Origin of the sequence: Limnohabitans sp. (genome assembly GCF_040400975.1) — a bacterium.
GTDB lineage: Bacteria > Pseudomonadota > Gammaproteobacteria > Burkholderiales > Burkholderiaceae_C > Limnohabitans_A.
In genome coordinates this window covers 1-92,645 of the sequence record NZ_JBBAPF010000006.1, presented here as the reverse complement: position 1 = coordinate 92,645, position 92,645 = coordinate 1, and the positions used below count along the sequence as shown (strand labels likewise).

87 protein-coding genes and 1 pseudogene are annotated in these 92,645 nt (G+C 59.9%); 49 read left to right on the top strand and 39 right to left on the bottom strand.

Annotation, left to right across the window (positions count from 1 at the left end; all coding sequences use genetic code 11):
* From ABWQ00_RS05895 to ABWQ00_RS05875, 5 genes are all read left to right on the top strand, one after another.
* Nucleotides 1-2,709, top strand: a 2,709-nt coding sequence (locus ABWQ00_RS05895) for a beta strand repeat-containing protein (RefSeq protein ID WP_353237752.1), incomplete at its 5' end; no start/stop codon positions are given.
* A 232-nt stretch (nucleotides 2,710-2,941) separates the two neighbouring features.
* Entirely contained in the window at nucleotides 2,942-4,321 is a 1,380-nt protein-coding gene (locus tag ABWQ00_RS05890; RefSeq protein ID WP_353237751.1) for a TolC family protein, read from the top strand.
* A gap of 3 nt (nucleotides 4,322-4,324) precedes the next feature.
* A complete protein-coding gene (locus ABWQ00_RS05885) occupies nucleotides 4,325-6,604 on the top strand; it encodes a type I secretion system permease/ATPase (protein ID WP_353237750.1) in 2,280 nt (759 codons plus the stop codon).
* A gap of 17 nt (nucleotides 6,605-6,621) precedes the next feature.
* Nucleotides 6,622-7,848: a beta-barrel domain-containing protein gene (locus ABWQ00_RS05880; protein WP_353237749.1), complete on the top strand. Its 1,227-nt coding sequence runs from the start codon at nucleotides 6,622-6,624 to the stop codon at nucleotides 7,846-7,848.
* Nucleotides 7,849-7,865: 17 nt separating this feature from the next.
* The gene (locus ABWQ00_RS05875) at nucleotides 7,866-8,606 is read left to right on the top strand and encodes a class II glutamine amidotransferase domain-containing protein (RefSeq protein WP_353237748.1); all 741 of its coding nucleotides are present in this window, start codon (nucleotides 7,866-7,868) and stop codon (nucleotides 8,604-8,606) included.
* 134 nt (nucleotides 8,607-8,740) lie between these two features.
* On the opposite strand, the gene ABWQ00_RS05870 is transcribed toward ABWQ00_RS05875, so the two are convergent.
* The 3 genes from ABWQ00_RS05870 to ABWQ00_RS05860 all read right to left on the bottom strand — a co-directional run bounded on the left by ABWQ00_RS05870 (nucleotide 8,741) and on the right by ABWQ00_RS05860 (nucleotide 11,300).
* Nucleotides 8,741-9,595, bottom strand: coding sequence for a hypothetical protein (locus tag ABWQ00_RS05870; protein WP_353237747.1), 855 nt, complete (start codon nucleotides 9,593-9,595; stop codon nucleotides 8,741-8,743).
* Nucleotides 9,596-9,708: 113 nt separating this feature from the next.
* Nucleotides 9,709-10,761 carry a TadG family pilus assembly protein gene (locus tag ABWQ00_RS05865; protein WP_353237746.1) on the bottom strand — a complete coding sequence of 351 codons (1,053 nt, stop codon included), beginning with the start codon at nucleotides 10,759-10,761 and terminating at the stop codon, nucleotides 9,709-9,711.
* Between the two features lie 11 nt (nucleotides 10,762-10,772).
* A complete protein-coding gene (locus ABWQ00_RS05860; protein WP_353237745.1) occupies nucleotides 10,773-11,300 on the bottom strand; it encodes a TadE/TadG family type IV pilus assembly protein in 528 nt (175 codons plus the stop codon).
* 295 nt (nucleotides 11,301-11,595) lie between these two features.
* Between ABWQ00_RS05860 and ABWQ00_RS05855 the strand changes: the two genes are divergently transcribed.
* The 10 genes from ABWQ00_RS05855 to ABWQ00_RS05810 all read left to right on the top strand — a co-directional run bounded on the left by ABWQ00_RS05855 (nucleotide 11,596) and on the right by ABWQ00_RS05810 (nucleotide 20,640).
* Nucleotides 11,596-11,778 carry a Flp family type IVb pilin gene (locus tag ABWQ00_RS05855; RefSeq protein ID WP_353237744.1) on the top strand — a complete coding sequence of 61 codons (183 nt, stop codon included), beginning with the start codon at nucleotides 11,596-11,598 and terminating at the stop codon, nucleotides 11,776-11,778.
* A gap of 32 nt (nucleotides 11,779-11,810) precedes the next feature.
* Nucleotides 11,811-12,353, top strand: coding sequence for an A24 family peptidase (locus ABWQ00_RS05850; protein ID WP_353237743.1), 543 nt, complete (start codon nucleotides 11,811-11,813; stop codon nucleotides 12,351-12,353).
* Between the two features lie 29 nt (nucleotides 12,354-12,382).
* Nucleotides 12,383-13,237, top strand: coding sequence for a Flp pilus assembly protein CpaB (gene cpaB / locus ABWQ00_RS05845; protein WP_353237742.1), 855 nt, complete (start codon nucleotides 12,383-12,385; stop codon nucleotides 13,235-13,237).
* Between the two features lie 92 nt (nucleotides 13,238-13,329).
* Nucleotides 13,330-14,925: a type II and III secretion system protein family protein gene (locus ABWQ00_RS05840; RefSeq protein WP_353237741.1), complete on the top strand. Its 1,596-nt coding sequence runs from the start codon at nucleotides 13,330-13,332 to the stop codon at nucleotides 14,923-14,925.
* 17 nt (nucleotides 14,926-14,942) lie between these two features.
* Complete coding sequence (locus ABWQ00_RS05835) at nucleotides 14,943-15,398, top strand: hypothetical protein (protein WP_353237740.1); 456 nt, start codon at nucleotides 14,943-14,945, stop codon at nucleotides 15,396-15,398.
* A gap of 10 nt (nucleotides 15,399-15,408) precedes the next feature.
* Complete coding sequence (locus ABWQ00_RS05830; RefSeq protein ID WP_353237739.1) at nucleotides 15,409-16,644, top strand: CpaE/TadZ family protein; 1,236 nt, start codon at nucleotides 15,409-15,411, stop codon at nucleotides 16,642-16,644.
* Between the two features lie 150 nt (nucleotides 16,645-16,794).
* Nucleotides 16,795-18,126, top strand: coding sequence for a TadA family conjugal transfer-associated ATPase (locus ABWQ00_RS05825; RefSeq protein WP_502908084.1), 1,332 nt, complete (start codon nucleotides 16,795-16,797; stop codon nucleotides 18,124-18,126).
* A gap of 3 nt (nucleotides 18,127-18,129) precedes the next feature.
* Nucleotides 18,130-19,113, top strand: coding sequence for a type II secretion system F family protein (locus ABWQ00_RS05820; RefSeq protein ID WP_353237737.1), 984 nt, complete (start codon nucleotides 18,130-18,132; stop codon nucleotides 19,111-19,113).
* Between the two features lie 31 nt (nucleotides 19,114-19,144).
* Nucleotides 19,145-20,101: a type II secretion system F family protein gene (locus ABWQ00_RS05815; protein WP_353237736.1), complete on the top strand. Its 957-nt coding sequence runs from the start codon at nucleotides 19,145-19,147 to the stop codon at nucleotides 20,099-20,101.
* A 152-nt stretch (nucleotides 20,102-20,253) separates the two neighbouring features.
* The gene (locus tag ABWQ00_RS05810; protein WP_353237735.1) at nucleotides 20,254-20,640 is read left to right on the top strand and encodes a diacylglycerol kinase; all 387 of its coding nucleotides are present in this window, start codon (nucleotides 20,254-20,256) and stop codon (nucleotides 20,638-20,640) included.
* Between the two features lie 19 nt (nucleotides 20,641-20,659).
* Here ABWQ00_RS05810 and ABWQ00_RS05805 read toward each other — a convergent pair whose 3' ends face one another.
* From ABWQ00_RS05805 to ABWQ00_RS05795, 3 genes are read right to left on the bottom strand one after another with little or no spacing between them, the layout of a single operon-like run.
* Nucleotides 20,660-22,393 carry a phosphoethanolamine transferase gene (locus tag ABWQ00_RS05805; RefSeq protein ID WP_353237734.1) on the bottom strand — a complete coding sequence of 578 codons (1,734 nt, stop codon included), beginning with the start codon at nucleotides 22,391-22,393 and terminating at the stop codon, nucleotides 20,660-20,662.
* A gap of 26 nt (nucleotides 22,394-22,419) precedes the next feature.
* Nucleotides 22,420-23,940 carry a histidine kinase dimerization/phospho-acceptor domain-containing protein gene (locus tag ABWQ00_RS05800; protein ID WP_353237733.1) on the bottom strand — a complete coding sequence of 507 codons (1,521 nt, stop codon included), beginning with the start codon at nucleotides 23,938-23,940 and terminating at the stop codon, nucleotides 22,420-22,422.
* The gene (locus tag ABWQ00_RS05795) at nucleotides 23,940-24,617 is read right to left on the bottom strand and encodes a response regulator (protein WP_353237732.1); all 678 of its coding nucleotides are present in this window, start codon (nucleotides 24,615-24,617) and stop codon (nucleotides 23,940-23,942) included. Before ABWQ00_RS05795 ends, ABWQ00_RS05800 begins: the two co-directional genes overlap by 1 nt.
* Before the next feature lie 234 nt (nucleotides 24,618-24,851).
* On the opposite strand from ABWQ00_RS05795, the gene ABWQ00_RS05790 reads away from it, so the two are divergent.
* Both ABWQ00_RS05790 and ABWQ00_RS05785 read left to right on the top strand, forming a co-directional pair.
* The gene (locus ABWQ00_RS05790) at nucleotides 24,852-25,553 is read left to right on the top strand and encodes a phosphatase PAP2 family protein (RefSeq protein ID WP_353237731.1); all 702 of its coding nucleotides are present in this window, start codon (nucleotides 24,852-24,854) and stop codon (nucleotides 25,551-25,553) included.
* A 44-nt stretch (nucleotides 25,554-25,597) separates the two neighbouring features.
* On the top strand, nucleotides 25,598-26,479 hold the full coding sequence (locus ABWQ00_RS05785) for an NAD(P)-dependent oxidoreductase (protein ID WP_353237730.1): 882 nt from the start codon (nucleotides 25,598-25,600) through the stop codon (nucleotides 26,477-26,479).
* A gap of 53 nt (nucleotides 26,480-26,532) precedes the next feature.
* Here the strand turns inward: ABWQ00_RS05785 and ABWQ00_RS05780 are convergent, their stop codons facing one another.
* From ABWQ00_RS05780 to ABWQ00_RS05730, 11 genes are all read right to left on the bottom strand, one after another.
* The gene (locus ABWQ00_RS05780) at nucleotides 26,533-27,765 is read right to left on the bottom strand and encodes a DUF4382 domain-containing protein (protein WP_353237729.1); all 1,233 of its coding nucleotides are present in this window, start codon (nucleotides 27,763-27,765) and stop codon (nucleotides 26,533-26,535) included.
* Between the two features lie 173 nt (nucleotides 27,766-27,938).
* Nucleotides 27,939-28,331, bottom strand: coding sequence for a c-type cytochrome (locus tag ABWQ00_RS05775; protein ID WP_353237728.1), 393 nt, complete (start codon nucleotides 28,329-28,331; stop codon nucleotides 27,939-27,941).
* A 64-nt stretch (nucleotides 28,332-28,395) separates the two neighbouring features.
* The gene (gene aroE / locus ABWQ00_RS05770) at nucleotides 28,396-29,229 is read right to left on the bottom strand and encodes a shikimate dehydrogenase (protein WP_353237727.1); all 834 of its coding nucleotides are present in this window, start codon (nucleotides 29,227-29,229) and stop codon (nucleotides 28,396-28,398) included.
* A 54-nt stretch (nucleotides 29,230-29,283) separates the two neighbouring features.
* Nucleotides 29,284-30,462 carry an MFS transporter gene (locus ABWQ00_RS05765; protein ID WP_353237726.1) on the bottom strand — a complete coding sequence of 393 codons (1,179 nt, stop codon included), beginning with the start codon at nucleotides 30,460-30,462 and terminating at the stop codon, nucleotides 29,284-29,286.
* 2 nt (nucleotides 30,463-30,464) lie between these two features.
* On the bottom strand, nucleotides 30,465-31,418 hold the full coding sequence (locus ABWQ00_RS05760) for a Gfo/Idh/MocA family oxidoreductase (protein WP_353237725.1): 954 nt from the start codon (nucleotides 31,416-31,418) through the stop codon (nucleotides 30,465-30,467).
* An 11-nt stretch (nucleotides 31,419-31,429) separates the two neighbouring features.
* The gene (locus ABWQ00_RS05755; protein ID WP_353237724.1) at nucleotides 31,430-32,308 is read right to left on the bottom strand and encodes a class III extradiol dioxygenase subunit beta; all 879 of its coding nucleotides are present in this window, start codon (nucleotides 32,306-32,308) and stop codon (nucleotides 31,430-31,432) included.
* Nucleotides 32,309-32,370: 62 nt separating this feature from the next.
* On the bottom strand, nucleotides 32,371-32,808 hold the full coding sequence (ligA, locus tag ABWQ00_RS05750; RefSeq protein WP_353237723.1) for a protocatechuate 4,5-dioxygenase subunit alpha: 438 nt from the start codon (nucleotides 32,806-32,808) through the stop codon (nucleotides 32,371-32,373).
* A 2-nt stretch (nucleotides 32,809-32,810) separates the two neighbouring features.
* Nucleotides 32,811-33,749: an amidohydrolase family protein gene (locus tag ABWQ00_RS05745; protein WP_353237722.1), complete on the bottom strand. Its 939-nt coding sequence runs from the start codon at nucleotides 33,747-33,749 to the stop codon at nucleotides 32,811-32,813.
* 74 nt (nucleotides 33,750-33,823) lie between these two features.
* Entirely contained in the window at nucleotides 33,824-36,190 is a 2,367-nt protein-coding gene (locus ABWQ00_RS05740) for a penicillin acylase family protein (protein WP_353237721.1), read from the bottom strand.
* A gap of 71 nt (nucleotides 36,191-36,261) precedes the next feature.
* Nucleotides 36,262-36,945 (bottom strand): 4-carboxy-4-hydroxy-2-oxoadipate aldolase/oxaloacetate decarboxylase, encoded by a 684-nt coding sequence (gene ligK, locus ABWQ00_RS05735; RefSeq protein WP_353237720.1) that lies wholly within the window; start codon nucleotides 36,943-36,945, stop codon nucleotides 36,262-36,264.
* A 29-nt stretch (nucleotides 36,946-36,974) separates the two neighbouring features.
* Nucleotides 36,975-38,003: an amidohydrolase family protein gene (locus ABWQ00_RS05730; protein WP_353237772.1), complete on the bottom strand. Its 1,029-nt coding sequence runs from the start codon at nucleotides 38,001-38,003 to the stop codon at nucleotides 36,975-36,977.
* Nucleotides 38,004-38,175: 172 nt separating this feature from the next.
* On the opposite strand from ABWQ00_RS05730, the gene ABWQ00_RS05725 reads away from it, so the two are divergent.
* On the top strand, nucleotides 38,176-39,087 hold the full coding sequence (locus tag ABWQ00_RS05725; RefSeq protein ID WP_353237719.1) for a LysR substrate-binding domain-containing protein: 912 nt from the start codon (nucleotides 38,176-38,178) through the stop codon (nucleotides 39,085-39,087).
* A 12-nt stretch (nucleotides 39,088-39,099) separates the two neighbouring features.
* On the opposite strand, the gene ABWQ00_RS05720 is transcribed toward ABWQ00_RS05725, so the two are convergent.
* Genes ABWQ00_RS05720 through ABWQ00_RS05705 form a run of 4 tightly spaced genes read right to left on the bottom strand, consistent with a single transcriptional unit; the run spans nucleotide 39,100 to nucleotide 42,218 of the window.
* On the bottom strand, nucleotides 39,100-40,050 hold the full coding sequence (locus tag ABWQ00_RS05720) for an AEC family transporter (protein ID WP_353237718.1): 951 nt from the start codon (nucleotides 40,048-40,050) through the stop codon (nucleotides 39,100-39,102).
* A 36-nt stretch (nucleotides 40,051-40,086) separates the two neighbouring features.
* The gene (locus ABWQ00_RS05715; protein WP_353237717.1) at nucleotides 40,087-40,395 is read right to left on the bottom strand and encodes a 2Fe-2S iron-sulfur cluster-binding protein; all 309 of its coding nucleotides are present in this window, start codon (nucleotides 40,393-40,395) and stop codon (nucleotides 40,087-40,089) included.
* A complete protein-coding gene (locus tag ABWQ00_RS05710; RefSeq protein ID WP_353237716.1) occupies nucleotides 40,392-41,444 on the bottom strand; it encodes a Rieske 2Fe-2S domain-containing protein in 1,053 nt (350 codons plus the stop codon). The genes ABWQ00_RS05715 and ABWQ00_RS05710 overlap by 4 nt, the downstream gene beginning before the upstream one ends.
* A gap of 3 nt (nucleotides 41,445-41,447) precedes the next feature.
* Entirely contained in the window at nucleotides 41,448-42,218 is a 771-nt protein-coding gene (locus ABWQ00_RS05705; protein WP_353237715.1) for a GntR family transcriptional regulator, read from the bottom strand.
* A 226-nt stretch (nucleotides 42,219-42,444) separates the two neighbouring features.
* Here ABWQ00_RS05705 and ABWQ00_RS05700 point away from each other — a divergent pair, with 226 nt between their 5' ends.
* Complete coding sequence (locus ABWQ00_RS05700; protein ID WP_353237714.1) at nucleotides 42,445-42,825, top strand: hypothetical protein; 381 nt, start codon at nucleotides 42,445-42,447, stop codon at nucleotides 42,823-42,825.
* On the top strand, nucleotides 42,822-44,201 hold the full coding sequence (locus ABWQ00_RS05695) for a chromate transporter (RefSeq protein WP_353237713.1): 1,380 nt from the start codon (nucleotides 42,822-42,824) through the stop codon (nucleotides 44,199-44,201). Before ABWQ00_RS05700 ends, ABWQ00_RS05695 begins: the two co-directional genes overlap by 4 nt.
* 31 nt (nucleotides 44,202-44,232) lie before the next feature.
* Here ABWQ00_RS05695 and ABWQ00_RS05690 read toward each other — a convergent pair whose 3' ends face one another.
* Nucleotides 44,233-44,712, bottom strand: coding sequence for a DUF4148 domain-containing protein (locus ABWQ00_RS05690; protein WP_353237712.1), 480 nt, complete (start codon nucleotides 44,710-44,712; stop codon nucleotides 44,233-44,235).
* A gap of 147 nt (nucleotides 44,713-44,859) precedes the next feature.
* Here ABWQ00_RS05690 and ABWQ00_RS05685 point away from each other — a divergent pair, with 147 nt between their 5' ends.
* The 15 genes from ABWQ00_RS05685 (at nucleotide 44,860) to ABWQ00_RS05615 (ending at nucleotide 61,444) form a co-directional block, all read left to right on the top strand.
* Nucleotides 44,860-45,207 (top strand): ATPase with chaperone activity, encoded by a 348-nt coding sequence (locus ABWQ00_RS05685; protein WP_353237711.1) that lies wholly within the window; start codon nucleotides 44,860-44,862, stop codon nucleotides 45,205-45,207.
* Between the two features lie 29 nt (nucleotides 45,208-45,236).
* Nucleotides 45,237-46,571, top strand: coding sequence for an MATE family efflux transporter (locus tag ABWQ00_RS05680; protein WP_353237710.1), 1,335 nt, complete (start codon nucleotides 45,237-45,239; stop codon nucleotides 46,569-46,571).
* Between the two features lie 85 nt (nucleotides 46,572-46,656).
* Nucleotides 46,657-47,472: a crotonase/enoyl-CoA hydratase family protein gene (locus tag ABWQ00_RS05675; protein WP_353237709.1), complete on the top strand. Its 816-nt coding sequence runs from the start codon at nucleotides 46,657-46,659 to the stop codon at nucleotides 47,470-47,472.
* A 30-nt stretch (nucleotides 47,473-47,502) separates the two neighbouring features.
* Nucleotides 47,503-49,353 (top strand): feruloyl-CoA synthase, encoded by a 1,851-nt coding sequence (locus ABWQ00_RS05670; protein ID WP_353237708.1) that lies wholly within the window; start codon nucleotides 47,503-47,505, stop codon nucleotides 49,351-49,353.
* Nucleotides 49,354-49,451: 98 nt separating this feature from the next.
* On the top strand, nucleotides 49,452-50,702 hold the full coding sequence (locus ABWQ00_RS05665; RefSeq protein ID WP_353237707.1) for a thiolase family protein: 1,251 nt from the start codon (nucleotides 49,452-49,454) through the stop codon (nucleotides 50,700-50,702).
* A 49-nt stretch (nucleotides 50,703-50,751) separates the two neighbouring features.
* On the top strand, nucleotides 50,752-51,516 hold the full coding sequence (locus tag ABWQ00_RS05660) for an SDR family NAD(P)-dependent oxidoreductase (protein WP_353237706.1): 765 nt from the start codon (nucleotides 50,752-50,754) through the stop codon (nucleotides 51,514-51,516).
* Between the two features lie 9 nt (nucleotides 51,517-51,525).
* Nucleotides 51,526-51,945, top strand: a complete 420-nt coding sequence (locus tag ABWQ00_RS05655; RefSeq protein ID WP_353237705.1) for an acyl-CoA thioesterase — start codon at nucleotides 51,526-51,528, stop codon at nucleotides 51,943-51,945.
* A gap of 52 nt (nucleotides 51,946-51,997) precedes the next feature.
* Nucleotides 51,998-53,716 (top strand): acyl-CoA dehydrogenase family protein, encoded by a 1,719-nt coding sequence (locus ABWQ00_RS05650; RefSeq protein ID WP_353237704.1) that lies wholly within the window; start codon nucleotides 51,998-52,000, stop codon nucleotides 53,714-53,716.
* Nucleotides 53,717-53,726: 10 nt separating this feature from the next.
* Complete coding sequence (locus ABWQ00_RS05645) at nucleotides 53,727-54,242, top strand: MarR family winged helix-turn-helix transcriptional regulator (protein ID WP_502908082.1); 516 nt, start codon at nucleotides 53,727-53,729, stop codon at nucleotides 54,240-54,242.
* A 19-nt stretch (nucleotides 54,243-54,261) separates the two neighbouring features.
* Nucleotides 54,262-55,434 carry a fumarylacetoacetate hydrolase family protein gene (locus ABWQ00_RS05640; RefSeq protein ID WP_353237703.1) on the top strand — a complete coding sequence of 391 codons (1,173 nt, stop codon included), beginning with the start codon at nucleotides 54,262-54,264 and terminating at the stop codon, nucleotides 55,432-55,434.
* Nucleotides 55,435-55,525: 91 nt separating this feature from the next.
* A complete protein-coding gene (locus ABWQ00_RS05635) occupies nucleotides 55,526-55,876 on the top strand; it encodes an FKBP-type peptidyl-prolyl cis-trans isomerase (protein WP_353237702.1) in 351 nt (116 codons plus the stop codon).
* 217 nt (nucleotides 55,877-56,093) lie between these two features.
* Nucleotides 56,094-56,642, top strand: coding sequence for a nucleotide exchange factor GrpE (gene grpE, locus ABWQ00_RS05630; protein WP_353237701.1), 549 nt, complete (start codon nucleotides 56,094-56,096; stop codon nucleotides 56,640-56,642).
* A 95-nt stretch (nucleotides 56,643-56,737) separates the two neighbouring features.
* Nucleotides 56,738-58,663, top strand: coding sequence for a molecular chaperone DnaK (dnaK, locus tag ABWQ00_RS05625; RefSeq protein WP_353237700.1), 1,926 nt, complete (start codon nucleotides 56,738-56,740; stop codon nucleotides 58,661-58,663).
* Between the two features lie 101 nt (nucleotides 58,664-58,764).
* Nucleotides 58,765-59,904, top strand: coding sequence for a molecular chaperone DnaJ (gene dnaJ, locus ABWQ00_RS05620; protein ID WP_353237699.1), 1,140 nt, complete (start codon nucleotides 58,765-58,767; stop codon nucleotides 59,902-59,904).
* A 175-nt stretch (nucleotides 59,905-60,079) separates the two neighbouring features.
* The gene (locus ABWQ00_RS05615) at nucleotides 60,080-61,444 is read left to right on the top strand and encodes an MBL fold metallo-hydrolase RNA specificity domain-containing protein (RefSeq protein ID WP_353237698.1); all 1,365 of its coding nucleotides are present in this window, start codon (nucleotides 60,080-60,082) and stop codon (nucleotides 61,442-61,444) included.
* 6 nt (nucleotides 61,445-61,450) lie between these two features.
* On the opposite strand, the gene ABWQ00_RS05610 is transcribed toward ABWQ00_RS05615, so the two are convergent.
* Nucleotides 61,451-61,915 carry a cyanophycin metabolism-associated DUF1854 family protein gene (locus tag ABWQ00_RS05610; RefSeq protein WP_353237697.1) on the bottom strand — a complete coding sequence of 155 codons (465 nt, stop codon included), beginning with the start codon at nucleotides 61,913-61,915 and terminating at the stop codon, nucleotides 61,451-61,453.
* The gene (locus tag ABWQ00_RS05605) at nucleotides 61,912-64,206 is read right to left on the bottom strand and encodes a cyanophycin metabolism-associated ABC transporter (RefSeq protein WP_353237696.1); all 2,295 of its coding nucleotides are present in this window, start codon (nucleotides 64,204-64,206) and stop codon (nucleotides 61,912-61,914) included. Before ABWQ00_RS05605 ends, ABWQ00_RS05610 begins: the two co-directional genes overlap by 4 nt.
* A gap of 176 nt (nucleotides 64,207-64,382) precedes the next feature.
* Here ABWQ00_RS05605 and ABWQ00_RS05600 point away from each other — a divergent pair, with 176 nt between their 5' ends.
* Both ABWQ00_RS05600 and cphA read left to right on the top strand, forming a co-directional pair.
* Complete coding sequence (locus ABWQ00_RS05600; RefSeq protein WP_353237695.1) at nucleotides 64,383-66,554, top strand: cyanophycin synthetase; 2,172 nt, start codon at nucleotides 64,383-64,385, stop codon at nucleotides 66,552-66,554.
* Nucleotides 66,555-66,589: 35 nt separating this feature from the next.
* Nucleotides 66,590-69,160: a cyanophycin synthetase gene (gene cphA / locus ABWQ00_RS05595; RefSeq protein ID WP_353237694.1), complete on the top strand. Its 2,571-nt coding sequence runs from the start codon at nucleotides 66,590-66,592 to the stop codon at nucleotides 69,158-69,160.
* Here the strand turns inward: cphA and ABWQ00_RS05590 are convergent.
* Genes ABWQ00_RS05590 through ABWQ00_RS05565 form a run of 6 tightly spaced genes read right to left on the bottom strand, consistent with a single transcriptional unit; the run spans nucleotide 69,144 to nucleotide 75,171 of the window.
* Entirely contained in the window at nucleotides 69,144-70,286 is a 1,143-nt protein-coding gene (locus ABWQ00_RS05590; RefSeq protein ID WP_353237693.1) for an acyltransferase family protein, read from the bottom strand. The genes cphA and ABWQ00_RS05590 overlap by 17 nt on opposite strands.
* Nucleotides 70,287-70,303: 17 nt before the next feature.
* Nucleotides 70,304-71,257 carry an NAD(P)H-dependent flavin oxidoreductase gene (locus ABWQ00_RS05585; RefSeq protein ID WP_353237692.1) on the bottom strand — a complete coding sequence of 318 codons (954 nt, stop codon included), beginning with the start codon at nucleotides 71,255-71,257 and terminating at the stop codon, nucleotides 70,304-70,306.
* Nucleotides 71,258-71,290: 33 nt separating this feature from the next.
* Nucleotides 71,291-73,081 carry an acyl-CoA dehydrogenase gene (locus ABWQ00_RS05580; protein WP_353237691.1) on the bottom strand — a complete coding sequence of 597 codons (1,791 nt, stop codon included), beginning with the start codon at nucleotides 73,079-73,081 and terminating at the stop codon, nucleotides 71,291-71,293.
* A 3-nt stretch (nucleotides 73,082-73,084) separates the two neighbouring features.
* Complete coding sequence (locus tag ABWQ00_RS05575) at nucleotides 73,085-73,453, bottom strand: hypothetical protein (protein ID WP_353237690.1); 369 nt, start codon at nucleotides 73,451-73,453, stop codon at nucleotides 73,085-73,087.
* 27 nt (nucleotides 73,454-73,480) lie between these two features.
* Entirely contained in the window at nucleotides 73,481-74,413 is a 933-nt protein-coding gene (locus tag ABWQ00_RS05570; RefSeq protein WP_353237689.1) for an electron transfer flavoprotein subunit alpha/FixB family protein, read from the bottom strand.
* A gap of 2 nt (nucleotides 74,414-74,415) precedes the next feature.
* On the bottom strand, nucleotides 74,416-75,171 hold the full coding sequence (locus ABWQ00_RS05565) for an electron transfer flavoprotein subunit beta/FixA family protein (RefSeq protein ID WP_353237688.1): 756 nt from the start codon (nucleotides 75,169-75,171) through the stop codon (nucleotides 74,416-74,418).
* 292 nt (nucleotides 75,172-75,463) lie between these two features.
* Here ABWQ00_RS05565 and ABWQ00_RS05560 point away from each other — a divergent pair, with 292 nt between their 5' ends.
* From ABWQ00_RS05560 to ABWQ00_RS05550, 3 genes are all read left to right on the top strand, one after another.
* Nucleotides 75,464-76,486, top strand: coding sequence for a TRAP transporter substrate-binding protein (locus ABWQ00_RS05560; protein ID WP_353237687.1), 1,023 nt, complete (start codon nucleotides 75,464-75,466; stop codon nucleotides 76,484-76,486).
* An 85-nt stretch (nucleotides 76,487-76,571) separates the two neighbouring features.
* On the top strand, nucleotides 76,572-77,066 hold the full coding sequence (locus tag ABWQ00_RS05555; protein ID WP_353237686.1) for a TRAP transporter small permease: 495 nt from the start codon (nucleotides 76,572-76,574) through the stop codon (nucleotides 77,064-77,066).
* Nucleotides 77,063-78,355 (top strand): TRAP transporter large permease, encoded by a 1,293-nt coding sequence (locus ABWQ00_RS05550; RefSeq protein ID WP_353237685.1) that lies wholly within the window; start codon nucleotides 77,063-77,065, stop codon nucleotides 78,353-78,355. The genes ABWQ00_RS05555 and ABWQ00_RS05550 overlap by 4 nt, the downstream gene beginning before the upstream one ends.
* Here the strand turns inward: ABWQ00_RS05550 and ABWQ00_RS05545 are convergent.
* The 3 genes from ABWQ00_RS05545 to ABWQ00_RS05535 are packed head-to-tail and all read right to left on the bottom strand — an operon-like array spanning nucleotide 78,324 to nucleotide 81,415.
* Nucleotides 78,324-79,616, bottom strand: a complete 1,293-nt coding sequence (locus ABWQ00_RS05545; protein WP_353237684.1) for a mechanosensitive ion channel family protein — start codon at nucleotides 79,614-79,616, stop codon at nucleotides 78,324-78,326. The two genes, ABWQ00_RS05550 and ABWQ00_RS05545, sit on opposite strands and share 32 nt — an antisense overlap.
* Nucleotides 79,604-80,404: an enoyl-CoA hydratase gene (locus ABWQ00_RS05540; RefSeq protein ID WP_353237683.1), complete on the bottom strand. Its 801-nt coding sequence runs from the start codon at nucleotides 80,402-80,404 to the stop codon at nucleotides 79,604-79,606. The genes ABWQ00_RS05545 and ABWQ00_RS05540 overlap by 13 nt, the downstream gene beginning before the upstream one ends.
* A 57-nt stretch (nucleotides 80,405-80,461) precedes the next feature.
* A complete protein-coding gene (locus ABWQ00_RS05535) occupies nucleotides 80,462-81,415 on the bottom strand; it encodes a histone deacetylase family protein (RefSeq protein WP_353237682.1) in 954 nt (317 codons plus the stop codon).
* Nucleotides 81,416-81,558: 143 nt separating this feature from the next.
* Between ABWQ00_RS05535 and mltB the strand changes: the two genes are divergently transcribed.
* The 3 genes from mltB to ABWQ00_RS05520 all read left to right on the top strand — a co-directional run bounded on the left by mltB (nucleotide 81,559) and on the right by ABWQ00_RS05520 (nucleotide 83,343).
* Entirely contained in the window at nucleotides 81,559-82,833 is a 1,275-nt protein-coding gene (gene mltB / locus ABWQ00_RS05530) for a lytic murein transglycosylase B (protein ID WP_353237681.1), read from the top strand.
* Nucleotides 82,834-82,845: 12 nt separating this feature from the next.
* Nucleotides 82,846-83,067, top strand: a complete 222-nt coding sequence (locus ABWQ00_RS05525; protein ID WP_353237680.1) for a TIGR02450 family Trp-rich protein — start codon at nucleotides 82,846-82,848, stop codon at nucleotides 83,065-83,067.
* 102 nt (nucleotides 83,068-83,169) lie between these two features.
* Entirely contained in the window at nucleotides 83,170-83,343 is a 174-nt protein-coding gene (locus tag ABWQ00_RS05520; protein WP_353237679.1) for a hotdog fold thioesterase, read from the top strand.
* 112 nt (nucleotides 83,344-83,455) lie between these two features.
* Here the strand turns inward: ABWQ00_RS05520 and ABWQ00_RS05515 are convergent, their stop codons facing one another.
* Nucleotides 83,456-84,781 (bottom strand): NAD(P)/FAD-dependent oxidoreductase, encoded by a 1,326-nt coding sequence (locus ABWQ00_RS05515; RefSeq protein ID WP_353237770.1) that lies wholly within the window; start codon nucleotides 84,779-84,781, stop codon nucleotides 83,456-83,458.
* A gap of 242 nt (nucleotides 84,782-85,023) precedes the next feature.
* On the opposite strand from ABWQ00_RS05515, the gene ABWQ00_RS05510 reads away from it, so the two are divergent.
* Both ABWQ00_RS05510 and ABWQ00_RS05505 read left to right on the top strand, forming a co-directional pair.
* Nucleotides 85,024-85,413: a hypothetical protein gene (locus ABWQ00_RS05510; protein ID WP_353237678.1), complete on the top strand. Its 390-nt coding sequence runs from the start codon at nucleotides 85,024-85,026 to the stop codon at nucleotides 85,411-85,413.
* Between the two features lie 121 nt (nucleotides 85,414-85,534).
* On the top strand, nucleotides 85,535-85,969 hold the full coding sequence (locus ABWQ00_RS05505) for a PaaI family thioesterase (RefSeq protein WP_353237677.1): 435 nt from the start codon (nucleotides 85,535-85,537) through the stop codon (nucleotides 85,967-85,969).
* Between the two features lie 141 nt (nucleotides 85,970-86,110).
* Here the strand turns inward: ABWQ00_RS05505 and ABWQ00_RS05500 are convergent, their stop codons facing one another.
* From ABWQ00_RS05500 to ABWQ00_RS05490, 3 genes are all read right to left on the bottom strand, one after another.
* Nucleotides 86,111-87,055, bottom strand: a complete 945-nt coding sequence (locus tag ABWQ00_RS05500; protein ID WP_353237676.1) for a dienelactone hydrolase family protein — start codon at nucleotides 87,053-87,055, stop codon at nucleotides 86,111-86,113.
* A 97-nt stretch (nucleotides 87,056-87,152) separates the two neighbouring features.
* Complete coding sequence (locus tag ABWQ00_RS05495) at nucleotides 87,153-87,632, bottom strand: L-2-amino-thiazoline-4-carboxylic acid hydrolase (protein ID WP_353237675.1); 480 nt, start codon at nucleotides 87,630-87,632, stop codon at nucleotides 87,153-87,155.
* 26 nt (nucleotides 87,633-87,658) lie between these two features.
* A complete protein-coding gene (locus tag ABWQ00_RS05490) occupies nucleotides 87,659-88,564 on the bottom strand; it encodes an SDR family NAD(P)-dependent oxidoreductase (RefSeq protein ID WP_353237674.1) in 906 nt (301 codons plus the stop codon).
* A 135-nt stretch (nucleotides 88,565-88,699) separates the two neighbouring features.
* On the opposite strand from ABWQ00_RS05490, the gene ABWQ00_RS05485 reads away from it, so the two are divergent.
* Together ABWQ00_RS05485 and ABWQ00_RS05480 are read left to right on the top strand one after the other, a co-directional pair.
* A complete protein-coding gene (locus ABWQ00_RS05485) occupies nucleotides 88,700-89,578 on the top strand; it encodes an NUDIX hydrolase (RefSeq protein WP_353237673.1) in 879 nt (292 codons plus the stop codon).
* Nucleotides 89,579-89,639: 61 nt separating this feature from the next.
* Nucleotides 89,640-90,005: an Hpt domain-containing protein gene (locus ABWQ00_RS05480; RefSeq protein WP_353237672.1), complete on the top strand. Its 366-nt coding sequence runs from the start codon at nucleotides 89,640-89,642 to the stop codon at nucleotides 90,003-90,005.
* Nucleotides 90,006-90,033: 28 nt separating this feature from the next.
* On the opposite strand, the gene ABWQ00_RS05475 is transcribed toward ABWQ00_RS05480, so the two are convergent.
* Both ABWQ00_RS05475 and ABWQ00_RS05470 read right to left on the bottom strand, forming a co-directional pair.
* Nucleotides 90,034-91,017: a tRNA dihydrouridine synthase gene (locus ABWQ00_RS05475; protein WP_353237671.1), complete on the bottom strand. Its 984-nt coding sequence runs from the start codon at nucleotides 91,015-91,017 to the stop codon at nucleotides 90,034-90,036.
* 10 nt (nucleotides 91,018-91,027) lie between these two features.
* Nucleotides 91,028-91,546: a GNAT family N-acetyltransferase gene (locus tag ABWQ00_RS05470; RefSeq protein WP_353237670.1), complete on the bottom strand. Its 519-nt coding sequence runs from the start codon at nucleotides 91,544-91,546 to the stop codon at nucleotides 91,028-91,030.
* A 102-nt stretch (nucleotides 91,547-91,648) separates the two neighbouring features.
* Here ABWQ00_RS05470 and ABWQ00_RS05465 point away from each other — a divergent pair, with 102 nt between their 5' ends.
* Nucleotides 91,649-92,431 carry a c-type cytochrome gene (locus ABWQ00_RS05465; protein WP_502908081.1) on the top strand — a complete coding sequence of 261 codons (783 nt, stop codon included), beginning with the start codon at nucleotides 91,649-91,651 and terminating at the stop codon, nucleotides 92,429-92,431.
* Nucleotides 92,428-92,645, top strand: a pseudogene (locus ABWQ00_RS05460) (hypothetical protein); the annotation flags it as partial. The gene ABWQ00_RS05465 and the pseudogene ABWQ00_RS05460, both read left to right, overlap by 4 nt.

Below are 92,645 nucleotides of genomic sequence, written 5' to 3'. Positions count from 1 at the left end.
GAAGTCATCAACTACGCCATCAGCGTGCAAAACACCGGCAACCAAACGCTCACCGGTGTGGTCGTCTCTGACCCGTTCATCAGTAACCTCGCGCTGGTCGCTGACGCCGCTTCTGCCGATGGCGAACTGGATGTGGGTGAGACCTGGTCTTACACCGCCAGCCATGTCGTCACGCAAGCCGAGATTGACGCAGGTGCGCCCATCGTCAACTTGGCCACTGCTGACTCTGTGCAGTCAGGCCCTGATTCCGACGACGCTTCGATTGCCGTAGAGCAGGCACCCGCCCTCAACATCGTCAAAGAAGCTTCTGTCGCTGGCGGCACTGCCAACGCTGCAGGCGAAGTCATCAACTACGCCATCAGCGTGCAAAACACCGGCAACCAGACGCTCACCGGTGTGGTGGTGAGCGATCCCTTCATCGGAGCCCCCACCCTGGTCGTTGACGCCGCTTCTGAAGATGGCGAGCTGGATGTGGGTGAGACCTGGTCTTACACCGCCAGCCATGTCGTCACGCAAGCCGAGATTGACGCAGGTGCGCCCATCGTCAACTTGGCCACTGCCGACTCTGAGCAGACGGACCCTGATACCGACGATGCTTCTATCCGCGTGGAACAGGCCCCCGCCATTGCCGTGGACAAAGCCATTGCCAGCATCACCGGTGGCAACGGCAACATCGCTGCCGACGCCCCCGGCGATCAGCTCAACTACACCATCACGGTGTCCAACCCCGGCAACATGACCCTGACCGATGTGACCGTCACCGACGTCCTCACTGGGTTCAATGCGGCAGGTGTGACCTTGTCCCCCGGGCAAAGTCAGGTCTTCTTGACCAGCTACACGCTGACTCAGCTGGACCTGAACAGCAATGGCGGTGGCGATGGCTACATCGAGAACACCGCCACGGCCGACAGCGCACAAACGGGTCCCGTCAGCGATTTTGAGCCGATTCAGTTGCTGCCACGCCCTTCCTTGTCGCTGAACAAAGCCTTGGTGAGCGTGTCCGGCGGCAACGGCAACACCATCGTGGATGCTGCTGGCGACGTGCTGTTGTACAACGCCACTGTGGCCAACGAAGGCAACATCACCTTGACTGGCGTGTCGGTGCTGGACCCCTCCACCGGCCTGAACATCACGGGTGTGACCCTGTTACCCGGCGAAACAGCGGTGTTCAGCTCCACCTACACCCTGACCCAAGCCGATGTGGACAGCAACGGCGATGGCGACGGCTACCACGACAACACAGCCACGGCCGATTCGGATCAGACTGCTTCGCTGTCGGACACCGAATCCAGCCCATTGCTGCGCTCCATCGGATTGGGTGTCAACAAGAGCGTCACGGGCGTGACCGGTGGCAACAACAACGGCTTTGCGGACCAGGCCGGTGAGCTGCTGAACTACTCCATCAACGTGTTCAATGCGGGCACGGTCACCCTGACCAATGTCACCGTCTTTGATGACTTGACAGGACTGAGCCAGACGATTGCCTCCTTGGCCCCCGGCGCCAACCAGAACTACCTGACCAGCTACACGCTGACCCAGGCCGATCTGGACAGCAACGGTGGCGGCGATGGTTACATCGAGAACTCCACCACGGTGGATTCGGACCAGACCCTGGCCACGCAGGACAACGAGACAGTGCAACTGATCCGCACCCCGGTGCTGTTCTTGGACAAGGCCTACCTCAATGTCACCGGCGGCAATGGCAACAACCTGGTCGATGCCGTGGGCGATGTGCTGAACTACCGCATTGTGGTGGCCAACCCGAGCAACGTGACCTTGACCGGAGTATCTGTCAATGAACCGCTGACCGGCCTGACGGCAACGGGTCTGACCCTAATCCCCGGCCAAACCCAGACCTACCTGACCAGCTACACGCTGACCCAGGCCGATCTGGACAACAACGGCGGCGGTGATGGTTACATCGACAACATTGCCATCGCCGACTCGGCCCAGACCACACCCATCAGTGACATTGAATCGGTCCCGATCCTGCGCACCATCGGCATGGCGTTTGACAAGCGCATTGTGAACATCGATGGAGGCAACGGAAACTCCCTCGCCGATGCCGCAGGTGACGTCTTGAACTATGTCTTTACCGTCAAGAACGAGGGCAGCGTGACCTTGACCAACCTGACGGTGGTGGATGACCTGACCGGCATGAGCGAGTCGCTGGCCTCGCTTGCACCTGGCGCCACGGTGGTCTACAACTCCAGCTATGTGCTGACCCAGGCCGATCTGGACAGCAATGCCGGAGGGGATGGGGTGCTCACCAACACCGCCACTGCAGACACCAGCGAAACACCTGCTTTTGTGGACTCGGAAAGCGTCACGGTGGTCTACCAACCTGGCATTGATCTGACCAAGTATGTGTCGGTGGACAACGGCGCCACTTGGCTGGATGCGAACAGCGAAACCGGCCCGCTGCTCTCTTCCAGCTCGGGCATCGATCCGCAGTTCCGATACACCGTGAGCAACACCGGCAACATCTCGCTTGGAGACGTTACCTTGACCGATGCGGTGTACGACCTGAACGGCGCTGCGGCGGGCACCGCTTATTCGTTCGGAAGTTTGGCTGTGGGTACCTCCGCAGAGTTCATCTTCATCGGTGCTGCATGGGCCGAGGGTCAGCAGTCCGGAGATGCCGCAGTGGCAGTGGCCGGCATGCCTTTGGTGCTGGACATCGACAACGCCTACTACCTGGGTGTGTGAGTTGACACATTGAACAACATGAACCCCTGACACCGACAAGGGGAACGCATGTTCCACGGGCAAGCCTCACGGCTTGTCCGTTTTTTTTCATGCTTACTGCTTTTTCGGTAGCGCCACTATCGGTTTGAAGGGATGTGCGGCATCCACTGATTTCACTAAGCTGGAAAAAAGCCATGGTGACGACATCTCTCACGCTGACTTGCAAGCCATTCAATATAAAAACAGGAGTTTTATGCGCCCATTGAAAAAAGGCATCGTTTGTTTGGCTGCACTCTGGTTGCCCATGGGATGCTGGTCGCAAAGTCTTCAAGAGGCCGTATTGATGGCTTTGGAGCATTACCCCAGCATCGCAGCATCACGCTATAAAACCGAAGCTGCGAGATCAGACATCACCAGAGCCAAAGGCGCACATTGGCCACAACTTTCATGGTCCGGGACCTATAACGACTACCGCAGCGATGGTCTGCCCAACCGCTGGATCCAGACGCCGGTGCTGAGCCTGAATCTGTGGTCTGGCGGCCGCATTCAATCCGATGTGGAACGCTCGCAAGCCCAAGCCAAAGCCAGTCAAAAGCAGGAATACATCAACCGTGACGATGTGGCACTGATCACCAGCGAGGCCTATTTGCAATGGGCGCATCAAAAACGGGTTTATCTATTGGCGACGGAAAACCTGGGGGCCCATGAAAAAATTCTGAATGATTTCAAAATCATCACCCAAGTCGACCCAGGCCGCCGCATCGATCTGAACCAAGCACAGGTGCGTTTTGACAACGCCAAGTTGAGCATGATCAGAAGCGAGATCGAACTGCGTGTGGCGGCTGAGCGCCTCGCACGGATGATCATGGCGCCTGCCCCCGCCGAGCCCAGTGGCCTTGAATTTTCCCCCGCCATCCCTTACCAAACCTTGGCTCAGGCACAGGCTGAACTCAATGATCAGCATCCGGTGATCGGCAGGCTGCTGGCGCAACGTGAGGCTGCTCAGGCCAGTGTGCGTTATGCCCAGGCACAAGGCTTGCCCACCGTCAACATCTCCCATGCGAAATCAACCATACCCGGATTGGCCCAAGGCCAGTTCGTCACGCAGCTTCAATTGAACGTGCCCTTGATCGACGGCGGCACCGCGCGTGGTGCAGTGGGCGTGGCCATGGCCAATCTCCAATCACTGGATGCGGACCTGGTGGAAGCACGACTGACTCTCAATGAACAACTGGCTTCATCTTGGGCCAGTTGGCAACTGTCTGGGCAACGTGCCGACATGGGAAGAGAACAAACACGCACCGCGCAAAGTCTGGCTTTGGGCTATGAACAGCAGTTCCGTGTAGGACGTCGCTCTTTGCTGGATTTGTTGAACATTCAGAGTGATCTCTACACCTACAAAAGCAATGCGGCCAACGCCCTGAATGAATCGCGCCTGTCACAGGTGCGGATCTTGGCCAATCTGGGACAACTGGCCAACGCCTACTCAGTTGCAGCTTCTGCAGTCGCGCCGTTGGCACTGCATCAGACCACCGATAGCCATCCCCCGTCCACCAACACCACCCCTGTGCTCCGTGTTCAGGCCATGACACCCGCTGAACCTGAGTCAACGCCCCCCTCAAATCTGGAGTAATCGATGGACGCCATTTCGTTTCAAGCACCCGGTGCCAAAAGTCTGTTCAGTGAACCGACCATGCCCTCAGCCAGCGTCACCCCCCACGAACGTGACCCCTTGCTGGTTTGTCTGGCCTTGACCGCCAAACGGATTGACCGCGAGGTGCATCTCTCGGCGCTGCGGGCCGGTTTTGCGTTGGATGAGGAAGGGCGAATTCCCATGAATGCCTACCCCGATCTGGCCCGATTGCACGGCATGATCGCCGTCTGGTCACGCACTGAACTGCATCAGTTACCCAGTTATGTGCTACCGGTCATCGTCCCTTTCGTGGATGGTCGGGCAGCCGTGCTGGTGTCCGTGGCCGGGCAAACGGTCAAAGTCCTGATGGCAGACACCGGCATGACCGAAATCGCCATGTCCATGGACGAGTTGCAACGCTTGGCCTATGGTGAAATTTTGGTGGTCAAACCCGCTCAACAAACATCGGCCCATCAGTTGGTGCCCTTCAGTGGTGAAGCTCTGGGCTGGTTCTGGAACACGGTGCGGCGCTTCAAAGGGTTTTACATCGAGTCCATCATGGCCGCCGTGGTGGCCAATGTGCTCACGCTGGCCACCATTTTCTTTGCCATGAACGTGTACGACCGTGTGGTGCCTACACAGGCCTACACCTCGCTTTGGACCCTGGCCATTGGCACCACCGTGGCGATTTTGCTGGAATTCGGTACGCGCTGGCTCAAGGCGCGACTGGTCGATCTGGCAGGCCGTAAGGCTGACTTGAGTCTGAACGCCATGCTGCTGCGCGAGATCATGACCATCCGACTGGAACACCGACCACAGTCGATCGGTATTTTTGCCAGCTCCATGCGTGACTTTGAATCCTTGAGAGATTTCATGTCATCGGCTTCGATGGTGTTGGTGGTCGACATGCCGTTCATCGTGTTGTTCATCCTCCTGATCGGCATCATTGGTGGCCCCCTGGCTTGGATACCCGCAGCAGCCGTACCGATTCTGGTGATCGTGGGCCTGTGGGCGCAAAAGCCCCTGATGCGGGCCATGCGCGAGAACATGAAGGAAAGTGGCGACAAGCAAAGCGTGTTGGTCGAATCGCTGCTCAATTTGGAAATGCTCAAGGCCCACAACGCCGAAAGCTATTTGCAAAGACGCTGGGAAAACGCCAATTTGGCAGCGACCGATTCGTACAAACAAACCCGCTCACTCACCAATTTGATGCTGGGCCTGACGGCCTCCATGCAACAGCTGGTGACGGTGGGCATGGTGGTTTATGGCGTGTACCTCATTGGCGACAACGCCCTCACCCTCGGTGGCCTGATTGCATCGGTCATTCTGGCGGGAAGGGCCATCTCGCCTTTGGGCAGCATCATGTCACTGGCCGCACGCTACCAGCAAGCTCGCAGCGCGCTGGACACGCTGGATGCCCTGATGAAAAGACCACGCGATCGCGATGGCGAACGCCGTTATGTGGTGCCGGAAAAAATCGTGGGCGACCTGCGTGCTGAAAATCTGGAATTTGCCTACCCAGGCGAACACCAGATCCCGGTGATCCGCAATCTGTCTGTTCATTTGGCAGCCGGCGAGCATGTGGCACTTTTGGGCCGAATAGGGAGCGGCAAAAGCACCTTGCTGCGCTTGCTCTCGGGCCTATACACACCGCTGGGCGGGCGTGTCTCGATCGACGGGGTAGACCTGCAGCAAATCGAACCTGCCGAGTTGCGCAGCCGACTGGGCTACGTCAGCCAAGAGGCGCAGCTTTTCCAGGGGTCCCTCCGCGACAACCTGGTGCTGTCGGACAGCTGGATCAGTGATGCCAGGATCATCGAGGTGCTGCAAAAACTGGACATGTACAGCTTGGTGGCCAGCCACCCCCGAGGTCTGGACATGCCCCTGACCGAGGCGGGCGGAGGCTTGTCAGGTGGTCAACGCCAGTTGCTGGCGATCGCCCGAATGATGCTGCGCGACCCGGCGCTGGTTTTTCTGGACGAGCCCACCTCCATGATGGACCAAACCACCGAAGCCAAAGTGATTGAGGTTTTGGGAACGTGGCTGAAGGGCCGCACCTTGGTGTTGTCAACCCATCGGCTGCAGTTACTGATTTGGGTTGAGCGCATCGCCCTGGTCGATCAGGGTCAGGTTCTGATCGAAGGTCCGCGTGACGAGGTTCTTAAGAAGCTCTCCACCGGGGTTCGCAAGAAACCCATGGCCGTCAAGCCTTCCCGCACAGCAGCCCAAACCGCTGCTGAAACGGCAACACCGAACCCGCCTGTGGCCCCCGCCGCTGTTTGAAGATTTCAGGAATCAAGATGTCCACCTTCCAAAAAAATCACAAGCCATCCCAATACGCCTCTGGATCGAGCATCGAAGACGACGAACGCCGCACCAGCCGCAAACTGGTGGCCATCATCGGGTTTGCGCTGATTGCTGCGCTGTTGTGGGCAGCGTCTTTCGACTTGGAGGAGATCACACGCGGTACGGGCAAGGTGATTCCTTCGAGCCGAGAGCAAGTGATCCAGAGCCTGGACTCCGGCGTGCTGGCCGAGTTGCTGGTGCGTGAGGGTGATGCGGTGGTCAAAGACCAGGTCTTGCTGCGCATCGATGATGCCCGCTCAGGGCCGATGTTTCGCGAGGCCAGAGAGAAATGGATCGCCCTTTCGGCGCAAGCGGCGCGGCTGCAGGCAGAAGCCTATGGCACGGCCATTCAATTTCCGAACCATGTGAAAAACCAAGCTTCGGTGGTGCGGCGAGAAACCCAAGCCTACCTCGCGCGCAAACAGGCTCTCAACGAAGAAATGGCGGCCATGCAGCAGTCCTTGTCGCAGCTGTCCAGAGAGCTCAGCCTGACCGAGCCCTTGGTTGAGCAAGGCGTGATGTCTGAAGTCGAGTTGCTGCGCCTCAAGCGTCAATATGCCGACATGCAATCGCGCATGGCCGAACGACGCAATCGTTACCTGACCGATGCCAGCAATGAGTGGGTAAGGGTGGAATCCGAGCTGTCACAAACACGGGAAAACACCCTTGCCCGCGAAGATGCGTTCAAGAAAACCGTGATCAAGGCACCGATGGACGGGATTGTGAAAAACGTTCAGCAAACGACCTTGGGCGCTGTCATCCAGAGCGGTCAAACCATTCTGGAGATCGTGCCTGTGCAAGACAACATGCTGGTGGAAGCTTATGTGAAACCCTCTGAAGTGGCCTTCCTCAGAGTGAACCAAGCCGCCGTGGTCAAGCTGAGTGCCTATGACTTCAACAAATATGGCGGTCTGGAGGCAGTGCTGGACCACATCAGCCCCGACACCTTGCGCGATGAAAACAAGCCCCGAAAACCAGGCAACGCGCCAGTCGATCTGGAAGAAGGTTATTACCGCATTCTGGTGCGCATCGTCGACCAACGCCTGGAGCGGCACGGCATGCAGATGAACGCCACGCCGGGCATGACCGCCACCGTGGAAATCAAGACCGGCCAGAAAACCGTGCTGGAGTATTTGCTCAGGCCTTTGCAAGCGATGACACAAGCCTTGCGCGAACGTTGAGTGCAGGAGCCCAGAGCATGAGCGGTATCGCAGGCCTGGTGGCCACCAGCAACATCGTTCCCCGACTGGTTCGGGGCTTACAGCATTTGGATCAAGCCGGTCACAACACCTGCGGCCTGGCGGTGTATGGCCAACAGAAATACAAAGATCTGCCCCCTGACCTGCACCGTCAACGCTGGACAACAGGGGTATCCCAATGGCAAGCCCAAGATGTCGACAATGCCTTGCAGCGCCTGCAAGGTCGTGCCGGCCTGGCCTACTCAGGCCAGCAGGCCCTGCTGGGCAGCCGGCTCATGCCCCAAGCCCTGCCCCACATCAGCCATGGCCCGCAAGCCACGCTCAACAGCCCGGCACGTGTGGCCGTGGTGCACCACGGCAGTCTGCACAACCAGCAAGCCTTGCGTGAGGTCTTGCTGGATCGAGGCTACCGTTTCAAAAGCCAGAGCGACACCGAAGTCATTGCCCACCTGATCGACGCCATCCACCAAGGGCAACCGGCACAAACCTTGCACCGGGCCATGGGCCTGCTGGCAGGGCCTGTGGCAATGGGCGTGATGTTCCATGGTCAACCCGAACGCTTGTTTGCCGTGCAACGTGATGCACCGCTTTATTGGAGCCAAGGTCCGGAACATGGGGGCTGGAGCAGCGAGAAATCAGCCCTGCTGCCAGGCGCATCTGCACTGAACTCTTTACGCACGGGCAATGTGCTTGAGATTTACCCGCACAAAGACGGTGTTTCGCACCACCTCCATGCCTGATGGGCGAGCCGAAAGGACGGATACGCACCGCCCTCACGGCACGCATGGCACGCATGGCACGAATGCCACGCATGAGACCTGAGGCCAGCCAGGGCTTGATCGCCCTGTCTGGCCACACACTGGCTCAATTGGCGTTAATAGGCTGTACAAGTCGGTTCTACAGTCGTTGGATTGACATGAACCACTGCCTGAGTCATGTACACCGCTGTGTTTTCAGGTGTGATGGCCGTGGTGCTGGCTTCGAGCTGAATCACCATGATCGTCGACACACTCACCTGGGGCAGGATCAAACCGACCGTTGGCTTGTCGGCCCCAGCCAGCACCACATCAGGCCCCTGAACGATGCGCCAGCGGTAATTGAAAGTAGGGTTGCTGGTGTCAATGCCTTGTGCCTGCAATGAAAGCGCCGCTCCGGGTTTGCAGACGCTTGCCACGGGTTGAATGGTCATGCCCTTCAAATAGCCTGTGACCGGGACCAAGGTGTTGATGTCTGGATTGGGCTGCACACGCAAAGCCCGCTTGTAAGTCACCCGTTGCCCGACCTCGTTGACACCCGCCAGCACCAACTCGTAATCCGCATCTGCGGTGATCATCTTGGCTTCGGCAGAGACCACCAGATTGCACCCCCAAGTGCTGCCACCCGAACCTGCCGGTGAACTGTTGGTGCCGGGCGTTGGCGTCAGCATGTCACTTTTTTCTGCGATGGCACAGTTTTCATTGGACAAGGACAGCACCGGGTTGTTGGCCGCCAAAGGCAACACGGACCAAGACATGGAAGTCAAACGGTACTTGACACTCTCCAGTGTGCCCGCCACCACCGTAGATTCTCCGGCCTTGAGCAGCACCTGAGAGCCGCTGTTGGCCGAGATGCCACCGCCGCCCTCGCCGCCACAGCCGAGCAACATGATCGCTGCGGACACTGCGACAGACACCGCCGATGTGGCACGCAAGGCGTGGGGCCACTTGTTTAATGCAAACACTGGACTCATCGATTTCTCTCTTTCATGGGGAAGGTTGAGGTGAGGAAGACACAACACCTGCATGCTCAAGGATCAGCGCGGGCCAGTCTGTATCGCACCGCACCATCGAACGACAAAAAGGATCACTTGAACAAACTCGGCTGCGAGATAACGCCGTAGTTGGGCCCCACACCACCAGAGAGAGGCGGCGGACATTGGTTGCTCATTTTGGCGAGGATGTAGGGGTTATTGCCACCAAAAGCGTTCAGGAACTGCATACAGGCAAAGCCAACGATCGTGGCCGAAGTCCCCGGGACCACATTGGCCAGTGTGGGCACCACCACAAACTCACACGTCTTATTGCCCGCTGCGCTGCATCTTTTGACATCGGTGTACAAGCTGTTTTTGACGCCCGTTTGAATCCAAGCCTTGTCGCCCACCGACATGCTGATCGGGTTGCCATCCTCAATCATTTTTTCGATGGCATTGGCCCCAGAGGCTTGAATGTTCAGTGATGTCCACTGTGCTGCTTCACAGTTTGCCCCAGGATATGAAGGGCCAAGTTGGAACTCAGGTACCTTGCCCGTCAGGGGGTCCACCAGCGGTGCTGGAGGCTGCGCACTCATGTTCCAAAATTTGTCATACAAGCATTTTGAAACGGCCAATGGGAACAATCCGCCTGGCTGGATGACGCCCGGACTGCTCACCCCCGCCACAGCCGTAACCTGCACTGGCTTGGCATACACGCCCCAGAAGCTGGCCAAAAAGGTACGCACCGGACCCAGGTTCTGCCCCTCGCTTTTGCCTACAGTCACCTGCACGGCAGGCGCATCGTTGGCACTCGGTGTCATGGGCAAACCTTGCAAACCCGTCGCCATCTGGGTCGTGTCCCAGTAACCGGTTTGCACCAGGCCGTTGGACAGTCCGTCACCTGCGGCTCGGTTGAGGGCGATGGCGCTGCTGGCCGTGTTGGCAGCACCCGACCAGTTCAGCACCGAGCCCCCGTTGGTGTAGAGCTTGCGAGCCCCGGCCAGCGCTGCTGCGTCGGCGTCGTTTTGCAACTCGTTGCGCACCACATGCAAATAAGCCAGGTCAACCGCCAAGGCCCCTGCTCCCAACAACACTGGCAAAGTCAGCGCCACCAGCACGCTGACCGCTCCTTTTTGAGATTTGGAAAACAGTTTGATTTTTTTCATCACCATGCCCTTTACTCGTAAACCATCACTGTGGTGGCCTGCAACACCATGGGCTGGCCCAGCCTCTGCAGCAGGCTGCCTAAACCAATGCCTTGAAAGGTGTAGCTCACCGTGACCTGTAGCGTGGGGTCACCGCCTAAGCTGCCCTTTTGAATGAGCACATTGGGTGGTGCCGGGTTGCTCCCAAAGCTGACCAGTGCCCCTTGGGCATATTGGCTGACGACCTGCCGAATTTGCGCATCGGTGAGTAAGGGGTTGCGTGCCACGATGCCCGCGCGTGCGCCTTCGCGACTGGCGTTGGTGATCACCGCTTTGTCGTAAAAAGCCAGGCTCGCATCGATGCCGCCCACCAGCAGGGCCAGCAAGATGGGCAGGATGAGTGCGAACTCGACCACGGCCGCACCGCGCTGCTGGGCTTGTTTTTTGTCGCCTTGTCGTCCTGCAGCGCGAAGGTCAGAGGCAGCGCCTGCAAAGCTCGAATGCATCCTCGTTTTTTGAAACCCTCGGGCCTTGCGTGCGGGGTCCTGAAACCAAGTCATGGGCGATCTCCTGAAATGGGCCCGGATGGGGCAAATGCAAAAACCCCACCTTAAAGATGCGCGCGGCTTGTTTCGGTGCGCTGGCGCACGGCGATCGCTGCATGAACACGAAACCCACACTTTGGTGCTTTAACGCACTGTGCAAAGCGCATTGATTTTTTAAAGTGACCTGGCGGTTTGAAAACATTCCAACCGCTGCAAAGCCCCAAAGCCACTGCACGAAAACAACCCTGTTGCGTGCAGTTCGAAGACGGGCTTGAAGCTCACCTCAACTTTTCAAATCTGGAGTTAGCAAATGAAAAACTTTTCTCAATCTTTCAAGACATTCTGGGCCGACGAAGATGGTGCGACTGCCATCGAATACGGCCTGCTTGCTTCGTTGATCGCATTGGCGATTACTGTGGGAGCAGGTGCTCTGGGTGGATCGTTGAACAACTTGTTCAACGATATCGCAGACAGGCTTACCCCGGCGGCGTAAATCGTCCAGGTTCACCCTAGCTCCTGCACCCCATGCCCCTCAGCCTTTTTGACTGGACACATCTGGCCGCACTGGCCGCCATGCTTTTGGCGGCCATGTGGCACGACACCGCAACGCGCCGCATACCCAACACGCTGGTGTTGTGGGGCAGCTTGACCGCCATCGGGCTGTCACTGTCGTCCCATGGCATTGGCCTGGGTTCGGCGCTTGCGGGGGGCTTGGTGGGTTTTTTAGGCTTTCTGGTGTTCTACCTCTTGCGGGCCGTGGGCGCTGGCGACGTGAAGTTGGCTGCCGCCACAGGCCTGTTTGTGGGGTTCCCCGACATGCTGTGGGTCAACCTGCTCATCTTGCTGACCGGGGGCTTGCTGTCCATCGCTTGGGCGCTGTTCAGCGGCCAACTGGGCCAGACCCTGCACAACCTGAGCACCGGTTTCACACAACTTTGGCTCAGCCGCCAACACGGGCCAAGCGCTGAGCGCACAGCCTTTCCGGTGGGCACAACACGCCTGCCTTACGCCTTGGCAATTGGCGCGGGCACTGCGGTGCATGTGCTCAAGCTCTGGCCTTTTTCGTGAATTTTTTTGCCTTGCAAGGACTTCCTTCCATGAGAAACATTCGTCCCTTGGGTGCGCTGCTGCTGGCCTTGGTGTTGGGCTTGGCGGCCGCCGCTTATGCCGCCAGTTGGTTGCAACAGCAAAGCGCTTCCAACACCTTGCAAGTGATCGTGGCCCAGCGCGATTTGCAAATGGGCACCCGGCTTCAACCGGACATGCTGCAAACCCTGGCCTGGCCCAAAGCGGCCGCCATTCAGGACCCCTTGACCACGCTCGACCAAGCGGTGGGCCGCGTCATCCACATGCCGGTGCTGCGCGGCGAGCCTTTGCTGCAAAGCAAGCTCGCGCCTGTGGGTGAGAAAGGGGGCTTGTCCTCGGTGCTCGCGCCCGGGCAACGCGCGGTCACCGTGAAGGTCAATGAAATCGTGGGTGTGGCCGGTTTTGCGCTGCCTGGCAATTTTGTAGACGTGATGGTCAACACGCCCGACAGCCAGAACCAGCCGGTCTCCAAAATCGTGATTGAACGCATCCAGGTGCTGGCGGTGGCGCAAGACGTGTCCACCAACGAGAGCAAACCCCGCGTGGTCAATGCCGTGACCTTGCAAGTCAGCCCGCAACAGGCCGAACAAATTGACTTGGCACGCAGCGTGGGCACCCTGTCGTTGGTGCTGCGCAGTCACAGCGACAACATCCCTGTGCAAACGGCCGGTGCGCGCAAACTGGACTTGCTGCCCCAAGTGGCCGCTGCGGTGGTTGTCGCCACAGCAGCCAAAACCGTGCCGCCGCGCTCGCGTGCTGCCAGGCCTGCCCCCCCCTCCACACCCACCGCCGAACCTGCAGCACCACCGGCGCCAGAACCTGCCCGGTTTGAGGTGATCAGAGGCCTGTCTGTGTCACAAGAGTGAGCCCATCGTGAATTGATCTCATGCAGCCAACACCCCACGCTCACTCGCCAGCAGCCCGGAGCCAGTCCATTCGCAACAACAAAGAGAGTCCCATGCCAGACATCCTGCCCCTCACACTGTCCCTCGCCCTGTCCATCGCCTTTGTGTGGCCCCAAGCCTCACGCGCGGCCCCTCTCGCCACCACCTCTGCTGCTGCGGCCAAAAGCACCCCTGCCAAGGCCGCCACAAGCAGCGCGGCCAAATCGTCCAGCAAGCCCGAGGTACAAACCCAAGGCCCGGTGATCATGGCCCCGCCCCTGCGCCTGACGGCCGGAAAATCTATGTTGCTGCAGCTGTCCGAAAACGCTGAACGTCTGTCCGTGGGTAACCCCGATGTGGCCGATGTGGTGCTCATCAACCCGCGCGAGATTTACCTGCTGGGCAAAAAATCCGGTCACACCAACCTGCTGGTCTGGACCGCCACGGGCAGCACCACCTTGCGCGACATCAGCGTGGGTGCCGACACCGAAAGCCTGCACGCCAAACTGCGCGAGTACGTGCCCAGTGCCGAAAACCTGCGCGTGGACAGTGTGGCCGACACCCTGGTGCTGAGCGGGCGCGTGAGCGACGGCATGAAAGTCCAGCGCCTCATGACCCTGACCGAGGCCTTCAATGGCAACAAGAAAGTCATCAACCTGCTGCGCGTGCACGGCACGCAACAAGTCATGCTCGAAGTCAAGGTGGCCGAGGTCTCCAGAAAATTGCTGGATGAATTAGGGATAGATCTGAACCTGACACGGACCATAGGGAGCACTTCGGTCAACTTGCTGGCCGATTTTTTGAGTTCCGGCTCGACCGCACTGACTGCTGCACGGGCCAACGGCCTGAGCACCATCACCTTGACGGCTGAAATGAAGAAAGACCTGGTCAAGGTCCTGGCAGAGCCCACCATCACGGCAGTGAGTGGGCAAGAAGGCGCATTTTTGGCAGGGGGCAAGATTTTTATTCCGGTGCCCAGGACCCGTGATGCCACTGGCGCCATCCAGCTGGTGGAAAAAGAATTTGGGGTGAAGCTGAAATTTTTGCCGACCGTGCTGGAAGACGGCTTGATCAATTTGCAGGTTTCGCCCGAGGTATCGGAACTGTCACCGCTGGGTGCCACCGTGCGCGACCTGAACGGCCAAAGCACTTTGCTTCCCCTGATCACGGTCCGCAGCGCTTCCACCACAGTGCAGCTGCGTGATGGCGAAAGCTTTGCCATTGGCGGACTGGTCAAGAGCAATGCAACCCAGACCATCAAGGCCTTACCGATTCTGGGCGAACTGCCCATCTTGGGCCCGCTGTTTCGCAGCACGGCTTTTCAGACCGACAAATCCGAGCTGCTGTTTGTCGTAACGCCGCGCCTGGCCCGCGTTTTGCCGCCCAACTACGCGCTGCCCACCGACAGCTACATCCCACCCAAGCGCAGCGAGTACTTCTGGAAAGGTCAACTCGAAGGCACACCGCCCGCGCACATGCCCGCGCCCGCCAGCCCACCCATGCCCGATACCCTGCCCGATACCCTGCCCAAGACTGTGCCCGAAACACGGCCTGAACCTGCACACAAACCCGCGGCCGAAGTCACACCCGAGGTCACACCTGACGATGCGTCCACACCTGCAGCTCAGTCTGAACCCGCGACTGAAACCACAGCTTCATCCACCTCTTGAGCCCGGAGAACCTCGCCATGAACTTCATGATCCTGCCCCTTCGCTGCTTGAGCATCGTCGGTCTGAGCCTGGCCCTGACCGCCTGCGACACCCCACCCACGATGGTGGACCAACACTTTGGCCTGGCCGTGCAACGGGCCCAGGCCCAACAAAGCCAGCTAGAACCCGGCGCGCAACAGCCCGTGGCCATGCGCTGCCCACACGAGCGCTCTGAGCCGAACTGCCCTGCCCATCATCCGCACGGTGGAATGGGCCAAGGCATGTCCCACGGCATGGGGCCGGGCATGGGCAGGGGGGCCGGTCCCCACGCCACCCACGCCACCCCCTTGGCCAACGACAAGCTGCGCAACAAGACGGACACCGATGGCGTATCGGCTCTGTCTGCTGTCACGCGCTACCAGCAAAGCTTTCAAACCCCGCCTGCACCAGCACCTGTCTTCAACATCGGCTTGGGCGCGGCCACCGCTCCCTGAAAGGTTTGCCATGTCCATCCATGTGATTGCCTCCAACGAAACCCTACTGACCACGCTGCGCAGCACATTGCAACAAAACGCCCTGCCTTTGGCCAGTGCCGTACTGTGCCCACCAGGCACTCGGCTGCTTGCGCCACTGCAGGCATTGGACAATGCGCCACCGGGCAGCATCGTGCTGCTGGACAGCCCCATCAGCCCGGACCACATCGCCAGCGATGACCTGGTCGCGCTCGAAGGCTGGCTGAGGCAGCGGCCCCAATTGAACGTGCTGCTGCTGAGCGAAGACAACAGCAAAGCCCTGCTGATGCGGGCCATGCGTGCGGGCGTGCGCGAAGTCTTGCCGCTGCCGCTCAACCCGGCCGATCTGGCGCAGACCCTGCAGCGCTGGAGCGATCGCCCCGCTGCCCCGGCAGGTCAAGGCAGCGGCATGGCCACAACGCTGGCCCCCAAGGCGCAAGAGCGCCCGGGCCGAATGGTGGCTTTTATGGGTTGCAAAGGGGGCAATGGCACCAGCTTTGTAGCGGCCAATATGGCCCACATCATGGCCAGCGAATTTGGCAAAAAATGCGCCTTTGTCGACCTCGACCTGCAGTGCGGCGATGCCTCTTTTTACTTGGGAAGCGGGGCCAACAAGCACAGCCTGAGCGACCTGACGCGGCAAATTGACCGGCTCGATGTGCAGCTGCTGGCCAGTTGCCTGCACGCCGTCACGCCCCAACTGAACCTGCTGGCCGCACCCCACTCGCTGGAAAACGCCATGGCCATCAGTGCGCAAGACATCGAGAAAGTCCTCAACCTGGTTCGCGACCAGCACGAGCATGTGGTGGTCGACCTGCCCCGCAACCTGAATGCCTTGACGCTCAAGGTGTTGGACATGGCCGATGTGGTCTACATCGTCATGCAAAGCCAAACCCCGGATGTACGCGACGCGCAGCGGCTGGTCAACATGTTGCGCGCCTTGGGACTGAACGAAGCCAAGCTTCGCCTGCTGGTCAACCGCTACAAACCCAGAGGCTGGGTGAGCCTGAGCGAATTGGAGAAGACCGTCGGCCTGAAGGTCCAGCAAAGCATTCCCAGTGGCCCTGAGTGGGTGGACGAGTCACTGCACATCGGTCAGCCGCTGTCGGTGGTGAACGACCACAACGCTGTGATCCAAGCCCTGCGTGAGGCCACAGGTGTGCTGCTGGAGAGCACGCCCCTGAAAAACCGCCACTGGATGCAGCGCTGGATCGACCAGACTGCCTGAACAGCACGTCTGAAACATTGTGTTGTTGACCCACAGGAGAGATGCTTGAACCCCAACCTGCGCTACCAATTTGAAACGCCCAGCCCTGCCACTTCGCTGTTGGGCGCCGAGCATCTGCAGCCCGTGCATATGCCCGATATCCGACCTCTGATGCCCTCGCCTGGGCCTATCTCAACCGTCGCCCCAGCCCAGAGCACCAAGACACCCGGCCCGCGGATGGACGACATCAAGACCCGGATCCACCAGGAAATCCTGTCGCTGATGGACTGGCAGCGCATGGAGAGCATGCCCCCCGAGCGCCTGCGCACCGAGCTCAAGGCGCTGACCGAAGAACTCATCACCACCCACAAACTGGCGCTCAACGAAACCGAGCGACGTCACATCATCCAAGTCATCCAAGATGAGATGCTGGGCCTGGGCCCGATCGAGTCCTTGTTGTCCGACCCCACGGTCTCGGACATTCTCGTCAACGGACCGTTTCAGGTCTATGCCGAACGGCACGGCAAGATCGTGCACACCGATGTGCAGTTTGACAATGAGGCCCATTTGCTGCGGGTGATCGACCGAATCGTTTCGCGCATCGGGCGGCGCGTGGATGAGATGAGCCCCATGGTCGATGCGCGACTGCCCGACGGCTCACGCGTGAACGCGGTCATCCCGCCCCTGGCCATCGACGGACCTTTGCTGTCGATCCGCCGTTTTGCGGTGGTGCCTTTCAGCGTGCAGGACCTCATCAGCATGGGGACGCTGACCGACGGCATGGCCGAGCTGATCCAGGGTCTGGTGCGGGCACGACTGAATGTGCTGGTCTCGGGTGGCACAGGCAGCGGCAAGACCACACTGCTGAACGTGATGTCGGCCAGCATTCCGGCCAATGAACGCATCATCACCATCGAAGACGCGGCTGAACTGCAGCTGCAGCAACCTCATGTGGTGCGCATGGAGACGCGCCCCCCCAACATCGAGGGCAAGGGCGAAATCTCGCAGCGCGATCTGCTGCGCAACAGCCTGCGCATGCGACCCGACCGCATCATCATGGGCGAGGTGCGCGGCGGCGAAGTGCTGGACATGCTTCAGGCCATGAACACCGGGCACGACGGCTCAATGACCACCATCCACGCCAATTCGGCACGCGATGCGCTCACCCGGCTCGAACACATGCTGGGCATGGCCGGTCTCAAAGCCGAGTCACGCGCCATGCGCCAGCAAATTGCCGCAGCCCTGTCGGTCGTGATCCAGGTCTCGCGCCTGTCGGACGGGCAACGCAAGATCACCAGCTTGCAAGAGATCACGGGCATTGAAGGTGACATCATCAGCATGCAAGAGATTTTCCGGTTCGAGCAAACCGGCCTGAACCCCGACGGCCGCGTGCAAGGCCAGTTTGTGGCCACTGGCATCCGCCCCAAATTTGCGCAACGCTTGGTCACACGCGGCATCGCGCTCAGCGACAAACTGTTCGAACCGACCCAAGGCTGGAGCTGAGCCATGAACACACCCTCTTGGATCTTTGCCGCGCTGGCATCCCTGAGCATCGGCGCTCTGGTTTGGAGCCTGTATGGGCTGTGGCGGCAACACTTGGACCCACGTCAAAAAGCCCTGGCGCAAAGGCTGCAAGTGGCCACGCTCAAAGACCCCATAGATGAGGCAGAGCCCACGCTCAAACTGCGTCCCAAGCGAATGCTCAGCCAATGGGAATGGGCCGAGCGCGGGCTGCAAACTTTTCCTGGTGTGGCGGCATTCGACTATTTTTTGCTGCAAACGGGTCTGGCGCTCAGCCTGGCGCAGGCCTTGTCACTGGCCGCAGGCCTGGTCTTGCTGGCCTTGGCACTGGGGGCCAGCCTCGGCTGGCCCGTGCTGCTGAGCCTGGTGGTGGCGATGATGGGACCGATGCTTTTGATCGCCTTCTTGCAACACCGCCGCTCGGTGCGAATGGCCCTGATCAGCCAAGCCCTTCCCGATGCACTGGACCTGATGGCACGCTCCATGCAAGCCGGCCACGCCTTTGCCAGTGCCCTACAGGTGGCGGCCAAAGACTGTTCGCCCCCGCTCTCGCACGAGTTGCGTGCGGTGTTCGAAGAAATCAACTTCGGCATCAGCGTCACGCAAGCGCTGCAAGGCTTGTCCATGCGGGTGGCCAGCGACGATGTGCGCTACTTTGTGGTGGCTGTGATCATCCAAAGCGAGACCGGAGGCAACCTGGCCGAGATATTGAAAAACACCGCCCAACTGATCCGCGAACGCCAAAAAATCGCGGGCATCGTGCGCGTGCTCTCGGCCGAAGGTCGCATCTCGGCCATCATCTTGTCACTGCTGCCCTTTGCACTGGCCGCCGGCATGAGCCTGCTCAACCCCGGCTTCATGTCGCGCCTGTGGACCGACCCGATGGGCTTGCAACTGGTCTACATCTCGCTGACCCTGATGGCCTTCGGCATCTTGTGGATGTGGCGTCTGATCCAGATCCGCGTTTGACTTTTCTCTAACCTCCCAAGCCCAGACCTCCATGACCTCTGCCACCCTGATTTTTGCGGCGCTCGTGTTCGCCCTGATCCTCACGCTGAGCTTGGCTGTGCTCAGCCGCTGGCTGCCCGACCCTGGGCGCCAGCGCTTGGAAAGTCTGACCAGCCCCAATAACCCAAACAGCGGCCAAACCACACGCACCAACGCCTGGCATCGGGCCCAAGCCAGGCTGTTGTCGGCCCTGCTGTGGCTGGGGCCCTGGACGACAGGCCTGTCGGGCGGCGAAGGTGACACGCCCTCTGCGCTGCGCCTTCGCTTTGCAAATGCAGGCTGGCGCTCGCCCGTGGCGCTGCAGATTTATTTCATCAGCAAAACCGTGCTGACCCTGATGCTGCCCATCTTGGCTTGGGGCTTGCTGAATGCCCAGGGCTGGCCCGCCAACACCATGCTGCGGATGGCCCTTGTGGTCGCAGCTGCGGCTGTCGGTTACTACCTGCCCGACGTGGTGCTCAGACTGCGCATCCAGCGCAGACAACTGGAGCTGCTGCATGCCTTTCCGGACGCGCTGGACTTGCTGCGCCTGTGCGTGCAAGCCGGCCTGGGGCTGGACGCTGCCATCGAACGTGTAGGCCGCGAAATGCGCAACGCCCGTCCCATCTTGTCGGAAGAATTTGCCCTCACCGGGCTGGCCCTGCGGGGCGGGTCTTCGCGGGCCGAAGCGCTGCGCAACCTGTCGCAGCGCGTGGGCCTCAAAGACATCGACGCCATGGTGTCGATGCTCATCCAGGCCGACCGCTTTGGCACCAGCGTGTCCGAATCGCTGGCGGTTTATGCCGAAAGCTTGCGCACCCAGCGCCGCCTGCGAGCCGAAGAAGCCGCTGCCAAACTCCCCGTCAAACTGCTGATTCCCCTGATTTTTTGCATCTTCCCCTCTCTGCTCACCGTGCTGCTGGGCCCGGTGGTGGTCACCCTGGCGCGGCACTTTGTGAAGGTGGGTTGAGGGGCGGCGCTGAGCGTCTGTGATGAAGTCCTGCGACTGACACATCGGATTTGCATGCGCGAACTGGCGCGTGCCGGATACTGTTGGAGCGATAAGGCCCAGTTAACATCACGGCCTCAAGCTTCAAGCCGCAATCCAATCCCGCCCCGCACATGAACGACCAACCCACTGTCTCGCCCAAACGCCATGGCCTCTCTCGCGTTTGGCACGCTTTGATTTACTCCATCGAGGGTTTGCGGGCCGGCTGGAGCGAGCCCGCTTTCAGGCAAGAAGCCATCTTGGCGGTGTTGGTCTTGCCTGGCGCTTGGTACTTGGGTCAAAGCTGGGCCGAGACGGTGTTGTTGATCGGCGTGGTTGTGGCTGTGCTGGTGGTCGAGTTGCTCAACACCGGCATCGAGGCGGCCATTGACCGGGTGGGGCCCGAGTGGCATGCCCAGTCCAAACGCGCCAAGGACACCGCCAGCGCTGCTGTTTTGCTCAGCTTGCTGCTGTGTGGCGGTATCTGGCTGAGTGCTTTGTGGCGTTGGTTTTTTGCTTGAGTTCAAGCGATCAAGGCGCTCAGGCCGCTGGCCCTTTACAGGCCGCAAAAAAATCCAGCTCGGTTTTTTGCCAACGGGTTTTGACTTGGGCCAACGACAGCACCGAATGGAAGTAGTGGTCGTGTGACAAGGCTTGGTTGGCCTGTTTTTGCAGGCAAGCGCCATCCCAGCCTCTTTGTGATTGGAAAGACTTGGACAACCAAAGCGCCATGGGCACATGGGTTTGTTCTGGCGGCGCCATCATGTAGGGCATGCCATGCAAGTACAAACCTTTTTCGCCCAAAGACTCGCCGTGGTCTGACACATAGAGCATGGCCGTTGGGCGTGTCTGGGTTTTCAACCAACGCACGGTTTGTCCTAAAAAATGGTCGGTGTAGTGCACTGCGTTGTCGTAGGCGTTGACAATCTCTTGCGCCGGGCAATCTTGCAGCACGTTGGTGCGGCATTCGGGTTGGTACAGCTTCATGTCGGCCGGCGTGCGCTTGTAATAGGCTGGGCCGTGGTTACCCATCTGGTGCAGCACCACCACAGTCCCCACTTGGGCCTTGCCCGGAGGGCGTGTTTTCTCGAGTTCGGCCAAGCGCTCAGGCAAGACACGCAGCAAAATTTCGTCATAGCATTCGCCATCTGGGCACAGCTTGGGGTCTTTCAAGGTCAAGGTGCTGGAATTTGGCACGCGATCGCACACCCCTTTGCAACCGGATTGGTTGTCCAGCCACAGCACCTGCATGCCTGCACGCTGCAACACATCCAAGAGGTTTTCATAAGGGATGTCGTTTTTGGCCTGGGCCTCTCGCCCCAAATGCGAAAACATGCAGGGCACAGAGACTTGGGTGTTGGTTCCGCAAGACCTCACGTTTGAAAAATACGTCAACTCACCGCTGGTTTGCAGCTGCCGCAGCTGGGGGGTGGTGTCGCGCGCGTAGCCCGCCAAGCCAAAATTGGCTGCCCGCACGGTCTCGCCCACCACCAGCACGATCAAAGGCGGCGCGCCAGCCGCGCCCAAAGAGACCACGGCCGCATCTTCACCCATCGGCTGCAAAGACATGCGTGCCTGGGTGGTCTGCCCCACCAGCAAGCGACCGCTGGCATAAACCGTGTTGAAAGGGTTGACCATGTAGCGCAAGGATTTGTGGTTGCGCATGGTGGAAGCCAAATCCTGGAACGAGGCCCAGATGACCGCCATCATCAGCACCAAAGCCAGCAATGCCAAGCCCAGCTGGCGGCCGAGCAGGCGCATGGCAGGCCACTCTTGGACAGGCTGACGCCACCACCAAACGCCTGGCAGCACCACGCCCAGCATCAACACCACCCCCATCGACCCCGACAACAAATCTCGCACTTCGCGCACATCGGTCTGCACCGTGTTGGCCATCATGCTGGGGTCGATGACCACCCCATAGGCGGACATGAAGTAACTGTTCGCAGCCGCCACCATGAGCAAGGCCACACCCACAGGTTTGCGCCAACGGGGCCACACCAGCAAACACAGGAGCACGGTGGTGGCAGTGAAAACAATCACCCCCATGGCCAACAGACCCAAGCCTGTGCGCAAGCCATGGCTGTCCGTCAAAGCCCACAGCGTGCGCCATAAGGGCACATTGCCCAAGGTGGTCAACCAAAGCGCCAATACCAGCAACAAAACCAAGGGATGCCAAGGACGATGAAAGGCTTTGGAAAAAGGACGAAAAAAGGCAGGGAAAGCGGTGAAATAAGCGGGCATGGGCATCACAAAGCGAACACAAGCCGCCATGTTGAGCGCCCAGTCTTATCTCAACATTAAGTCCTGTCGGTTCGGTTCGTCACAGCAGGCCAAACCAAGGCAAATCGTTTGCCAAAGGGTGGGGTGCCTGTATCGCGAATGAACTGCGCACCCTGGCTTTGTGCAATGCGCTCCACCAAGGTCAAGCCAATCCCCAAGCCAGCTTGGGGTGCATGGCCTGCCATCGGGGCGCTGGCTGGCGTCCCCAACATGGCCCCATCGCTGACCACATCGCTGACCACATCGCTGCCATCGTCACTGACCGACAGGCGCACCTGCCCTTGCCCATCTTGTGCAATGCGCACTTCGACATAGGTTCCCGACGGGTTGTGTCGCAAAGCGTTGTCCACCAAATTGCGCAAGGCCAAGGCCAACAAGGTGGACTGACCGCTGACCGTCAAAGCATGGGCAGGTGCCTCTAGTGCGATGTCTTGCCCCAAAGCATGGGCCAAGGCCACGTGTTCGGCCACCACGCCTTGCGCCAAGGCGCACAGATCGACCGGCTCTGACTGTTCCTCACTCAAGCTGTGCGCGCGAGCCAAATCCAAGAGCTGGGACAAAATGCGCCCCGCTTGGAGGGCGCCCTGCTCGACCGCTTGAAGTGCCTGAGCCTGCTCGGATGGCAAAGCGGCATCGCGGGCCAAGCGAGCCTGCAGCACCAAAGCCGTCAAAGGCGTGCGCAGTTCGTGCGCCACATCGGCTGCAAAACGCCGCTCGCGCGCAATCTCCTCTTGCAAGCGTTGCACCAAGTGGTTGATGGCCTGCACCGTGACGCCCAACTCTTGAAAGGGCTGCAGTGGCATCAGGGTTTGGCCCGCGTCGACATCCAAAGCTGAAATTTTGCTGGACAAATGCTTCAAGGGCAGCAAGCCGCGCCGCATGGCCGAAGCCAAGACCAAGGCCACCATGGGCAAAAACAACAAGGCTGGCAGCAAGATGTGTTCGGCGATGTCTGCTGCCAGTGCTTCGCGCCGCGACGGGTCTAAAAACACCGCCACACGCCGCACGACGGGCCTGTCGGCTTGGGCGTTTGCACTTGGGGGGGACACTTTGCCTGCCCTCGATTCAGCCACATAGACGCGCCATTCCTGTGTCTGCCCTTGCTCAGTCAGATACAGGGTTTGGTGCCCCAAAACCAGTGGCGATGGCCATTGGGCCTGCATGCCATGCGAGTCCCACACCAAACGATCGTCCTGCCACATCAAGACGTGAAGGTCTGGGACGTAAGCTTTGTCGGTGTGTCCGTGCAGGCCAGCTGGCAGCTCTGTGGGCTGTGGTTTAGGCTCAGATAGCGACGGCGACCCAACTGGCACCAGCGCCGAATCTGACCAAGGCTGCGCCAACAACATCTGGGCGGTGGAGACCAGCAGACCGTCGCTGATTTCTTCCGCTTCGAGATGCCCGGTGGAATAAGACAAACCCGCCAACAACAGCCACAGAGCCACCACCGCCCCCAAAGCCCAAGCCCACAAATACCGCCACAGGGATCGGGCTTGCACGGTCCCGGTGCGGCCTGGCTGAGCTGTCGGATGCGCCATCAAGCCCCCCCTTGTGTGTCCGGGTTGGGCACAAAATAGCCGACACCGCGCACCGTCTTGACCAGGCCATCGCCCAACTTGCGGCGCAGGTGGTGCATGTGCACCTCCAAGGCGTTGCTGTCCAGCACCTCGTCAAAACCATAGAGCGCTTGCTCCAGCCTTTGGCGCGAAAGCACCTGCCCACTGCCCCGCAGCAGCGCCAACAGCAGGGCATATTCTTTGGCGCGCAGCGCGACAGGTTCACCATTTTTCAGGACGCTGTGGGCCGCCGGATCCAGCACCAAATCGCCATGGCGCAGCAAAGGGGATGCGCGGCCTTCGCTGCGGCGCAGGGCCGCACGCATCCTGGCCAAAAGCTCCTCGGGCTCAAAAGGCTTGACCACGTAGTCGTCCGCGCCTTCGTCCAACCCGGCCACACGGTCGGGCAAGGCATCGCGGGCGGTCATGATCAGCACGGGGGTCGCACTGCCAGCGCGGCGCTCTTGCCTCAGCCAAGCCAATCCATCACCGTCTGGCAGGTTCAAGTCGAGCAGCACCAGATCAAAAGGCTCCACACGCACCGCTGCCGTGGCCAAGGCCAGCGTGGGGGTCACATCCACCGCGTAGCCATTGGCTTTCAAGCTGGCGGCCAAGCCGGTGGCAATGCCCACATCGTCTTCCACAATCAAAACCCGCATGGCTTGGCTTTCTTGGAAATGCACATGTTGTTGGTGAGTGGTGATTGTGTCAGGAGTTGTGTTCATGACCACAGGCTGACAGGTCCCACTTAAGGCAGGCTTAATCCGATCGACTTTTAATGGAATCAAGCCTCTTTTTCGACCGTTCAAACCGCCATGCATCTCCCAAGTCCATCGCCCGCAAAGGGTCTCGACAGCTTTCCACCCCTTCTCCATACACAAAGGCATGAAACGTTGACCCCCTCTCGATCGAGGCCCTTGGGCTTGTGGATCTGGGTCGTTTGTTTGGGGCTGACATTGGGCTGGGATGCCTACGGGGCAGACTTGCGCGTGATGGCTTGGCTGGGAGATGCACAAGGCTTTGCCTTGCGCGACCATTGGTGGCTGAGCACCGTCTTGCATGAAGGTGCCAAACGCTTGGCTGTGGTGGTTTACATCGGTTTGCTCTGGATGGCGGTCTCACCTTGGGGCCCGTGGCGTCAGGTGCCTCGTCTGCAAAGGCTGGAGATCGTCATCGGCATCAGCTTGAGTTTGTTGTTGATCTCCAGCTTGAAACGCATCAGCTTGACCAGTTGCCCGTGGGAACTGCAATCCTTTGGTGGTGTTGCCACCTACATCTCGCACTGGTCATGGGGCACCAGCGATGGTGGCGGTGGGCATTGCTTTCCGGGTGGGCACGCCTCCAGTGCGATGGCCTTTGTGGCCATGAGCTTGCCGTGGCTGGCATCTGAGCAAGCCCAAGAGCAGCGCAAGGGCTGGATCTGGCTGGGAGCCATTGTGCTGATGGGGCTTTTTTTAGGGGCGGCACAAACCCTGCGTGGTGCCCATTACCCCAGCCACACCGCTTGGACGGCCTTGATTTGCGCCGCAACGGCTTGGGCCAATCACCAAGTTTTCCGACGTCTCAAGCAGTCAAACCCGAGACTCCCGACTTGAACCTGCTTAGCTACAGTCATCGACTGGATAAAACTGGAGACAACATGACCACCATCGGCATGATCGGCATCGGCATGATGGGCCACGGCATCGCCAGCAACTTGCTCAAGCACGGGCAAAGCCTGACGGTGCTGGAGCACCCCGGCAACCAGCCGCTGGACGCCCTGCTGGCCTCAGGCGCGCGCACCTGCACCACACCCCAAGCCTTGGCGGCGCAATCGGATGTGATCATCTTGTGCGTCACCGGCACACCCCAGGTCGAGGCGGTGCTGCTGGGTGAGGACGGCGTCTTGAAGGGCCTGCGGCCCGGCACCATCGTCATCGACTGCTCCACCGCCGTGCCCGCTTCGACTGAAAAAGTCGCAGCTCTGGTGATCGCCCAAGGCGGTCAGTTTCTCGATTCGCCCATGACGCGCACCCCCAAGGAAGCCGCCGAAGGTCGCCTGAACCTGCTGGTGGGTGGCGACGCGGCTTTGTTTGAACGCTGCAAACCCATCCTCGCTTGCTTTGCCGAGAACATCGTGCACACCGGCCCGATTGGCTCGGGCCACCGCATGAAGCTCTTGCACAACTACGTGTCGCTGGGCACCGTGACGCTGCTGGCCGAGGCCGCGGCTTGCGCCCAACGGGCAGGGGTGGACGCCCACACCTTTGTGGAAGTGCTGTCCAAAGGCGGTGGATGGGGCGCGGCGCTGGATCGCCTGAAACCCATGCTGACGGCGGACGACACCTCGGGCCTGCGCTTCAGCATGAGCAATGCGCTCAAGGACCTGAGTTACTACCACCAGATGGCCAGCGACACGCAGGCCGAGCGCACGGTGGCCGAGGCCATCAAAAACACGCTGCAAACGGCTTGCCATGAAGGCGACCCGCAAGCCCTGGTGCCCGAGTTGGTCACGCTGTTGGCCAAGCGGCAGCGGCACTGAGGCCAGGTCAGGTCAGCCATCCCAAGCGGTCTAACCCCACAAATCGCCCTGCTTTATGGCACCAACACCAAGTCCTTGACGGTGGTGCTGCCCGCCAACCCCAAGTCCAGCACAGGGGTGGTGCTTTGCGAGGTGTAGCCCGTGGCCGTTCCATTGATGTTGTAGCGTCCAGCCACCATGCTGTCGGTGGTGAACACCAAGGGCGATCCCGACACATAAGGCGCCTTGACGGCAGCAGCCAAGGGCAAGGCCAGCGTGTACTCGGCCGTGACAGGGTCCACGCCCATGGATGCCACCTGCACAGACTGGCCCGTGCTGAGCGTCTGGCTGGCCGAGACCCGCGCATCGGTGAGCAGCGCACTGCTGCCATTGCTGACCACACCCGCGACCGTGGCCATGGCCGAGGCGCTGGGCACGATCGGGGTTTGAGCCGTGTTGAGCCTGGTCACGCCCACAGCCAAAGACACCGGCACGTTGGTGATGGCTGCTGTGGTCAGGTTTTGCCCGGCTACCACCACGGTGTAGCTGGTGTTCTCGGGCAAATACGCCAAGGTGAATTTGCCCGTGACGGGGTTGGGCACGGTGGCACGCACATTGTTGTTCGGATCGCGTGTAGACACCACCACGCCGGATGCCACAGCAGGGTCCACAAAACCTTCGATGGCCGTGGTCAGCCGCGGGATGACCGACACCACGGGCTTGAGGTTGTAACGCCCGGAAGCACCGGCCTTGACGATGGAGCGGCACGCATCAAAGTCCAGCACCATGTCGGCCACCTGCCCGCTTTGCACATCAAAACGCGCTTGCAGCTTGAAGCCGCTTTGCTGTGCGCTGGGCGTGGTCAAAGGGATTTCGATGTTGCTGCCCGAGAGCACCAGCGCGTTGGCCAAAGGGTTGGCCGGGTTGGTGCTGGCCGGGTTGTCGGCCAGCACCAGCCGCAGTTGCTGGTAGTTGCCCGCAGGCAAGGGCATGCTGCCCAGCTCTTGCAACACGCCGTTGGTGAGCGACAGCAAATCGATGCGCTGGGTGGGGATGCTCAACTCGCGCCAGCCCAGCAGCTCGGTGCCATCGGCCGCCGCGCTTTGGTGCACACGGATTTTGTTCACCGTGACATACACATGGTCATAGCCGCAGGCCGGTGCATCGGTCATGGCCAGATTGAGTGTGCCAGTGGGTGTGCCGCCACCGCCGCCGCTGCCACCGCAGGCCACCAAACCCGCGGTGGCCAGGGCCAGACCTGACCAGACCCAGGGTTGGAGACTTCGAAACTTCTGCTGCATGCCCATGGTGTGTTCCTGATTCAAAACAATGTCCTGCATCGTCTTGCGTTTCAGGCCCTTGGGCCATCCCACCAAAGGTGTGTTTGGGGTCGATCGGTGGATATAGACCCAAGGGTATGGGAGGAAGTTCAGCAGGTCCTGCGACCAAGCCCTTGAGGGGCCAAGGCGGTGGCGGCGCTTTATCCGCCTGCCTTGGCGGCTTTGGATTTTTGGCGCTTGGCCACTTCGGCCTGCATGGCCTGCAAAGTTTTGGCATCCGGGGTTTTCCAGTTGCCGCCGGACTGGTTGACCATGTGGTTCACGGCTTCGGCGAAGGCCTCCAGCGTCAGGTCAGGTTGCCCGCCTTTGGCGGGCATGCCCCGAATGCCCACATAACCATGTGCGGTGAGGGTGACTTGACCTTCACGAATCAGCGGCGCCCATTGGGCTTTGTTGCCCAATTGCGGCGCCTTGGGAAAAGCCTGCCCGTGGCAACTGGCACAAACAGCTTTGTAAGTGCCCTCGCCCGAGGCCCAGGCAGGCACTGTGGCCACCGTCATGCCCACCATCCAACAAAGCGCCAATTTATTCATGGATTCCTTCTTTCATGCCAAGGCCCAGCTGGGCCACCACCAAACACCAGATTTTGAAAAGGCCTCAGGTCAGAGGGACCGTCAGCTGCGCGATGACCTCTGCCGTATCAGGGCGCACGCCCCGCCACCAGGCGAAGGCCTCGGCCGCTTGCTCGGCCAACATGCCCACGCCATCGGCCAGGTGGGTCACGCCCGCTTGCTGCGCCAGCTTCAAAAAAGGCGTCAGGCCTTTGCCATAGGTCAGGTCGTAAGCCAAGCAGCCTGGCGCAAACACGCTGGCGGGCAAGGGCGGCAACTCGGCCGTGAGGCTGGATGAGCTGGCGTTGAGCACCACGTCAAACATCTGCCCCTGCAAGTCGGCATAGCCCAGCCCCTGCACTGGCACTTGGCCCGACTGGTGCTGCTGCGCGAGCGCCGCCAGCTCTAGCGCCTTGGCCACGGTGCGGTTGACGATCACGAGTTCAGCAGGCTGCTCTGCCAAGAGCGGCAGCAAAGCGCCTCGCGTGGCACCACCCGCTCCCAAAACCAACACACGCCGCCCTTGCAGCGGGCATTGCAGGTTGTGCACCAGATCACGCACCAGCCCAACCCCGTCAAAGTTTTCCGCAAAGACCTGGTCGCCCTCGAACTTCATGGCGTTCACAGCACCGGCCATCTGCGCGCTGGGCGCGAGGTGGGTGGCGTAAGCAAAAGCGTCCAGTTTGAAAGGCGCGGTCACGTTCATGCCCCGCCCGCCACTGGCGCGAAACGCGTCCACCGTGGCCGCAAATTCGCCCAAGGGGCCCAGTAACTTGCCGTAGTCGATGTCTTGCCCCGTGACCTGCGCAAAAGTACTGTGGATGAGCGGCGACTTGCTTTGCTCGATGGGGTTGCCGATCACGGCGTAGCGGTCTGTCATGCGGGAAGTTCCTGGCCAATCAGGCGGTGATCTTATCGCTTGAAAGGGCAGCCATCAGTGTCGCCCCACCAGGCGAAACACCACCACCCCCAAGACCACCACACCGACAGCGGCGGCGCTGAAGGCATAGGCCAGCCAGCCCATGTCGACGCTTTGCGCCATGAGCAGCACCCCGGTGGACTGGCCAAAAAACAGCGAACTGGCAAACAAAGTGACGGCAGTGCCCCGAGCGGCTGGCGCCATTTGGGTGGCTTGCACTTGCAAGGTGTTGTGCAGCATGTAAAAGCCCAGCCCTGCCATGCCGCAGGCCAACATGCCCATCCAGGGCAAAGTACCCCACGCCAGTAAAAGCATGCCCGAGGCTACCAAACCAGCCCCTGTTTTGACCAAGCCGCGCTCACCCAACCAGGCCAACCAAGGCCGCGCCATTTGGCTGTAGAGCAAACCGCCCACGCCGTACAGCATCATCACCGAGCCTGCGGCCACCACACTCAAGCCATAGTGCTGGTGTAAGTGCGTGGGCATGAAAGCCATGGTGCCAAACACCAAGGCGCCCTCAGACGCCGTGACACCCAGCACCCAACGCACACGCGGCATGGCCAACAACTGCCCGGTGGTGCGAAAAGAGGCCCACACACCCGGCGCATCCGCTGACACGCGCAAGGCCTGACCCCGCAGCAGCTTGAGCAGCAGCCCAGCTGCCATCGCGAACAAGATGGCCAAGACCACAAAGGCACCGCGCCAGCCCAGGGTGTCGGCGGTGAAACCGCCAAACCACAAGCCACCCATCATGCCGATCACCGTGGCACTCATGAGTTTGGCCAAAGTTTCCTGACGCCGTTCATAAGGCACGCGGTCTCCCACCCAAGCCATGGACAGAGGAATCACCCCTGCTGCCGCTGCCCCCATGAAACCGCGCATGATGACCAACATGGGCAAGCTGACCGACAAGGCCGTGATGGCACTGAACAGCGCACAAGCCAAAACCGCCAGCGATACCACACGCAGTTTGCCAAAGCGCTCCCCCATGGGGCCGTAAATCAATTGAGAAAGGCCGTAAACCACGGCGTAAGCCGACACCACGGCCGAAGCGTCGCCGGTGCTGACTTGGAACTCCTCGCTGAGCACCACCAGCATCGGGTCGCAGATGCGCATCGACGCCATGCTGGCAAAGCCCGCCAGCCCCAACAATTGCAGGTGCTGGCGTTCTTGCGCAGGCGTCAGTGTGGTCATGCTCAGGCCAATTGCTGCTCCAGATCGTGCAAGACCTGGTAGCAAGGCAAGACCTGCGCGATGCTCGAATTGGGCTCGCGGCCCTCACGGATCGCGGCAAAGAATTCGCGGTCTTGCAGCTCGATGCCGTTCATCGACACATCCACTTTGGAGACGTCGATCTTTTCTTCCTTGCCCGTAAACAAGTCGTCGTAACGCGCCAGATAGGTGCCGGTGTCGCCGATGTAGCGAAAGTAGGTGCCCAACGGGCCGTCGTTGTTGAAACTGAGGCTCAGCGTGCAGATCGCGCCGTTGGCGGCTTTGAGCTGGATGCTCATGTCCATGGCGATGCCCAAAGTGGGGTGGATCGGGCCTTGCACCGCGTTGGCTTTGACGATGGGGCTGCCGCACTGGTAGGCGAACAGGTCCACCGTGTGCGCGGCATGGTGCCACAGCAGGTGGTCGGTCCAGCTGCGGGCCTGGCCCAACGCATTCATGTTGGTGCGGCGAAAGAAATAAGTCTGCACATCCATTTGCTGGATGTTGAACTCGCCAGCCTTGATCTTGTGGTTCACCCACTGGTGGCTGGGGTTGAAGCGCCGGGTGTGGCCCACCATGGCCACCAGGCCGGTTTCCTTTTGCACACGCAGGACTTCTTGGCCTTCTTTGTAAACGTCGCACAGCGGAATTTCCACCTGCACATGCTTGCCTGCCTTCAGGCACGCCAAGGTCTGGCTGGCGTGCATTTGCGTGGGCGTGCACAAAATCACGGCGTCGACTTCTTTCAAGGCCAGCGACTCGTTCAGGTCGGTGGTGACGTGCCCAATGCCGTACCTGTCTGCCACCTCTTTGGTTTTGGCGAACTCGCGGCCGATCAGCGAGACGACCTCCACGCCGTCGATGTTTTGGATGCCGTCCAGGTGTTTGATGCCGAAGGCACCTGCGCCTGCAAGGGCGACTTTGGTGGTTTTGCTCATGTTTTTTCCTCTCAAACGTTTTCCAGAATAAGGTGGCCCACCGCCGTATTGCTGGCGGGCACATGGTAGAAGCGGTGCTTGACAGTGGGCGACGGGCCTGTGGCTTTGCCATCGTTGACATCGGCCATGGCACCCCGGGCGATCAGCCACATGACCAATTCGATACCTTCGCTGCCCGCTTCGCGCACGTAATTGATGTGCGGCGTGGCCGCACAGGCCGCCGGATCCTTGATCAACTGGTCGAGCCAGGCGTTGTCCCACTCACGGTTGATGAGGCCCGCACGCGCGCCCTGCAACTGATGGCTCATGCCGCCTGTGCCCCAGATGTGCACGTTGAGGTCTTCGTCGTAGCTCTCCACCGCCTTGCGGATAGCCTGACCCAAATTGAAGCAGCGCTGGCCGCTGGGCACGGGGTACTGCACCACATTCACGGCCAACGGGATCACGGGGCAAGGCCAGGCGCCTTTCACCGGGTCTTTTTCGCCGCACATCAGCGACAGGGGAACGGTGAGGCCGTGGTCCACGTCCATCTTGTTGACGATGGTCAGGTCAAAGTCTTGCTGAATGACCGATTGGGCGATGTGCGAGGCCAGTTCGGGGTGACCTTTGACCACAGGCACCGGGCGCGGTCCCCAGCCTTCGTCGGCGGGTTGGTACTCGGCAGCGGTGCCGATGGCAAAGGTGGGAATCAGGTCAGAACTGAAAGCCGTGGCATGGTCGTTGAACACCAAGATGATCACGTCCGGCTTGTTGTCCTTCATCCACTGCTTGGAGAAGTCGTAGCCCGCGAACACGGGCTTCCAATAGTCTTCCTTTGTCTTGCCCAGGTCCATGGCTGCGCCAATGGCGGGCACATGCGAGGTGTAGACGGATGCGGTGATTTTGGCCATGTCTTGTTCTCTCAAAACAATTGGGATCTGACCCCAATTAAAAGAATTGGGGTCAGACCCCATTAAGGTTTTTGGCCCGCTGCGCCTTGCGGCTGGTTGTGGGCTTGGGCGCTGCCGTTTTCGCCGATGTAGCGGTTGCCTTCCACGCTGCGACCGCCTGCAATCATCATGTTGCGGTATTCCTCTTCGGTCATGCCGGTCATGGAGCCGGCCATCTGCTGGAAGCTCTTGCCGTCGGTCGCGCCGATTTTGGCGAGGAAATAAATGTTGCCGCCCGTGCGCATGCACCAGTTCAGGTCTCGCGCCAACACGGCCTGCTTTTGCTCTTCGGTCATTGGCCACTCGTTCAGGTAAGCGCGCTCGTCAGCCTTGAAGCGCTCGCGATTTTCGGCCTTCATCAGCGACATGCAAAACTGGTTGAGCCAATAGCCTTTGCGCGATTGCTCGGCGTCAAAGATGATCGTGCCGGGCACGTCTTTGTAGGGCTTTTCGAGTGCCATGTTCAGCCTTTCACTTCTTCTGGCCAATACAGGCGCATCGGGTTGTCCACCAGCAGTTTCTTTTGCAACTCGGCCGTGGGCGCAATGTGCGGGATGAAGTCAACCAAGAGCCCATCATCGGGCATGTGGTCTTTCAAGTTGGGGTGCGGCCAATCGGTGCCCCAAAGCACGCGGTCGGGAAACTCCTCCACGATGCGCTTGGCAAAGGGGATCACGTCGGCGTATGCGTTTTGCTCGCCATTCAAAGCCTTGGGGCCAGTCACAGACAAGCGCTCGGGGCAAGACACTTTGCTCCACACATTGGTGTGTTCGCGCATGAACTTCTGGAACAGCGCAAACTGCGGGCCGTCTACCGGCAGCGACACAGCGGGGCGGCCCATGTGGTCCACCACCACGGTGGTGGGCAGCGAGGTGAAGAAATCCCACAACTCAGGCAGGTCAACGGCCTCGAAATAAATGACCACATGCCAGCCCCATTTCTGGATGCGGCCCGCGATCTCCATCAGCTCGTCCTTGGGCGTGAAGTCCACCAAGCGTTTGACGAAGTTGAAACGCACGCCCCGCACACCGGCATCGTGCATGGCCTGAATTTCCTCGTCGGTGACGCTGCGCTTGACGGTGGCCACGCCGCGCGCTTTGCCACCACTGCTCAGGCACGCGTCCACCATGGCGCGGTTGTCCGCGCCGTGGCAAGTGGCCTGCACGATCACATTGCGCGCAAAACCCAGGTGGTCACGCAATGCAAAAAGCTGCTGCTTGCTGGCATCACACGGTGTGTATTTGCGCTCGGGTGCGTAAGGAAATTCAGCACCCGGGCCAAACACGTGGCAGTGCGCATCGACCGCGCCTGCGGGCAATTGGAATGTGGGCTTGGATGGGCCGGTGTACCAGTCCATCCAGCCAGGGGTTTTGGTGAAGTCACCAGTGGTCGGTTTACTCATCTCTATCCTTGTTCATGGCTTATGCAGACCCCATCACACATCGGCTGATGCCATAGCATCAGCGGACAATGAATTCAAGGTTTGCGCAGAATCAGTGGTTGACCGATGCGTTGCCGATCGATGTCTTCCGGGTGAAAAGGCAATTGAGGCCAGCGCTTTTCGGCGTACATCCTCAACTGATCGGTTTGGTGGGGCGAACCCGCATGGGTGCTCTGCCCGTAGGTCAACAGAGCTTGAGCAACGGGACCACGATCGTCAAACGTCACGGTTTGAACATAGCTGGTGCCGTAATCGATGCGAATCCCGTCTTTGCTCAAACCGGGTCGGGCGCGATCACCCACATTGTTCAGCACACCTTCAATGTCATCTCCGCCATGCAATGGAATGTTTTCATTGGAAAAAACAACCCGCTGAACTTGCCCCAATGGCGTGTCCAAGGCAAAGCCCGCATCGCGCATCTTTTTCACTGCTGCGTCCAAGGCGCCCCAGACACGGGTTGCGGTGGCCGCATCGCTCATGCGCAGGCCAGCAGGGGTGGCAAGGACCCGCGCTTTGTCAAAGGGCTCGCGGTACACATTGGGGATCTGACTGGCAGCACGCCAAAACTCACGGAACAGAGGCGCCCCTTTGGCATCGGCATTGTTGAGCATTCCCGCATCATGAAAAAGCTTGAGCGCAGCACAGCCTTCTCTGGCCTCTGCAGTCGGCGCTTGCCCACAGGCTGCCAACAAATCCGGAAGCACCATGCGGGCCAGCAAATTGCGGTTTTCAAACAACTGGGCTTGCATGCCGGCGAGACTGATCTTGCCTTTTCCGAGCATTTCTGGAATTTCAATCAGCTCTGAACGCGTACGCGAACGCCGAACAACATCGTCGCCCACCATGACGGAGACAGGTCCCCATTTGTGTTCTGGGTGGGTATAAAAAAAGCTGTCGTTGCTGTTGTGCACCCAATCTTGGCGCACAAGCACAGGCATGCGCGAAGGCGCAATCAGGCCCGGCACAGGCGATGCGCTGTCGCGCTTCCAGTTGCACTCGCTGCGAGACCCATCCAGCACCACCAAGTTGGCGGCGGTCAACAAAGCTGCTGCCGGACGGCTGGGCGCACAGCGTTGCAAATCGGCCAACTCGAGATCCGGCACACCACTGACATCTGCAAACATCGCGTCGCCCGCCCGGTCTGCAGCAATGGTGTTGACGAAGGGCGTGCCCATCAAATTCATGGCGCTGCGCATCTCGGCCACATTGCGGGCTTTCGCAAATTGGAGGTACATGTCCGTTGAGCGGACGCTGCCCGCGTTGGCGTATTGAATCGCGTAGGCTCGTTCTGCGGTCCAATTCAAACCTGCTCGGGGCATCACCAAGACCGGGCCAAAGCGGCTGCTCCAAATCGTTTGCTCCCGCCCACCCACCATGACCTTCTTGGCCACCATGGGCTCCTCTTTGCCGTCGATCACATAAGTCGTCGGCTTGCCTGGCGCCAGCTTCAATTCGTGCAGAGTAAAGCGCTTGCCGGTCGACACGGTGTGTGACCAAGCCAGGTCTTTATTGAAACCAATTTGAACGGCGGCCGTCCAGCCGAGCGCAGCGCCCATGACGTCCAACTGACCTGGAATCGTCAGGTGCATTTGATAAAAACGACTTGGGCCCACCCAGGGGTAGTGTGGGTTACCCATCAGCATGCCCCGCCCATTGGCAGTGGTCTGCTTTCCGAAAGCCCAAGCGTTTGATCCGAGGGGAGAGTCGAGCAGGCCTGCCTCGCGCAATTGATCCCGCGCACCCTGTGCATAGGCCAGCAAAGTGTCGTCTGAAGGTTTGGGTAAAGGAGCTGCTTGCGCAGTGCGTGCCGGTGGCGCTGCTGCGGCAATCGCATCGGCCAAGGCGCCTGCACCCGCTTGCACTTGAATGGCCTCGGTGGCGCGATAAATGTCCGACAGCGTCATCGGCGTGACCCAAGGCTTGCCATTGCACTCGGCTGGAAGCTTGCCTGCTTGATCTTGAAGAAAGCGATTGAAACCGGCCACATAACCACGCGCCATCGCACGGTTGTTGTCACTGGACCGATCCCAGACTGCCTTGAGCTTGGCATCGTCCATGTGCGCCTGCACAAAGGCGTCAATGGCCGCGTTGGGTAAGGTTCGAACCCCCAGCACGCCTGTGGCGCTTGGACCAAAATGCTGCGAACGTTGACCCCGGACAGTCGCCATCATGTCAGCGCTCAAGCACACATTGTCTTGCGCATGCGCGTAGGCGATGCCATAAGACAGCATTTCCATGTTCGCGGCAGTGACGTGCGGGATTCCATGCGTCGTCCGCACAATCTGCACATTGTCAGAAGTTGGTGCAAATCCAGCACCACGCAAAGGCAGGTTCGTACAAGCCGACAGGCCAACAATCGCCACCACCGTGGCTGCAAGCAAAAACAGGGGCTTCTTATTCAATGGATTCTCCTCAGGCTATGGCGCTTGGGATGGTTATCGCGCCGAATGACACACAGCTTCCCAGTGATCTCTTAATCGATGTACTTCAGACCCGCCGCCGCCAAAGGCTCGCGCATCTTGTACATGTCCAGACCCAGCACGCCCGAGGCCAGCTTGGCGCGTTTTTCGCCTTCGTTGGCTTCACGCGCTTGCGCAGCCGCCAGCGTTTTGGCGGCCAGTGCCTGGGGCACACACACCACACCGTCGTCGTCGGCCACGATCACGTCACCGGGGTGGACGATCATGCCCGCGCACACCACCGGAATGTTGACCGAGCCGATGGTGGACTTGATGCAACCCTTGCTGCTGATGGCTTTGCTCCAAGCTGGAAAATTCATCTTCTGCAGCTCCTTCACATCGCGCACACCGGCGTCGATGACCAAAGCGCGTGCGCCACGGGCCTGAAAGGACGTGGCCAGCAGGTCACCAAAGTAACCGTCGGTGCAATCGGCCGTGATGGCCGCGACCACGATGTCACCGGGCTGAATTTGCTCGGCCACCACATGCATCATCCAGTTGTCACCGGGGTGCAGCAGCACCGTGACGGCCGTGCCCGACACTTGCGCACCGGGGTAGATGGGGCGCATGTAAGGCTTCATGAGGCCCACACGGCCCATGGCCTCGTGCACCGTGGCCGAGCCGAGGGCGCCCAGGCCGTCAGCAGCTGCGCGGTCTGCGCGGGTGATGTTGCGGTAAACAACGCCGAGTTCGTACATGGTTTTCTCCTGAATTTCGAATCAATGGCTCACAGACCTTTGGCGGTCAACTGATCGTCCAGCCGCTTGAACACGCGGCGGGCGTTGCCTTCGTAGACCATGTAACGCTCTTGGTCGTTCAGGTTGGCCGTGGCTTGCACATAGCGCTTGGTGTCGTCAAAGTAGTGGCCAGTTTCGGGATCGATGCCGCGCACCGCGCCGATCATTTCGGACGCAAACAAGATGTTCTTGACCGGGATCACCTTGGTCAGCAGATCGATGCCGGGCTGGTGGTACACGCAGGTGTCAAAGAAGATGTTGTTGAGCAGATGCTCGGTCAGCAAAGGCTTTTTGAGTTCTTGCGCCAAGCCACGGAAACGGCCCCAGTGGTAAGGCACCGCACCGCCGCCGTGCGGAATCAAAAACTTGAGTGTCGGGAAGTCCTTGAACAGATCGCTGGTCAGGCACTGCATGAAAGCGGTGGTATCGGCGTTCAGGTAGTGCGCGCCCGTGGTGTGAAAGCAGCTGTTGCAGCTGGTGCTCACGTGGATCATGGCGGGTATGTCGTACTCCACCATCTTTTCGTAAATCGGGTACCAGGCTTTGTCGGACAGCGGTGGCGAAGTCCAGTGGCCGCCCGAGGGGTCGGGGTTCAGGTTGATGCCGACGTTGCCGTATTGCTCGACGCACTTGACCAGTTCAGGAATGCAAGTGGCCGGGTCCACACCGGGAGACTGGGGCAGCATGGCCGCAGGCACGAAGTGGTCGGGGAAGAGTTGGCTCACGCGGTAGCACAGCTCATTGCAAATCGCGGCCCAAGTGGACGAGACATTGAAGTCGCCAATGTGGTGGGCCATGAAGCTGGCGCGGGGGCTGAAGATGGTGATGTCCGAGCCGCGCTCTTTCATCTTGGCCAGCTGGTTGGTCTCGATGCTCTCGCGCAACTCGTCGTCGCTGATTTTCAGCTCAGACACTTTGGGGCTGACGCTGGGGTCTTTGATGCCGGCAATTTGCCTGTTGCGCCAGTCTTCCAGTGCCTTGGGGGCGGTGGTGTAGTGGCCGTGCACGTCGATGATCAAGGGTTTGGTTTGGCTCATGGGCAATCCTGATGGGGCAAAGGGTTGACGCAGATTGTGCAGGTTCACCCCGACAACGCCCAGCCCCCGGCACATCTACCAGCTAGAACATATGGGCATAACCAGTACTTAGATATGACAAAATAAGATCGACCTAAAGCCCCCCCAGATTCCCATGGACCTCAAACAGCTCGAATATTTTGTGCGCGTGGCCGAACTGGGCAGCTTCACCCGGGCGGCTCAGGCCCTGAACATCGCCCAGCCCGCGCTCAGCCGCCAGGTGCGCCTGCTCGAAGTCGAGCTGCGGCAAAACCTGCTGGTGCGCAACGGGCGCGGTGCCACCCCCACCCAAGCCGGGCTGCTGCTGCTGGAACACGGCCGGGGCATCCTGCACCAGGTCGAGCGGGCGCGAGAAGAACTGGGCAGGGTGCGCACGGGCCTGACGGGGCGCGTGGCTTTGGGCCTGCCGCCCAGCGTGGCGCGGGTGCTGACGGTGCCTTTGACCCGGGCTTTTCGCACCAGGATGCCCGAAGCGCAACTGTCCATCAGCGAAGGCCTGTCGAGCGCCATGCAGGAAAACCTGCAAAACGGCCGCCTGGACATCGCTGTGCTCTACAACCCCAGCCTGGTGGCGGGCATTGAGCACACCCCGCTGGTGCAAGAAGAATTGCTGCTGGTCCAAGCAAGACCACCGGGTCTGCAAGAAGACCCACCACCCCCGCCCATCGCCCTGAAAGACGTGGCCCATTTGCCGCTGGTGATTCCCACACGCCCCAATGCCATCCGCATGCATGTCGAATCAGAAATGGCGGCCATCGGCTCACGCCCCATCATTGCGCTGGAAATCGATGGCGTGAGCGCCATCTTGGACTTGGTGGCCGACGGTGCGGGTTACGCCATCCTGCCGCGCAACGCCGTGATGCGCTCGGTGCGGCCTTCGGCGTTCTCAGTCCGGCCTTTGAAGCAACCAGCCCTGCACATCCAGCTGACCACGGCCATCAGCGCGCAACGCCCCAGCACTTTGACGCAGCAGGCCGCGCTGGCCTTGCTGACCGAGTTGGCCGTGCAATGGCTCAGCCCGCCTTGAAGCCATTCGCGATCACACAGGCTGGAGCTTCAACAGCCACAACAACGCACTGAGCGTGAAGAACGACAGCACCGTGGTCACCAACAAAGCAGCAGCGCTCACGGTACCGTGGCCGTGGCGCTGGTTCAAGATGGTGAAGATGCCCAGGATGGGCATGGCCCCGGTGAGCAAGGCAGCGGCCCGCAATGCCGGGTCTTCAATGGGCACCAGCCACGCCAGCACCGCCCACATGGCCAGCGGGTGCAACACCAGCTTGCCCAGCGCAATGGGCAGCACGGTCGCTTGCAAGCCCTGCGCCTGCAAGCCTACCAAGGAGCCGCCAATCACAAACAGCGCCAACACTGCACTGGACTGCGCAAACAAATCGATGGTGCGCCCGACAGGTGCGGGCATTTGCAGACCCGACAGCGAAAACGCAAAACCGGCCACCACGCCCCAAACCATGGGATTTTTGAGCACGCTTTGCAAAGTCTGGCGCAGCACGGTTTTCCACTGACCTGGCCGCCCTTGGGCATCGGCAATGGCCAAAAGCAAGGGCAACAACAGAAAATTCTCGACCACCATGTTGAGTGCGAGAGCCACCCCGGCCACGGGGCCAAACGACAACAAAATGATGGGGTAACCCACAAAGCCACTGTTCGGGCAAGACATGCCCATGGCCACCATGCTGCTGTAACTCAGGCTCTGGCCCAACACCCGCCTTGCCCACCAGAGGCCCAGGCTCACCATCACCAAAGACCCCAGCGCATAAGCGAGCAAATAGTTCAGGTTCAGGATCTCGGCCACGCTGCGCTGCGACAGTGCGTTGAACAGCAGCGCAGGCAAAGCCAGCTGCAGCGTGAAGCGCCCAAACACCTGAAGATCGGCCTTGGCAAACAAACCCTGCCGTGTGCAGACATAGCCCAGCGCAATCACCAGATAAATGGGGACGGTGATGCTCAGGATGTCCAGCAAAGCCGTCATCGACCTGCGCTTTCAGACGCCATGCCCGTCAAGCCCTCACAAGTCCAGCACCAGGCGCGCTGTTTGGCTGCGTGAGCAGCACACCATGATGACATCGCCCTTGGCCTGTTCTTCGGGGGTCAGGTACATGTCCCAGTGGTCAGGCGTGCCCGCGACCACTTTGGTCAAGCAAGTGCCGCAAATGCCTTCTGAACAAGAAAACGGCACGTCGTGCCCCGCGTCTTGCAGCACTTTCAAAATCGACTGGTCTTTGCCGACTTGCAGGGTCTGCCCGCTTTTTTGCAACTGCACTTCAAACGTGCCATCGGCAGCGATCGGGGTCTGGCTCAAATCTGGGGCGCTCATGCGGTCACTCCTGTGTTGTTTTCTTCGGCCAGCAAGCGGTCGATGATGCGGCGCGACTGCACACCGCCTGAGTCGATGTTGAGCATCAGAAGTTTGCGGTCAGGCCACTGGCTGATGTTGGCTTGTTGCAATTGCAGCATTTGCATGTCTTCGTGGAAGATGCCGCCCTGCCCCGCACGGATCTTGTCGGTCAGTTCAGCATCGTGCGGCTTGAACTGGCGTGCCATGCCCCAGTGGTACCAATGCGAGGTTTCGGTCTCGGGCGTGATGAAGTCCACCACCACGCTGTAGGCCTTGTGCTCGGGCGCGGCGTCAAAGCCGCCTTTGCCCGCCAGCGCCACGCCCACGTCGATCATGATGTGGGTCGGTGGTGTGAAGCGGCAAATTTGCCAGCGGTCGACCTTGGCCTTTGGGTCCAGCCCGTTGGCGCTCATGGCCATTTGCCAAAACGGCGGGGCCTGAATGCCTGGCATGTGTCGCTGCAAGATGACCTGGTCGCCCTCCACCTTGGTCTCGCAAGGTGTCTCGTCGATCTCGGGCTGGCCAATGCTGTTGGCGTGCACATAGGTCTCGTGGGTCAGGTCCATCAGGTTGTCGATCATCAGGCGGTAATCGGCCTTGACGTGGTACAGCCCGCCGCCATAAGCCCATGCCGGGTTGTCAAAAAACTCGAACACCGGCATCTTTGATTCATCGGCCTTGGAGGGGTCGCCGGGCCAGACCCAGACAAAGCCGTAGCGCTGGGTCACGGCATAAGCTTTGATGGCCGGGAAACCGCGCACGCGCTGTCCGGGCATGTGCACGGTTTTGCCTTCGCAGCCCATCTCCAGGCCGTGGTAGCCACACACCAACTTGCCATCGCACACCTTGCCCAGCGACAAAGGCGCGCCGCGGTGAGGGCAAAAATCTTCCACAGCGGCAACTCGGCCGTCCGGGCCTTTGAAAAAGACCATTTTTTCGTTGCAAATGGTGCGCCCCAGAGGCTGGATGCCCTTGGCCTCAAGTTCGGCCTCGGTGCAAGCCACGTACCAGGTGTTTTTGATGAACATGCTTTACCCCTTTTGACGAATGAGTTGAACACCGGGCGTGGCCGAGTGCTGTGGATGCTGGAGGGCCAGGCTCAGGTGCTGGCGAGCGATGCGCGAGTGCTCCCGCACCAAGGCTTCGGCGCGCCCTGCCTCGCGCTGGGCAATGGCTTGCAGCACTTGGCGGTGCTGGTGTTGGGCCACCACCAAAGTGTCGCGAACACCCGGCTTGTGGGCTTGCACGCCCACAAAACCGGAGGGCGAGGCAAACGGCCAACTGCAAGCCCGTTCGATTTCGCGTGCCAACACGCTGCTGTCGGCCATGGCTGGCAGCAATTGGTGAAATTGCGCGTTCAGGCGCACATAGCCCGAAAAAGCCTCATCGTCCAAACCCTCTTGTCGCAAGATGTGGTCAATTTGGTCCAAGCAGTGGCCCGCTTCGCTGAGCAAAGCGGGGGCGGCACCGCGCTCGGCCGCCAAGCGCGCCGCCAGCCCTTCCAGCGTGCCGCGCAGCTCGATGGCGTCGGAAACTTCCCGCTCCGAAAAAGTGCGCACCGCGTAGCCACCGTAGGGCAAGGCCAAAAGCAAACCCTCTTGACCCAGACGCATCAAGGCCGTCCGGATTGGCGTGCGTGACATGCCCAAGCGTTCGACCATCGCCAACTCGGTGATGCGTGTGCCCGCCGACAAGGTACCCGCCAAAATCAGCTCGCGCAGGCGTTGCTGGGCCTTGACGGCTTGCGAACTGCCTTCTTCAGCGCCGGGGCTGATCGCAGTCTTGTTGGCGGGAATGGGCATGCAAATCCAAAAACCAGATGAAACAGATGTGAAGCCCACAATGTATACACAAAAGCCAGAAAACCCTAGTTAAGAGCATAAAAACCATCAAAAAAAGCAATTTTGTATCCAACAAACCCTGAATGCTCTCAGAAAACGTGAATCAAAAGTCGCATGAAAAACCGCCCAGGTGCCCCAAAACGGGGCTTAGGGCGGCGACAATCAGCGCCTCAAGGAGTAAGCCAACATGAATTTCCAATTGCTGGACTTTGACTGCAGCGACGACGCCGACGGCGTGGTCTGTTGGGATGCACTGGCCCAACCCGATCCTGCTTTCAACCCGGCCTTGCTGCAAGAGGTGGTTCAGGTCTTGGTCTGGGCGCACGCCTTTGACTCCCAAGGCCCCGGCCCCCTGGAAAATGGCGCCAATTGGGACTTTGATCTTCAGGTCACCTTGCTGCCCCAAGGCCAAGCACCGCAGGTGGTGGCCCCCCGCTTTGTGCCCAGCACCGGCCAGCTGAGTCTGGTGCCTGCGCCCCCAGCCGACCAACACATGGCGCTCAGCCTGACCCTGAGCGGCACGCCAGCTTTTGTCCAAGCATTTTGTGAGCAGTTTGATCTGGCATGAGCACTGAAGGGCCTCAGCACGACCCCACAGACGCCACGGCGCCGGTGAGCTTCCGACAGGCCTTGAAGTTTTGGTTCTGGCTGGGCTGCGTGAGTTTTGGCGGGCCCGCCGCACAAATCGCCTTGATGCACGAAGAATTGGTGGTGCGCCGCCGCTGGATTTCCGAAAAACGCTACCTGCACGCATTGCATTACTGCATGTTGCTGCCCGGTCCTGAGGCGCAGCAACTGGCGACCTACACCGGCTGGTTGATGCACGGCACGCGCGGCGGTATCGCCGCAGGCGCCTTGTTTGTGCTGCCCTCTTTGGTGTTGTTGGTGCTGCTGAGCTGGGCCTACACCGCGTGGGGCAGTCACCCTTGGGGTCAAGCCTTGCTGTGGGGCCTCAAGCCTGCGGTGACCGCACTGGTTTTGCACGCGGCCTACCGCTTGGGACTGCGCACCTTGAAAGAGCGCTGGTTGTGGGCGGTGGCGACCTTGTCTTTGCTGGGCATGCTGTGGGGCCTGCCCTTTCCCTGGATCATCTTGACTGCGGCAGCGGTTGGGTTTTACATGACGCGATCGGGTGAGCCGATGTTGCCAATGACGGCTCCTTCGAGCGCGCCGGTCGCCCAAGCGCCTCCCACCGCACCCCAGCCAGATCCCGACAGCCGCCTTGCTTGGCTGAACGACGACACGCCGCCACCTACACACACCCGCTACAGCCCCCAGCGTTTACTGCGGGCATTGGGTTGGGGGCTGGGTTTGTGGGCACTGAGCCTGGGCCTGCTGGCCCTGCTGTTGGGACTGGGTCACACCCTGACGCAAATGGGCGGATTTTTCACGCAAGCGGCTTTGCTCACCTTTGGCGGCGCTTACGCGGTCTTGCCTTATGTGACGCAAGCGGCTGTAGACCAGTATGGTTGGCTGTCAGCGGCGCAAATGATGGATGGCCTGGCCTTGGGCGAGAGCACACCCGGACCTTTGATCATGGTGGTGGCGTTTGTGGGCTTTTTGGGCGGCCACAGCCAGGCCCTGCTGGGCCACCCGGTTCTTGGAGGTGTGGTGGCGGCCTGCGTGGTGACCTGGTTCACTTTTTTGCCTTCCTTTGTCTTCATCTTGGCAGGCGGCCCACTGGTCGAATCGACCCGCCAAATGCCCTCGCTGGCAGGGCCGCTGCAAGGCATCATGGCGGCTGTGATCGGTGTGATCGTGCACTTGGCGGGCGTGTTTGCCAGGCAAACCTGGTTGCCCGGCGGCTGGCACATGCTGCCCGATCTGGCGGCTGTGGCGCTCACGGTCTTGGCCACTTGGCTGTTGATCAAACAGGCATTGGGCACTGTCCAGCTGCTGTCCCTTTGCACAGCCATCGGTCTGGGGTGGCAACTGCTGGTCTAGACAGCAGTGACCGCCCTCGACGTGGAACTTCTCAATTTTTAGGATACAGGTCTGGGTACATGTCTCTGAGCATGCAGCCGCTCTCGTCACTGGAAGGAAGGTTGCCCGTGCGGCGCGCATCTTCCAACTCAGCCCGCACTTGCTCGCGTGTTTTGCATGCCACAGCAGGCTTGGGCGGGTAGGCAGAAGGATTGACTTCATTGAGCATACAACCACTCTCATCGTTGGCCGGTAGATTGCCCGTGCGTCGTGCCTCTGCCAGTTCAGCCCGCACCTGCTCCCGTGTTTTGCAAGGCTCCACCGATTTGGATGGATAGGCAAAAGGGTTGACCTCATTGAGCATGCGCCCCGATTCGTCGTTGGCAGGCAGATTGCCTGTACGGATGGCGTCCATCAGTTCGATGCGCACTTGCTCGCGCGTTTTTGGGCCGCTCGTGTTTTGCGACCAGACCTGGGTGGCACACACCGCCAAGACCCCGAAAGCCAAGGCATGGATAGAAAAATTTCGCATAAAAAATCCTTTCAATGAAAAAAACGCCTGCCATGGCCACGGCATGGAATAGATCGGTTAATCCGTGAAGCCACGACGGTTTGGATTAAAAAAGATCGATGCCGAACCGTCTGTGCGTTAATTCACCCCTTGCACACGCCAATCCACATGACCCACGAATTCCAGATCGACATCCCGCCCTCCTTCATGGCTTTGTATGTGCCACCGGGCAAAATCAAACCCACCTTGGGGCAGCGCGACCTGGCTGGGCGCTACGAGTTGTGCGAGGACTTGGCCAACTTGCTGACCGAAAAAGCCGCCAACCTCCAGTTCACGTTGGGCATCACCGAAGATTTGGTGCTGCTGCAATGCGAAACCGGCTTGTTGACCTCCCCTGCCGTGGTTACCCCTTTGGAGGCTCGCTGGGTGGTGTGCCGTTTGGCCGAGTTGCTGCAGTGGCCCATGGACCAGCTGCTGCAAGCACCCGTCGCAACTGCGCAGGAGTCTGGACTGTGAGCGGGGCACACCCCGATTTGCAGCGGCTGTTGACTGCCCCCATCTTGCCCACATTGCTGCGCTTGGCCACACCCAATGTGCTGGCCATGGTCATGTCGGTGCTGGTGGGCGTGGCCGAGATTTACTACGTGGGGCGACTGGGCACGGCGCCGCTGGCGGCCATGGCCTTGGTCTTTCCGTTTGCCATGCTCACACAGATGATGTCGGCCGGCGCCATGGGTGGCGGCGTGTCGGCGGCCATCAGCCGGGCCTTGGGTGCAGGCGACCTGGTTCGCGCACACACCTTGGTGCAGCATGCTTTGGTGATTGGCCTGGGTGCAGGCCTTTTGTACAGCCTGATCATGGTGTGGGGCGGGCCCCATTTTTATGCCCTGCTGGGCGGCCAGGAGGTGGTCCTCCAAGAAGCTGTGCACTATGGCCAGATCTTGTTTTCGGGGGCTGTGTTGGTCTGGTTGCTCAACACCTTGGCCTCGGTTTTGCGGGGCACGGGCAACATGAAAACCCCCTCGGTGGTCCTCATGGCGACCGCCGTTTTGCAAATCGTGCTGGGCGGCGTGTGGGCTTTGGGCGCTGGGCCTGTTCCCTCCATGGGCATGGTGGGCGTGGCTTGGGGGCACGTGGTGGCCACCGCGGCCGGGGTGGCCTACTTTTTGGCGTATTTGATACAAGGGCGTGGACGCTTGGGCCTGAAAGTGCAGCGCTTTGCGCTGCAAAAAACCATGTTTACCGACATCCTCAAAGTGGGCGCGATCGCCTGCCTGTCGCCGGTGCAGTCGGTGTTGGCCATTCTGATTTTCACGGGTCTGCTGGCGCAACAAGGCACCGAAGCCCTGGCCGGTTACGGCATTGGGCAACGCTTGGAGTTTTTGTTGATCCCGATCGCATTCGGCATCGGTGTGGCAGCGGTGCCCATGGTGGGCATGGCCATGGGTGCGGGCCAGGTGGACCGCGCGCGTCGGGTGGCTTGGACGGCAGGCGGCGTATCGGCTTTCAATTTGGGGGTGATCGGCGCCTTGGTCACGCTGGCCCCGGACCTGTGGGCCCGGATGTTCACCCAAGACGAAGTCGTGCTGGGTTTTGCGCGGCAATACCTGGTGACCGCGGGCCCTGCCTTTGCCTTTTTTGGCCTGGGCTTGACCTTGTACTTTGCATCCCAAGGCGCTGGACAAGTGATCGGACCGGTTTTGGCGGGCACGGCCAGGTTGGTGTTGGTGGCTGGTATTGGCTATGTGCTGGCCCAAAACCAAGGCACAGCAGACAGCTTTTACATGCTGGTGGCGGTGGCCATGGTGGCCTATGGTGTCCTGACCGCAGCGGCCATCTGGCTCACCCCATGGGGCCCAAAATCAAGGGTAATCCCCTAGATTCAAGCGTCACCCATGTAGGGACAATATGGTTATCAAGAATAACTTTATTGACCGCTGTGCCAAGCCTTCCCCGGAGCCATGAATGACCCCCTCTCCCTCTCTCGTCTCCAACCCCATCCTTGAACGCGCCGCCGCCAACGGCGTGGCTCTGGACATGCAAGGCGCTGTGGCCGTGGTGCGTTTGTGCCGCCCGGCCAAGCGCAACGCGCTGAACGATGGCCTCATCGAAGCACTGCGCGACGTCTTTCAAAACTTGCCCGCCGAAGCCCGGGCTGCGGTCATCCACGGCGAAGGCGATCACTTTTGCGCCGGGCTCGACCTGTCGGAGCTCAAAGAGCGCGATGCGGGCGAAGGCATCCACCACTCACGCGGTTGGCACGTGGCCCTGAACGCTGTCGAACAAGGCCGGGTGCCGGTGGTGGCCGCACTGCATGGCGCGGTGGTGGGCGGCGGCCTGGAGCTGGCCAGCGCCAGCCACATCCGCGTGGCCGACGAAAGCACTTTCTACGCCTTGCCAGAGGGCACACGAGGTATTTTTGTGGGCGGCGGTGGCTCGGTGCGCGTGCCCAAACTGATTGGCACCGCACGCATGGTCGACATGATGCTCACTGGCCGCGTGTACGACGCGCAAGAGGGCGAACGCGTGGGCTTTGCCCAATACCGGGTGCCCACCGGCACGGCGCTGACCAAGGCCATCGAGCTGGCCACGCGCATCGCCACCAACGCCCCGCTGACCAACTTTGCGCTCACACACGCCATGCCCCGAATTGCCGAGCAACCCGCCGACCATGGTTTGTTCACCGAAGCGTTGATGGCCTCGATCGCCCAAGCCGCTCCCGAAGCCAAAGCCCGCGTGCGCGCCTTCCTGGAAGGCAAAGCCGCCAAGGTTCAAAAATGATCCTCCAGCCCCAACGCAGGCATTGACACCATGAGCAACATCCAATTCCGGCCCCTGAAATTCGGCGTCACACGCGTCACCATCCAAGATGGCCCGCCCGGGACCCGTTATGTGCAAGCCGACCAAGCGCTGCAAGATTACCCCGACCGGCTGACCGACCGGCTGCAGCACTGGGCCCAAGTCAAGCCCCAACACACCTTCATGGCGCGGCGCGTCCCGCAAGCCGATGGCACATGGGGCGACTGGAAACACCTGAGCTACGGGCAGGCTTGGCACACCGCACGCTGCATTGCGCAAGGCCTGATTGACCGGGGCTTGAGCGTCGAGCGGCCCGTGGTCATCCTGAGCGAAAACAGTTTGGAACATGCCCTGATGGCTTTGGGTTGCATGCTCGCTGGCGTGCCTTTTGTACCGACCTCCCCGCCCTACTCATTGGTCAGCGTGGACTACGACAAACTCAAGCACGTGCTGCGCACCGTCACGCCCGGGATGGTATTTGCATCGGACGCACGCTACGCCAAAGCGATTGCCGCCACTGTGAGCCCAGACATGGAAGTGGTGATGGTCGAGGGCGGTGTGGCGGGCCGAGAGGTCACCCGTTTTGAAAGCCTGTGCGCCACACCGGCCTCCGCCCAAGTGGACGCAGCGATCGCGGCCACGGGCCCCGACACCATCGTCAAGTTCTTGTTCACCAGCGGCTCCACCAAACTGCCCAAAGCCGTGATCAACACGCAACGCCTGTGGTGTTCCAACCAGCGTCAAATGGCCCAGTCCATGCCCGTGTTGGCCGAACAAGAATTGGTCTTGGTGGACTGGCTGCCTTGGAACCACACCTTTGGCGGCAACCACAACTTTGGCATGACGGTCTTCCACGGCGGCACCTTGTACATCGACGACGGCAAGCCCACCCCGGCCCTCATCCCCGAAACCTTGCGTAATCTGCGCGAGATCGCCCCCACGGTGTATTTCAACGTCCCCACCGGCTTCGATGCGATTGCCAGCGCCATGAAAACCGACGATGCGCTGCGTCAAACCTTGCTGTCGCGGGTTCAGATGTTCTTTTATGCAGGCGCAGCCCTGGCCCAGCCGATTTGGGACAGTTTGTACGAATCGCAAGAGCGCGAAGTCGGCGAGCGCATCGTCATGACCACCGGTTTGGGCATGACCGAATCCGGGCCCTTTGGCATTTTTGTGACCAACCCCAACGTCAAGGCGGGCGACCTGGGCGTACCGACGCCAGGCATGGCGCTGAAGTTGGTGGACATGGATGGCAAAACCGAGGTGCGCTACCGTGGCCCCAATGTCACCCCAGGCTATTGGCGCGCGCCGCAAGAGACAGCCGACGCTTTTGACGAAGAAGGCTTTTTCAAAACCGGCGATGCCGTCCAGTGGATCGACGAGGCGAACCCGCACTTGGGTCTCAAATTTGACGGCCGGATTGCCGAGGACTTCAAACTGGCCACAGGCACCTTTGTCAGCGTGGGCCCTTTGCGGGCCAAGATCATCTCGTTGGGTGCGCCCTACATCCAAGACGCGGTCCTGACCGGCATCAACCTCACTGAAGTCGGCGCGATGATTTTCCCCACGCCGGCGGTGCGCAGTTTGTGCGACTTGCCCGCTGGCGCGTCTTTGGCCGATGTGTTGGCTTCGCCCGCCGTGCTCGCGAAATTCCAGGACATCGTGAATGAGCTGGCCAAAACCGCCACCGGCAGCGCCAACCGCATTGCCCGGCTGTGCCTGCTGAGCGAGCCCCCCACCATCGACAAAGGCGAGATCACAGACAAAGGCTCGATCAACCAGCGCTCGGTGCTGGCACACCGGGCCGACATGGTGGCCGCTTTGCACGCAGATGGCTTGCCCAACATCCTCCAACCCCAATGATCCCCTGTAGGAGCCCACACCGTGGGCGATGAGCCACCAGTCAAACCGAATGGCATCGCCCACAGGGGTGGGTTCCTACAAAATACAGAAAGAAAATCATGAGCTTCAAAGGATTTTTCAACGCGTTTGCCGATGTGTGGATGCACGAGGGTGTTCGTACGCCCATGGTCGATTACTGCGGCGCTTTGGGTCACATTTCGCCCACCGACTTGGGCATCAAGGCCGCCCGTGAAGCTTTGAAACGCGCTGGCATCGCCGCCACCGAGATCGGCTCGGTCATCACTGGCAACATGGCCCCGGGCGACTTCGACCAGTTTGTGCTGCCGCGCCATATTGGCCTGTACGCCGGGGTGCCGCAAGAGGTGCCCGCCATCATGGTGCAGCGCATCTGTGGCACTGGTTTTGAGCTGTTCCGCCAAGCGGGCGAGCAGATCGAAGCGGGCGTGTGCGAGGCTGCACTGGTGGTCGGTACCGAGAGCATGACGCGCAACCCGATCGCCGCCTTTGACCACCGCACCGGCTTCAAGCTGGGCGCGCCCGTGGGCTTCAAGGACTTCATGTGGGAAGCCCTGAAAGACCCGGCCGCCGGCATCAACATGATCCAGACCGCCGAGAACCTGGCCAAGAAATACGAGATCACCCGTGAAGAGGTGGACCAGTTCGCCTCGGACTCGTTTGCCAAAGCTGTGGCCGCGCAGGCCGCAGGTTTTCATGCGGGCGAAATCGTGCCCGTGGTCACTGAAAAGTTTGAACTGGAAGGCTACATCCCTCGCGGCATCAAGCTGCAAGGCAAAGTGACCGAGGTCAGCGCCGACACGCACCCGCGCATCTCGCCTGCCGATATATTGGGCAAGCTCCGGCCGGTGTATGAGGGCGGCGTGCAGACCGGTGGCAACAGCTCGGCCCTGGTCGATGCGGCGGCCGCTTGCGTGGTCACATCCGGTGCGTATGCCAAAGCCCAAGGCAAAAAACCGATGGCCCGCGTGGTCGCCGCTGCGGCCGTGGGCGTGCCGCCCGAAATCATGGGCATCGGCCCCGCCCCCGCCATCCGTTTGCTGCTCGAGCGCACCGGACTGAAGTTGTCCGATATTGGCCGCTTCGAAATCAACGAAGCGCAAGGTGCGCAAACGCTGGCGGTGGCCAAAGATCTGGGCCTGGATTTGACCAAGCTCAACGTCAACGGCGGCGCGATTGCACTGGGCCACCCCCTGGCCGCGACCGGCGTGCGCCTGACCATCACGCTGGCGCGTGAGTTGCAACGCAGCGGTTTGCGCTACGGCATCTCGAGCGCCTGCGTGGGCGGCGGGCAAGGCATTGCCCTCTTGATCGAGAACCCCGAAGCGGCATGACCCTCCACGGGGTGGGCTCCTACAAAAAACGACATCCAAAGGAACTGACATGAACATCCAAGGACAAGCAGCATTGGTCACCGGCGGTGGATCGGGGCTGGGCGAGGCCACGGCCCGCGAACTGGCCCGCCTGGGCGCCAAGGTCGCGGTGCTCGACCTGAACATGGCCAACGCTGAGCGCGTGGCCGCCGAGATTGGCGGCGTTGCAGTTCACTGCAACGTGAGCGATGCAGACAGCATGGCCCAAGCCATCCAGACGGCTGCCGCCGCCCACGGTCCCGCCCGCATCCTGATGCAGATCGCCGGCATCGGCACCGCCAAGCGCGTGGTCGGCAAAGACGGCAAAGCCGCGCCTTTGGAAGAGTTTGCCAAGGTCATCAACGTCAACCTGATCGGCACCTACAACGCTGCGCGCTTGTTTGCCGAAGCCTGCGCCCAACTCGATCCCATGGAAGACGGTGCGCGTGGCGTGATGGTCTTCACCGCCTCGGTCGCAGCCTTTGATGGGCAAGTGGGCCAGCAGGCTTACAGCGCCTCCAAGGCCGGCGTGGTGGGCATGACCCTGCCCATGGCGCGCGATCTGGCGCAACACGGCATCCGCGTGTGCACCATCGCGCCCGGCTTGTTCAAGACCCCTTTATTGGCCAGCTTGCCCGAACCGATCCAGCAATCTTTGGCGGCCAGCATCCCCTTCCCTGCACGCTTGGGCAAGCCCAGCGAATTTGCCGAACTGGCCTGCCACATCGTGCACAACGACCACCTGAACGGTGAAGTCATTCGCCTCGATGGCGCGCTGCGCATGGCCCCTCGCTGAAAGTCCATCATGAGCAAAACCGTTGTATACGACGTGCAGGTGGTATTCGGTGACTGCGACCCCGCAGGCATCGTCTTCTTCCCGAATTTTTCCAAGTGGATGGACGCGTCATCACTTAACTTCTTCATGAAGTGCAGCATCTTGCCCTGGCGCGAGCTGGTCAAGACGCGCGGCATCATCGGCACACCGCTGTTGGAGATCAACACCAAATTCATCCGCCCCGCCACCTATGGCGAAACCATTCAAGTGCTCACCAGCGTGCAGGAGTGGCGCGAGAAAGTGTTTGTGCACAAACACGTGGTGATGCGGGGCGATACGGTGCTGTGCGAAGGCACCGAAGTGCGCGCTTTTTGCATCAAGCACCCCGAAGACCCGGACCGCATCAAAGCGATTCCAGTGCCTGAAGACATCAAGGCTTTGTGCAGCTGAGCCTGAGGCCAGCGCACCCGCCACCATCACCCGCCCAAAGCCCCGGTCGATCATGAACACCTACCAAGCCTGCACCGACGACATGCAATTTCTGCTGTCCCGCGTTTTGAACGCGCCTGACCAGTTGCAAGCCCTGCCCGCCTTTGCCGAGGTGGACGCCGACTTGATGCAGCAGGTGCTGGGTGAAGCGGGCAAGTTTGTGGGCGAGGTGATCGCCCCGCTCAACCGCGACGGCGACGAGATCGGCGCCCAATGGAAAAACGGCGTGGTCACCATGCCACCCGGCTTCAAGGCCGCTTACCAGTCCTTCTGGCAATCGGGCTGGCCTGCGTTGGCATCCAGCACCGAAGACGGTGGCCAGGGCCTGCCCACGGTGCTCGAAGCCATGCTCTACGAAATGCTGTCGGCCGCCAACCACGGCTGGACCATGGCCCCCGGCCTTTTGCACGGCGCTTACGAATGCATCAAGCACCACGCCAGCGACGAACTCAAAGCGCAATACTTAGAAAAAGTGGCCACTGGCGAATGGCTGGCCACCATGTGCCTGACCGAGCCGCATGCCGGCTCTGATTTGGGCCTGGCCCGCACCAAGGCGGTCCCTCTGCCCGATGGGAACTACGCCGTCAGCGGTACCAAGATTTTCATCTCAGGTGGCGAGCACGACCTGACCGACAACATCGTGCACCTGGTGCTGGCGCGCCTGCCCGATGCGACCCCCGGCCCCAAAGGCCTGTCGCTGTTTCTTTGCCCTAAGTTCTACCCCGACGGCTCACGCAGCCGGGTGCATTGCGACCGCATTGAAGAAAAAATGGGCTTGCATGGCAGCCCCACCTGCGTGATGCGCTTTGACGAAGCAGTCTCTTCAATAGTGGGCGAACCGGGCAAGGGCCTGAACGCGATGTTCGTGATGATGAACGCCGCTCGCCTGCATGTGGCCCTGCAAGGCATTGGCCTGCTGGACGCCGCCTGGCAAAAGGCCGACGCCTATGCGCAAGAGCGCCGCCAGATGCGAGCGCCGGGCAAAGGCAAATCGGCAGCTGAAGCAGACTTCATCGCAGAACACCCCGCCATGCGCCGCATTCTGGACACGCAGCGCGCCTGGGTCGATGCCGGTCGCGTGCTGGCTTACCGCACGGCGCTCGAACTCGACCTGATCAAACACAGCCCTGATGCGGCGACGCAAGCCGCCGCCCAGCGCTGGTGTGCGCTGGTCACGCCGGTCATGAAATCGGTGTTCACGCACCAAGCTTTTCATGGCGGCAGCGACTGTCTGCAGGTCTTTGGCGGCCACGGCTATGTGCGCGAATGGGGCATTGAGCAAATCGTGCGCGATGCCCGCGTGGCCATGATTTACGAAGGCACCAACGAAATCCAGGCGATTGACCTCTTGGTGCGCAAAGTGCTGGCCGATGGCGGCAGCGGCATGAATGCCCTGCTCGACAGCCTGCAAGCCGACTTGCCGCCTGGGGCCAAAGTCAGCACGCAGGCGGGCGCACGCCTTCAGACCCTGCGCGCCATCACCGCACAAATTGTCAAAACCGCCCCACAAGACGCAGCCCTGGCCTACCGGGTGGCCGACGACTACCTGCGCGCCGTGGCGCTGGTGTTGATGGACTGGGCCTGGTTGCGCATTGAAGCCGGTGTCGACGACAACACGCCCAACGCCCCAACACGCTGGCGAGCTCCGGCCCAAGCCCTGCGCAGCTGGGTGCTGCCCGAATTCCAGATGCGCACATTCATCATCGTCCAGCAGTGCACAGCGGCGGCATAATTCGCCCACCATGCCCCGCACGTCCAAAACGACACCCCCATCTTCTGTGAGCCACACGAGTGGTCAATTGCCCGCCACTCCTTCTGGAAATTGCGCCGTAGAGGTGGTGGACACCGGTTACCTGCAGACCCTGATGGGCTACAACGCCCGCCGGGCAGCGCTGAGCATCATCGAGGTATTTTTGAAGCGGCTGGCCCCCTACGGACTCAAACCTGTGGATTTTTCGGTCATGTCCACCATTTGCCACAACCCGGGTGTGACCTCGCGCCAACTGTGCAACACCTTGAGTTTGTTGCCCCCGAATTTGGTGGGTCTGATTCAGTCGCTCGAATCTCGGGGCTTGATTGAGCGCAGACCGCACCCCCACGATGGCCGGGCCGTGGGCCTGCATGCCACCCCCAAGGGTCTCGAGTTGATGGCTCAGGCCGAACAAACGGCGACCGAACTGGAAGCCGAAAAAACCGCGAAATTGACACCTGCACAGCGCAAAACTTTGTTGAGCCTGCTGCAAAAAATTTACCTTTGATTTGTCGAAAGCGTGAACCATGACACACACCAGCCTGCCTGTAGATGCGCACCAAGCTTTGCTGATTGGCCGTTTGTGGGTTCCCGGTCAAGGTGCCCATGTGGTGGCCGTCACGCCTCTCGAGGTGCTGGATTTGTCAGGCCTGGCGAGCACCTGCAGTGCCTTGTTGGACTTGCCCGATGTGGCCAAGCGGGTCCGCGCCCATCTGGCTTCGGGTCAGGCCAAAACGCTGGCCAGTACCGCCGAAACCCTGGCCCACAGCGATGCAGCTCAGCGCGCTGAAGCTCAAGCCTGGTTCATGGCCCCCTGCGACCTGCAAGCCATCAAAGCCGCCGGCGTGACTTTTGTCGCCAGCATGCTCGAGCGCGTGATCGAAGAACAAGCCCGCGGCGACGCCAGCCGCGCCGAAGCGGTGCGCCAGGCGGTGGTGGCCGTGATTGGCGAAAACTTGCGCAATGTGGTGCCCGGCTCGCCTGAATCGGCCCAACTCAAGGAGGTGCTGCTGGCCAAGGGCATGTGGTCGCAATACCTGGAAGTGGGCATCGGGCCGGACGCCGAAATCTTCACCAAGGCCCAACCCATGAGCGCGGTCGGCAGCGGCTCACAAGTCGGCATCCACCCGGGCAGCCAGTGGAACAACCCCGAGCCCGAAATCGTGCTGGCGGCCAATTCACGCGGTGAGGTGGTGGGGGCCTGCTTGGGCAACGACGTGAACCTGCGCGATTTCGAAGGCCGCAGCGCCTTGCTGCTGGGCAAAGCCAAGGACAACAACGCCAGCTGTGCCATTGGCCCCTTCATCCGCCTGTTTGATGACCACTTCAGCATCGACGATGTGCGCCAGTGCGACCTGAGCCTCAAGGTGCAAGGCCCCGAAGGCTTTGTCATGCAAGGCAGCAGCGCCCTCAGCCAAATCAGCCGCGACCCGCTCAATCTGGTGGGCCAGGCCATGGGCAAGTACCACCAGTACCCGGACGGCATGATGCTGTTTTTGGGCACCATGTTCGCCCCCACGCAAGACCGACACGGCCCCGGCCAGGGCTTCACCCATGTGGTGGGCGATGTGGTCAGCATCTCCACACCGCCATTGGGCACCTTGGTCAACCAGGTCACCACCTCGGACTTGGCGCCCCCATGGACCTACGGCATCCGCGCCTTGATGAACGATCTGGCCAAGCGCCACAGCAAGGCCTGAGCCCGCCCCACTGGGGGCTGGCATAATTTTGGGTTTTCCACATGCTGGCGTCTTTTCAAGACATCGGACCTTTTCTGACAGGAACTTCTCCATGAACACCACCCCATCCGGCCTGCAATACGAAGACACCGTTGTCGGTGAAGGCGAAGTGGCCACAGCGGGCCAAGATGTCACCGTGCACTACACCGGCTGGCTCTACAAGGACGGTCAGCAAGGCGCCAAATTCGATTCCAGCCGTGACCGCCGTGATCCGTTCGTGTTCGGCTTGGGCGCTGGCATGGTCATCAAAGGCTGGGACGAAGGCGTGGCCGGCATGAAAGTCGGCGGTCAGCGTACCCTGATCATCCCGGCCGAGCTGGGCTATGGCGCCCGTGGCGCTGGTGGTGTGATCCCCCCCAACGCCACCTTGAAGTTCGATGTGGAGCTGCTGGCCCTCGATTGAGCACAAATCGCACCGGCTGCGGCACAACCCGCCTTTGGGTGGGTTTGATCCACCTACCCGCCTTTGGGCCGGTTTGATCGATCTACCCGCCTTTGGGCGGGTTTTTCTTGGGCCGCTTTTGCGCTATTTTTGGGGCCTGTGACCTGCAAAGCCCCCCTTGAAGCCTGAAACAACGCCCCTATTTAGAACGGGTATTCATTTTTTGCGGACATTGTTCATGTCAGAAGCCACACCCCAACAAGACCCCAAGCCCCTGAGTGACGAAGAATTGGCTGCAGCTGCCGCCATGACCGCCACCGACCCACTGGCCGATGCCCAAGCTGAGCTGGCGAACCTGAAGGCGCAAAACGCCGATCTGGCCGACCAGTACCTGCGCGCACAGGCCGATGTGCAAAACGCCCGGCGCCGCGCCGATGACGAAATCGCCAAGGCCCGCAAATTTGCGGTGGAAGGTTTTGCCGACAGCCTGCTGCCTGTGCTCGACAGCCTGGAAGCCGGTTTGGCCATACCCAACGTGACGATTGAGCAAATCCGCGAAGGGTCAGAGGCCACGCTGCGCCAACTCAAAAGCGCGCTGGAACGCAATAAAGTGGTCGAAATTGCCCCTCCTGCGGGCACCAAGTTCGACCCGCACCACCACCAGGCCATCAGCGTTGTGCCTGCCGAACAAGAAGCCAACACCGTGGTCTCGGTCTTGCAAAAGGGCTACCAAATTGCCGACCGCGTGCTGCGCCCGGCTTTGGTGACGGTCACTGCACCCAAATAAGCCAAAACCTTTTGTGGCGTGTGGGGACTTGAAAAGCCTATCCCCCGCCCCACTTGCAAACCATCTGTACTTTTAACCAATTTCGGAGCATCAACATGGGAAGAATCATCGGCATTGACTTGGGCACCACCAACTCTTGCGTGGCCATCATGGAAGGCAACACGACCAAAGTGATCGAGAACGCAGAAGGCGCTCGCACCACACCGTCCATCATTGCTTACCAAGAAGACGGCGAAATTTTGGTGGGTGCATCGGCCAAGCGCCAGGCGGTCACCAACCCCCGCAACACTTTGTACGCGGTCAAGCGTCTGATCGGCCGCAAGTTCGCCGAGAAAGAAGTCCAAAAAGACATCGATCTGATGCCTTACACCATTGCCAAAGCCGACAATGGCGACGCTTGGGTGGAAGTGCGCGGCAACAAGTTGGCCCCGCCCCAGATCAGCGCTGAAATTTTGCGCAAGATGAAGAAGACCGCCGAAGACTACCTCGGCGAAGAAGTGACCGAGGCCGTGATCACGGTGCCCGCTTACTTCAACGACGCCCAACGCCAGGCCACCAAAGACGCTGGCCGCATCGCCGGCCTGGACGTCAAGCGCATCATCAACGAGCCCACCGCTGCCGCCTTGGCCTTTGGCCTGGACAAGCAAGAAAAGGGCGACCGCAAGATCGCTGTGTATGACTTGGGTGGCGGCACGTTTGACGTGTCCATCATCGAAATCGCCGACGTGGACGGTGAAAAGCAGTTCGAAGTGTTGTCCACCAACGGCGACACCTTCCTGGGCGGCGAAGACTTCGACCAGCGCATCATCGATTTCATCATCGCCGAGTTCAAGAAAGAATCTGGCGTGGACTTGGCCAAAGACGTGTTGGCCCTGCAGCGCCTCAAAGAATCCGCTGAAAAAGCCAAGATCGAGCTGTCCAGCTCGGCGGCCACCGACGTCAACCTGCCCTACATCACGGCCGACGCCACCGGCCCCAAGCACCTGAACATCAAGCTGACCCGTGCCAAGCTGGAGCAACTGGTGGAAGAGCTGATCGAGCGCACCATCGCCCCTTGCCGCATGGCGATCAAGGACGCTGGCGTATCGGTGGGCGAGATCGACGACATCATCTTGGTGGGCGGCATGTCGCGCATGCCCAAGGTGCAAGAGAAGGTCAAAGAGTTCTTCGGCAAAGAGCCCCGCAAGGACGTGAACCCCGACGAAGCCGTGGCCGTGGGCGCTGCGATCCAAGGCCAGGTCTTGTCCGGCGACCGCACCGATGTGCTGCTGCTCGACGTGACGCCTTTGTCTTTGGGCATTGAGACCATGGGCGGTGTGATGACCAAGATGATCACCAAGAACACCACCATCCCAACCAAGTTTGCACAGACCTTCTCAACTGCGGAAGACAACCAGCCGGCCGTGACGATCAAGGTGTTCCAGGGCGAGCGCGACATCGCTTCGGGCAACAAGTTGCTGGGCGAGTTCAACCTCGAAGGCATCCCGCCGGCAGCCCGTGGTACTCCCCAGATCGAAGTGTCTTTTGACATCGACGCCAACGGCATCTTGCACGTGGGCGCCAAGGACAAAGGCACCGGCAAGGAAAACAAGATCACCATCAAGGCCAACTCCGGTCTGTCTGAAGCCGAAATCCAGCAAATGGTGAAAGACGCCGAGCTGAACGCGGTGGAAGACAAGAAAAAGCTCGAACTCGTGCAAGCCCGCAACGCTGGGGAAGCCGCTGTGCACAGCGTCAAAAAGAGCTTGACAGAACACGGCGACAAAATCGAAGCGACTGAAAAAGAAGCCATCGATGCCGCAGTCAAGGACCTCGAGGAAGCTTTGAAAGGCGAAGACAAAGATGCCATCGAAGCCAAAACCGAAACCCTGATGACGGCCAGTCAAAAGCTGGGTGAAAAAGTGTATGCCGATATGCAAGCGCAGCAAGCTGCAGCCAGTGCCGGTGCTGCCGCTACCGATGCCAAGCCGCAAGACGACAATGTGGTGGACGCAGAAGTCAAGGAAGTCAAAAAGGGCTAACACCTCACCCTCTGCGGCTTGGCCGCAGTCCCGCCGCGCAAGCTGATTCAGCCCCCTGAATCGCCTTCGCGGCGTTCTTGTTCTAACGGTTGGATTGCCTCATGGCCAAACGAGATTTTTACGAAGTGCTGGGCGTTGCCAAAAACGCTTCTGACGATGACATCAAAAAGGCTTATCGCAAGCTGGCGATGAAGTATCACCCTGACCGCAACCAGGGCGAAGATGCCAAAGCCAAAGAAGCCGAGGGCAAATTCAAGGAGGTCAAAGAGGCCTATGAAATGCTGTCGGACGCGCAAAAACGTGCGGCCTATGACCAGCACGGCCACGCCGGGGTCGACCCTAATATGCGCGGTGGTGCCGAGGGCTTTGGTGGTTTTGGTGACGCCTTTGGTGACATCTTTGGCGACATTTTTGGTGGCCAAGGCCGCGGTGGACGCGGGGGTGGACGTCAAGTTTTTCGTGGCGCAGACCTCAGTTACGCCATGGAAATCACGCTGGAAGAAGCGGCCAACGGCAAGGACTCACAGCTGCGCATCCCGAGCTGGGAAGCTTGCGACACCTGTAACGGCAGCGGCGCCAAACCCGGCACCAGCGTTAAAGCTTGCGGCACTTGCCACGGCCAAGGTCAAGTGCAAATGCGCCAAGGCTTTTTCAGTGTCCAACAAACCTGCCCCACCTGCCGTGGCACGGGCAAGATCATCCCGGAGCCTTGCGGCACCTGCCACGGGCAAGGCAAGCTCAAAAAACAAAAAACCCTGGAAGTCAAAATTCCTGCCGGCATCGACGACGGCATGCGCATCCGCAGCGCGGGCAATGGCGAACCCGGCACCAATGGCGGGCCTCCGGGCGACTTGTTCATCGAGATCCGTCTGAAAAAGAACGAGATCTTCGAGCGCGATGGCGACGACCTGCATTGCGCCGTACCGATCAGCTTTTCCAAAGCGGCTCTGGGCGGCGAGATCGAAGTGCCCACTTTGGGCGGCAAAGCGGCCATCGACATCCCCGAAGGCACCCAGACGGGCAAACAGTTCCGCTTGCGCGGCAAGGGCATCAAGGGCGTGCGCGGCAGCTACCCAGGCGACCTGTATTGCCACATCACGGTCGAGACGCCGGTCAAGCTCACCGAGCACCAAAAGAAACTGCTCAAAGAGTTTGAGGAGTCGCTCTCCAAAGGTGGCGGCAAACACCAGCCCAGCGGCGAAACCTGGACCGATAAGTTGAAGGGCTTCTTCGGGGCTTGAGTCTGGGTGGGTATGTTAGGCCGTGCGAGAGGGGCTGCGGCGGGTTCCTCATGGCGGGTACGCAAAAATCGTCACCCGCCGCAGCCCCTCTCGCACTTCGGGATGCATTGGCAGGTCGGTTCATTCGTTGATGCAAGTCAAACCCTGCACCAGCCAATGCCGTGAACATGGGCCCATGAGCGCCACCATCACCTTCCTCGGCGGAGCAGACACCGTCACCGGCTCCAAGTACCTGATCGAGCACCACCAAAAGCGGATGCTGGTCGATTGCGGGCTGTTCCAAGGCTACAAACAGCTGCGCTTGCGCAACTGGAGCCCCCTGCCCGCCAACCCGGCGCACATCGATGCGGTGGTGCTGACCCACGCGCACCTGGACCACAGCGGGTATTTGCCTTTGCTGGTGAAAAACGGGTATCGAGGTCGGGTGCATGCCACCTCGGGCACATGCGACCTGGCCAGCATCTTGCTGCCCGACAGCGGGCACATCCAGGAGGAAGACGCTTTTTTTGCCAACCGACACGGCTTTTCCAAACACGCCCCTGCCTTGCCGCTCTACACCAAGCAAGAGGCCATCCACTGCCTCAAACAATTGCACCCCGAGCGCCAGGGCCAGTGGTTCGAGCCCATCCGGGGCTGGAAAGCCCGCTTTCAGCCCGCAGGGCACATCTTGGGTGCGGCCAGCTTGCTGCTGGATGTGGGCGGGCGGCGCATTCTGTTTTCTGGCGACTTGGGCCGTCCCGATGACCCGCTGATGAACCCGCCTGAGCCGCCGCCACAGGCCGACACGGTGCTGATCGAATCGACCTATGGTGACCGCCAGCACCCCCAAGAAAAGCTGTTCGAAGAACTCGGGGCACTGCTGAAAAAACTGGCGGCTCGAGGCGGTGTGGCCGTGGTGCCGGTATTTGCCGTTGGGCGGGCGCAGGCTGTGCTGCACACCATTGCGCAGCTTAAGGCCGCGGGCGAAATACCCAAAGGTTTGCCGATTTTTCTGGACAGCCCGATGGCGATCCACACCACGGCCTTGTTCGAGCGTCACCCGGGCGAGCACCGCCTGAATGTCCAAGAAGTGCGCAACATGGACCATGTGGCCACCATGCTGGAAACACCTGAACAATCCAAATCACTGATGCACCGACACGGCCCCATGGTGATTCTGGCGGCCAGTGGCATGGCCACCGGAGGGCGTGTCTTGCACCACTTGGCGCAATACGCGGGCGACCACCGCAACATGGTGATCTTGACCGGTTACCAAGCCCCGGGCACACGGGGCGCGTCGCTGGCCAGTGGTCGCAGCACCATTCGCATCCACGCACAAGATGTGGCAGTCAGGGCCGAAGTGGCGCAAATCGAGTCGGCCTCGGCGCACGCCGATGCCAACCAACTGCTGAGTTGGCTGCACAAAATGCCCAGCGCACCCGGACAGGTCTATGTGGTGCACGGTGAGCGCGAAGCGTCCGACATGCTGCGCCAGCGCATCGAGCATGAGATCAAATGGCGCGCCTTGGTGCCTGAGCAGGGCTCGGTCTGGCCGCTGTAAGGTGGCTCAGAGAAAACGGTCCAGCAGTTTGCGCGAGTGTTTGTCCATGGCCGCCAGGTCTCGGATCATGTACTGCACACCGTCGGCGTCGTTGATCAGCAGCACCGTGCCCGTCAAGCGGCGAATGTCTTCCTCGCCTTTGAGTAAAAACCGGGCCGTGCCGCGATCGGTTTGGACCGTCCAGGTGCTGGGGGTTGCAAAACTGCTGACACTTTCCAGCCGATCGATGACGGGCAAAAATTCCCGCTCGGACAAGGCTTGCAGCACACGCGATTGCAAGTCGGCGGGCAAATCACTCAGGGCATCCACCCAAATCAGTTCATGCCCTTCTGCATCCATCAGCGCCACGCCCCCTTGGGGCGAAGTGACAGGATACGCCCGCAAGGCCGTGACGGGCGCGTGCTGGGCACCATCGGGCATGAGCAGCACCCATTGGCCAAAAGCATCGCGTTGCAAATCAAATGTGTTCATGCGAGCACCTTCTGTTCGAGACCACCGCCCAAGACCGTCTCGGCCTCGGCTTGGCGCTGCTGCGCTTCGTACAAGCGCCAATAAGCGCCCTCGGCGGCGATCAACTCATCGTGCGAGCCCTCTTCCACCACGACACCTTTGTCCATCACCACCAAACGGTCGGCTTTGCGCAGGGTCGACAAGCGGTGTGCAATCGCGATCGTGGTGCGGCCCCTGACCAAATTGTCCAGGGCCCGCTGGATTTCCTTCTCGGTCTCGGTGTCGACCGCCGAAGTGGCCTCGTCCAAAATCAAAATGCGGGGGTTGATCAACAAAGCGCGGGCGATCGAGATGCGCTGACGCTCGCCACCCGACAGACCTTGCCCCCGCTCGCCCACCAAGGAGTCATAAGCTTGCGGCATGCGCATGATGAACTCATGGGCGTGTGCCGCCCGCGCAGCAGCCACGATGTCTTCACGGGTAGCGCCTGGTTTGCCATAGGCGATGTTGTCCGCGATAGTGCCGAAAAAGAGAAAAGGCTCCTGCAAAACCAAGCCAATTTGACTGCGGTAGTCGGCGATTTTCAATTGCCGAATGTCGGTGCCATCCAATTCAATCGACCCATCGGTCACATCGTAAAAGCGACAAATCAGGTTGACCAAAGTGCTTTTGCCAGAGCCACTGTGCCCCACCAGACCAACCATTTGGCCCGGCAAGATGTCCAGGTTCAACTGCCGGATCACGGCCCGGTTCCCATAGCGAAAGCCGGCATCGCGCACCGTGATGCGACCCTGCACGCGCTCAGGCAAAGCGACTGGCCGAACGGGCTCGGGCACGCTGGAAACATGGTCCAAGATGTCAAAGATGCGCTTGGCACCCGAAGCCGCTTTTTGCGTGTGCGAGACGATGCGGCTCATGGTGTCCAAACGGCCATAAAAGCGGCCGATGTAGGCCAAGAAAGCCGTCAACACTCCCACGGTGATTTGGTCGCGTGACACCAACCAAATGCCAAAACCCCACACCACCAACAAGCCCACCTCGGTCATGAGGGTGACGGTGGGTGAAAACAAGGCCCAAACACGGTTCAAGCGGTCATTCACCAGCAGGTTGTGCTGGTTGGAATCTCTGAACCGCTTGGACTCGCGGTCTTCTTGTGCAAAGGCCTTGACCACCCGGATGCCAGGGATGGTGTCGGCCAACACATTGGTCACCTCGGCCCAAACGCGGTCTATTTTCTCAAAGCCCGTGCGCAAGCGTTCACGCACCAGGTGAATCAGCCAAGCGATGAACGGCAGGGGCAGCAAAGTCACCAAGGCCAAGGTGGGGTTGATCGTGAACAAGATGACCGCGGTCATCAAAATCATCAGCACATCGGTCGCAAAATCCAGCAGGTGCAGCGACAAAAACACATTGATGCGGTCTGTTTCATTGCCGATGCGGGCGATCAAGTCACCGGTACGGCGATCCCCAAAATACTCCAAGGACAAATTCAACAAATGGTCGTAGGTGGTCGTACGCAGATCGGCCCCAATGCGCTCGGACACCAAAGCCAAAATATAGGTTTTGGCCCAACCTAAGCCCCAAGCCAGTAAAGCTGCGCCGAACAGGCCCAACAAGTAAAGTGACACCAGACCCGAGTCGATGGCCACCCCGTTTTGGTAGGGAATCAACACCTCGTCCATCAGGGGCATGGTCAGGTAAGGGGGCACCAAGGTGGCTGCGGTGGAGGCCAAGGTCAGCACAAAGCCCGCGAACAAAGACTTTTTGTAGGGCTTGGCAAAACGCCAAAGCTTCAGCAGCGTCCAGGTCGATGGGGGTGTAAGGTCTTCGCGACCACAGCTCGGACACTCGTCATTGTCCTCTCGCATGAGCGCTTGGCACACAGGACACACGGCAACCGACAAACTTTGCTGCAACGGTATGCCATTGCCCGAAAGTTGAGCCTTCTGGTTATCAAACTGGGCGGCCCAGCGGGCGGCCGCCGATTGCAAGCCTAAAGTGAACCGCCACACGGCCAGTTGCCCGGCTGGCGAAACCAATGCCAAAGTTCCCACTCCAGCGTGATCGCTCAGCTTGAGGCTCAAATCTGGCTGCAGTGGCCAGCTTTGCCAAGTTTTTTGCACGCCCGAACCAAACAAGACCCTTTGATCGGTCAAAATCACCACGCTTTTGACGAAAAACAATTTCTCATCAAGGTCAACCTCCAGCCCTGCTGAAACGTTTTCTTGGGGTTGAAGAATGGTGTGAACTTCTGCTTGCCAAGCCTCTGGAATTCCAGGAAGCGCCGAAACTGAAGCAGGTGTTGGAATCATGTCAAAAAACCGCAGTGTGCCCGTCACGCAGATGGTGCGGAGCGAGAATGAAAACCCTTGATCTGGCCCACTGCTTCCACAAGATTGCCCATGTTCAATTTGAATCCTGATTTTTCAGCGCACTTGAAGGCCAATGCCACAATCGGCAGTTCATTGTATCGCCGCACCTTTTGCATATGAGTCCCAAAAATATCGAATTTCTGCGCATGACGTATTTGCGCGGACCCAACATCTGGACCTACCGCTCGGTGATGGAAGCCCTGATCGACATCGGGGAGCTGGAAGACTTCCCCTCCAACCTGCTGCCTGGCTTCAATGAGAGACTCAAAGCCTGGTTGCCTCTGATGATCGAGCACCACTGCACCCCGGGTGTTCGTGGTGGTTTTTTTCAACGCCTGGACACGGGCACCTGGGCTGGACACATTCTGGAGCACGTCAGCCTCGAATTGCAAACCCTCGCAGGCATGCCCATGGCCTTTGGCAAAGCGCGAGAAGCCGGTCCGCGTGGTGTGTACAAAGTGGTGATCCGCACAGACAATGAAACCGTGGGCAGAAAGTCGCTCGAACTCTCGCGCGAGCTGATTTTGGCCGCCATCCACGACACCCCATTTGATGTGCCTGCCGCCGTGTCTCAACTGGCGGCATCGGTCGATGCTTTGCACGTGGGCCCCAGCACCTACAGCATCGTTGAGGCGGCCTATGCCCGTCGCGTGCCTTTCATCCGGCTGAATGTCGGCAACCTGGTTCAGTTGGGCCATGGCGTCAAGCAACGCCGCATCTGGACGGCCGAGACCGACCGGACCAGCGCCATTGCCGAGGGCATCTCCAGAGACAAAGACCTGACCAAAAAACTCTTGGCCATGTGCGGCGTGCCCATTCCCGAAGGTCAAGTGGTGGACAGCCCAGCTGCTGCCTGGATCGCTGCACAAGAGATCGGTTTGCCCGTTTGCGTGAAACCCAGTAATGGCAACCGTGCACGCGGGGTGTCGCTTGACCTGAGCACACAAAGCGAGATCGAAACCGCTTATGACATTGCCTTGGCCCAGGGCCGTGATGTCATCGTTGAGCGCTTTGTCCGTGGCTCTGAGCACCGTTTGCTGGTGGTGGGCGACCGCATGATTGCCGCATGCCGCGGAGAAGGTGCCAGCGTCACCGGCGATGGCCAACACACTGTGCGCGAACTGGTAGAGCGCCAAATCAATTCAGACCCCCGACGCGGCAGTGTCGGCAGCTTGCCCCTCGAATTGGTGGTCTTGGCAGACAACAGCCCAGAAGTGCTGGAACTCGCTCGCCAAGGCTTGACCATCGACAGCGTACCCGCTTTGGGTCAGTCGGTGCTGGTCAAACGCACCGGCAACATGACCACCGACATCACCGATGTGGTGCACCCCGATGTAGCTGCTCAGGCGGTTTTGGCCGCGCGTGTGGTGGGCTTGGACATCGCAGGCGTGGATGTGGTGACCCCCGACATTTGCCAACCCCTGGGAACTCAGGGCGTGGTGGTTGAAGTCAATGCAGGCCCCAGCCTGTTGATGCACCTGAACCCTGCCGAAGGTCAGCCGCGACTGGTTGGTCAAGCGATTGCCGAACACCTCATCTCGCCCACTGAGACGGGCCGAATTCCAGTGGTCGGCCTGATGGGCGATGGCGACACCACCAAAAGTGCAAAACTGATCGCCTGGCTTTTGCATTTGCAAGGCCTGTTCACCGGTCTGGCTTGCGCTGAAGGCTTGTATGCCAACCAACGTTGCCTCTTCAAAGGCAATGCCATGGACTTTGACCAGGCTGAGCGTTTGCTCATCAACCGCTCGGTTGAAGCCGCCGTCTTTGAAAGCGATGCCCGCCATCTGCTCACCCAAGGTTTGGCCTATGACCGCTGCCAAGTCGGCATTGTCACTCACATGCCCAAAGCAGCACCTCTGGCAGATTTGTACCCAGGGCCTGACGAAAAAATGCCCAGCTACATCCGCACCCAAATCGACTTGGTGCTGCCCACTGGCTATGCCGTTTTGAATGCCGAGGATGAGGCGGTGGCTGATCTTGCCGAATTTTGCGACGGGAGTGTGATCCTTTTTGCATCCGATGAGCATCAAGAACGGCTGCAGGCCCACCTGAAAGAAGGCGGACGCGTGGGCTTTTGGCGCGATGGCCAGTTGATTTTGGCCGAAGGCGCTGCAGAGCAGTCGGTGTTGTCCGTTCAGCGTCCCGGGGTGTCACGTTTGCTCAAAAACAACTTGCTCGGCACCCAAGACATGCTTGTGGCTGCTTGTGCGGCCTGGGCCATGGGCATGGATGCAGACCTGATTCGCGCCGGTGTCAAAAGTTACGGCCAAATCCCGGCAGCCTGAATCGGCTCGACAAAAAACAACAGGAACCGATCTTCATGGAAGTGTCCAGAATTCGCGCTTTGCGCGGCCCCAATTTGTGGAGCCGTCACACGGCCATCGAAGCCATCGTCACCTGCACGGCAGACGAACAAGGCCTCAGTCCACAACACCCCACCGAGCAACACCTGCGCCGAATTTTTCCCGAAGTGGGCCCGTTTGACGCTGTAAGGCCTGGGCTTGCCGTCAGCTTGGCCCATGCACTAGAAAAAGTCACTTTGGGCTTGCAGATCCAAGCCGGTTGCCCTGTCTCCTTCAGCCGCACCACGCCAACCGAAGAGCCTGGTGTCTACCAAGTCGTGGTGGAGTATTCTGAAGAAACAGTAGGCCGAAAAGCCCTTGAATTGGCCGAAAAACTTTGCAACGCTGCCATCTCGGGCATGGGTTTTGACCTCGAAGCGTCGATTGCCCATTTGCATGAACTCGACGAAGACATCCGCTTGGGGCCTTCCACAGCGGCCATTGTGGACGCCGCCTTGGCAAGAGGCATTCCAGTCAGACGCCTGACCGATGGGAGCATGGTGCAGTTTGGCTGGGGCGCCAAGCAACGCCGCATCCAAGCGGCCGAAGTCGACACCACCAGCGCCATCGCCGAATCCATCGCCCAAGACAAGGCCCTGACCAAGAGCTTGTTGCACGCTGCAGGTGTGCCTGTGCCTTTGGGCAAACCGGCCTCCACGCTAGAGCAGGCGTGGCAGATCGCCCAAGAAGTCGGTTTGCCCGTGGTGGTAAAACCCCAAGACGGTAACCAAGGTAAAGGGGTCTCGGTCAACATTTCAGATCGCACCGCCTTTGACAAGGCTTACGCCACCGCCCTGCGCTACGGCGTGGTGATGGTCGAGAAATTTTTGCCAGGTCATGACTACCGACTGCTGGTGGTGGGCAACAAGCTGGTGGCGGCCTCGCGCCGGGAGCCTCCTTTGGTGGTGGGCGATGGCAAACACACGGTGCGGCAATTGGTCGACCTGGTCAATGCCGATCCGCGCCGCGGCGACGGCCATGCCACCTCGCTGACGAAGATTCGTTTCGATGACATTGCCATCGGGCGCTTGCACGAACAAGACCTGCAACCCGAATCCATTCCCGTCAAGGGCCGCAGGGTTTTGCTGCGTAACAACGCCAACCTCTCCACGGGGGGGACCGCCACCGATGTGACCGATGACGTGCATCCCGAAGTGGCCAGCCGCGCCATCGAAGCCGCTCAAATGGTGGGTTTGGACATCTGCGGCGTGGATGTGGTGTGCGAATCCATTCAACGCCCCCTTGAAGAGCAAAACGGCGGCATCGTCGAAGTCAACGCTGCACCGGGCCTGCGCATGCACATCAGCCCCTCGTATGGGAAAGGCCGCGACGTGGGCAAGGCCGTCATCGAACACATGTACGCCTCCAGTGACCATGGCCGCGTCCCTGTGGTGGCTGTCACCGGCACCAACGGCAAAACCACGACCGTTCGCTTGATCGCCCACCTGATGCGCACCCAGGGTCTGCGTGTGGGCATGACCAACACCGATGGCGTTTATGTCAACGGCCGGCAAACCGATTTGGGTGACTGCAGTGGCCCCCGCAGCGCTCGCAACGTGCTCATGCACCCCGAAATGGATGCGGCGGTTTTTGAAACTGCAAGGGGTGGCCTCCTGCGCGAAGGCCTGGCCTTTGACCGCTGCCAAGTGGCCGTGGTCACCAACCTGGGCACGGGCGACCACCTGGGTTTGAACTACATCACCACGTTGGAAGACCTCACGGTTGTCAAACGTGTGATTGTGCTCAACGTGGAGCCTGATGGCATGGCCGTGCTCAATGCCAACGATCCGGCGGTTGCCGCCATGGGTCGACACTGCCCCGGAGAGGTGACCTACTTCGCGCTGGATCCCAACCAGCCTGTGCTGGCCACGCACCGCGCCCAAGGCAAGCGTGTGGTGTATCTGGACAAAGGCGATATCGTGGCCCAAAAAGGGCAACAAACCTATCGCATCCCTTTGAGCCAAGTACCACTGACCCGACAAGGTCAAATTGGTTTCCAAACGGAAAATGTGCTGGCCGCAGTGGGCGCGGCATGGGCTGTGGACATGCCTTGGGCGGTCATTGCCGAGGGCTTGTCCAGCTTTGTCAGCGACATCCAAGGTGTGCCTGGGCGCTTCAATGTCTTTGATTACCGGGGCGCCACCCTGATCGCCGATTACGGTCACAACCCCGATGCCATCCAAGCCTTGGTGCAAGCCGTCGAGAACATGCCCGCGCACAAACGCATGGTGGTCATCAGTGGCGCTGGCGACCGGCGCGACCAAGACATCCGAGACCAAACCCACATTTTGGGCAAAGCCTTTGATGAAGTCTTGCTCTACCAAGATGCCTGTCAGCGGGGCCGTGAGGACGGCGAAGTCCTCGGATTGCTGCGCGAGGGTTTGCAAGGTGCGGTCCGAACCACCCATATTCAGGACATTCAAGGCGAGTTCAATGCGATCGATGTGGCTTTGTCCCGCTTGTCACCGGGTGATTTGTGCTTGATCTTGATCGACCAAGTCGAAGAAGCCCTGGCCTACATCACGGCCAAAGTCAAAGCGTCCCATTGATCAGCATCGCCAGTAAGGCGCTGGCGATGAACACCTCGCTCCAAACCCACCATCGGCGTCCAGTGGCCGCTGGTTTTTCAACTTTTTCATAGAACCAAGCGCCTGCCAGCAAGGACAAAATCAGCGAGGCCAGCATGCCCAAGGCGTTGACCCACACGTCTGCAGGCCAACCGTGCGTGACCACGGCATTGACCACCAGACTGACCGCGAAGTGCACCACAAAAACGCTGTAGGACACACGCGACAACCAGCCCATCCCTTGCCGCCAAGGTCTCTGGGTTTGGCCCGCGCCCATCCACCAAGATTGGGGGGCACACGCCAGGCTCATCGCCACGCCCCAAGCTGTGGCCACGCGCCACCGAGGCTCCAGCCACCAAGCCACTGCACCCAGCACAAGGATTGCCAAGGCACCGATTTGGGGGGACTGGGCATGGCGCACCGCGTGTGCCAGCCAGCCCAGGCCATACGCGCCCAGAAAATACAGGTTCAGATCTTCCAGCTCGGGATGCCGGTTCCACCACCACAAAGACGCAGCCACCAGCACACACCAAAAAGCAAGCAACCCAGCCTTGAGTGGCCACCGGGGCCAACGTGCATGGGCCTGTTGGGCCATCAGCATCACTAACAGGGCCGTAACATACAACTGCAAGTCAACTGCGACATACCAAACCCCGGCAGACAAGCCATCCATGCCCCACAGGTGCTGCAAGAAAAAGACATGGGCCAAAGCTTGCCCAAACTCGGGCGGAGGTGACAAAGAATCGTGGGCAAAAAACGGCCGCAGCAGCTCTGTCACCAGCACTGTGAGACTGAGCGCTGCGAGCAAGGGAATGGCCAATCGCAGGTAGCGCTTGCGCACCAAGCTGCCCAACTGCGAAACCGAAAAGTTCTCTTGTTTGGCTAAGCTCTGGGCCGTGAGGTAACCGCCGCAGACCAAGAAGACCTGCACAGCCAAGCGGCCATGCTCGGTCAACCAGCCGATCCCCAGCGGCCAAGCCTGCGCCACCACATCGGCCATTGGCCCGTAAAAAGCCAGATGGTGCAACACGATGAACAGGCAGCCCAGCCCTTTGAAGGCCTCCAGCAGCCAAGCGCGCTCGGCCGCAGAAGGCATCGGCGGGTTCATGGCAGAAGCCGGCTGGGTCACATGGCCAAACGCTGGCGAGCAGCTTGGTACTGCGCCTTGAACTGGGCCACCAAATCGGCCGTGCTTTGCACCGACTGGATCGCGCCAATGCCCTGGCCGCAGCCCCAAATGTCTTTCCAGGCTTTTTTGGCGTCCCCGCCAAAGTTCATCTTGCTGGGATCGGACTCGGGCAAGTTCTCAGGGTCCAAGCCAGCTGCGCGGATGGACGGGGCCAGGTAATTGCCATGCACGCCCGTGAACAGATTGCTCAAGACGATGTCATCCGAGTTGCAGTCCACGATGGCTTGCTTGTAAGCGTCGGCCGCACGCGCTTCGTGCGTGGCAATGAAGGCCGAGCCGATGTAGGCGAAGTCCGCGCCCATGGCCTGCGCCGCCAAAATCGCGTCGCCCGTGGCGATGGAGCCCGACAAAGCCACCGGGCCATCGAACCATTGGCGGATTTCCTGGATCAAGGCAAACGGGCTTTTCACGCCCGCATGGCCTCCGGCACCCGCAGCCACAGCGATCAGGCCATCTGCGCCTTTTTCAATCGCCTTGTGCGCGTGCTTGTTGTTGATGATGTCGTGCAGCACCACACCGCCGTAGCTGTGGGCGGCCTCGTTGATTTCTTCGCGAGCGCCCAGCGAGGTGATGATGATCGGCACCTTGTATTTGACGCACAGGGCCATGTCATGTTCCAGCCGATCGTTGCTCTTGTGCACGATCTGGTTGATGGCAAAGGGCGCAGCCGGCTTGTCCGGATGGACCTTGTTGTAAGCAGCCAAGGTTTCGGTGATCTCGATCAACCACTCTTCGAGCTGCTCGGCAGGTCGGGCATTCAAAGCGGGCATGGAGCCCACAATGCCGGCCTTGCACTGCTCAATCACCAGCTTGGGGTTGCTGATGATGAACAGGGGCGAAGCGATGGCGGGGAAAGGCAGGTTGGCCAAAACAGGGGGCAATTTAGACATGGGGTCTCCTCAAAATTATTGTTGGAATCAATTTCAGAAAGCGTCCAGCGCCATCGCCGTCACGCTGCCAGCGCCTTCGACAATGCTGTCGCGCACGCCAGGGGCCTTGGACAGGATGTGGTCGGCGTAAAACCGCGCGGTGGTGACTTTGGCGGCCATGAAGGCCGCATCTTGGGCTTGCGCCTCGGGGGTGATCGCCACCAACAAAGCGCGGCCCATTTGCCAGCCGGCCATCAGGTTACCCGCCAGCATGAGGTAAGGCACGCTGCCTGCAAACACATCATTGGGGTGGGCCTTGGTGTTGCCCGCCACAAACTCAACCACGTCCACAAAGGCTTCGCGCGCAGCTTTGAGGCGACGGGCCACGGCCTGCGCATCGGCGTTGCCAGAAGCAGCCAATTCGCTTTCGGTTTGCGCCACTTGCGCGGCCAAAGCCTTAGCGGTTTGGCCACCGTCACGGGCAGTTTTTCGCCCCACCAGGTCGTTGGCCTGGATGGCGGTCGTGCCTTCGTAAATCGTCAAAATTTTGGCGTCGCGGTAGTACTGCGCCGCACCCGTTTCTTCGATGAAGCCCATGCCGCCGTGCACCTGCACGCCCAAGCTGGTGACTTCCAGGCTCATCTCGGTGCTGTAGCCCTTGACCAGCGGCACCATGAACTCGTAGAAGGCTTCGTTCTGCTTGCGAACCTCGGCATCCGGGTGGTGGTGCGAGGCGTCATAGGCGGCAGCGGCGGTGGCAGCCATGGCCCGGCAGCCTTCGGTGTAGGCGCGCATGGTCATCAGCATGCGGCGCACATCGGGGTGGTGAATGATGGGGCCAGCAGCAGGCAAGCTCCCGTCCACTGGACGGCTTTGCACACGGTCGCGGGCGTACTGCACGGCACGCTGGTAAGAGCGCTCGGCAATCGCAATGCCCTGGACACCCACTGCATAGCGGGCTGCATTCATCATGATGAACATGTATTCGAGACCACGATTTTCTTGGCCGACCAGATAACCCACGCCGCCACCGTTGTCGCCGAACTGCAGCACCGCTGTGGGGCTGGCCTTGATACCCATCTTGTGCTCGATGCTCACGCAGTGGACGTCATTGCGCGCGCCCAAAGAGCCATCGGCCTTGACGAGAAACTTGGGCACGACGAACAGACTGATGCCTTTGACGCCCTCGGGCGCGCCCACCACGCGGGCCAACACCAGGTGCACGATGTTCTCGGCCATGTCGTGCTCACCATAGGTGATGTAGATCTTGGTGCCGAAGATTTTGTAGGTGCCATCGGGCTGGGGCTCGGCGCGGGTGCGCACGGCGGCAAGATCTGAGCCAGCCTGGGGCTCGGTCAGGTTCATGGTGCCGGTCCACTGGCCGGAAATCAGCTTTTCCAAATACGTGGCTTTGAGTTCATCGGAGCCTGCAGTCAACAGTGCTTCGATCGCGCCATCGGTGAGCAAGGGGCACAGCGCAAAAGCCATGTTGGCCGAATTGAGCATTTCGCCGCAAGCTGCGCCAATGGTTTTGGGCAGGCCTTGGCCACCAAAGTCGACTGGGTGCTGCAGGCCTTGCCAGCCGCCTTCCGCGTACTGTTGGTAGGCCTCTTTGAAGCCGGGCGTGGTGGTCACGCCGCTGCCGTTGTGAAAGGACGGGTTTTTATCGCCTTCCCAGTTGAGGGGCGAGATCACGTCTTGGTTGAGCTTGGCGCACTCCTCGAGCACGGCTTGGGCGGTTTCCAAACCAGCATCTTCAAAGCCGGGGATCTGCGCGATCTGGTCGATGCGGGCCAGATGCTCGATGTTGAAAAGCATGTCCTTGAGGGGGGCGATGTAGCTCATGGTTTATCTCTGTTCGTTGAAAGAAAGATTGAATTTGGCCTTCGGGAAGACGCCTGGCGCGGGGCTCGATTCGCCACTCAGGAAGGGGCCTGCGGCGGGGCTCAGAGGCTCTTCGCTTTGCCGCATCGCCCCGCCGCAGGCCCCTGCCTGAGTGGCTGCGTTCAGGCTTATTTGAACGGGCATGGTTTCAATTGGCGACATGGAAACAGGGCAGCCTTCGGCTTGTCTTTTCGCTGCGAGCGCAAAGGGCTTGAAACGCAGTGCGCCGGGTCCGGTGGCTGGGGCTGGCGATGTGGCAAAGCGAAGCGCCTCTGAGCCAGCCCCGGCCACCGGACCCGGCGCACGGAAAAAACGTGGACCCTGTTGCAGCATGGAAGCGTTCCAGGGCCCGTCAAAAGATCAAAGCGCTTGTGTCAACTCAGGCACAGCCGCAAACAAATCGGCTTCGAGGCCAAAGTCGGCCACGCTGAAGATTGGCGCTTCAGGGTCTTTGTTGATCGCTACGATCACCTTGGAATCTTTCATGCCCGCCAAGTGCTGGATCGCACCCGAGATGCCGCAAGCGACATACAGCTGAGGCGCCACGATCTTGCCGGTCTGGCCCACTTGCAGGTCGTTGGCCGCGTATCCGGCATCTACCGCTGCGCGGCTCGCGCCAATCGCAGCACCCAGCTTGTCGGCCAAGGGCGTCATCACTTCGTTGAACTTTTCTGAGCTGCCCAATGCGCGGCCACCGGAGACGATGATCTTGGCGGCCGTCAACTCGGGGCGGTCGTTCTTGGCGATCTCGCTGCCCTTGTAGCTGCTCTTGCCGCTGTCGGCTTGCGCGGCGGCGCTTTCCACCGCGGCGCTGCCACCGGTGGCGGCTGCCGCGTCAAAGCCCGTGGTGCGCACGGTGATGACTTTGGTGGCATCTAGGCTTTGCACCGTGGCCATGGCGTTGCCCGCGTAAATGGGGCGCTCGAAAGTGTCGGCCGAGATGACTTGTGTCACATCACTGATTTGACCCACGTCGAGCTTGGCGGCCACACGAGGCGCCACGTTTTTGCCTGCGGCAGTGGCGGGGAACAGGATGTGGCTGTAGTTGGCAGCAATGGCCAACACTTGGGCAGCGACGTTTTCGGCCAGACCATGGGCCAGCGCCTCGCTGTCGGCTTGGATCACTTTGGATACACCTGCGATTTGGGCGGCGGCTTGTGCAGCACCAGCGGCGTTGTGGCCTGCAACCAGCACATGCACATCACCGCCGCAAGCAGCAGCAGCGGTGACGGTGTTCAAGGTCGCGCCCTTGATCGAGGCGTTGTCGTGTTCGGCAATAACGAGAGCAGTCATGATCAGATTACCTTTGCAACGTTTTTCAATTTATCCACCAAGGTAGCGACATCGGGCACCTTGATGCCAGCGCTGCGCTTGGCAGGCTCGGCCACTTTCAGGGTCTTGATGCGGGGGGCCACATCGACGCCCAAGTCTTCCGGCTTGAAGTTGTCGAGCTGCTTTTTCTTGGCCTTCATGATGTTGGGCAACGTCACATAGCGTGGCTCGTTCAAGCGCAGGTCGGTGGTCACCACCGCAGGCAGACTGATGGACAGAACTTCCAAGCCGCCGTCGATCTCACGGGTCACGTGGGCTTTGCCGTCCACGATCTCGACCTTGCTGGCGAATGTGGCTTGTGGCAGATCGGCCAAAGCGGCCAACATCTGTCCCGTCTGGTTGCAATCATCGTCAATGGCTTGTTTGCCCAGAATGATCAATCCGGGCTGCTCTTTGTCCACCAAGGCTTTGAGCAGTTTGGCCACAGCCAGAGGCTGCAAGTCCAAATCCGCGGGTGTCTCCACCAAGATGCCGCGATCAGCGCCAATGGCCATGGCGGTACGCAAGGTTTCCTGGCATTGGGCCACGCCACAGGACACAGCGATGACTTCGGTGGCGAAACCTTTTTCTTTCAGGCGCACGGCTTCTTCAACAGCAATTTCGTCGAAGGGGTTCATGCTCATCTTGACGTTGGCAATGTCCACACCCGAACCATCGGACTTGACTCGGACCTTGACGTTGTAGTCCACCACCCGCTTGACTGGAACCAGAATTTTCATGAAATCAACTCCATTGAAGATCAAAACTCATGACGTCGACGCTGACGCCGTGCACAATAACGATTAACGTTGACGTAAACGTCAATTGTGCCTCAAAACCAATTTTCAAGCTGCTCATTATCACCAAAAAAGCACGGTCGTTCGGATTTAAATCAGCGCCAAATGCTGAATTTTGATCAGACCCCCGGGAATTCACCGACCGATTGGTCGGCTCCTCAGGGTTAACATGGGTTAAATTCCGATCTTTTCCGGATTAGATTATGTTTTGTAACCAATTGAATGGAGACCTTTGATGAAAAAAACCCTGATTTCCTTAGCCACCGTGGCCCTGACCAGCTGGGCCGGCATGGCCCAAGCGCAAACTGTTTTGACCGTGTCCAGCTGGGTTCCACCCACGCATGGCTTGTCTGTGGCCCAAAAAGAATGGTGTGACGCGCTCACAGCCAGAACTTCGAACCGCGTGCGTTGCAACATCTTGCCCCGCGCAGTGACACCGCCTGTGGGCACCTACGACGCCATTCGCAATGGCTTGGCTGACGTTTCCTTCACCGTACACGGCTACACCCCCGGGCGCTTTGTGTTGACCCAAATGGTGGAATTCCCATTCATGGGCGACCGTGCCGAGCCACTGTCCGTGGCTTTCAACCGCATCGCCAGCAAGTACCCCGAATTTGCCGCTGAGCACCAAGGCGTCAAGGTCTTGGGTTACTTCACCCATGGCCCCGGCATTGTGTTCAACACCAAGCGCCCCATCACCAAAGTGGAAGACCTGGCGGGCATGAAGTTTCGTGTGGGCGGCGGCATGGTCAACGAGATCGCCAAGAACCTTGAGATGAACGTGACCCTCAAGCCTGCGCCTGAGTCTTATGAACTCTTGTCCACAGGCGTGATGGACGGCACCTTGTTCCCAGCCGAATCCACCGACTCGTTCAAAATCGACAAAGTCATCAAGCACGCCACCACTTTCCCCGGCGGTTTGTACAACACCAGCTTCGTGTTCATGATGAACCCGGCCAAGTACAACAGCCTGTCGGCTGAAGACAAAAAAGCCGTCGACGAGTTGTCGGGCGATGCGGTGGCCAGCCGTTTTGGCAAATCATGGGACCGCGTGGACGACATTGCCTTGGGCAACATGCAGAAAAACGGCGTCAAGTTGATCAAAGCCGACGGCGCCTTCATCAGTGGCGTGACCATCCGCGTGAGCAAACTCGAACGCGACTGGGCCCAAGCTGCCAAGGCCAAAGGCGTGAAGGACCCTTCGCGCATGTTGGCCGAGTTCCGTGCCGAAGTCGCTAAACTACAACAGCAAAAGTAAACCTGTCTGCTGAAGCGTCGGCTTCTGAGAGGTTAGAACCACAACGGTACCTGCCGCAGCTGCAGGTACCGTTTTTTCTATGGGTATGACGTTGAAAAGAATCTTTGAAACCGTCTGCGGCACGTTGGCAGGTCTGGCCTTGCTGGGCATCATGGTGTTGACCTTTTTCGACGTGAGCGGTCGCAAGATCTGGTCGCACTCCATACCTGGCTCATTGGAGCTGACCGAACTGCTCATGGTGGTGGTGATTTTTGGCGCTTTGCCCCTGGTGTCCCTGAAGGGTGAGCACGTGGTGTTTGACTCTCTGGACACGCTGTTGCCAAGCTGGCTGCAAAGAATTCAACAAGGCCTGATCCACCTGGCTTGCGCTGCCTTGCTGTTTGGCTTGGCTTTCCTGATGTGGAAGACCGGCGCCGACATTGCCACCACGGGTGAAACCACGGCCCAACTGAAAATCGCCAAAGCCCCGTTCATCCAAGGCATGGGGGTGTTGTGCGGCCTGACCGGATTGGTCCATGTGGCCAAAGCTTTTTGGCCCGCCATCGCGGCTGAAGACGCATCCGAAGGGGGCACGCTGTGACCGAAGCCTTACTTGGATTTTTGGCCATCTTTGTATTGGCCCTGTTGCGCATGCCCCTGGCGTTTTCCATGGGCTTGGTGGGCATCGTGGGCATTGGTTTGACCCGCGGCTGGATGCCCGCCATGGCCAGTGCGGCCCAAGTGGTGCACGAAACCGGTTTTGCCTACACCTTGTCGGTCATTCCCCTGTTCATTTTGATGGGCAATTTTGTCGCCCGCGCCGGCTTGGCGCACGAGTTGTTTCATGCGGCCTACACCTTCATTGGTCACCGCAAAGGCGGCTTGGCACACGCCACCATCGCAGCCTGCGCAGGTTTTGGTGCCATTTGCGGCTCGTCCATTGCCACCGCCGCCACCATGAGCAAGGTGGCCTACCCGTCCATGAAAAAAATGGGCTACAGCGACGCGATGTCGACCGGTGTGATCGCGGCAGGCGGCACCCTGGGCATCATGATCCCGCCTTCCACCATCTTGGTGATCTACGGCATCATCACCGAAACCCACATCGGCAAGCTCTTTGCTGCGGGCGTTTTGCCCGGCATTTTGACGGCACTGTTGTTGATGCTGGCCGTGGTGCTCATGACCTGGCACAACCCAGACCATGCACCTGCCGGCGAAAAATTCAGCTGGACTGAACGTTTCAAGGCCGTGCGTGGCATCTGGGGCGTCTTGCTGTTGGTGGTATTGGTTTTAGGCGGCATTTATGGCGGTTTCTTCACCGCCACCGAAGGCGCGGGCATGGGGGCCATGGGCGCATTTTTGTTCGCTTTGGCGCGCAAAGCCTTGAGCTGGAAAGTCCTGTTGCAAGTGCTGATCGAGTCGGCACGCACCACGGCGATGCTGTTCACCTTGCTGATCGCCGCCACGATCTTTGCCAACTTCGTCAACTACACCAGCTTGCCTTTTGAGCTCAAAGACTGGATCACCGGCTTGGGCCTGTCCCCCATCATGATCGTGGCGGCCATGATGCTGATCTATGTGCTGCTGGGCACCGTGATGGAAGAGTTGACCATGGTCTTGCTGACCATCCCCCTGTTTTTCCCCATCGTCGTGCAACTGGGCTTTGACCCGGTCTGGTTTGGCGTGCTGATCGTGATGGTGATTCAGATCGGGTTGATTTCGCCCCCGGTCGGCATGAACCTGTTTGTTCTGAACACCTTGCTGCCACACGTGGGTTTGTCCAATATCTTCAAAGGCGTCTGGCCCATGGTGCTGGTCTTGATCATCACTCTGGGCATCTTGCTGGCCTTCCCGGAGATCAGTCTGTGGCTGCCGTCGATGATGGACTGACCATGTGCATGACCCGCTGCGGGTACGGGATCTGGATCTTGTGCTCGCGCAGCGCCGCCAAAATCAACATGTTGATGGTGGAACGCAGGGCCAGTTGGCCGTTTTCTGGGTCGGCAATCCAGTAACTCACGGTGAACTCCAGACCATCGGCGCCAAACTGACTCAAAAAGGCATTGGGGGCGGGGTCTTGGAGGACCCGATCCTGGCTCTCGCAAGCCTCGATCAAGAGCCGCCGCACCAATTCCACATCGCTGTCATAAGCCACCGAAACAAGGGTCGTCTGCGACAGCTTGGGGTCCATCAAGGTAAAGTTTTCAACCCGGTTGATGATCAAGAACTCATTGGGCACGATGGATTCGCGGCCATTCAAAGCCCGGATCACGGTGTAGCGCGCCTTGATGTCGACGATACGCCCCTCAAAACCATCCACCAAGACCATGTCACCGATGCGCATGCTGCGCTCGGCCAGGATCACAAAGCCGCTGACGTAGTTGGAGGCCAACTTTTGCAAGCCAAAGCCAATGCCTACGCCCACTGCTCCGCCCAGCACCGACAAAGCCGTCAGATCAATGCCCACCGACGACAAGGCCAGCAGCAAGCCCACAAACATGAGCAAGGCCCGCACCGTGTTGCTGATGACCTTGCGCAGCGACAAGTCGCCACCCGTAGCCGATTTGAGCAAGCGCGCCTCGATGGCCGCCGACACCCAAAGCGCCACAATCAACACAGCCCCAGCCGTGAGCGCCCCCTCGATCAAGGTGCGGACCGACAGCATGCTGCCGCCGATTTTCCAGCTGATCTGGTCCAACTCGTTGAGCACCAAGGGCAAAATGCCCGTGACCCACAGCACCACCGCGCCCCAAGCCAACCAGGAAATCGTGCGCTCCAACACCCGCACAAAGGGCGCGTTGGCAAACGCCACCTGCAGCACCTTCACGCCCAGGCGGATCACCGCCAGCGAAATGCACACCGGCAACAAAACCGCAAACAATGGCGCAGGCTGCTGCTGGGTCAGCAGCGTGCGGGCCACAAAAGTCAGCCCCAGCAACAGCACCGGAAACAGGACCCCATCGACCAGTTTGCGACCCAGCAAAATGGCCATATCCTGGCCGCTGAAAACCCGGCGCACACCCCAGACCATGACCCAAGCCAGCATCAGGCAAACGGCAAAAGCACCCAAGGCCATCAAGGACTCCGGCCGCGCCAAAGAAAACACCAAACCCAGCGGATCGACCACTGCCATGTTGCTCATGCCCGCCATGTGGGTGTCCTCTTGTCGATGAACGCCTGCACGCCCTCTTGCGCCACGTCGTGCACCATGTTGCAGGCCATGGTCTGACCCGCCAATTGGTAAGCTGCCGCTATGCCCATCTCACGCTGCTGGTAAAACAAAGCCTTGCCCATGCGAACCGCCTCGCGCGGTTTGGCCAGGATGGCATTGACCAGCTCGTCCACCTGGGCATCCAACTGATCGACAGAACACACGCGGTTGACCAAGCCGCGGGCTTGGGCCTCGGCAGCAGAGATGAAACCGCCTGTCAACAGCATCTCCATGGCCTGCTTGGCATGCATGTTGCGCACCAGCGGCACGCTGGGCGTGGCACAAAACAGGCCGACATCGATGCCATTCACCCCGAAAGTGGCGCTGTCTACCGACACCGCCAAATCACACTGGGCCACCAACTGACAACCGGCCGCGGTGGCTAGGCCTTGCACACGGGCAATCACCGGCACAGGCAGCTGTTGAATGGCCATCATCATTCGGCTGCACTGTGCAAACAGCTTTTGGTAGTAAGCCAATTCAGGCTGTGCGCGCATTTCTTTCAGGTTGTGCCCAGGGCAAAAAGCCTTGCCCGCAGCGCCCAGCACCACCACCCGCGCTTGCTCGTCTTGCACGATGGCATCCAGCGCTTGCTGTAAAGCGGTGAGCATGGCTTCACTCAAGGCGTTGAAGCTGGCGGGACTGTTCAAAGTCAGCCTGTGCACACCACGGGCATCGCGCTCATGGAGTAGCACATTCGGGGTTTGGGGTGAGGTCGGTTCGGTCATGTCCCGATTGTGCCGAAATTCAGTGGCGAGCCGCCGAATGCAGGCTCGCCGTTCTGGTCAAACGTCGGCCAAAACCCGCAAATGCGCCTCCACACTGCGGCCCAGCGCGCTCAGGTTGTAGCCGCCCTCCAGGCAACTGACAATGCGGCCTTGGGCATGACGCAGCGCCACATCTTTGATCCGCTGGGTGATCCAAGCGTAATCTTGCTCCACCAAGCCCATCTGGGCCATGTCGTCTTCGCGGTGCGCATCAAACCCCGCGCTGATGAAGATCAACTCGGGCTTATGGGCCTCAAGGCGCGGCAACCACATCATGTCCACCAACTCGCGGATCTCCATGCCCCGGGTGTAGGCCGGCACGGGCAGATTGACCAAATTGGCAGCGCTCGATGTAGAGCCACCTTCGGGGTAAAACGGGTGCTGAAAAAAGCTCACCATCAAGATGCGCTCATCACCCGCCACGATGTCTTCGGTGCCATTGCCGTGGTGCACGTCAAAGTCCACAATCGCCACGCGCTTGAGGCCATGCCGCTCCAGCGCGTACTTGGCAGCAATCGCCACGTTGTTGAAAAAGCAAAAGCCCATGGCCTTGTCGCGGCACGCGTGGTGGCCGGGTGGACGCACTGCGCAAAAAGCGTTCTCCAGCTCACCCGCCATCACAGCGTCGGTGGCGTCGATGGCAGCACCCGCAGACACCAACGCGGCATCCCAAGTGTGGACATTGATCATGGTGTCCGGATCCAAGCTGGTGTGGGTGGGTCCGCCAGCGGCCATGTCCTCGCGCAACATGTCACCCAAACCGCGCAAAGCCGCCACATGCATGCGCCCATGGGCCAACTCGATATCTGCCAAAGCTGCAGGGGTTGCCTCACGCCGTTGCAAGGCCATGTCCACACCGCTGATCAGCAGCCGGTCTTCGATGGCACCCAAGCGCTCCGGACACTCGGGGTGGCCTGGTCCCATCTCGTGTTTCCAGCAATCTGGGTGGGTGAAATAACCTGTCGCGCCCATGGTCTCGTCTTCCCGAATGGCCTCAGCTTGAAGCTGACGGTTTGGTTGGATGGCTTTGTTTTTGTGACTTCCAGCTTATCACGCGGTCCATGCGCCGACATGGCCTCACGCTGAGGCGACTCGGCGTTTAAACTGGACATCCCATGCATCCAGCTCTATTTCACTTTCCACCCAAAACCATGCCACAACGCTGGGCCCCTCTGGCTTTGTCACTGCTTTTGAACGCTTTTTTGCCGCACACCACTTGGGCACAGGCTGAACCGCAGACCACGCCCAAAACCGCTACAACGCCCCGCCCCAAAGCCAAGGCCGACACAGCACCTCCACAAGACATCAAGGCACCAGCACAAAGCACGAAATCCACCAAAACCAAGACCAAGTCCAAAAACTCTGGCCCTAAATCCTCAAAAGTAAAAACCAATGCAGCCAAGGCCGCGTTGCCTGCAGCCGCAGGCCTGTTTTTCAGCGAATCGAGCGCGGCCATGGACTGGTCAAGCCAAGCGGCTGAACGCTTGCAGCTGGACCCGCAATGGGTGCGAAAACACCTGGGTCAAGCCCGCCGACTCCCTTCTGTAGAACGCTTGGTTTTACCCGCCAGCAGCCCTGCTGCCAAAAACTGGGCCGCCTACCGCGCCAGGTTCATCGAGCCGCAGCGCATCCAGGCAGGCCTGCGTTTTTGGCAAACCCATCGCGGCGCCCTGGAACGTGCAGAGCGTGAGTTCGGCGTGCCCGCCTCGGTGGTGGTGGCCATCATTGGCGTGGAAACTTTTTACGGGCAATACACGGGCAACTTCCGCGTCATCGATGCCTTGGCCACTTTGGCTTTCCACTTCCCGACCGCACACCCGCGAGCCGCAGCAAGAGAAAGTTTTTTCAAAGGCGAGTTGGAACAATTTTTGCTGCTCACCTCGCGCAGCGGGGCCGACCCTCTGAGCATTCGGGGCAGCTATGCCGGCGCTATGGGCTTGCCGCAGTTCATGCCCTCGAGCTGGGCGCGCCACGCGGTGGACTTCGATGGCAATGGCCGCATCGACCTGTTTGGCAGCCCGACCGACGCCATCGGCTCGGTGGCCAACTACTTCAAAGCCTTTGACTGGCGGCCCGGTATGCCCACGCACTACCCCGTCACCCTCACCCCAGGCCAAACCGACATGGACAGCTTGATGGCCCCAGACATCTTGCCCACCTTCAGTGTCGCCAACTTTGTCAGCAAAGGCGCCAGCCTGTCAGGCGCCGCCCTGCAACACACAGGCCCCTTGGCCTTGATCGAATTGCGCAACGGCAATGAAGCGCCCAGCTACGTGGCCGGTACAGAAAACTTCTACGCCATCACCCGCTACAACTGGTCCAGCTACTACGCCATGGCCGTGATCGATCTGGCCGAGGCGGTGGCGCGTGAAATGCAAAACAGCCGCTAAGGGCATCCACCCATGAACCCGCTGAACCCCAAAAAACTGTTGCTAACCAAATGGACTGCGGTCAAACCCGTGGCCAAGCAAAAGCACTTTTTGGTCAGCCGGGTGATTCAGCCCGAACTGCCCACCGACCCGATTGAATTGGTGGAAATCGAAGCGGTGTTTTCAAAAGCGACTCAAGTCATCGCTTGGCGTGAACTTCAGGACGACAGCGTGTGGCGGCAGGGTTGGGTTTGACTGGGCCTGACGCCTAAGTAAGATGCCACATCTCTAAGGGATCAGCATGACCATCTAGAACAGTTCACCCAATCTTGACCTTCTGAGCGAACGCGGGGCTCTGTGTGCAAACGGGCATCTTGGCATCGTGAAAAACACCATTGTGTCGGGCAGGAAATCAATGCCAACCATGTCCATGCTGTATCGGATGGATGGGTCTATGGCGTGGCCAGGCCCTTGCATTCGGGCCGCACATGCCATGTTTGGGATGTGCGCATCAGCGATGAGACCGCTTAAGGCGCAGATGTGGCACTGAGTTCTAGGGTGGCCGTGCGAGACACTGACAGCACTCCCGCAGATCCGCCGTTGCAGGGCACATAGGGCTGAGCCGCCAGGTTTGATCCAGACCTCAATGCAACTTCACCGTTGGGTTGGTTTGTTTGGTGATCATGCGCGACAGGGTGAAGAGCGTGGTTTTGAGGACACCGTGAATGGCGAGTTCATGCAGTTTGTACAAAGACAGGTACATCAGCTTGGCAAAATAACCCTCGATCATCAGACTCTTGCCGATCAAGCCGCCCATCATGTTGCCCACCGTGCTGAACTTGCCCAGCGACACCAGTGAGCCAAAGTCTCTGTAACGGTAAGGCTTCAGAGGCTTGTTGGCCATGCGGCGTTGAATTTGTTGCCACATGTGGGTGGCTTGCTGGTGCGCTGCTTGCGCACGCGGCGGCACAATGCCTGCTCGGCCCCCATCGGCATCCGAGCAGGGGCAAGCTGCACAATCACCGAGAGCAAATATATCGGGATCGCGTGTGGTTTGAAGCGTGTCATGGACCACCAATTGGTTGATCCGGTTGGTTTCCAGCCCGCCAAAGTCTTTTAAGAAATCAGGCGCTTTCACGCCAGCGGCCCACACCACCAGTTCTGACTCGATCTCTCGCCCATCGGCCAAGCGAATGCCCGTGGGCATGACCTCCATCACTTTGGAGCTGGTGAGCACCTGAACGCCCAAGCGCGAGAGAAGTTGCTCAGTGGCTTGCGACAAGCGGGGTACCAAGGCCGGCAAAATGCGGTCGGCCGCCTCAATCAAGCTGACTTTGATGTCTTTGTCCACATCGATGCGGTCCAGGCCAAAAGCCACCACCTCGCGTGTGGTGCGATGCAACTCCGCAGCCAACTCCACCCCCGTGGCGCCCGCGCCGATGATGGCCACATGCAATTGGCGTTTGTGGATGACGCCGGCCTGGTTGTGCGCGCGGATACAGGCATTGACCATCCTGGAGTGAAACGACTTGGCGTCATGCTGCGTTTCCAGCTTCAAGGCGTGCTCTTTGACGCCCTGGGTACCGAAGTCATTGCTCAAGCTGCCAATGCAGATGACAAGCGTGTCGTAGTGGATGTATTGGGTGGGCGTCACAGCTCGGCCTTGCTCATCCACATAGGGTGCAAGCTCGATGCTTTTGTTGGCGCGGTCCAGTCCCTTGAGCTCACCAATTCGAAAGGTGAAGTGGTTCCAATGGGCCTGCGCCATGTAGTCGACTTCGTGGTCGCCAAGGTCCATGCTGCCGGAAGCAATTTCATGCAACTTGGGTTTCCAGATGTGGGTGCGGTTTTTATCGACCAAGGTGATGAGCGCGCGTTTTCGTCGGCCATAGGCATGTCCCAAACGGGTCGCAAGTTCCAGACCGCCAGCGCCACCACCCACGATGACAATTTTGTGTTGTTTGCTCATTGAAATGCTCACGATCAGGTCGACCCGTTCGGCCCATGAAATAAACGCCATGAAACGGCGCTTCCCATGAACACACCAGATTGCATAGTCTGTATGAATTTGGATTTATGCGCAATGCAAACGCCAAATTTGCAGACATTGGATGTCGGCGTGAGCTGCGGGATGACAGCGTGTGACGGCTTGGTTAGTTTTGAAATTATCCAGTGATAACATTCATCCGACTTGGAAACAGGAGCAATTCAATGAGCGTCAGTGCCGCAACTCTTGTACTCGCTGCCAGCATGACGATCACCCTTCCCGCCTTGGCCACCGAAAATTGCTCTCAACTGCCGGATGCATTGCAAACAACGCCTGTCAACCACATCAGTCAAAACACTGAACTCTTGAGCCTAGACAACAAGCTAGACGTTTATCTCAAACCATGTCTTGCCCCACTCACGGAACAAAACAAAAGAGCCATCTGTGCCAACGGCAAACTGGTTGCCGAGCAGACATTGAGGGTTGTGGCCCGAATTGACCAAGCCGGTTTGAGAAATCCGTTTTTGGCCAATGCAAAAGTCAAGTCGTATAAATCCGCATTAAATCTTTTGGACCGAATAAATCAATTGCGTGCTAACGGTACATGTGTATAACCTTGATGAAATCAAAAATGTGATCCATCTTCGATCTGCAGCATGACAGCGTGTGGCGGCAGGGTTGGGTTTGACTGGGCCTGACGCCTAAGTAAGATGCCACATCTCTGAGGGATCATGCATGACCATCTGGAACAGTTCACCCAATCTTGAACTTCTGAACGAACGAGGAGCTCTGTGTGCAAACGGACATCTTGGCATCGAGATGCTGGAGGCGGGTGACAACTACCTCAAAGCACGCATGCCCGTCGATGCCCGGACTCGGCAGCCTGCCGGGGTGCTGCATGGTGGTGTGTCCGTTGTTCTGGCCGAAACCTTGGCCTCATGGGCTGCGTCTCTGGTCGTCGATCCTGAAAAACACCATTGTGTCGGACAGGAAATCAACGCCAACCATGTCCGTGCTGTATCGGATGGCTGGGTCTATGGCGTGGCCAGGCCCTTGCATCTGGGCCGGACAAGCCATGTCTGGGATGTGCGCATCAGCGACGAGGACGGGAAACTGGTCTGCGTATCCAGGGTGACCATGGCCGTCTTGCAAAGCGCATCACGCTATTGATGCTTTGCTGCCAGTCCCCTGCTGAGCGAAATCACGCCTCTTTTGGGCTTCAACTATCTGCCCCCGTGTGCACAGACTTCACCCTCACCAAACGCCCCCTGTGAGTCACTGAAGCAGTGGGCTGCTTCCATCGCCCACGGCCTACTTTAGATTTTTCAGAAAGTATTCGACCATTTCCTTTTGAGCGATTGCAGCCTCTTTGGCGGAATACCGCATGGTCACCACGCCACCAGTCTGGGCCTTGGCAAAAGGACTGTAGGCAGGCGGAGGCGGGCTAGGCCAATCAAACGCATGAGTAGCCCCCTCAACCATCCGCACAGTCAATTGACTGGCAATGGCAGGAAACTCCTGGCTCATTCGCAAGCAGTCGGTCTTGGGATTGAAATCAAAATCGTCGTTGGTGCCTGAAGTAATGTGTATGGGTTTGCCCGTGGCACCCCAATTTTGTGGGCGACCGGGGTTGATCCAAGAACGAATTCGTTGTTGGTCATCCATGATGTTGCTGCAGGCCGGATAAAGCGCAAAGTGGGCCGCGAAAACTTGCTCTTGCCGCAATGCTGGGTTGTCTCGCGCCAATCGGGCAGGTCTGACGCCCATACCCGCCATGATCGCAACAGCACCGCCACTGGAAAAGCCTGCAAGGCCAATTTGGTTTGGATTGATCCTTGCATCTTTGGCGAGATAAACAAGTGCACCCCATGCATCTTGCAATCGGTCACATAAGACCGGTGCATTGGGTTCGCTGCCACTTCGCACGCCACGGGGCGTGTAGGAATCAATCTCCAGGGTCGCGATACCCACTGCATTGAGCGCCCGCGCATAAAAACCACCAACCCCCACGATGCCCGCATTGCTGTGGAGCAAGACCACGGCGGGGACTTGTTCTGAGGCCTTGGTTGGCACACGCAGAAGTCCCCCAACACGACTGACCTCTTTAACTCGGTCATTGCATTTGGCACCCACAACTGGAACGTCAACATTGCTGGATGTGACTTCACTGAATGCGGGAGCGGCCATGACCAGCAAAAAGAGTGTCAAGAAAGCCAGGGGCACATGACACACGCGGGCGTTTTGGAGCATCAACATGGAATCCTCGTTTCATCATCGCGAATCGTCTCGGTGATCACTGCTCTGGCAACAGCTTTCTCATTCACTGAATGCATCACCGTGGACCGCAGCACAACTAAGCCGCAGGCTTGGCCTTGTAACGGTAACGGAAGGTGCAGCAAGACGCGCCTTCCATGATGGTTTGTTGGCGCTCCAGAGATATGTTCGGATCATAGCCTTGGCAAAACGTGCCGTCCCGGTTGCAAGAGAGCAAATGGCCGATGTGGCCCAAGCCCATTTCTTTGTAGGTCTCGGCATACTTGCAGCGCGTGATGTCAAAGTCGAACACCGTGTCGCTGGCTTCGAGCACCTTCATTTCCAGGGCACCATCGTGGGTCCAGTTTTCATAGAGCTGAATGAAGTTGGCCATCGAGGTCTGGCCGCCCACCTTCTCCGCAAAATACTGGCCTTCTGCCACTGCGGCTTTGCGAATGGCCGTGTCCAGAATGAGGGCCGCGCGCTCCTCTCCGATTTGCGCCACCATCTCCGCATAGATGGGGCCAATCACCTGAGCCTGAAGCTTGCGCTTGGTGAGGGTGGGGATTTCTGCTGTCATGGATGCACCTTTGCCGTTTGGGGAATTCAATGCGCTTTCATGGCTTTGCCGACTTCCAGCGTGCCCTGCTCCGAGCCCGAACGCGGCACGGTCTCGCCATCGCGGTCTGTGACCTTTGCCATGGCCGCCAACAGGCGCTCGGCGGTGTCAGGGCCGGTGCCCAGGTGCACACCCTGGGTCAAGGTGATGTGGGCCACTTCAAAGCTGCCTGCGCCTGCGCAAATGATGGTGCGGTTGGGCGCATCCTCGCTCGCCATGACCAGCATGGCAGGCACCACGGCGCTGGGGTCCAGGGCTTGCAGCACCGCCTCGGGCATCAGGCCTTCGGTCATGCGGGTAGCGGCTGTGGGGGCCAAGCAGTTGACCCGAATGTGGTGTTTCTCGCCCTCGATCGACAGGGTTTGCATCAGTCCCGCCAAAGCCATCTTGGCCGCACCGTAGTTGGCCTGGCCAAAGTTGCCGTACAAGCCACTCGAGGAAGTGGTCATGACGATGCGGCCGTAGTTTTGCGCTTGCATGATCGGCCACACGGCCTTGGTGCAATGCACCGCGCCCATGACGTGCACATCCATCACCAGCTTGAAGTCGGCCAAGTCCATCTTGGCAAAGCTCTTGTCGCGCAAGATGCCAGCGTTGTTCACCAAAATGTCGACCCGGCCCCAGGCCTCTACCGCCTGTTGAACCATGGCTTTGACGGCCTCAAAGTCGGTGACCGAAGCACCATTGGCCAAGGCTTCGCCGCCCGCCGCGCGGATCTCGTTGACCACCGCTTGCGCGGCCGACACCGAACCGCCCACGCCGTGCACATCGCCGCCCAGGTCGTTGACCAATACTTTGGCCCCGCGTGCAGCCAGGCCCAAAGCGTGCTGCTTGCCCAAACCGCCGCCTGCGCCTGTGACGATGGCCACGCGGCCTTTGAAATCGATGCTCATGTGTTTTCCTTGTGACATTGAAAGACGGGGCTGACCTGTTTCATCTGCTAATCTGACCCCCATGACCCTGTAGCCCACTGCGCAAGGACTTTAAACCAGCCCCCGGGCCCAGCCTGTTACCCGATTGACACCCTCATGGAACTGAACACCACCATCTTGACCGCCCCACCCCTGGACGCCGCCACCGTGGTGATGCTGCGCGATGGGCCGGCAGGCCTGCAGGTGCTGTTGATGCGCAGGCACCAAGCCTCGAACGTGCTGGGCGGCGCTTATGTGTTTCCGGGCGGCAAACTCGACCCCGATGACCAAAACCCGGCCTGGCTGCAGCGCCTGAGCCAGGACAGCGCCACCTTGCACCAGCGGCTCAACGAGCCCGATATCCCGGGCGAGCGCGCCGCAGGCCTGTTTGTGGCCGCCATGCGCGAAGCCTACGAAGAGTGCCGGGTGCTGCTGGGCTGCGCTTCGCACGCGGACACACAGGCCCAGACCCTGCTGCACGCCCTGCGCAGCGGCCAGAGTTGGCACGAGGCCTTTGCGGCACAGGCACTGGCCTTGCATACCGAACCCCTGCTGCCTTGGTGCCGGTGGATCACGCCGCGCCAAGCCTCGGTGACCAACAAGCGTTTTGACACCCGGTTTTTTGTGACTCAAGTCCCAGATGACCAACTGGCCGAACACGACAACTTTGAGGCCACCGAGGTGCTGTGGATCACCCCCCGCGATGCGCTCTTGCGCTACTGGAACCGCGAGATCGAGTTGGCCCCACCCCAAATCATGAGCTTGGTGCACCTGAACCGCCACCCCAACGCCCAAAGCGTGCTGACCGAGGCACACAACCGACGTCCCCCGGTGATCGAGCCTGAGCCTTATGACCAAGAGGGTGTGCGAACCATCTGCTACCCGGGCGACCCACGCCATTCGGTCACCCAAGCGGCTTTTCCCGGGCCCAGCCGTTTGATGTTCAAAAACAAACGCTTTGAGCCAGAGCGGGGCCTGTCCGCTTTGCTCGACTAAAATGCCATATCCTTCTTTGGTCCCACCAAAGCGCCTTATTCACCTTTCGCCATCACGTCCCATGAGCATCACGCCAAAGCCTGTTTTTCTGTCCATCGACAGGGCCATGGAATTCATTGGGGACACCCAGGGCGTGTTGTCTTTGCTCAAAACACTGCACCAGACCCTGAGCAATGACTTGCCCCAGTTGCAAATCCTGCTCGACCAAGGTGATGTGTATGGGGCTAACCGTATCCTGCACCAGCTCAAAGGTTTCACGCCGGTGTTTTGTGTCGACAGTTTGGTCGAGCATGTGGTGCGCGTGGAAAACATGAGCAAGCACGCCGAGGCAGCTGAATTGAGCGCCGCCTACAGTCTTTTGGCCCCAGAGCTCGAAGCCCTGCGTCAAGAGGTACTGGCGCACATGGCGCTACAAAACCAAGTGTGAGAGCCGCCATGGCGGTTGTCCAGCCCTTTTACTCGGGTGCGCTGACGGTTTTTGGCTGCCGCTGCGCCAACCACACATCGATCTTGTGGGCGTCGTGCACCAGTCGCAATTCATCAAATGCCTGCTGGGCGGCGGGGTACACCCGGCGCATGTAATTGAGCCATTGCTTGAGCCGCCCCGCCCGGTGGCGAGTGGCCACCCGCGCACTCACGCCACACCAAAAAATCTGCATCAAATCCAGCAGCGTGGTCCAAGCCACACCCTGACCAGGCAAGAGCACATCGCCGGTCCTGCGTTGGTGTGCAATGGCCAAGGCCAAACCAGGATCGGTCACCATGCCGCGACCGATCATCAAGCGGTCGCAGCCTGTCACCTCTTGGCAACGCAGGGCATCGGCCACGGTCCAGATTTCGCCATTGGCCACGATGGGCAAACGCACATGCTGGCGCAAGTCAGCAATGCGGTCCCAATAAGCCGGAGGTCGGTAGCCATGGGCTTTGGTGCGGGCGTGCACCACCAACTCATTCGCCCCGGCCGCCTCGATGGCCAGGGCGCAGTCTTCTGCACGGCTGTCGTCGTTGTAGCCCAACCTCATCTTGGCCGACACCGGAATGTGCGCTGGCACCGCCCGGCGCACCGCCGCCACGATTTGGCCCACCAACTCAGGTTCGTCCAGCAACACCGCACCGCCACGGTGCTGGTTGACGGTTTTAGCGGGGCAGCCAAAGTTCAAGTCAATGCCATAAGGCGCCAATTCGGCCAGGGCAGCGGCGTTGTCCGCCAAACACATCGGGTCAGAGCCAAGCAGTTGCACCTTGACTGGCACACCCGCGGCCGTGCAGCTTTGGTTGAGCAGCTCGGGGGCTACACGCAAAAAGGCGCGGCGCGGCAAAACGGTGTTGGTGACCCGGATGAATTCGGAAACACACACGTCCACCCCCCCAACCCGGGTCAGCACATCGCGCAAGGTGTGGTCGAGCAGCCCCTCCATGGGGGCCAGCATGATGGGCATGTTGAGACGATCAGCCCAGTTTGCGTTTGAGGCGAACTTCTTCCACCTTGACACCGCCCAGTGGCACGGTGCGGGCGGTGTTCATCTCGCGCTTGAATCCGGCCAAGTCATGAAACCGCAAAGTTTGCTCATGCAACAAAGGCAACCACACGGTCACTTCGGTACAGTCTTCGTCCTCAAGGCCTTCGCGGGCAGCGTCCCACAAGGCCAGGCCCACACCTTGGCCAATCCGGTCAGGGGCAGCGTAGATTGCCCAGATCTCGCCCGTGGTGTTTTTGGACTTGGGGTCGCGCGAACGGTCAAAACCCACAAAACCCACAATCTCTTGTCCTTGGGTGGCCACAATGACTTGCGGCTCTCCGTACTCGATGGCTTCTTTCCAATACGACACACGCTTGGGCATGGGCGTGGCGTCCCAATGGGCATCGGGCACTTGCCCGGCATACGCCATGCGGCAGGCGTTCAGGTGCAAGGCGGCCACGGCGGGAGCGTCTTGGAGTTTGGCAAATCGGACTTGGATATCGGACATGGCTTGTACTTGAAGAAATGAAAAAACAAGGCACCGGGCGCACAGGGCATTTGGTGCAAAACCCGACATTGTCGCCGCATCGGTTATCTTCAAGGCATGAGGATGATTTTGAAACGCACCCCCAGCTGGTTTGGGGGGCTGAGTTTGTGGGTAGTTTTGAGCCTGTTGACGGGCACCGCGCACGCACAGAGCCCCCGCCGGTTGGCCGACGACATGGCCGAACGCACCCGGGCCTGCACCGCTTGCCATGGCGAGCAAGGCCGGGCCGGGCCTGACGGTTATTACCCACGTTTGGCTGGCAAACCTGCTGGCTATCTGCACAACCAGATGCGCAATTTCGCCGAAGGCCGCCGGCACTATGAATTGATGACGCGCCTGGTCGACCCCTTGACCGATGCCTATTTGGGGGAGATGGCGCAGTACTTTGCCGACCTGCAACTGCCCTACCCTGCCCCCAAAGCCCAAAACGCCATCACCCCCGATCGCTTGGCCAGAGGTCAACAGCTGGTGACGCAAGGCGATGCCTCGCGGGGCTTGCCTGCCTGCACCCAATGCCATGGCGTGCGCCTGACCGGTGTGCAGCCCAACGTGCCGGGGTTGCTGGGCTTGCCGCTGGATTATTTGAATGCCCAGTTGGGCGCATGGCAAACCCGCCAGCGCCGCGCCCACGCACCCGATTGCATGGCCGAAATCGTCCAGCGCATGCCCGCTGTTGACTTGATTGCGGTGTCGAGCTGGCTCGCCCGCCAGCCGCTGCCTGCCGACACCCGCCCCGCCGAGCGCCCGCCCGCAGGCCCTGCCTTGCCCGAGGCGCTGAGCTGCGGCAGTGCACCAGAACTGTCGGCCAAGATGCCTGCCAAAACACCCCAAGGTGCCCGACCATGAACCGCCATGGCATGCACCCTCTTCGGCGCGCAGCTTGGATCAGCTTGATCAGCTTGCTGGTGTTGGTGGTCGCGGTGATATGGGACAACTGGGGCGATCTGCTGACACCGTCCAAACCCGCCTCTGGTGCTGCGGTCAAGGCTAACGAAGCCCAAATTGAACAAGGCCGCTACCTGGCTTTGGCGGGCAACTGCATGGCCTGCCACACCACCCG

Coding starts and splice junctions, on each gene's coding strand:
- ABWQ00_RS05805 (WP_353237734.1), bottom strand. CDS start 22,393: ATGGCGGCTTGTGTTCGCTTTGTGATGCCCATGCCCGCTTATTTCACC.
- ABWQ00_RS05685 (WP_353237711.1), top strand. CDS start 44,860: ATGACCCACGAATTCCAGATCGACATCCCGCCCTCCTTCATGGCTTTG.
- ABWQ00_RS05890 (WP_353237751.1), top strand. CDS start 2,942: ATGCGCCCATTGAAAAAAGGCATCGTTTGTTTGGCTGCACTCTGGTTG.
- ABWQ00_RS05880 (WP_353237749.1), top strand. CDS start 6,622: ATGTCCACCTTCCAAAAAAATCACAAGCCATCCCAATACGCCTCTGGA.
- ABWQ00_RS05540 (WP_353237683.1), bottom strand. CDS start 80,404: ATGACCGAACCGACCTCACCCCAAACCCCGAATGTGCTACTCCATGAG.
- ABWQ00_RS05800 (WP_353237733.1), bottom strand. CDS start 23,940: ATGGCGCATCCGACAGCTCAGCCAGGCCGCACCGGGACCGTGCAAGCC.
- ABWQ00_RS05470 (WP_353237670.1), bottom strand. CDS start 91,546: ATGTCCGATATCCAAGTCCGATTTGCCAAACTCCAAGACGCTCCCGCC.
- ABWQ00_RS05605 (WP_353237696.1), bottom strand. CDS start 64,206: ATGATTCCAACACCTGCTTCAGTTTCGGCGCTTCCTGGAATTCCAGAG.
- ABWQ00_RS05650 (WP_353237704.1), top strand. CDS start 51,998: ATGAACACCTACCAAGCCTGCACCGACGACATGCAATTTCTGCTGTCC.
- ABWQ00_RS05610 (WP_353237697.1), bottom strand. CDS start 61,915: ATGAACACATTTGATTTGCAACGCGATGCTTTTGGCCAATGGGTGCTG.
- ligA (WP_353237723.1), bottom strand. CDS start 32,808: ATGGCACTCGAAAAGCCCTACAAAGACGTGCCCGGCACGATCATCTTT.
- ABWQ00_RS05615 (WP_353237698.1), top strand. CDS start 60,080: ATGAGCGCCACCATCACCTTCCTCGGCGGAGCAGACACCGTCACCGGC.
- ABWQ00_RS05765 (WP_353237726.1), bottom strand. CDS start 30,462: ATGACCACACTGACGCCTGCGCAAGAACGCCAGCACCTGCAATTGTTG.
- ABWQ00_RS05715 (WP_353237717.1), bottom strand. CDS start 40,395: ATGAGCGCCCCAGATTTGAGCCAGACCCCGATCGCTGCCGATGGCACG.
- ABWQ00_RS05815 (WP_353237736.1), top strand. CDS start 19,145: ATGACCTCTGCCACCCTGATTTTTGCGGCGCTCGTGTTCGCCCTGATC.
- ABWQ00_RS05710 (WP_353237716.1), bottom strand. CDS start 41,444: ATGTTCATCAAAAACACCTGGTACGTGGCTTGCACCGAGGCCGAACTT.
- ABWQ00_RS05865 (WP_353237746.1), bottom strand. CDS start 10,761: ATGAAAAAAATCAAACTGTTTTCCAAATCTCAAAAAGGAGCGGTCAGC.
- ABWQ00_RS05510 (WP_353237678.1), top strand. CDS start 85,024: ATGAGCGTCAGTGCCGCAACTCTTGTACTCGCTGCCAGCATGACGATC.
- ABWQ00_RS05490 (WP_353237674.1), bottom strand. CDS start 88,564: ATGAGCATCGATTTCAAAGGCCGCGTGGCCATCGTCACAGGCGCAGGC.
- ABWQ00_RS05495 (WP_353237675.1), bottom strand. CDS start 87,632: ATGACAGCAGAAATCCCCACCCTCACCAAGCGCAAGCTTCAGGCTCAG.
- ABWQ00_RS05795 (WP_353237732.1), bottom strand. CDS start 24,617: ATGCGGGTTTTGATTGTGGAAGACGATGTGGGCATTGCCACCGGCTTG.
- ABWQ00_RS05590 (WP_353237693.1), bottom strand. CDS start 70,286: ATGAACCCGCCGATGCCTTCTGCGGCCGAGCGCGCTTGGCTGCTGGAG.
- ABWQ00_RS05875 (WP_353237748.1), top strand. CDS start 7,866: ATGAGCGGTATCGCAGGCCTGGTGGCCACCAGCAACATCGTTCCCCGA.
- ABWQ00_RS05640 (WP_353237703.1), top strand. CDS start 54,262: ATGACACACACCAGCCTGCCTGTAGATGCGCACCAAGCTTTGCTGATT.
- ABWQ00_RS05850 (WP_353237743.1), top strand. CDS start 11,811: ATGCCCCTCAGCCTTTTTGACTGGACACATCTGGCCGCACTGGCCGCC.
- ABWQ00_RS05475 (WP_353237671.1), bottom strand. CDS start 91,017: ATGCCCATCATGCTGGCCCCCATGGAGGGGCTGCTCGACCACACCTTG.
- ABWQ00_RS05780 (WP_353237729.1), bottom strand. CDS start 27,765: ATGGGCATGCAGCAGAAGTTTCGAAGTCTCCAACCCTGGGTCTGGTCA.
- ABWQ00_RS05720 (WP_353237718.1), bottom strand. CDS start 40,050: ATGACGGCTTTGCTGGACATCCTGAGCATCACCGTCCCCATTTATCTG.
- ABWQ00_RS05670 (WP_353237708.1), top strand. CDS start 47,503: ATGAGCAACATCCAATTCCGGCCCCTGAAATTCGGCGTCACACGCGTC.
- ABWQ00_RS05695 (WP_353237713.1), top strand. CDS start 42,822: ATGAGCACTGAAGGGCCTCAGCACGACCCCACAGACGCCACGGCGCCG.
- ABWQ00_RS05810 (WP_353237735.1), top strand. CDS start 20,254: ATGAACGACCAACCCACTGTCTCGCCCAAACGCCATGGCCTCTCTCGC.
- ligK (WP_353237720.1), bottom strand. CDS start 36,945: ATGTACGAACTCGGCGTTGTTTACCGCAACATCACCCGCGCAGACCGC.
- ABWQ00_RS05565 (WP_353237688.1), bottom strand. CDS start 75,171: ATGAAAATTCTGGTTCCAGTCAAGCGGGTGGTGGACTACAACGTCAAG.
- ABWQ00_RS05600 (WP_353237695.1), top strand. CDS start 64,383: ATGAGTCCCAAAAATATCGAATTTCTGCGCATGACGTATTTGCGCGGA.
- ABWQ00_RS05585 (WP_353237692.1), bottom strand. CDS start 71,257: ATGTCTAAATTGCCCCCTGTTTTGGCCAACCTGCCTTTCCCCGCCATC.
- ABWQ00_RS05675 (WP_353237709.1), top strand. CDS start 46,657: ATGACCCCCTCTCCCTCTCTCGTCTCCAACCCCATCCTTGAACGCGCC.
- ABWQ00_RS05885 (WP_353237750.1), top strand. CDS start 4,325: ATGGACGCCATTTCGTTTCAAGCACCCGGTGCCAAAAGTCTGTTCAGT.
- ABWQ00_RS05775 (WP_353237728.1), bottom strand. CDS start 28,331: ATGAATAAATTGGCGCTTTGTTGGATGGTGGGCATGACGGTGGCCACA.
- ABWQ00_RS05485 (WP_353237673.1), top strand. CDS start 88,700: ATGGAACTGAACACCACCATCTTGACCGCCCCACCCCTGGACGCCGCC.
- dnaK (WP_353237700.1), top strand. CDS start 56,738: ATGGGAAGAATCATCGGCATTGACTTGGGCACCACCAACTCTTGCGTG.
- ABWQ00_RS05840 (WP_353237741.1), top strand. CDS start 13,330: ATGCCAGACATCCTGCCCCTCACACTGTCCCTCGCCCTGTCCATCGCC.
- aroE (WP_353237727.1), bottom strand. CDS start 29,229: ATGACAGACCGCTACGCCGTGATCGGCAACCCCATCGAGCAAAGCAAG.
- ABWQ00_RS05855 (WP_353237744.1), top strand. CDS start 11,596: ATGAAAAACTTTTCTCAATCTTTCAAGACATTCTGGGCCGACGAAGAT.
- ABWQ00_RS05755 (WP_353237724.1), bottom strand. CDS start 32,308: ATGGCCAAAATCACCGCATCCGTCTACACCTCGCATGTGCCCGCCATT.
- ABWQ00_RS05555 (WP_353237686.1), top strand. CDS start 76,572: ATGACGTTGAAAAGAATCTTTGAAACCGTCTGCGGCACGTTGGCAGGT.
- ABWQ00_RS05825 (WP_502908084.1), top strand. CDS start 16,795: ATGCCCTCGCCTGGGCCTATCTCAACCGTCGCCCCAGCCCAGAGCACC.
- ABWQ00_RS05545 (WP_353237684.1), bottom strand. CDS start 79,616: ATGGCGGGCATGAGCAACATGGCAGTGGTCGATCCGCTGGGTTTGGTG.
- ABWQ00_RS05560 (WP_353237687.1), top strand. CDS start 75,464: ATGAAAAAAACCCTGATTTCCTTAGCCACCGTGGCCCTGACCAGCTGG.
- ABWQ00_RS05635 (WP_353237702.1), top strand. CDS start 55,526: ATGAACACCACCCCATCCGGCCTGCAATACGAAGACACCGTTGTCGGT.
- ABWQ00_RS05515 (WP_353237770.1), bottom strand. CDS start 84,781: ATGAGCAAACAACACAAAATTGTCATCGTGGGTGGTGGCGCTGGCGGT.
- ABWQ00_RS05525 (WP_353237680.1), top strand. CDS start 82,846: ATGAACCCGCTGAACCCCAAAAAACTGTTGCTAACCAAATGGACTGCG.
- ABWQ00_RS05570 (WP_353237689.1), bottom strand. CDS start 74,413: ATGACTGCTCTCGTTATTGCCGAACACGACAACGCCTCGATCAAGGGC.
- ABWQ00_RS05820 (WP_353237737.1), top strand. CDS start 18,130: ATGAACACACCCTCTTGGATCTTTGCCGCGCTGGCATCCCTGAGCATC.
- ABWQ00_RS05705 (WP_353237715.1), bottom strand. CDS start 42,218: ATGCCCATTCCCGCCAACAAGACTGCGATCAGCCCCGGCGCTGAAGAA.
- cpaB (WP_353237742.1), top strand. CDS start 12,383: ATGAGAAACATTCGTCCCTTGGGTGCGCTGCTGCTGGCCTTGGTGTTG.
- dnaJ (WP_353237699.1), top strand. CDS start 58,765: ATGGCCAAACGAGATTTTTACGAAGTGCTGGGCGTTGCCAAAAACGCT.
- ABWQ00_RS05690 (WP_353237712.1), bottom strand. CDS start 44,712: ATGCGAAATTTTTCTATCCATGCCTTGGCTTTCGGGGTCTTGGCGGTG.
- ABWQ00_RS05480 (WP_353237672.1), top strand. CDS start 89,640: ATGAGCATCACGCCAAAGCCTGTTTTTCTGTCCATCGACAGGGCCATG.
- mltB (WP_353237681.1), top strand. CDS start 81,559: ATGCATCCAGCTCTATTTCACTTTCCACCCAAAACCATGCCACAACGC.
- ABWQ00_RS05785 (WP_353237730.1), top strand. CDS start 25,598: ATGACCACCATCGGCATGATCGGCATCGGCATGATGGGCCACGGCATC.
- ABWQ00_RS05535 (WP_353237682.1), bottom strand. CDS start 81,415: ATGGGCGCGACAGGTTATTTCACCCACCCAGATTGCTGGAAACACGAG.
- ABWQ00_RS05645 (WP_502908082.1), top strand. CDS start 53,727: ATGCCCCGCACGTCCAAAACGACACCCCCATCTTCTGTGAGCCACACG.
- ABWQ00_RS05580 (WP_353237691.1), bottom strand. CDS start 73,081: ATGAGCTACATCGCCCCCCTCAAGGACATGCTTTTCAACATCGAGCAT.
- grpE (WP_353237701.1), top strand. CDS start 56,094: ATGTCAGAAGCCACACCCCAACAAGACCCCAAGCCCCTGAGTGACGAA.
- ABWQ00_RS05830 (WP_353237739.1), top strand. CDS start 15,409: ATGTCCATCCATGTGATTGCCTCCAACGAAACCCTACTGACCACGCTG.
- ABWQ00_RS05860 (WP_353237745.1), bottom strand. CDS start 11,300: ATGACTTGGTTTCAGGACCCCGCACGCAAGGCCCGAGGGTTTCAAAAA.
- ABWQ00_RS05700 (WP_353237714.1), top strand. CDS start 42,445: ATGAATTTCCAATTGCTGGACTTTGACTGCAGCGACGACGCCGACGGC.
- ABWQ00_RS05465 (WP_502908081.1), top strand. CDS start 91,649: ATGATTTTGAAACGCACCCCCAGCTGGTTTGGGGGGCTGAGTTTGTGG.
- ABWQ00_RS05725 (WP_353237719.1), top strand. CDS start 38,176: ATGGACCTCAAACAGCTCGAATATTTTGTGCGCGTGGCCGAACTGGGC.
- ABWQ00_RS05660 (WP_353237706.1), top strand. CDS start 50,752: ATGAACATCCAAGGACAAGCAGCATTGGTCACCGGCGGTGGATCGGGG.
- ABWQ00_RS05575 (WP_353237690.1), bottom strand. CDS start 73,453: ATGCTGCAACAGGGTCCACGTTTTTTCCGTGCGCCGGGTCCGGTGGCC.
- ABWQ00_RS05505 (WP_353237677.1), top strand. CDS start 85,535: ATGACCATCTGGAACAGTTCACCCAATCTTGAACTTCTGAACGAACGA.
- ABWQ00_RS05655 (WP_353237705.1), top strand. CDS start 51,526: ATGAGCAAAACCGTTGTATACGACGTGCAGGTGGTATTCGGTGACTGC.
- cphA (WP_353237694.1), top strand. CDS start 66,590: ATGGAAGTGTCCAGAATTCGCGCTTTGCGCGGCCCCAATTTGTGGAGC.
- ABWQ00_RS05760 (WP_353237725.1), bottom strand. CDS start 31,418: ATGAGCAAAACCACCAAAGTCGCCCTTGCAGGCGCAGGTGCCTTCGGC.
- ABWQ00_RS05665 (WP_353237707.1), top strand. CDS start 49,452: ATGAGCTTCAAAGGATTTTTCAACGCGTTTGCCGATGTGTGGATGCAC.
- ABWQ00_RS05870 (WP_353237747.1), bottom strand. CDS start 9,595: ATGAGTCCAGTGTTTGCATTAAACAAGTGGCCCCACGCCTTGCGTGCC.
- ABWQ00_RS05745 (WP_353237722.1), bottom strand. CDS start 33,749: ATGAGTAAACCGACCACTGGTGACTTCACCAAAACCCCTGGCTGGATG.
- ABWQ00_RS05500 (WP_353237676.1), bottom strand. CDS start 87,055: ATGTTGATGCTCCAAAACGCCCGCGTGTGTCATGTGCCCCTGGCTTTC.
- ABWQ00_RS05835 (WP_353237740.1), top strand. CDS start 14,943: ATGAACTTCATGATCCTGCCCCTTCGCTGCTTGAGCATCGTCGGTCTG.